The organism is Paenibacillus faecalis (genome assembly GCF_900289175.1).
Taxonomy (GTDB): domain Bacteria; phylum Bacillota; class Bacilli; order Paenibacillales; family Paenibacillaceae; genus Paenibacillus_AQ; species Paenibacillus_AQ faecalis.
Genome location: NZ_LT985747.1, coordinates 1 through 115,343, shown reverse-complemented (window position 1 = coordinate 115,343; position 115,343 = coordinate 1). Strand labels below are relative to the sequence as shown.

At 42.4% G+C, this 115,343-nt stretch carries 101 protein-coding genes, 2 tRNA genes, 1 rRNA gene, 1 pseudogene and 4 riboswitches (1 of these 109 running past the window's edge); of the genes and pseudogenes, 70 read left to right on the top strand and 35 right to left on the bottom strand.

Translation table 11 applies throughout. The annotated features are described in order from the left end of the window. A protein-coding gene (locus C8268_RS00540) for a phosphotransferase family protein (protein WP_106765864.1) crosses the window boundary here: on the top strand, positions 1–855 show its 3' portion. It extends 93 nt beyond the left edge of the window; 855 of the gene's 948 nt are visible here — the last part of the coding sequence; the start codon falls outside the window, past its left edge; the stop codon is at positions 853–855. A gap of 28 nt (positions 856–883) precedes the next feature. Then, a complete protein-coding gene (locus C8268_RS00535; RefSeq protein WP_106765863.1) occupies positions 884–1,264 on the top strand; it encodes a 2Fe-2S iron-sulfur cluster-binding protein in 381 nt (126 codons plus the stop codon). Between the two features lie 110 nt (positions 1,265–1,374). Here C8268_RS00535 and C8268_RS00530 read toward each other — a convergent pair whose 3' ends face one another. Then, positions 1,375–2,235, bottom strand: coding sequence for an AraC family transcriptional regulator (locus tag C8268_RS00530; protein WP_106765862.1), 861 nt, complete (start codon positions 2,233–2,235; stop codon positions 1,375–1,377). A 166-nt stretch (positions 2,236–2,401) separates the two neighbouring features. On the opposite strand from C8268_RS00530, the gene C8268_RS00525 reads away from it, so the two are divergent. From C8268_RS00525 to C8268_RS00505, 5 genes are all read left to right on the top strand, one after another. Beyond that, positions 2,402–4,255 (top strand): L-fucose isomerase, encoded by a 1,854-nt coding sequence (locus C8268_RS00525; protein WP_106765861.1) that lies wholly within the window; start codon positions 2,402–2,404, stop codon positions 4,253–4,255. Positions 4,256–4,284: 29 nt separating this feature from the next. After that, entirely contained in the window at positions 4,285–4,944 is a 660-nt protein-coding gene (locus C8268_RS00520; protein ID WP_106765860.1) for a class II aldolase/adducin family protein, read from the top strand. Between the two features lie 27 nt (positions 4,945–4,971). Continuing rightward, a complete protein-coding gene (locus tag C8268_RS00515; RefSeq protein WP_106765859.1) occupies positions 4,972–6,489 on the top strand; it encodes a rhamnulokinase in 1,518 nt (505 codons plus the stop codon). A gap of 49 nt (positions 6,490–6,538) precedes the next feature. Next, positions 6,539–7,120 carry a hypothetical protein gene (locus C8268_RS00510; protein WP_106765858.1) on the top strand — a complete coding sequence of 194 codons (582 nt, stop codon included), beginning with the start codon at positions 6,539–6,541 and terminating at the stop codon, positions 7,118–7,120. A 330-nt stretch (positions 7,121–7,450) separates the two neighbouring features. Then, positions 7,451–7,912, top strand: a complete 462-nt coding sequence (locus C8268_RS00505) for a hypothetical protein (protein WP_106765857.1) — start codon at positions 7,451–7,453, stop codon at positions 7,910–7,912. Positions 7,913–7,974: 62 nt separating this feature from the next. Here C8268_RS00505 and C8268_RS00500 read toward each other — a convergent pair whose 3' ends face one another. Both C8268_RS00500 and C8268_RS00495 read right to left on the bottom strand, forming a co-directional pair. After that, positions 7,975–9,972: a S9 family peptidase gene (locus C8268_RS00500; RefSeq protein ID WP_106765856.1), complete on the bottom strand. Its 1,998-nt coding sequence runs from the start codon at positions 9,970–9,972 to the stop codon at positions 7,975–7,977. 99 nt (positions 9,973–10,071) lie between these two features. Further along, positions 10,072–11,082, bottom strand: a complete 1,011-nt coding sequence (locus C8268_RS00495) for a glycine-rich domain-containing protein (RefSeq protein ID WP_106765855.1) — start codon at positions 11,080–11,082, stop codon at positions 10,072–10,074. Positions 11,083–11,236: 154 nt separating this feature from the next. On the opposite strand from C8268_RS00495, the gene C8268_RS00490 reads away from it, so the two are divergent. The 9 genes from C8268_RS00490 (at position 11,237) to C8268_RS00450 (ending at position 19,327) form a co-directional block, all read left to right on the top strand. Then, positions 11,237–12,034 carry a Cof-type HAD-IIB family hydrolase gene (locus C8268_RS00490; protein ID WP_106765854.1) on the top strand — a complete coding sequence of 266 codons (798 nt, stop codon included), beginning with the start codon at positions 11,237–11,239 and terminating at the stop codon, positions 12,032–12,034. Between the two features lie 246 nt (positions 12,035–12,280). Beyond that, positions 12,281–14,071 (top strand): cache domain-containing sensor histidine kinase, encoded by a 1,791-nt coding sequence (locus tag C8268_RS00485; protein WP_106765853.1) that lies wholly within the window; start codon positions 12,281–12,283, stop codon positions 14,069–14,071. Further along, a complete protein-coding gene (locus tag C8268_RS00480) occupies positions 14,068–15,675 on the top strand; it encodes a response regulator transcription factor (RefSeq protein ID WP_106765852.1) in 1,608 nt (535 codons plus the stop codon). Before C8268_RS00485 ends, C8268_RS00480 begins: the two co-directional genes overlap by 4 nt. A 97-nt stretch (positions 15,676–15,772) precedes the next feature. After that, positions 15,773–15,955, top strand: coding sequence for a hypothetical protein (locus C8268_RS00475; RefSeq protein WP_106765851.1), 183 nt, complete (start codon positions 15,773–15,775; stop codon positions 15,953–15,955). Positions 15,956–16,139: 184 nt separating this feature from the next. Then, positions 16,140–16,415 (top strand): hypothetical protein, encoded by a 276-nt coding sequence (locus tag C8268_RS00470; protein WP_106765850.1) that lies wholly within the window; start codon positions 16,140–16,142, stop codon positions 16,413–16,415. 231 nt (positions 16,416–16,646) lie between these two features. Beyond that, positions 16,647–17,915 carry a glycosyltransferase family 39 protein gene (locus C8268_RS00465; RefSeq protein WP_234032630.1) on the top strand — a complete coding sequence of 423 codons (1,269 nt, stop codon included), beginning with the start codon at positions 16,647–16,649 and terminating at the stop codon, positions 17,913–17,915. A 26-nt stretch (positions 17,916–17,941) separates the two neighbouring features. Continuing rightward, positions 17,942–18,652, top strand: coding sequence for a glycosyltransferase family 2 protein (locus tag C8268_RS00460; RefSeq protein ID WP_234032629.1), 711 nt, complete (start codon positions 17,942–17,944; stop codon positions 18,650–18,652). After that, a complete protein-coding gene (locus C8268_RS00455) occupies positions 18,649–18,990 on the top strand; it encodes a DUF2304 domain-containing protein (protein WP_234032628.1) in 342 nt (113 codons plus the stop codon). The genes C8268_RS00460 and C8268_RS00455 overlap by 4 nt, the downstream gene beginning before the upstream one ends. Further along, on the top strand, positions 18,983–19,327 hold the full coding sequence (locus tag C8268_RS00450; RefSeq protein WP_106765848.1) for an EamA family transporter: 345 nt from the start codon (positions 18,983–18,985) through the stop codon (positions 19,325–19,327). Before C8268_RS00455 ends, C8268_RS00450 begins: the two co-directional genes overlap by 8 nt. Before the next feature lie 11 nt (positions 19,328–19,338). Here the strand turns inward: C8268_RS00450 and C8268_RS00445 are convergent, their stop codons facing one another. Continuing rightward, positions 19,339–19,569, bottom strand: a complete 231-nt coding sequence (locus tag C8268_RS00445; RefSeq protein ID WP_106765847.1) for a hypothetical protein — start codon at positions 19,567–19,569, stop codon at positions 19,339–19,341. Positions 19,570–19,824: 255 nt separating this feature from the next. Here C8268_RS00445 and C8268_RS00440 point away from each other — a divergent pair, with 255 nt between their 5' ends. Genes C8268_RS00440 through mnhG form a run of 6 tightly spaced genes read left to right on the top strand, consistent with a single transcriptional unit; the run spans position 19,825 to position 25,637 of the window. Then, positions 19,825–22,686 (top strand): Na+/H+ antiporter subunit A, encoded by a 2,862-nt coding sequence (locus C8268_RS00440; protein ID WP_106765846.1) that lies wholly within the window; start codon positions 19,825–19,827, stop codon positions 22,684–22,686. 2 nt (positions 22,687–22,688) lie between these two features. Next, the gene (locus C8268_RS00435; protein WP_106765845.1) at positions 22,689–23,027 is read left to right on the top strand and encodes a Na(+)/H(+) antiporter subunit C; all 339 of its coding nucleotides are present in this window, start codon (positions 22,689–22,691) and stop codon (positions 23,025–23,027) included. Beyond that, positions 23,020–24,501 carry a Na+/H+ antiporter subunit D gene (locus tag C8268_RS00430; RefSeq protein ID WP_106765844.1) on the top strand — a complete coding sequence of 494 codons (1,482 nt, stop codon included), beginning with the start codon at positions 23,020–23,022 and terminating at the stop codon, positions 24,499–24,501. The genes C8268_RS00435 and C8268_RS00430 overlap by 8 nt, the downstream gene beginning before the upstream one ends. Positions 24,502–24,506: 5 nt before the next feature. Next, positions 24,507–24,983, top strand: coding sequence for a Na+/H+ antiporter subunit E (locus tag C8268_RS00425; RefSeq protein WP_106765843.1), 477 nt, complete (start codon positions 24,507–24,509; stop codon positions 24,981–24,983). Continuing rightward, positions 24,983–25,267 carry a Na(+)/H(+) antiporter subunit F1 gene (locus tag C8268_RS00420; RefSeq protein WP_106765842.1) on the top strand — a complete coding sequence of 95 codons (285 nt, stop codon included), beginning with the start codon at positions 24,983–24,985 and terminating at the stop codon, positions 25,265–25,267. The genes C8268_RS00425 and C8268_RS00420 overlap by 1 nt, the downstream gene beginning before the upstream one ends. Beyond that, positions 25,260–25,637 (top strand): monovalent cation/H(+) antiporter subunit G, encoded by a 378-nt coding sequence (gene mnhG, locus C8268_RS00415; RefSeq protein ID WP_106769779.1) that lies wholly within the window; start codon positions 25,260–25,262, stop codon positions 25,635–25,637. Before C8268_RS00420 ends, mnhG begins: the two co-directional genes overlap by 8 nt. A gap of 156 nt (positions 25,638–25,793) precedes the next feature. Here the strand turns inward: mnhG and C8268_RS00410 are convergent, their stop codons facing one another. Further along, positions 25,794–26,402 (bottom strand): TVP38/TMEM64 family protein, encoded by a 609-nt coding sequence (locus tag C8268_RS00410; protein WP_106765841.1) that lies wholly within the window; start codon positions 26,400–26,402, stop codon positions 25,794–25,796. 328 nt (positions 26,403–26,730) lie between these two features. Here C8268_RS00410 and C8268_RS00405 point away from each other — a divergent pair, with 328 nt between their 5' ends. After that, a complete protein-coding gene (locus tag C8268_RS00405; RefSeq protein WP_106765840.1) occupies positions 26,731–27,597 on the top strand; it encodes a YitT family protein in 867 nt (288 codons plus the stop codon). Between the two features lie 68 nt (positions 27,598–27,665). Here the strand turns inward: C8268_RS00405 and C8268_RS00400 are convergent, their stop codons facing one another. From C8268_RS00400 to C8268_RS22575, 3 genes are all read right to left on the bottom strand, one after another. Then, positions 27,666–27,878 (bottom strand): hypothetical protein, encoded by a 213-nt coding sequence (locus C8268_RS00400; RefSeq protein WP_106765839.1) that lies wholly within the window; start codon positions 27,876–27,878, stop codon positions 27,666–27,668. Between the two features lie 20 nt (positions 27,879–27,898). After that, positions 27,899–28,468: a thymidine kinase gene (locus C8268_RS00395; RefSeq protein WP_106765838.1), complete on the bottom strand. Its 570-nt coding sequence runs from the start codon at positions 28,466–28,468 to the stop codon at positions 27,899–27,901. Between the two features lie 133 nt (positions 28,469–28,601). After that, a complete protein-coding gene (locus tag C8268_RS22575; protein WP_158702649.1) occupies positions 28,602–28,835 on the bottom strand; it encodes a hypothetical protein in 234 nt (77 codons plus the stop codon). Between the two features lie 243 nt (positions 28,836–29,078). Here C8268_RS22575 and C8268_RS00390 point away from each other — a divergent pair, with 243 nt between their 5' ends. Further along, positions 29,079–30,647, top strand: coding sequence for an ATP-binding protein (locus C8268_RS00390; protein WP_106765837.1), 1,569 nt, complete (start codon positions 29,079–29,081; stop codon positions 30,645–30,647). A gap of 70 nt (positions 30,648–30,717) precedes the next feature. Here C8268_RS00390 and C8268_RS00385 read toward each other — a convergent pair whose 3' ends face one another. After that, on the bottom strand, positions 30,718–31,791 hold the full coding sequence (locus C8268_RS00385) for a branched-chain amino acid aminotransferase (protein WP_199794789.1): 1,074 nt from the start codon (positions 31,789–31,791) through the stop codon (positions 30,718–30,720). Positions 31,792–31,998: 207 nt separating this feature from the next. Between C8268_RS00385 and C8268_RS00380 the strand changes: the two genes are divergently transcribed. The 4 genes from C8268_RS00380 (at position 31,999) to C8268_RS00365 (ending at position 36,093) form a co-directional block, all read left to right on the top strand. Further along, positions 31,999–32,400, top strand: a complete 402-nt coding sequence (locus tag C8268_RS00380) for a YmaF family protein (RefSeq protein WP_106765835.1) — start codon at positions 31,999–32,001, stop codon at positions 32,398–32,400. A gap of 191 nt (positions 32,401–32,591) precedes the next feature. After that, positions 32,592–33,485, top strand: coding sequence for an EamA family transporter (locus tag C8268_RS00375; protein ID WP_106765834.1), 894 nt, complete (start codon positions 32,592–32,594; stop codon positions 33,483–33,485). 158 nt (positions 33,486–33,643) lie between these two features. Beyond that, entirely contained in the window at positions 33,644–34,381 is a 738-nt protein-coding gene (locus tag C8268_RS00370; protein WP_106769778.1) for a GTP pyrophosphokinase, read from the top strand. 314 nt (positions 34,382–34,695) lie between these two features. Next, a complete protein-coding gene (locus tag C8268_RS00365; protein WP_106765833.1) occupies positions 34,696–36,093 on the top strand; it encodes a protoporphyrinogen oxidase in 1,398 nt (465 codons plus the stop codon). A 109-nt stretch (positions 36,094–36,202) separates the two neighbouring features. Here the strand turns inward: C8268_RS00365 and C8268_RS00360 are convergent, their stop codons facing one another. Beyond that, positions 36,203–36,982 carry a Crp/Fnr family transcriptional regulator gene (locus C8268_RS00360; protein WP_234032627.1) on the bottom strand — a complete coding sequence of 260 codons (780 nt, stop codon included), beginning with the start codon at positions 36,980–36,982 and terminating at the stop codon, positions 36,203–36,205. A gap of 284 nt (positions 36,983–37,266) precedes the next feature. Here C8268_RS00360 and C8268_RS00355 point away from each other — a divergent pair, with 284 nt between their 5' ends. The 12 genes from C8268_RS00355 (at position 37,267) to C8268_RS00300 (ending at position 53,040) form a co-directional block, all read left to right on the top strand. Further along, complete coding sequence (locus tag C8268_RS00355) at positions 37,267–37,704, top strand: GAF domain-containing protein (RefSeq protein ID WP_106765832.1); 438 nt, start codon at positions 37,267–37,269, stop codon at positions 37,702–37,704. Between the two features lie 154 nt (positions 37,705–37,858). Then, a complete protein-coding gene (locus C8268_RS00350) occupies positions 37,859–38,512 on the top strand; it encodes a response regulator transcription factor (RefSeq protein WP_106765831.1) in 654 nt (217 codons plus the stop codon). Next, the gene (locus C8268_RS00345) at positions 38,505–39,662 is read left to right on the top strand and encodes a PAS domain-containing sensor histidine kinase (RefSeq protein ID WP_106765830.1); all 1,158 of its coding nucleotides are present in this window, start codon (positions 38,505–38,507) and stop codon (positions 39,660–39,662) included. The genes C8268_RS00350 and C8268_RS00345 overlap by 8 nt, the downstream gene beginning before the upstream one ends. Positions 39,663–39,946: 284 nt before the next feature. After that, on the top strand, positions 39,947–41,500 hold the full coding sequence (locus tag C8268_RS00340; protein ID WP_106765829.1) for a response regulator: 1,554 nt from the start codon (positions 39,947–39,949) through the stop codon (positions 41,498–41,500). Beyond that, entirely contained in the window at positions 41,497–43,206 is a 1,710-nt protein-coding gene (locus C8268_RS00335; protein WP_106765828.1) for a sensor histidine kinase, read from the top strand. Before C8268_RS00340 ends, C8268_RS00335 begins: the two co-directional genes overlap by 4 nt. Before the next feature lie 195 nt (positions 43,207–43,401). Continuing rightward, positions 43,402–44,352 carry an ABC transporter permease gene (locus C8268_RS00330; protein ID WP_234032626.1) on the top strand — a complete coding sequence of 317 codons (951 nt, stop codon included), beginning with the start codon at positions 43,402–43,404 and terminating at the stop codon, positions 44,350–44,352. Between the two features lie 22 nt (positions 44,353–44,374). Next, entirely contained in the window at positions 44,375–45,271 is an 897-nt protein-coding gene (locus tag C8268_RS00325; protein WP_106765826.1) for a carbohydrate ABC transporter permease, read from the top strand. Positions 45,272–45,350: 79 nt separating this feature from the next. Further along, the gene (locus C8268_RS00320; RefSeq protein ID WP_199794788.1) at positions 45,351–47,429 is read left to right on the top strand and encodes a hypothetical protein; all 2,079 of its coding nucleotides are present in this window, start codon (positions 45,351–45,353) and stop codon (positions 47,427–47,429) included. 137 nt (positions 47,430–47,566) lie between these two features. Next, positions 47,567–49,168, top strand: coding sequence for an extracellular solute-binding protein (locus tag C8268_RS00315; protein WP_106765824.1), 1,602 nt, complete (start codon positions 47,567–47,569; stop codon positions 49,166–49,168). Between the two features lie 129 nt (positions 49,169–49,297). Next, positions 49,298–52,723, top strand: a complete 3,426-nt coding sequence (locus C8268_RS00310; RefSeq protein WP_158702648.1) for an endo-alpha-N-acetylgalactosaminidase family protein — start codon at positions 49,298–49,300, stop codon at positions 52,721–52,723. Between the two features lie 153 nt (positions 52,724–52,876). Next, positions 52,877–52,953, top strand: a tRNA-Met gene (locus C8268_RS00305). Between the two features lie 13 nt (positions 52,954–52,966). Beyond that, positions 52,967–53,040 (top strand) — tRNA-Pro (locus C8268_RS00300). A 171-nt stretch (positions 53,041–53,211) separates the two neighbouring features. Here the strand turns inward: C8268_RS00300 and C8268_RS00295 are convergent. The 3 genes from C8268_RS00295 to C8268_RS22830 all read right to left on the bottom strand — a co-directional run bounded on the left by C8268_RS00295 (position 53,212) and on the right by C8268_RS22830 (position 55,875). Further along, on the bottom strand, positions 53,212–53,937 hold the full coding sequence (locus C8268_RS00295; RefSeq protein WP_106765822.1) for a lysophospholipid acyltransferase family protein: 726 nt from the start codon (positions 53,935–53,937) through the stop codon (positions 53,212–53,214). Positions 53,938–54,340: 403 nt separating this feature from the next. Beyond that, positions 54,341–55,573: an aminopeptidase gene (locus C8268_RS00290; RefSeq protein WP_106765821.1), complete on the bottom strand. Its 1,233-nt coding sequence runs from the start codon at positions 55,571–55,573 to the stop codon at positions 54,341–54,343. Between the two features lie 128 nt (positions 55,574–55,701). Next, positions 55,702–55,875, bottom strand: a complete 174-nt coding sequence (locus C8268_RS22830) for a hypothetical protein (RefSeq protein ID WP_199794787.1) — start codon at positions 55,873–55,875, stop codon at positions 55,702–55,704. 185 nt (positions 55,876–56,060) lie between these two features. Between C8268_RS22830 and pxpB the strand changes: the two genes are divergently transcribed. Genes pxpB through C8268_RS00270 form a run of 4 tightly spaced genes read left to right on the top strand, consistent with a single transcriptional unit; the run spans position 56,061 to position 59,226 of the window. Then, a complete protein-coding gene (gene pxpB / locus C8268_RS00285; protein WP_106765820.1) occupies positions 56,061–56,777 on the top strand; it encodes a 5-oxoprolinase subunit PxpB in 717 nt (238 codons plus the stop codon). Continuing rightward, positions 56,774–57,796, top strand: coding sequence for a 5-oxoprolinase subunit C family protein (locus tag C8268_RS00280; protein ID WP_106765819.1), 1,023 nt, complete (start codon positions 56,774–56,776; stop codon positions 57,794–57,796). The genes pxpB and C8268_RS00280 overlap by 4 nt, the downstream gene beginning before the upstream one ends. Continuing rightward, entirely contained in the window at positions 57,771–58,526 is a 756-nt protein-coding gene (locus C8268_RS00275; RefSeq protein ID WP_106765818.1) for a LamB/YcsF family protein, read from the top strand. Before C8268_RS00280 ends, C8268_RS00275 begins: the two co-directional genes overlap by 26 nt. A 55-nt stretch (positions 58,527–58,581) precedes the next feature. Beyond that, positions 58,582–59,226 (top strand): pyroglutamyl-peptidase I, encoded by a 645-nt coding sequence (locus tag C8268_RS00270; RefSeq protein ID WP_106765817.1) that lies wholly within the window; start codon positions 58,582–58,584, stop codon positions 59,224–59,226. Positions 59,227–59,341: 115 nt separating this feature from the next. Here C8268_RS00270 and C8268_RS00265 read toward each other — a convergent pair whose 3' ends face one another. Continuing rightward, positions 59,342–60,472: a phosphodiester glycosidase family protein gene (locus C8268_RS00265; RefSeq protein ID WP_106765816.1), complete on the bottom strand. Its 1,131-nt coding sequence runs from the start codon at positions 60,470–60,472 to the stop codon at positions 59,342–59,344. A 247-nt stretch (positions 60,473–60,719) separates the two neighbouring features. Here C8268_RS00265 and C8268_RS00260 point away from each other — a divergent pair, with 247 nt between their 5' ends. Next, entirely contained in the window at positions 60,720–62,861 is a 2,142-nt protein-coding gene (locus C8268_RS00260; protein ID WP_106765815.1) for a hypothetical protein, read from the top strand. 477 nt (positions 62,862–63,338) lie between these two features. Next, positions 63,339–64,869 (top strand): annotated as a pseudogene (locus tag C8268_RS00255) (ABC-F family ATP-binding cassette domain-containing protein). Here the strand turns inward: C8268_RS00255 and C8268_RS00250 are convergent. Both C8268_RS00250 and C8268_RS00245 read right to left on the bottom strand, forming a co-directional pair. Beyond that, positions 64,866–65,567, bottom strand: a complete 702-nt coding sequence (locus tag C8268_RS00250; RefSeq protein ID WP_106765814.1) for a DUF421 domain-containing protein — start codon at positions 65,565–65,567, stop codon at positions 64,866–64,868. The pseudogene C8268_RS00255 and the gene C8268_RS00250 sit on opposite strands and share 4 nt — an antisense overlap. Positions 65,568–65,615: 48 nt before the next feature. Further along, a complete protein-coding gene (locus tag C8268_RS00245; protein ID WP_106765813.1) occupies positions 65,616–65,993 on the bottom strand; it encodes a hypothetical protein in 378 nt (125 codons plus the stop codon). 159 nt (positions 65,994–66,152) lie between these two features. Between C8268_RS00245 and C8268_RS00240 the strand changes: the two genes are divergently transcribed. From C8268_RS00240 to bshB2, 4 genes are all read left to right on the top strand, one after another. After that, positions 66,153–67,235 (top strand): AI-2E family transporter, encoded by a 1,083-nt coding sequence (locus tag C8268_RS00240; protein ID WP_106769776.1) that lies wholly within the window; start codon positions 66,153–66,155, stop codon positions 67,233–67,235. Between the two features lie 231 nt (positions 67,236–67,466). Continuing rightward, the gene (locus C8268_RS00235; RefSeq protein ID WP_106765812.1) at positions 67,467–69,524 is read left to right on the top strand and encodes a catalase; all 2,058 of its coding nucleotides are present in this window, start codon (positions 67,467–67,469) and stop codon (positions 69,522–69,524) included. A 168-nt stretch (positions 69,525–69,692) separates the two neighbouring features. Further along, positions 69,693–70,037 carry a YojF family protein gene (locus tag C8268_RS00230; RefSeq protein WP_106769775.1) on the top strand — a complete coding sequence of 115 codons (345 nt, stop codon included), beginning with the start codon at positions 69,693–69,695 and terminating at the stop codon, positions 70,035–70,037. Between the two features lie 24 nt (positions 70,038–70,061). After that, entirely contained in the window at positions 70,062–70,715 is a 654-nt protein-coding gene (bshB2, locus tag C8268_RS00225; RefSeq protein ID WP_106769774.1) for a bacillithiol biosynthesis deacetylase BshB2, read from the top strand. 28 nt (positions 70,716–70,743) lie between these two features. Here the strand turns inward: bshB2 and C8268_RS00220 are convergent, their stop codons facing one another. Together C8268_RS00220 and C8268_RS00215 are read right to left on the bottom strand one after the other, a co-directional pair. Continuing rightward, positions 70,744–71,505, bottom strand: coding sequence for a spermidine synthase (locus tag C8268_RS00220; protein WP_106765811.1), 762 nt, complete (start codon positions 71,503–71,505; stop codon positions 70,744–70,746). 26 nt (positions 71,506–71,531) lie between these two features. Further along, entirely contained in the window at positions 71,532–72,005 is a 474-nt protein-coding gene (locus C8268_RS00215) for a MarR family winged helix-turn-helix transcriptional regulator (protein ID WP_106769773.1), read from the bottom strand. Positions 72,006–72,262: 257 nt separating this feature from the next. On the opposite strand from C8268_RS00215, the gene C8268_RS00210 reads away from it, so the two are divergent. Beyond that, entirely contained in the window at positions 72,263–73,639 is a 1,377-nt protein-coding gene (locus C8268_RS00210) for an MFS transporter (RefSeq protein ID WP_106765810.1), read from the top strand. A 30-nt stretch (positions 73,640–73,669) separates the two neighbouring features. Next, entirely contained in the window at positions 73,670–74,044 is a 375-nt protein-coding gene (locus C8268_RS00205) for a DoxX family protein (protein WP_106765809.1), read from the top strand. A 70-nt stretch (positions 74,045–74,114) separates the two neighbouring features. Here C8268_RS00205 and infC read toward each other — a convergent pair whose 3' ends face one another. Beyond that, on the bottom strand, positions 74,115–74,588 hold the full coding sequence (infC, locus tag C8268_RS00200) for a translation initiation factor IF-3 (protein ID WP_106765808.1): 474 nt from the start codon (positions 74,586–74,588) through the stop codon (positions 74,115–74,117). Positions 74,589–74,835: 247 nt separating this feature from the next. On the opposite strand from infC, the gene C8268_RS00195 reads away from it, so the two are divergent. Next, positions 74,836–75,555, top strand: coding sequence for a YebC/PmpR family DNA-binding transcriptional regulator (locus C8268_RS00195; protein WP_106765807.1), 720 nt, complete (start codon positions 74,836–74,838; stop codon positions 75,553–75,555). An 85-nt stretch (positions 75,556–75,640) separates the two neighbouring features. On the opposite strand, the gene C8268_RS00190 is transcribed toward C8268_RS00195, so the two are convergent. The 5 genes from C8268_RS00190 to C8268_RS00170 form a co-directional block, all read right to left on the bottom strand. Next, on the bottom strand, positions 75,641–75,970 hold the full coding sequence (locus tag C8268_RS00190) for a hypothetical protein (protein WP_106765806.1): 330 nt from the start codon (positions 75,968–75,970) through the stop codon (positions 75,641–75,643). Positions 75,971–76,294: 324 nt separating this feature from the next. Continuing rightward, complete coding sequence (locus tag C8268_RS00185; RefSeq protein WP_106765805.1) at positions 76,295–76,642, bottom strand: DUF2178 domain-containing protein; 348 nt, start codon at positions 76,640–76,642, stop codon at positions 76,295–76,297. Further along, on the bottom strand, positions 76,632–76,871 hold the full coding sequence (locus C8268_RS00180; protein WP_106765804.1) for a helix-turn-helix transcriptional regulator: 240 nt from the start codon (positions 76,869–76,871) through the stop codon (positions 76,632–76,634). The genes C8268_RS00185 and C8268_RS00180 overlap by 11 nt, the downstream gene beginning before the upstream one ends. A 273-nt stretch (positions 76,872–77,144) precedes the next feature. After that, positions 77,145–77,888 carry an ABC transporter permease gene (locus tag C8268_RS00175; protein WP_106765803.1) on the bottom strand — a complete coding sequence of 248 codons (744 nt, stop codon included), beginning with the start codon at positions 77,886–77,888 and terminating at the stop codon, positions 77,145–77,147. After that, on the bottom strand, positions 77,881–78,798 hold the full coding sequence (locus C8268_RS00170) for an ABC transporter ATP-binding protein (RefSeq protein ID WP_106765802.1): 918 nt from the start codon (positions 78,796–78,798) through the stop codon (positions 77,881–77,883). The genes C8268_RS00175 and C8268_RS00170 overlap by 8 nt, the downstream gene beginning before the upstream one ends. A 395-nt stretch (positions 78,799–79,193) precedes the next feature. On the opposite strand from C8268_RS00170, the gene C8268_RS00165 reads away from it, so the two are divergent. The 8 genes from C8268_RS00165 to C8268_RS00130 all read left to right on the top strand — a co-directional run bounded on the left by C8268_RS00165 (position 79,194) and on the right by C8268_RS00130 (position 92,159). After that, positions 79,194–79,400, top strand: coding sequence for a plantaricin C family lantibiotic (locus C8268_RS00165; protein WP_199794786.1), 207 nt, complete (start codon positions 79,194–79,196; stop codon positions 79,398–79,400). A gap of 67 nt (positions 79,401–79,467) precedes the next feature. Then, positions 79,468–82,500, top strand: coding sequence for a type 2 lanthipeptide synthetase LanM (gene lanM / locus C8268_RS00160; RefSeq protein ID WP_234032933.1), 3,033 nt, complete (start codon positions 79,468–79,470; stop codon positions 82,498–82,500). A 123-nt stretch (positions 82,501–82,623) separates the two neighbouring features. Continuing rightward, positions 82,624–84,774, top strand: coding sequence for a peptidase domain-containing ABC transporter (locus tag C8268_RS00155; RefSeq protein WP_158702646.1), 2,151 nt, complete (start codon positions 82,624–82,626; stop codon positions 84,772–84,774). A gap of 63 nt (positions 84,775–84,837) precedes the next feature. Beyond that, positions 84,838–85,026 (top strand): class II lanthipeptide, LchA2/BrtA2 family, encoded by a 189-nt coding sequence (locus C8268_RS00150; protein WP_106765799.1) that lies wholly within the window; start codon positions 84,838–84,840, stop codon positions 85,024–85,026. Between the two features lie 103 nt (positions 85,027–85,129). Next, positions 85,130–87,973 (top strand): type 2 lanthipeptide synthetase LanM, encoded by a 2,844-nt coding sequence (gene lanM, locus C8268_RS00145; RefSeq protein WP_106765798.1) that lies wholly within the window; start codon positions 85,130–85,132, stop codon positions 87,971–87,973. 43 nt (positions 87,974–88,016) lie between these two features. Further along, complete coding sequence (locus tag C8268_RS00140; RefSeq protein ID WP_106765797.1) at positions 88,017–90,146, top strand: peptidase domain-containing ABC transporter; 2,130 nt, start codon at positions 88,017–88,019, stop codon at positions 90,144–90,146. Positions 90,147–90,203: 57 nt separating this feature from the next. Beyond that, positions 90,204–90,284, top strand: a riboswitch (ZMP/ZTP riboswitch). A 75-nt stretch (positions 90,285–90,359) separates the two neighbouring features. Then, positions 90,360–91,520 carry a phosphoribosylglycinamide formyltransferase 2 gene (gene purT, locus C8268_RS00135; RefSeq protein ID WP_106765796.1) on the top strand — a complete coding sequence of 387 codons (1,161 nt, stop codon included), beginning with the start codon at positions 90,360–90,362 and terminating at the stop codon, positions 91,518–91,520. A 54-nt stretch (positions 91,521–91,574) separates the two neighbouring features. Further along, positions 91,575–92,159 carry a histidine phosphatase family protein gene (locus tag C8268_RS00130; RefSeq protein ID WP_106765795.1) on the top strand — a complete coding sequence of 195 codons (585 nt, stop codon included), beginning with the start codon at positions 91,575–91,577 and terminating at the stop codon, positions 92,157–92,159. 108 nt (positions 92,160–92,267) lie between these two features. Here the strand turns inward: C8268_RS00130 and C8268_RS00125 are convergent, their stop codons facing one another. Further along, the gene (locus C8268_RS00125; protein WP_106765794.1) at positions 92,268–92,981 is read right to left on the bottom strand and encodes a MerR family DNA-binding transcriptional regulator; all 714 of its coding nucleotides are present in this window, start codon (positions 92,979–92,981) and stop codon (positions 92,268–92,270) included. A 199-nt stretch (positions 92,982–93,180) separates the two neighbouring features. On the opposite strand from C8268_RS00125, the gene C8268_RS00120 reads away from it, so the two are divergent. Continuing rightward, positions 93,181–93,807 (top strand): DUF5701 family protein, encoded by a 627-nt coding sequence (locus C8268_RS00120; RefSeq protein WP_337441771.1) that lies wholly within the window; start codon positions 93,181–93,183, stop codon positions 93,805–93,807. 71 nt (positions 93,808–93,878) lie between these two features. Here C8268_RS00120 and C8268_RS00115 read toward each other — a convergent pair whose 3' ends face one another. The 3 genes from C8268_RS00115 to C8268_RS00105 are packed head-to-tail and all read right to left on the bottom strand — an operon-like array spanning position 93,879 to position 97,564. Next, complete coding sequence (locus tag C8268_RS00115; protein WP_106765793.1) at positions 93,879–95,003, bottom strand: Ger(x)C family spore germination protein; 1,125 nt, start codon at positions 95,001–95,003, stop codon at positions 93,879–93,881. Beyond that, entirely contained in the window at positions 95,000–96,091 is a 1,092-nt protein-coding gene (locus C8268_RS00110) for a GerAB/ArcD/ProY family transporter (RefSeq protein ID WP_158702645.1), read from the bottom strand. Before C8268_RS00110 ends, C8268_RS00115 begins: the two co-directional genes overlap by 4 nt. A 33-nt stretch (positions 96,092–96,124) precedes the next feature. After that, on the bottom strand, positions 96,125–97,564 hold the full coding sequence (locus C8268_RS00105; protein ID WP_106765791.1) for a spore germination protein: 1,440 nt from the start codon (positions 97,562–97,564) through the stop codon (positions 96,125–96,127). 341 nt (positions 97,565–97,905) lie between these two features. Between C8268_RS00105 and C8268_RS00100 the strand changes: the two genes are divergently transcribed. The 3 genes from C8268_RS00100 to C8268_RS00090 all read left to right on the top strand — a co-directional run bounded on the left by C8268_RS00100 (position 97,906) and on the right by C8268_RS00090 (position 101,846). Continuing rightward, complete coding sequence (locus C8268_RS00100; RefSeq protein WP_106765790.1) at positions 97,906–100,140, top strand: stalk domain-containing protein; 2,235 nt, start codon at positions 97,906–97,908, stop codon at positions 100,138–100,140. A 292-nt stretch (positions 100,141–100,432) separates the two neighbouring features. Continuing rightward, positions 100,433–100,627, top strand: coding sequence for a hypothetical protein (locus C8268_RS00095; protein WP_106765789.1), 195 nt, complete (start codon positions 100,433–100,435; stop codon positions 100,625–100,627). A 271-nt stretch (positions 100,628–100,898) separates the two neighbouring features. Then, positions 100,899–101,846 carry a COX15/CtaA family protein gene (locus tag C8268_RS00090; RefSeq protein ID WP_106765788.1) on the top strand — a complete coding sequence of 316 codons (948 nt, stop codon included), beginning with the start codon at positions 100,899–100,901 and terminating at the stop codon, positions 101,844–101,846. A gap of 205 nt (positions 101,847–102,051) precedes the next feature. On the opposite strand, the gene pdxR is transcribed toward C8268_RS00090, so the two are convergent. From pdxR to gcvT, 5 genes are all read right to left on the bottom strand, one after another. After that, positions 102,052–103,503 (bottom strand): MocR-like pyridoxine biosynthesis transcription factor PdxR, encoded by a 1,452-nt coding sequence (gene pdxR / locus C8268_RS00085; RefSeq protein WP_106765787.1) that lies wholly within the window; start codon positions 103,501–103,503, stop codon positions 102,052–102,054. Positions 103,504–103,849: 346 nt separating this feature from the next. Then, a protein-coding gene (locus C8268_RS00080) for an IS3 family transposase (RefSeq protein WP_106765786.1) occupies positions 103,850–105,204 on the bottom strand; the annotation gives its coding sequence in 2 pieces (ribosomal slippage) (positions 103,850–104,751 and positions 104,751–105,204; 1,356 coding nt in all). Positions 105,205–105,286: 82 nt separating this feature from the next. After that, positions 105,287–106,744, bottom strand: a complete 1,458-nt coding sequence (gene gcvPB, locus C8268_RS00075) for an aminomethyl-transferring glycine dehydrogenase subunit GcvPB (protein ID WP_106765785.1) — start codon at positions 106,742–106,744, stop codon at positions 105,287–105,289. Beyond that, on the bottom strand, positions 106,741–108,093 hold the full coding sequence (gene gcvPA, locus C8268_RS00070) for an aminomethyl-transferring glycine dehydrogenase subunit GcvPA (protein ID WP_106769770.1): 1,353 nt from the start codon (positions 108,091–108,093) through the stop codon (positions 106,741–106,743). The genes gcvPB and gcvPA overlap by 4 nt, the downstream gene beginning before the upstream one ends. Next, a complete protein-coding gene (gene gcvT / locus C8268_RS00065) occupies positions 108,093–109,199 on the bottom strand; it encodes a glycine cleavage system aminomethyltransferase GcvT (RefSeq protein ID WP_106765784.1) in 1,107 nt (368 codons plus the stop codon). The genes gcvPA and gcvT overlap by 1 nt, the downstream gene beginning before the upstream one ends. Positions 109,200–109,294: 95 nt before the next feature. Further along, positions 109,295–109,418: riboswitch (glycine riboswitch) on the bottom strand. Next, a riboswitch (glycine riboswitch) is annotated at positions 109,419–109,518 on the bottom strand. It lies immediately after the preceding riboswitch. 189 nt (positions 109,519–109,707) lie between these two features. Continuing rightward, a riboswitch (glycine riboswitch) is annotated at positions 109,708–109,826 on the top strand. A 186-nt stretch (positions 109,827–110,012) separates the two neighbouring features. Between gcvT and gcvH the strand changes: the two genes are divergently transcribed. From gcvH to C8268_RS00040, 5 genes are all read left to right on the top strand, one after another. Further along, positions 110,013–110,402 (top strand): glycine cleavage system protein GcvH, encoded by a 390-nt coding sequence (gene gcvH / locus C8268_RS00060; RefSeq protein WP_106765783.1) that lies wholly within the window; start codon positions 110,013–110,015, stop codon positions 110,400–110,402. A 393-nt stretch (positions 110,403–110,795) separates the two neighbouring features. Beyond that, the gene (locus C8268_RS00055) at positions 110,796–111,428 is read left to right on the top strand and encodes an FMN-dependent NADH-azoreductase (protein ID WP_106765782.1); all 633 of its coding nucleotides are present in this window, start codon (positions 110,796–110,798) and stop codon (positions 111,426–111,428) included. A 133-nt stretch (positions 111,429–111,561) separates the two neighbouring features. Next, positions 111,562–112,050 (top strand): hypothetical protein, encoded by a 489-nt coding sequence (locus C8268_RS00050; RefSeq protein ID WP_106765781.1) that lies wholly within the window; start codon positions 111,562–111,564, stop codon positions 112,048–112,050. A gap of 274 nt (positions 112,051–112,324) precedes the next feature. Then, the gene (locus C8268_RS00045) at positions 112,325–113,218 is read left to right on the top strand and encodes a M15 family metallopeptidase (RefSeq protein WP_106765780.1); all 894 of its coding nucleotides are present in this window, start codon (positions 112,325–112,327) and stop codon (positions 113,216–113,218) included. After that, entirely contained in the window at positions 113,202–113,681 is a 480-nt protein-coding gene (locus C8268_RS00040; protein ID WP_234032625.1) for a VanZ family protein, read from the top strand. Before C8268_RS00045 ends, C8268_RS00040 begins: the two co-directional genes overlap by 17 nt. Before the next feature lie 57 nt (positions 113,682–113,738). Here C8268_RS00040 and C8268_RS00035 read toward each other — a convergent pair whose 3' ends face one another. Beyond that, positions 113,739–114,617, bottom strand: coding sequence for a pentapeptide repeat-containing protein (locus tag C8268_RS00035; protein WP_106765778.1), 879 nt, complete (start codon positions 114,615–114,617; stop codon positions 113,739–113,741). A gap of 382 nt (positions 114,618–114,999) precedes the next feature. Then, positions 115,000–115,343, bottom strand: a 16S ribosomal RNA gene (locus C8268_RS00025); the annotation flags it as partial.

The window sequence follows — 115,343 nt, the reverse complement described above, 5'->3', positions numbered from 1 at the left end:
ATATTTGCACGGGAGCAATTAAATGGATCGGAACAATTATCTCATTTAAAGCCGGGAACCAACGCTGTTTTTAAGGCAGGTGCTTATGTTATCAAAATTTTCGCACCGACTTCATCCGGGTTGAATTCCGATCAAGATTTTAAAGTTGAGCAATTAGCGATGCAGCGAGCGATTGACCAAGGGGTTCGCACACCAAACATTGTATCTGCATCCAAAATTGTGGATAAATACGAGTTCAAATATATCATTATGGATTATATTGAAGGTCAAAGCGCTGAAACCGTATTCCCTGGTTTTAAACTTGAGCAGAAGCGTAAGTTCATAGGTGAGCTGCATGATGTTATGGTGAAGCTGAATACGGTTCCGAACGAAGCGGTAAGCTGTGATGCGATCATTGAAAAATCAATTTGTAATGAACGCTGGAATGTCGTATCTCCGGAGGTAAAGAAGCAGATTGAGGACTTTTTAAATCATTATAAGCTCGGTAATTGTGTGTATGTTCATGGCGATCTTACGGGAGATAATGTGTTGATTGACCCTGAAGGCCGAATTTATGTTATCGATTTTGCTGATAGCACGGTTGCACCTGTAGAGTATGAGTATCCGGGAATTGTATTTGAATTGTTTCAAAATGATAAAGAAGGAGTTCATGAGTTTATGAAGTGTAGAAATGTAAATTACAGTGAGTTTATCGATCTGTTATTTGCAGGAACCCTTCTGCATGATTTTGGCGGCAACTTTATTAAATATATATATGAGAAATATGTAGGCAAACCTGTCGGGGAGATGGCCCATATAACTGAATTTAAAGAGTTAATTTATCGTAAACTGAAGGCTGATTATGAATGTACATAAATGAACTCATTTAGGGAGGAGAATCGAGATGTTCAAATTTTGGAGAAAACAAAAAAACGCTCCGGAAAGCTCCACCATACCCGTAAATGATACACATGCTGAGACGGAAGATCGAATTGTAGAGCTGAAAGGCAGGCATGTTCAGCGCTTCGTTGCGCCTGTTATAGGGATGACGATACTCGATTTGGCCGAGAAAAATGAAGTGGACTGGAACTCTTTTTGCAAAAGGGGAACATGCGCTCGGTGCCGATGTCATATTACTGAAGGAATTGAGTACTTATCTGCTCCGAACATAGCCGAGGAGAAGCGTCTTGATCCGGAGGAGATCGATGAAGGTTACCGTCTCGGCTGCCAGTCCAAACTGGAGAGAATAGGGACCATCTCGATTAAGCATGCCCCTTATTTTTAATAACTACCATCACTTTAATATCTGAAACTCCTCGTCGTTGTTTTAAAACACAGGAGCCGCTTGAAAGGTCTGAATTAGACTTGCTCTCGCGGTTCCTGTTTTTATTTTGTTTATGGTCGCTTGTCTGCTGCATGATTGGAGCGGAAGGCGCTCGGCGTTTGTCCTGTAACTCTCTTGAACAGCATGGAAAAATATTTTTCATTCCCGTAACCGACAAGGGAGGCGATTTCATGTACGGGTCTGTCGGAATCTGCCAGAAGGCGCTTGGCCTCCTCAATCCTGCGGGATATAAGATAATTGAAGGGGGAGTCGCCAAGTTCTTTTTTGAATAGATGGGATAAATAGTGCTGGCTTACATACAGGGTGTCGGCTATATCCTTTAGACTGATGCTCTGCGTATAGTTTTTATCAATAAACTGCTTGGTGCGAAGGGCGATCTCATTTTTTCCTTTTAACGTTTGAAATTGATGCTCCGCATCCACGATGCGGTAGATGACCGTAATCAAAGACATGAGAAGATTCGTAATCAGTGTTTCATGGCCCAGTATTTGTGAGTCGCACTCCTGCAATATTTCAGAGAGATAGCTCTCCACTTTATAAGCATATTTTTCACTGGGAATGACTGCATCGATATGCGGAGGAAGAAGCATTCCCTTGGGAACTCCGTCTATATGAAGCTTATCTACGCCACAATATATGAGTTTGAATGGTTTGGAGGCGGTTGAGCGCTCTTCATGAGGAACACCTGGATTGTAGATGGCTACATCCCCTTGATGCACTTTATAAGTTTTACCTCCGATGATAAAACTTCCGCTCCCTTCTACAACGTAAATGATCTCACAGTAATCATGAATTTGTGGAGGCCCGTAGAAAAAGGACTCATCTACCACTTGCCCGGCATAAAGCAGCTCCGGTTTGCGTTTAAAGTTAAATGTATCACTTTTGCTGTAAGGTATTTCGATTTTTGACAATGAATGTCCCTCCAAAACCCAGTAATACAATCATTATATAATATGTCCACTCTTATTGCTGTCTTGTGATCAGGAAACAACAATATAGTGGGTTAACAGCTTTTTTTAATGCCAATACAATGAAAATGTACAGATTATATATTTAGTATATCTGGGAGGTAAATAAATGATGATTGAAAACGATTACAGATGGCGAGATGGTTTTCCTAAAATTGGCATACGGCCTACGATAGACGGTAGAAGAAAAGGGGTTCGTGAATCTCTGGAAGAGCAGACGATGAATTTGGCAAAGGCGGTTGCCGATCTGTTGTCCGAAAACTTGCGGTATCCGAATGGTGATCCGGTGGAGTGTGTCATTGCAGACACATGTATCGGGGGCGTTGCAGAAGCAGCAGCGGCAGCGAAGAAATTTAAAAATTCTGAAGTAGGTTTGACGATTACAGTGACTCCTTGCTGGTGCTACGGTACCGAGACGATGGACACCGATCCCCAGCTTCCTAAAGCGGTATGGGGCTTTAATGGAACAGGCAGACCTGGCGCGGTTTATTTGGCAGCGGTGCTTGCCGCACATGCGCAAAAAGGACTTCCGGCGTTCGGTATTTANGAAAGGGCAGCGGTGCTTGCCGCACATGCGCAAAAAGGACTTCCGGCGTTCGGTATTTATGGGGAAGACGTGCAGGACGAAGGAGATACGGTTATCCCGGAGGACGTTAAGGAAAAGCTGCTGCGTTTTGCAAGAAGTGGACTCGCCGCTGCTTATTTGCGCGGGAAATCTTATTTGTCGATGGGATCGGTCTCGATGGGGATTGGCGGTTCAATTGTGGACGACTCGTTCTTCCAGGAGTATTTGGGTATGCGTAACGAGTATGTTGATATGAGTGAGTTCACCCGTCGTTTGGAAGAAGGGATCTATGATCCGGAGGAGTACGAAGCGGCACTCAAGTGGGTGAAGGCGAATTGCAAGGAAGGCGAGGATAACAATCCGGAGCATATGCAGAGCAGCCGCGAGAGAAAAGAGTTGGAATGGGAAACGGTCGTTAAAATGACGCTGATTACGCGTGACCTGATGATCGGTAATCCTCGTCTGGCAGAGCTTGGCTATGAGGAAGAGGCTCAGGGCCATGCTGCTATTGCCTCTGGCTTCCAAGGTCAAAGGCAATGGACAGATCACTCGCCAAACGGCGACTTCATGGAAACGATGATGAATTCATCGTTTGACTGGAACGGAAGACGTTCCCCATACATTGTTGCTACGGAGAATGACAGTTTGAACGGCGTAAATATGCTGTTCGGTTACTTGTTAACGAATACAGCGCAGATTTTCGCTGACGTCAGAACATACTGGAGTCCGGCTTCGGTGGAACGCGTGACGGGATACAAATTGGGAGGAAAAGCGGAAGGAGGAATTCTTCATTTGATCAACTCCGGTTCCGCGACTTTAGATGGTACAGGCGAGCAGGAGCAGGACGGAAAGCCAGTGATGAAGCCTTTCTGGGAAATTACGGACGAAGAAGTTGAAAAAATGCTTAAAGCAACTCAGTGGCGACCCGCTTCCCGGGGTTATTTCAGAGGCGGTGGCTTCTCGACGGACTATCTGACACGCGGCGGCATGCCTATGACGATGTCACGGATTAATCTGGTGAAAGGGCTTGGTCCTGTCCTGCAAATTGCAGAAGGATACTCTGTTGAACTGCCAGAGCATGTGCATGATACACTCGATCAGCGGACAGACCCAACTTGGCCAACGACCTGGTTTGCACCAAACCTGACGGGGACAGGTGCATTTACGAGCGTATATGAAGTGATGAATAACTGGGGGGCAAACCATGGTGTGATCAGCTACGGGCATATCGGTGCAGATTTGATTACACTTGCATCTATTCTTCGCATTCCAGTTAATATGCACAATGTGCCTGCAGACAGAATATTCCGACCGAGAGCATGGGGCTTGTTCGGTACAGAGCATGCGGAAAGTGCGGATTTCCGTGCATGTCAAAATTTCGGTCCACTATACAAGTAAACAGGTACTGATGAAAAGGAGATAGCTTTATGCAGAACATGGATGTACGAAACGAGCTTTGCAAATATGCCCGTAAAATTGTGGACAACGGTTTAGTTGTTGGGCCAGGCGGAAATATCAGTGCGAGAGCGGGAGATAAGATGTACTTATCTCCGAGCGGCTTCGCTTTGGAAGAGATCGAACCGGAGCAATGGATTGAGGTAGATATTCCAACGGGAGCTATTACAGATATCGGTTTGCGGCCTTCTTCCGAAGTTCTGATGCATTTATATGGTTATCGGGCAAAGCCGGATATGGGAGCGATGATACATACCCACCCATCGAATTGTATAGCTTTTACACTGATTGAGCAGGAACTTCCGATAATGTTCCCTGACCAGGCAGCCCTTGTGGGCAGAACGGCGTATATTCCGTATATTATTCCGACAACCGATTTGCTTGCTGATGCAGTGGCTGAGAAAGTGAATGAAGCGAGCACGATTTTGCTTGAAAATCACGGGTTGGTCACGACTGGTCGAAATCTTAGGGAAGCTTATTACCGTACCCAGGTGGTGGAAGAAAGCGCTAAAATTTATTTGAGCGCACGTGCAGCCGGTACCCCTAAGCTGCTAAGTGATCAGGAAGTGGCTGATATTGCAGCACTTGAGAGTGAGGATTATCGAATTCAACTATTGCAGAAGATGAAGTGATCTTTTCTTGAAGGGGTGGTACTTTTGATGAGTGATGCATCGACCGTACTGGCATTTGATATGGGGGCAGGAAGCGGCCGGGCATTGATTGGGGAGATCATCCAGCAGGAAAATGGACAGCCAGGACGGCTTGAAATTTCGGAGATTCACCGTTTTCCCAATACTCCGGTCCAAATTGGCAAGCATTTGCATTGGAACATTACTACACTTTTTCAGGAAGTGAAACTCGGCATCCAAAAGGCCTTTCTATCCGGTTACAAGCCAAAAAGCTATGGTGTGGATACGTGGGGCGTAGATTTTGGACTTTTAGATAAAAATGGTGAACTTATAGGCATACCTTATCATTACCGGGATACACAAACGGTAGGTATGGTAGAGAAGACTTGCGAACTGGTTGGCAGGCAGCGTTTGTTTGAGGAGAGCGGCCTGGAGTTTATGCCGTTTAACACCATCTATCAATTACATGCCATGGTGTTGGCAGGTTCTCCAAAGCTGGACATCGCTGACAAACTGCTGCTGACACCGGATCTGATTCATTATTTTCTGACGGGACAGCAGGTGTGCGAATTTACGATGGCCACGACAACACAGCTGTATGATGTTAAGGAAAGAACGTGGAACACGAAGCTTATGAAGGAACTGGGGATTCATCCATCTTGGTTTATCGATCCTGTAGAGCCTGGAACGATGATCGGGCAGCTTCAGGAGTCGGTATGTCAGGAACTGAATGTTCCGCCTGTTCAAGCGATCGCTGTCGCTTCCCACGATACGGAATCGGCTGTTGTAGCGGTGCCTGCGAACAGTTCAACTTTTGCATATTTGGTGTGCGGAACATGGTCTCTTCTCGGTACAGAACTGTTTGAGCCGCTGATCCATCCGGAAGTACTGGAGTATGGATTTTCAAATGAAGGCGGGGCTTACGGGACTTTTCAGCTGCTGAAAAATATTATGGGACTATGGATATTGCAGGAGTGCAAGCGTCAGTGGGAGCGTGAAGGAGATCATTATTCATACAGTGATCTTGTGCACCTAGCTGAAGGGGCGCAGCCATTTCGCAGCTTTATTGATCCGGATGACTTACGTTTCATGAATCCTGCGGATATGGTATCTGCTATTCATAATTATTGCCGGGAAACAGGGCAGCCGCTTCCTCGGAGCAAAGGAGAGGTTGTACGTTGTATTTTGGAGAGCCTTTCCCTCAGATACCGTGAGGTGGTGGAGCGAATGGAGACCCTGACAGGCAATCATTATGAAGGGCTGCATATGGTAGGCGGCGGTATCCAGAACGAACTTCTTTGCCAATTTACGGCGAATGCTTTGGGACGGCCCGTGTGGGCAGGACCGATTGAGGCTAGTGCGATCGGCAATATGCTTGTCCAATTTGTGGCAAACGGTACACTGAAAAGCAGGGAAGAGGGAATAGAGCTGGTGAAGAGATCCTTCCCGATCATATCGTATGAACCGCAAAGTATAGATGAATGGAATAACGCCTTCAGAAACTTTTGTGATATTACCCGAGGTTTAAACGCTTTCCCGGAGCGATGACAAGAACGGGTAGAGCTGCAGCGATTATTTTTAAGTATGAAGTACTTGATTGAACATTTTTGAGAAACGCCGAGTGTCCTTTAAAGAGGAAGCTGATGGCGTTTCTTTCGTATTATTAGGTCACCAAAAGACGATAATCAAACCGATTGAGCCCATACTAGGTATTATTTTTTCAATTGTATTTCTCGTCTTGTTCACGTATATGCTCAATTTGGTAGGGGTCCATCTTTTCAGCACTGAACAGGCTACCGTGGTTCCTGTGTTTAACGAAGAAGTATTTCAAAAGTACATTCCGTTTATTTGGGTACTGGCAGGGATAGCTATCTTTAATTATTGCATGAAAATAGTGACGAAAAAATGGACACAGCAAATCGTTATGATGCATCTGCTTTTTAATATACTGACTTTGATTTTCACTTTGATTATGTTTACAGACTCATCGATTTGGAATCCTCAGTTTATGAATGAGCTGATCGCGGCAGGAATCATCACAGAAGGAAGTGAGGAATTTCAGACGGTTAGCGCAATCTGGAATCGTTCAAGGGAAGGACTCATTTATTTTATTGTCGTAATCATAGGAATTAACTCCGTGGCAACAGGCATGAAAAGTTTCCGCATGAAAAAATCTTGATATGCATTGAAAGATAAAGGAGCTGTCTTTAGGTCCATTGGACCTTTGGAGACGGCTCCTTTTGCGCCAGCCAGCTCTGATACGACCCCAAAAGAAGAATGATAACGATCAGCCAAGCGACTTTATCTTTAAAGAAATCTTTTAATCTGCAATGAAATAACAGGATAGATCATAAGGATGAAAAAAAACAAGATTCTTGTCGATAAAAATATTGACAAAAATGTGTCTTTAATGTGTCTAATTTGTGTACAATGGTGGTATAATAAAGTAGGAGCTTTTGTAAGCAGTTACTGTCCATCAGTTATCATTCAGATTGGAGTGGATTGTAGTATGAATTATCAAATCCAATATGCCACCCGAATGAAGGAAATTATTTTTCTCTCCTTGGTATTCAGTATCGTGATGTTCCAAATCGGGGTTTGGACCCAGCAATCGTTTCCGGTTTTATTTTACACTCAAATGGCAATTAACGTCGTCGTGGTGACCGCACTTGTTGTAGAATTGTACGCCAGAATGGTAAGACGGGGTGTTGAAATTCAGCGTGATTCCGATGAGATTCGCATTCATGGAGAAGTCATTAAAGTTGAAGACATTGAGATGATTCAGGTAACAGGCTGTCGGAAAGCAGCATTCTTCTTTAAGCTGAAAGGAAGAAAGAGACCGTGGATTTCCAGAACATTTAAATTTGCAGATGCCAATTGCGAAGGGATTCGTGAAATTTTAAAATGGGCTGAAGGTCATAACATAGCTGTTCATAAGATCGGTCCCCAATCCCCAATGGTAAACGCCTAGTTTTTAGGCAAGTAAAAAAAGACTTTGACCACACCCTAATGATGGTCAAAGTCTTTTTGTTGTTATACCTCCATATGTTCTTCAAACCAGCCAATGATATGCTTAAGTCGGCTTATGCGGAGATACGGGTGACCGGATCTTGATAAATTATGATCCGCATCCGGGAATCGAACCAGCCTGGTTACTTTGCCAAGCTGTTTTAATGCCACAAACAGCTGCTCGGCTTGCTCAATTGGGCAGCGAAGGTCTTGTTCACCATGAAGGATCAGAAGAGGAGTTTGAACATTTTTAACGTAAGCAATAGGAGAATGTTTCCAGAGCTTCTCCAGATCATCCCAAGGGTTGCCCCAAATCTGATCGTGAGTGAAGAGGTATCCGATATCGCTTACTCCATGAAAGGATATCCAGTTGGATATGGAACGCTGAGTAACGGCTGCTTTAAAGCGTTTCGTATGTCCAACAATCCAGTTTGTCATAAAGCCGCCATAGCTTCCTCCGGTTACACCAATACGAGTTTCGTCTATATAAGGGAAAGTCTTTATCACATAGTCCACAGCTTCCATAAGATCCTGATAGTCTCTGCCGCCATAATCACCGCGTACCGTATTCACGTGAGTTTGACCGTAGCCTTGAGATCCCCGTGGATTGATATAGAACACAGCGTAACCTGCGGCTGCAAGCAGCTGAAATTCATGCATGAAGGTATGGCCATACATCAGCTGAGGCCCTCCGTGAATTTCCAAAATAGCTGGTACCTTGGAACCTTCTTTAAAATCGATCGGCTTCATGATCCATCCCTGGATTGGCCAGTCGTCTGAAGTGTTGAATGTGAACATTTCCGGCTCACTTAGAGAAAGTTCTGCCCATAGTTCTTCATTACAATGGGTCAGACGTTTTTCTTCACCGTTAGTTCGGTTGTATGAAAACAAATCACCAGGCTGTAAAGAATCTGCTGCTGCAAAAATGATGTTGTCGTCCGGCGCCAGATCGAATTGGTAAATTTCACGTTCTCCACGGAGGATAATTTGATGTTCCGATCCGTTAAGTGCAAAGCGTCCAATATGAACGGAACCGTTTCTTGTGACCTGTAAATATACATATCGGCCGTCCTGGCTGAACAAAGGCGCTCTTACACCTCCCGAACGCATATCGCTGACACAGCTGTAGCCAAGTTGATGATCAAGATCTTCGTATAGTGCGCGGTATGTTCCGCCGTTAGCCGGTATCAGATAAATTTTTGTCAGTGTAGCAAATCCATGGGATCGATTATCAGCAAGCATGAGAATGAATTGGCCATCGGGGGTGTAGGATATGGAATTAATCGATAAATTGCCATCGGTCATCTGTTTTGATTCTTTGCCTTCACGGTCAACGACGAAGAGATCGTTAGAAAATCTTAAATCAGGATCTGGGCATTCAGCGGATGGTTTTGTCGCCGTATAGGCAATCTTGCAACTATCTGCAGACCAGGCGAAGGAAGCTACATCAAACGCTCCGGAAGTCAGTTGAATGCACTCTTTAGTTAACAGATCCAAGAGGAAAAGATGACTTCTGCGTCCGTTCCATAATCCGACTCCGTCGGATTTGAATTTGATGCGATCCACGATTGTAGCTTCAGGCATTTCAGAATGATTGTTTTTTTCGGAATGAGGCTCATGCTTTTTATCTATATCCGTTTCAGTTTTAAAGAGCAAAGCTTTTCCATCGGGTGACCATTGAAATGCACTAACTCCATACTCCATGTTCGTAATTACTCGGGCTTCTCCGCCGCCAGCAGAAATAAGCCATACTTGCCGTGTATGTTCTTGTTTGCGAAGAAAAGCGATTTGGCTCCCGTCTGGTGACCACGCCGGTGCAGTATCCTGTTCTCCTGCCGTAAAAGGAATATCCCGCACTCCATTCGCATCCATCATGCGAATGTGGGAGTGATATCCGTCATGTTTGTCACTCACTGTTCTGGATATGTAACAAATGGCGCCGCTCTGTCTGGACACAACCGGATCACTGATCCAGTGCATACGGTGCAGATCTTCGGCGGTAATGACACGTTGTTCGCTCATGCTATAACCCCCTGATTTCAATGTGTATATACGTATTAATTCCGTATTATCCCAGAGAAACGAAGAAAAATCTATCTATCAATCGATTCCAAACCTACCTTAACTGCTGCACCCGCCGCCACAGCTGCTGCACGATGAACCGCCACTACAAGAAGAGCCTCCGTCGCAGCCGGAAGAATTGCCATTATGATCTCCATGGTTGTTTTTGCCGGAAGTGCATGCTATACCGCTGCAGACGGCGGAGTCGTTTCTTTTGATCGCTTCGTCATTGGGGATCATATGACTCGTAAAATCTTCAGGGTAATTCCAGGAGAAGAAAACAGCGGAAGCAAACAGAAGCTCTGGATGATTGTAATTTATTTTAGGACTGCGCCGCTGCTTCATTGCGGTATGTATGTTCTGATTCAAGCTTTCAATAATTCCATCGATGGCTTTACGGGCTTCACTAAAATGCTCATAGGTCCAGCTGTTGAATCGTCCATCTGCTGGCAAAGCGGCCGTTTTAGATTGATACTTTCTTAATTCATGTTTGGATACAGCATTTCGAAAGAAAGGTCCCCATAGCACTGCGCTTTCTGGTGTCCAACCAAACAGTTCAACATAGATCAGGTCAAACCATGCCCTTTCTTGGGGAAGGGGGACAGCTGCTTGAGCATTTGGCGTATGATGGAGCATTTTTCCAAGGAAACGATCCGAGAATCGCTGGTACTCCTGTGTATACATTAGCATCTCATGCCAAAGCTCATCGACCGCCTTGCTGAACATGGGCACTTTTTGAAGAACTGCACAAAGAATGAAAAAGCGCTGCAGTTCAAGCCATCTCCATTCGTACTCACGTTCGGACATTTCCGGACGCTCTTTAAGCATTCTTTGCTTTAAGGTATCTTTGAAACTTGTGGGGATCGACTGCTTTAGTCTGTTGGAGAGATCTTCTGCCGGGCTACCAATTCTGACCAGTTCAGGCGGGATTGGGGCATTCTGCAATCGCTGGGCGATGTTTGGTTTTGGACGTGATCGTGTCTTTTTAATAGTTTTACGTACAAATAAGCCGGTTAGAACCAGGTTGAACAAAACAAGGATAATGAGAATTAAAATAAGACCATTGCTCATTGCTAATATCTCCTTTCTTCAATGGGCTATGTGTATTATTACAAAAATGCACATCTGATGCAAAATATTCTGGAAATGGCTTGTAATGCTCCTTGACCTGAAATGCTTTTCATGGATTAAGCTCTTTAGATAACAGCATAATGAGGAGGAAATTATGGATAAGAAATTGGTGTTTTTTGATATAGATGGGACTTTGTTGGATCATGAAAAGAAGGTGCCGTTGTCAACTAAGGAAGCGATTGATGAATTAAAGGCAGGCGGTCACGAAGCTGCCATTGCAACAGGACGTCCGCCGTTTCTGTTCAAGGAGCTGCGAGAAGAGCTGGGGATTGACTCTTATGTGAGCTTAAACGGTCAGTATGTTGTTTATCAAGGGAAGGTGGTTTATAGCAATCCGATTCCGCCGGAGGTTCTGCTTTCATTAAAAGACTATGCTCAAAACTACGGTCAGCCAATCGCCTTCACCAGTGCAGATAATACAAAATTGAACATGATTCATCATGCACGTGTTGAAGCCAGTTATACACCGCATCAATTGCCGATCCCGGAATGTGATCCCCACTATAATTTGGGCAGAGATATCTATCAGGCGGCTTTATTTTGTACAGAAGAAGAAGAGGTTTCATATAGTGAGGAATATCGTGATCAGCTTCGGTTCGTGCGTTGGGATAGAGTATGCGTTGACGTTATCCCGATGGGAGGCTCCAAGGCAGCAGGAATAGAGAAGTTTATTCAGCATACCGGTTTTAAACGGGAAGATGTTATCGCTTTTGGAGACAATTTAAACGATCTGGAAATGCTGCAGTTTGTAGGTCACGGGGTGGCAATGGGGAACGCAAATCCGGTGGTGAAAGAAGCAGCGAGATATGTAACTAGAGATGTCGATCAAGACGGTATTATGCATGGTTTGTGTCAGCTCGGCTTGATTGCCTCCAGCAGCATAGTCGTATAGTTCTTCGTATTCATCATTCTCTGTGCATGGTATATTAAGATTAAGATGAAATGATACGAAATTCAATCAGCTAATTATGCATTGTAAAAAGCTCGCTTGCCCATGGTTGCGGGCTTTTTTGCATGGTGAAGTAAAAAAAGTCCAGCTTTTTGACAAAAGATTCAATAGAGCCTCCTGTGAAGTTGAATTAACATAGTATTAATAAGACATTTTTCTAGCGTATGGCACAATGACCGGGAGGCATATATGAAAAACAGATCATCGATACGGAACATTAATATCCCTAAACGTCTTATTATCTCTTTTTTGATCGCCTCGATCACCCCGCTGCTTATTATTGGAGGTGTCGTCTACCAAAAGTCATCTGAAGCGGTAAAATCCAAGATCAGTGCATATTCTGTAGAAATCGTAGACCAAATTTCGAAAGCGGTTACAGATGAGAACAAGAAATACAGTAATCTTGTATCGCAAATCTCGTTCGATTCGACGGTACAGGAGAGCCTTAAAAATTATAAACGATACGATTCCTTCAGCAGAATGGAGGTGCAAAGAGAGCTTAACACAATTTTAAGTGAAAAGTGGGAGCTTTTGCAGCATGTGAGAAGTATTTATATACAGACATCAGATGGAACGTATTTTTATGATCTGGGTTTTGATTTAATCCCTAGCCAGGATGTTGAGCGACTAATCACCATCATGGAAAGCAGCGACCAGAGTGAGGTATGGGATGAAGTGACGACAAGCAAAGGCAGGGAGTCTGTCGTTATAGCCAGGCCGATTGTTAACGGAAATGATTGGTCCAGCCTACTGGGACATATTTTTATTGCAGTGGACAAGGCGGCGTATGAACATTTGCTTAAACCAAAAGGTGAGATCGGCAACAATACGGATATGTTGATTTTGGATGTAAATGGGGAGGTGCTGATCGGAGGTACCTCGGTTATACAGACCGACGGCCAGCTTCCACCGAATGTGATTGAACAGTTAAATGACCAATTAAGTGCACAAAATTACCGCTTTGATCTCAATACGAAAACGGGCTCGTACATGATTACATATGCGTATGAAGCATACTCTTCGTGGTATTTGATAAACATGATACCTCACCGTTATTTGAATGAAGAATCCGTTAACATTCGAAATAGTATATTGGTCATGGCCCTTGTCAGTATTGTGCTCAGTTTGTTTTTGACTCTCTCGATCACAAGAAGTATTGCTCAGCCCCTGAAAAAGCTTGTAAAAAGCATGAATGAGTTTGCCAAGGGCAATCTCAATGCATCCCTTCATGATCCCCATTCGGATGAGCTGGCGCAAATTTCTTTGCGTTTTAACAGCATGGTTCATCAGATTCGGGAGTTGGTAAATGAAAGGGAACTTGCCAGCAGGCAGAAAAGGGAAGCGGAAATTCAAGTGCTTCAGGCTCAGATTAATCCACACTTTCTGTTTAATACGTTGAACTCTTTAAAATGGACGGCTGCGTTAAGTCAGGTCAACAGTGTTAGTGACGGCATCGGAGCTTTAGCGGAACTGCTTAGAAACACGATTGTAGATAAAAACGAATATGTGACACTTCGAGATGAAATCAATAATTTGAAAAATTATATCATTATACAGCGGATGCGTTATGGGGATTCTTTTGAAGTGAATTTTCATATAGATGAATCGCTGCTGCCTACATACATTTTGAAGTTGATGCTACAACCTATCGTTGAAAATGCCATTATTCATGGTATCGATTCGATGGATTCTGGTGCACAAATTTTAATAACTGCCGCTGAGCATGAGGGAAAGCTGGTTTTGAAGGTAAGTGATAATGGGAAAGGCATGAGCAAACAGCAGGTGGAGAAGCTGCTTAACGGACCAGTCTCTTCCCATAAGCGGCTGTGCAATATCGGCATTTCAAACGTTAAAGAGCGAATCTTGCTGCATTATGGCAACCAGTATGGTTTGGTTATTGACAGTTTACAAGGGCAAGGAACGACAGTAACGATCGCTTTGCCGCTAATGGAGAACACCCAAGGAGGGAACAGCCCGTGAAAGTAATAATAGCAGATGATGAAAGAATAGTCCGGATCGGGCTCAAGACGATGATTAAGTGGGAGGATTACGGCTATGAGCTAGTAGGCATCGCGGAAGATGGGAAAACGGCACTTGAGATGTCCAGATCTCTGAAGCCAGATATCATTATTACAGATTTAAAGATGCCCAAGATGGACGGGCTTGAACTGCTACATCATTTAGCAGAGCAAAAGTACAGAGGCAAAGTCATTGTGCTTAGTAACTACGGCGAATTTGAGCTGGTGAGGGAAGCGATGAAGAGCGGGGCGTCGGATTATTTGCTGAAAGTAACGCTAAAAACAGAAGATTTGCTTGAAGCATTGAATAAAGCAGCGAATGATCTGGACCAGGTGTATGAAAATCAAGCCGAGAATGTAAAGCTGCAATCTGCATATCGGCAGCATGAGGAAAACATGAAGAACAATTTTTTAAAAGATTTGTTGACCGGAAACGGTGATCAGATTGAAAATCTGCAATCTCGAATCGAACAACATCAAACCAGATGTGCGGAAGGAAGTTTCTTTGGCCTGTATATATCTAAAACACACTTGGATAAGCTGGAAGGGAAAATCAATGATAAGGATTTGTTTTCCTTCTCCATTCGCAACATCACTTCTGAAATGTTAAATGAGTGGCCCGGAGCAGAGATCGTTGAGATTGACTTTAGTACTTTCATGGTGATCATCCCGAGTCATGGTCCGAATGTAACCGAACAAAAACAGCTTCAAGTGGCTGGAAATGTCGGCAGAACTCTGGAACTGTATTTAAATGAAGAGCTGGTTGTGACGGTAAGCTCTCAATATCATGGCTGGAGTCAGCTGAGTGAAGCCTATCGAATGTGCCGGGAAGCAGCGGCCCTTGCTTTTTACCATGAGAAGGGGGACCCGCGGATCATCGCAGGGTTTAAACCTTATTTCTCAGTGGAGTGGCATCATAACAACCATTATCAATTGCTTGCGGAGGCCAAAAAAAGTTTGGAGCAGATGGATGTGTTGTCTCTTGAAGAGTTGTTTCAGACCGTCTGCGCCTCTGCATTGAAAGAAAGAATTCATCCGGAGCAGCTCATTTCTTTTGCAGGGAATCTGATTGACCTTTTGCTTGTGAAAGGTGTAGAGGAAGGGGTAACAGCTGATGAATTGTCTGTTTTTATACATAACAAACTGCGCGAGTCACAAAATGTAAACCAGTTGATACGCAATTTCTCCGATGCAATTGAAACAACATGTAAACAGCTGGATATGCCGGAACGGAAAATTTGGCGCAAAGAAATACTTCAGGTGATCGATTACATGAAGCACCACGCTCATGAAAAAATAACGCTTGGCCAAATTGCACGTGAGGTCAATTTAAACGACAGCTATCTCAGTAGATTATTCAAACTTGAAACCGGATACAACATCATTCACTATCTTAATGAATTACGTATGGAACGAGCGGTAGAGTTAATGAAAGACCCAAACCTGAAGATGAAGGAAATCGCTGAACAGGTTGGCATTGAGGACCCTTTTTATTTCAATCGCCTGTTCAAGAAGCATTATAAGATGAGTCCAACGGAATATAAAAGATGTCAATTAAACTTTTAAAAGATCATTGAATAAGTATGGAAACAAGATATGCTAACTTTCTATGCACATAGTATAATGGACAAATCAGGAAGCAAGAAATGAGGAATTCTAAATTATGCTTAAAGGTTGGAAGTTTTCTGTGCTTGGTATCGTGATCGTTGGCATAACGGCAGCGGTTGCTCCGCAGTTTGGATGGATCGACTATGGAAGATCGATATCTTTGTTTATTTTATTCGTTCTGTTTGTAGCTGCACTCGAGCTGATGGACTGGCTTGGCAGGCGAAGAAAAGGCTCATAATATTTCATCCGAAAGTTAAAGACGCACTGCACCTCAAAACGCACCTTTGTATTCGAGATTTGTTTTGCATCTGATGACTATGATATGATCAACCTTAATTAAAGCGCCGCAAGCCATTGGATCGGTGTATGATGATGGATTGTACAATCATTATTCTCGAAGGCCTTAATTAAGGAGGGGGAATATGGAGTATTTGGCTGTACAGCCCTATTATAAAATTCAAAGGGAAGTCGGAAGCACGGAACAAGTGACGTATGAGGATGATCGGATGCTCTATCTGTATCATGATAAAATTGTGACGCATTATCGCGAATTTTCGATTGCAGACGTGTTTGATTTGTCTTACCGTCAGATGGGTGACACAGGAGGATTTTTATACCTGCACACGAAGTTTGGTGTTTATTCGTATACCGTGAAGGAAGACCCTTCAAGTTTTATTGAAACTTTCAAAAATCTATAACATTGAATTGCAAAATGATTCGTACCGTCAGCCCGCCAGCTGGCGGTTTTTTTGTTTTTTTAGAGCATGAAATATGTTTATCTTTATGGTTAATTTTTACAAAAACCCGGACTAAAGTCGGTATTGAAGACTTGGCTTAAGCAGGTTTCTGAACTAGGATCACTTCTTATAAACTGATATATAAGCACATAATTGCCAAATGGAAGGATACATAGAATAGGAGAGGAAGATTTGTTTTCATATGTAATAACAGACTCTAAGGAAAAACGAATATTGTATGGGCTTATGGCTTTTGTATTCGTGATGTCTGCATCGATCGTTTTATTGTATGGAGATTACTTTTTTTTGGGAGACCCCAGCAACCCTGACAACGATGATGTGAAATATATTCAGACAGCGAAATTGATGCTGAACGAAGGAACACTTGCCTATAACACCGGAACGGAACCATCCTCATTCATCATGCCGGGTTTCCCGTTTGTTTTAGCAGGGTTCCTGGCGATCTTCGGACAGGATGGCGGAGGGGTGATAGCCTTTCGCCTGTTTCAATGTTTGCTTCAAGCAGGCTCACTGTATTTGATTTTTATTATTGTACGACATGTGTTTAACTCCAGAATCGCTATCATTGCATGTGTTTTAAGCGCGCTATATCCCCCGGACTACTTCTCATCAGGGGTTATTCTGTCTGAGACGTTGTTCCGGACTGTTTTATTGCTGCTAGTTTGTGTACTCATAACTGCCGTGCAGTCTAAGCGATCGGGATGGTATGCGCTTGTTGGGGGGCTTACCGCAATCGCAGCCTATTTTAAACCACATGCTTCTTTATTTCCGGCTGTACTGCTCATTCTATGGTGGAAAGAGAAGTACACGTGGAAGGAGATGCTTCGATTTACATGCATTATCGCTTTGGTATACATAGCTTTGCTGTCACCTTGGTGGATACGCAACATGATCACGTTTGATCGTTTTATCCTGTTTACTGATTCCGGCGGCAGCCCATTTTTACTCGGTACCCAGATCCTTAATCAGATGCCTTCCGCGGGCTTTTTCGAAGCTTATCCTCAATATGATCCGGAGACGATCTATCACGGCTCTGATTCCAGCGCGGCAGCCAAAGGAATCGATATATTGAAGTATGGCTTTACTCATGAGCCGTTTAAATATTTGCTCTGGTATACGGTAGGCAAGTTAATAGGGCTTTACTTTGCGGCTTATTACTGGCGCCCTGTACTTGGTATAGGACTGGTCGAAATGCATATTCTGCAAGCGTTGTTGATGGGATTAAGCATAGCGGGAATTATACTATCCCGAAAGGTTAGAAGCTGGCGGAATCAATTACCTTTGCTGCTTACCCTTATGTATTTTACTGTAATCTATATACCGTTTATCGCTTTTTCAAGGTACGGATATCCGAATATTGTTTTTCTGATTATGTATGCTGCTGTAGCTGTTGATTGTCTAACGAATTCATATCGTTCAAAAAGTATGAAAAATGAGTAACCGCATCAGTTGGAAGGATGATTCATGTGATAGCAGGGAAGAAGCTTATCATTGTACCAGCATATAATGAGGAGAACAGCATTGGAGCTGTGATCCAAGATATTTATGCACATGTCGATGATGTCGATGTGCTAGTGATTGATGATGGGTCTACGGACCGGACGGCTGAGAATGCACGTTTTCACGGGGCAAAAGTGTTGACTATGCCTTTTAATGTTGGGATTGGTGGCGGAATGCAGACAGGTTACCGCTTTGCATTAAAACACGGTTATGATGTTGCTGTACAGATGGATGCTGATGGACAGCATTGTGCGAGAGAGCTGCCCAAACTGTTTGAACAAATAGAGCAATATGATCTGGTCATAGGTTCTCGTTATTTAGAAGAAACAGCGTATCGTTCAACGATGATGCGCCGCATAGGGATGATATTCTTTACAGGCTTGCTGCGGATCGTGTTGGGGCAGCAATTCACGGATACAACGAGCGGTTTCCGTGCAGCCAATCGCAAAGTTATCGGTCTGTACGCAGATTATTATCCGATGGATTATCCTGAGGTAGAGTCCATCGTCTATTTAAAGCGTAATGGATGCAGGATCACGGAAGTGAAGACAGAAATGAGGGCAAGGCAAGCTGGAAGATCCTCGATTACTCCTATAAAATCGATCTACTATATGATCAAGGTAACGCTGTCTGTTATTATGTGCGCTGCTCGTCTTAAGGAAGTGAAGCCGCGATGATGAACATCTATTTTTTGTCTTTGCTGCTGTCATTATCGTTTCTCGTAACGACATTTGAGCTGGTTAGAAGACAGAAACTGAAAGAGCAGTATTCATTATTATGGATAACGTTTAGCATAACGATGCTTGTTGTATCTTTAAATGTTACGTTTGTGGAAAAAATCGCGCAGTGGATGGGTGTTAAATATGCGCCTGCGATACTGTTTTTGTTCGGGCTGCTATTTTGTTTTGCCATTATGCTCCATATGACAATCGTGATTACGAAGCTAAGTCATCAAGTGCTACGATTAGCTCAAGAACTGACGATGATGAAGGAGAGTAAATCATCCCATGAGTAAACTGCTAAGTTACGGGTTGCTGTTCAGTAATATTATACTTTTGGTCATTGGGCAGATAATGTTCAAAATCGGATTACAGCAGAGCGGAGGCTTACACTGGGGGAAGCTGGCCTTATCGCCAGCCATCTGGATCGGGTTGTTGCTTTATGGGATTGCAACTATAGTTTGGTTTATCATATTATCCCGCTTGCCGCTCGGGGTTGCTTATCCGATGCAAAGTCTCGCTTATGTGTTGGCCATGTTCGCTGCGGTCTGGTTGTTCGGCGAGGAATTGACGCTTGCCAAAGGTGCAGGTGTCATCGTTATTTTGTTTGGTGTTTATCTCATTGCAAAATAACATGTTTTACACTAATGATTAGACGGACGCCGAATGATCCGAATATATTCGCGAGGGGCAAAGGGCTGAGTTTCAGGATCTGATTCCTTTACGTTTGTTGTGTTTATATTATAATTAGGTGTAAGCGGTCTCTCCATAGGAATTTGGTATTGTGTGCGGCTGATATGCTTGTCCAAAGCAGCGGCCCCAATGATCAGCAGAACGAATAATAATACACACACTGAAATCTTTCGTGCAATCATTTTGCATCACTCCTCAATTATGAGTAGTGCCCATTTATGTAAGTTTTCATACCACAACCCTTTGACAAAAACGCCATTTATAGGCTATACTGATTGACAGTTTGAGACGTTTACATTAAAGTGACCAACTACATATGGAATCACCGGAGGAGCCTGCCAACAGCGGGCTTTTTTTGCGCTTTTTTAGTCTTACGAAGGAGTGCATTTGGTAATACTAAGAAAAGAACATTATATTTGGGTTAAGGAGGAATCAACTTGTCGCTGCTTCATGCCGCCATTATGGCACCTTTTATTTTTGCCGTTTTGGTACCTCTGATTTACAAGTTTACGAAACGTATTCATACAGGATGGTTTGTCCTTCCTGTCCCGGTCATCTTATTTGTTTACTTCTTAAGCAAAATCTCTTCTGTCCAGCAAGGTGAGACGATCCTTACAAGCATACCGTGGATACCTTCACTAGGTATTGATTTTACGGTGTATTTGGATGGGCTCAGTCTATTGTTCGCCTTGTTGATTACCGGTATTGGTTTGCTGGTCGTTCTATATTCCGTTTATTACATGGATAAGAACAAAGAAGCGATTCATCGGTTTTATGTATATCTTCTTCTGTTTATGGGCGCAATGCTCGGTGTCGTCTTATCCGACAATGTAATGGTTCTGTACGGATTTTGGGAATTGACAAGCATATCGTCATTCTTGTTGATTGCTTTCTGGTATTCCCGGGAGCGCTCAAGATACGGGGCCTTGAAATCGATGCTTATAACGGTATTCGGCGGCCTTGCCATGTTTAGCGGCTTTCTTATGCTGTCAGTTATGTCCGGAACGATGAGCGTAAGGGAGATCATTGCCCAGGTTCCTGATATAACGGACCATACGTTGTTTATTCCCGCTATGCTTATGGTTCTGCTTGGCGCCTTTACGAAATCGGCTCAATTTCCGTTTCATATTTGGCTGCCGGATGCGATGGAAGCACCGACTCCTGTCAGTGCCTATCTTCACTCGGCTACGATGGTCAAAGCAGGGCTGTACCTGGTAGCTCGCTTTAGTCCGGTCTTTGCCGGGAATGCACAGTGGTTCTGGCTCGTGACCGCTGTCGGCTTGACTACGCTGATCTACGGATCGATTCGGGCGATCAAGCAGACGGATTTAAAGGCTTTGCTTGCATTTTCAACGATCAGCCAGCTCGGGCTTATTATGAGTTTGCTTGGTCTGGGATCGGCCGCTGCTTTTTATTCCGGAAGTCCGGATTCATTGATTTACACAAAAGCAACGACAGCTGCTATCTTTCACCTGATCAATCATGCAACGTTTAAGGGCGCACTGTTTATGGTCGTCGGCATCGTTGACCACGAAACCGGTACACGTGATATCCGCAAACTCGGCGGTCTGATGGCGTTGATGCCAATCAGCTTTACGGTAGCTGCTATAGGAGCTTTCTCTATGGCTGGTCTGCCGCCGTTTAACGGTTTTTTAAGTAAAGAAATGTTCTTTACGGCCGTTCTTCATGCGACGGAGATGGATTTTTGGAACGTTCAAACCTGGGGTGTGCTCATCCCTGTTGTGGCCTGGATCGCAAGCGTGTTTACATTCTTGTACAGCATGATTCTGGTGTTCAAGACGTTCACGGGGAAATTGCAACTGGGCAAGCTGGAAAAGAAGCCGCACGAAGCTCCGCTTGGCATGCTCATTTCACCGGTGATTTTGGCTTCCCTTGCTGTTGTGTTTGGATTATTCCCGAACTTGCTGTCATATTCGCTGATTGAACCGGCGATGGCTGCCATTATGCCGAATATGCTTGCACCGGGCGAAAAGTTCCTCGTCAACATCGAGTTCTGGCATGGATGGACAACCGAAATTTTTATGACGATCGGCATCATCATTTTGGGTACGATTCTATACAAGCTTTATGGAAAATTACGTGTACTCAATCAGCCTTTGTTTAAACGTGTTACCTTTAACCGGATTTATGATCGCGGACTGGCTCTTTTTGAACAGGGGAGCAACAAATTGACACGCGGCTATATGACCGGATCCCTTCGTCATTACATGATTTATATTTTTGGCTTTATGATTCTGATATTGGGATATGCCTTGGCGTATTCAGGCGGTATCAAGATCAATGCATCCGAATACGCTCCGATCTCGTTTTACGAAGCAGTTGTTATCATTGTGTTGATATTGGCGGTTTTGGCGCTTCCTTTCGTTCGAAACCGGCTCGTTGCCATTATTTTGACAGGTATGTCCGGTTATATGGTTACCTTATTTTTTGTTTTGTTCCGTGCACCGGATTTGGCGCTTACGCAAATGGTTGTAGAAACCGTCTCTGTTATGCTGTTCCTGCTCTGCTTTTATCATCTGCCAAAGCTCAAAAAGGAGCAGGTTCGATTGCGGTTCAAATGGACGAATGCACTGATTTCAATCGGTGTAGGCGTTATCGTTACACTTATTGCACTTGGAGTTACGAGCGGCGGCCGAATGTTTGAGCCGATCTCGGATTATTTCCTGAAAGAAAGCTACACGTCAGCTGGAGGTAAAAACGTCGTCAACGTCATCCTCGTAGATTTCCGTGGATTTGATACGATGCTCGAAATTACGGTGCTGGGTATTGCAGCACTTGGAATCTATGCCTTGATCAAAATCGATCCAGGTAATGAAATTTTAGGGCAGCGGGTGGTAAGACAAGATATCCTTTTGCCGAAGAGCAATGATGTCATTCTGAAAACCATCTCGAAAGTAGTCATTTTTATCGTTTTTACATTTGCGCTTTTCTTATTTCTTGCCGGTCACAACAGCACAGGCGGGGGCTTTATCGGAGGATTGATGACCTCCTCGGCCTTGGTGCTTTTATCGATGGCTTTCGGTATGAGAATAAGTCAGCAAATGATCCCGTTAAATTACAGAACGGTTACGGCTGTAGGTCTTATGCTTGCTTTTCTAACAGGTGTGGGATCGTTCTTCTTTGATGTTCCATTCCTCAGTCATACATTCGGGCATGTTGACCTCCCGCTGCTGGGTGAGACCGAGCTTACTACAGCTATGCTGTTTGAGACGGGGGTATATTTGGCGGTTGTAGGAGTCACCATGACGATTATATATACAGTTGGGAGGGACAACTAGCCATGGAATTATATATGTCGATTGCGATCGGTGTTTTGTTCGCTGTTGGAGTGTATCTGATTCTCTCCAAAAGTATACTTCGCATTATCCTTGGAACTTCACTGATTTCACACGGGGTGCATTTGCTTTTGCTGACAACTGCCAAGCTGAAGACAGGTGCAGCACCACTGCTTGGGGAACAGGCGGAAACCTATGTTGATCCGCTTCCGCAGGCGCTTATTCTGACATCTATTGTAATCAGCTTTGGCGTGACGTCGTTCTTCTTCGTGCTTGCGTATAAAGCATATCAGCGGCTGGGAACGGACGATATGGAAGAATTGAGGGGGGAAGAAGATGAATAACCTGATCGTTCTTCCGCTCCTGATCCCACTCATCACAGCCGTTATTCTTATTTTTCTTTCTAAGAGAGTGAAGGCTCAGCGATGGATCAGCTTGATCAGTATCCTTCTCAATGGGGGATCTGTCGTGCTTATCATGAATCAGGTTCAGGAGAAGGGGATTCAGACTTTATATATGAGCGGCTGGCTGCCGCCTTACGGTATTGTTTTCGTTGCGGATATGTTCGCTGTCTTGCTCGTTATGACGACAGTTATTGTAGCAGCAGGATGTCTGTTATATTCGTTCCGAACCATTGGTGAAGAGAGAGAAAAATATTATTTTTACCCATTTTTTCAATTTCTTCTGGCCGGCGTAATCGGCTCATTTTTGACAGGGGATTTGTTCAACTTATTTGTCTGCTTTGAAGTTATGCTTATATCTTCTTATGCGCTGATCGTGCTAGGCGGTACGAAGCGCCAGCTTCGAGAAACGTTGAAATATATGCTGATCAACATTATTTCATCTGCACTGTTTGTTGCCTCGATGGCTTATCTGTATGGTGTAGTGGGTACGCTGAATATGGCTCATCTGTCTGTTCGCGTAGCTGAAGCAGGCCAGGGCGGCTTGCTCAGTGTGATCGCCATTATGCTGCTGGTCGTCTTTTCACTTAAAGCCGGACTGTTTCTGTTCTTCTGGCTGCCGGGGTCCTATCGGGTTCCTCCGACAGCGGTCATTGCGTTATTCGGTGCGCTGCTGACTAAAGTCGGGTTGTATGCGATGATTCGGACGTTTACGCTTATCTTTTATCATGATCAAGGTTTTACCCACAACATTATTGCCTGGATGGCAATCGCGACGATGGTTCTGGGCGGAATTGGAGCCGTAGCATACAAGGACCTATATCGAATATTGAATTACAATGTCGTTATCAGTGTAGGATTTATCGCTTTCGGGTTGGCTGTGGCAACGAAGGACTCGCTGGACGGTACGGTGCTTTATCTGATTCATGACATGATTGCTAAAGCACTGATGTTTATACTTGGAGGAATGATCATCTCGGCAGCAGGAACGAGCAAGCTCGGCGAAATGGGTGGATTAATCAAACGCTACCCGCTGCTTGGATGGATGTTCTTCATTCTGGCGTTAGCTTTGGTCGGCATTCCGCCGCTCAGTGGCTTCCCGGGTAAAGTATTGATGGTTCGCGGTGGCCTTGCGGAAGGTGAATATTTGCTGACCGCTATCGCTGTAGCTTCGAGTTTGATTGTATTGTACTCCCTTATGCGCGTGTTTATTGGAGCATTTTGGCGGGAAGATCCCTTACTGCCTGTTCAGGAAAAGAAAAAATGGCATAGTTCGGCTTATGTATCTGCAATCGGTCTGTTGGTCTTGGTTATTGGTCTGGGTGTCGGTTCGGAATGGATTTATTCCTTCGCCGGACAGGCGGCTGAGGTTCTGACCGATCCGTCAATATACATTGAAGCCGTATTAAAGGAGTAGTGAAGATGGGCTTTCAAATTGTATTGAATTTTATTATCGCCTTCGTCTGGATGTTTCTAAATTCGGACTGGTCTGCCCAACGCTTCTTTATTGGATATTTGATCGGTGCCATTCTCATTGGACTGTTGAACCGGTTTTGGGAGCAAGACTTTTATTTACGGAAGTTATGGGCGATTATTGCACTGTTGTTACTGTTTCTGAAAGAGTTGATTTTATCGAGCTTTACCGTCATTGGTCAGGTGATTAAACCAAAGCTCGATATTCATCCGGGGATATTTGCCTATGAAACGGAACTGACGAGCGACTGGGAAATCACCGTGTTATCTTGCCTGATCTGTCTGACCCCTGGAACACTGACCATGGAAGTTTCTAGTGATAATCGGACGCTATATATACATGCTATGGACATTAAAGATAAGGATGAGGTCGTTCAGCAGATTAAGGATACCTTTGAAAAAGCAATTCTGGAGGTGACCCGCTAATGCTGAATAATATACTTATCGCTTCTCTCGTTATACTGTCGCTGGCATTATTCGGGTGCTTGTACCGTTTGATTAAAGGGCCTTCCATGAATGACCGGATCATGGCACTGGATACGATCGGAATTATTCTGCTGTCGATGATCGCTGTTCTTTCGATGTTGTTTCGGACGGAGGCGTACTTTGACATCATATTGCTGATCGGTATTCTAACCTTTATCGGCTCAACAGCCTTGGCAAGATATATTGAAAGAGGTGATGTCATTGAACGAAGTAACGATGAGTGAGATCGGGGAACTGATCATCGGTCTGTTCGTACTGTTTGGTGCTTTGCTTAGTGCGATAAGCGCATTTGGCCTAATCCGTTTGCCTGATGTGTATTTAAGATCGCATGCGGCAACGAAAAGCTCAACGCTGGGCGTTCTGATCATACTGCTGAGCGCCTTCCTATACTTTATGTTCTATGTAGATCATGTTAGTGCCAAGCTTCTGCTAGGTATTATCTTTGTCTTCATTACCGCTCCGGTTGCGGGTCACTTGAATGGAAGAGCTGCCTATCGATCGGGTGTTCCGTTGTGGGAGAAAAGCACACTTGATGATCTTGGCCCTGCACTTAAGAAGGCACAAAAAAACAGTAAACGCCAAGATATGAACTAGAAGTTCAATTCAGGAACAGTTTGTTTTCAACCGTTGTGTATATTTAGAGATGAGCATTAAAAGAGCGAGTACTGAGGGATGAAGCTTTTCCTCGATACTCGCTTTTAATTCATAAAATGATCAACGGTTTGGAAGACACCGGAGTCCATGTTCATATTAGACATGGTGGTACCGATTTTCCATTTTTTTGCCGACAAACCACAGCAGTCCGAGAACACCGATGGCAATTAATATACGCCATGGCTGATGTACGAATGACTGCCAATCATGACCGATAAAGGCGATCATAAATATCATGACCGATTTACCTGCCATCACAGCAATGGCAAAGGTTCTAAAGGATATGGTACTGATCCCTGAGGCGATGTTGATAAGTGACGAAGGAGTAAAGGGAAAGCAGTAGAGTATAAAGATCGGAGTAAAGCCCTTTTCCTCGATCCAGTGAAAGAATCGCTGGGTTCCCGGCATTCGTTTTTGTATATATAGTCCGAGTTTCCCGCCCAATTTTCGTGTTAACCAAAATACAGTTATAGAGCCGGCGCAAACACCGATCCATGAAAAGAGAAATCCTAGCCACAGTCCGTAAGCAGCCGCGTTTCCCATAACGATGACGATGAGTGGAAGAAACGGAAGAAATGCTTCAGCGAAGGAAAATAAGATGCCAGGCAGGGGACCTAGACTTGAATATTTGTTGAGCCAGAACTCGACCTGCTTCATATCGACACCTTTCGTAAAGGTGATAACTTGTTCAATCCAATCTAACATGATTTCTCTCCCTATCGTTACCTGTTAATAAAACTTCTGTTATTGGTATGTGGAATTAAATTGAAGTCGCTCGATTTATGTCAAAAAATAACGAATATTATTATATCATAATATACCATTGGATCGCATCTGACTAAGAGAGACGGTTCATTATCGTGTTGTTAGGCGCTCTCTTTGTGCTGGACACTTTTACTGCTGACAAAATGGCTTGGTCATATTATACGACAAAATTTGAATAAACCTAAAAATTTTTATATTATGATGAAGTGAAATTTTTTTAGGCTATCGCCAAAAGCGGTAATATTCTACACTGAAGGGGTCCTTCTGCATGTCCAAAAAACATCGAAAGCTGTCTCTGTACGAGATCATCAAACGCTTCATTTTTATTACGATCGGAGCGGTTTTGATGGCCGTCGCTCTCGAAATATTCCTCGTTCCAAACTCCATTATTGATGGAGGAATTACCGGTATCTCTATCGTTTTATCCAAAGTGACTCCTGTAGCACTTGGATTGTTCCTGTTTTTGCTCAACCTTCCGTTTCTGTTTATCGGTTACAAGCAAATCGGCAAAACATTTGCCTTGTCTACGTTGTATGGAATTATTGTACTGTCCGTTACTACAGCGCTGCTTCATCATGTTGAACCCTTTACAAATGAGAAAATTCTAGCTGTTCTCTTCGGAGGTCTCATTCTTGGGTTTGGGGTGGGCCTGGTGATCCGTTACGGCGGAGCGCTGGATGGTACAGAAATCGTTGCGATTCTGCTTTCCAAAAAGTTGCGTATCCCTGTTGGACAGATCGTGATGATCATTAACGTGTTTATTTTTATTGTGGCCGGATTCGTATTCGGTGCCGACTCGGCGATGTTCTCCATCTTTACCTATTACATCGCTGCGAAGGTGATGGATATTGTAGTTGAAGGTTTGGAGGAATCCAAGTCCGTTACGATTATTTCCAATCTGTCTGAAGATATTTCAGATGCGATCAATGACAGGCTGGGACGGAGCACAACATTGTTGTATGGTAAAGGCGGATTCTCTAAAGAAGACACTCAAATTATCTATTGTGTAGTCAACAGACTTGAAGTATCCAAGCTGAAAACCGTCGTTCAGGAAATCGATAACAACGCGTTTATTTCGATTCAAAATGTTGCTGATGTATTTGGCGGCAGCATTGTAAAGCGAGATATCCACTAGATATGACTTGTTTGGCAACCAAAAAACTCTTCCCTGATCATAAAAACATGGGAAGAGTTTTTTTGAAATTATTTTCGCAGTTCAAAAAAATCGCATTCATTTCGCTTATAGTAACCGAGCGTACTCACTTCGGATTGGGTGACGACCGTTTCGTCCGTAAATCGGATAACAAACGTTCCGGAATCAATGAGATGATTATCTTTAAAAATTCGGATTTTGTACTGGAGATCCACTGCCTCCTGAAAATCCTGATCTGTAATTAAAGGTCTAACAATAGGCATGATATTGTTGTTCTCCTCCTTTACAAAGGGGGATTGGTGTGACATTTGCGGCAGACCGGAAAATAGGTATCGTTTCCTCCAATAACAATCTGCTCCCCGGTGTAGACCGGCTTTCCATCTTTTAGACGAAGGTTCATAGTTGCTTTGCGTTCACAGAACCAGCAGATTGTTTTCATTTCTTCGATTTTATCCGCATAGATCAGCATGAAGCGGCTTCCTTCAAAGAGTTCATTCTGAAAGTCGTTTTTGAGTCCGAAACCCATCACCGGAATATCGAGTTCATCAACAATCCGAACCAGCTGCAAAATGTTGTCCTTGTTTAGAAACTGACATTCATCGACAAGCACACAGTAAGGCTTGGGGTCGTGCCTGCTAACGATGCCATAGATATCGGTGTTTTCCATGATCGGTATCGCTTGTCTTCTCAGGCCGATCCGTGAAGAGATATACCCTACTTCATCCCGGTTGTCGATTGCGGAAGTAAAGATGAGAACCGGTTTGTTTTGCTCCTCATAGTTATGTGCCACTTTCAGAATTTCAATCGATTTACCGCTATTCATTGCTCCATATTTGAAAAATAACTGTGCCATTTCCATATCCTTTCCCGAAGAACAAATTCAGTCCATATCATTCTCTCATTATTATGCGGTGTATGTAAACAGCAAAATGTTTTAAAAAAATGGCATCGCAGTTCTCGGACTGCGATGCCGTTTTCAATATCGTCTAATAGTAGTAATGATAGCAGCGAATGACGATGACGAGTAGAATAAATAAAACCAATTCTATAGGGATGCCTGTTCTAACACAGCAGTGAGGGTGTTTGTGATGATGATGCACATGAGCAGTCGTGTGATACACTTTGTGTCCAACCGGGTGATGCATACTCCATTCTGCCTTTCCTTTTTCGCCTCTTACAGGCCCTGTTCCAGCTCCGCCTGCTGCTCCAACACCAGTCATGATAACAGCTCCTTCTCGAAAAGTTATGTGTTTATCTGGGTTATTGTATGACGAGAAAGGCAAATGTACCTGTGCCAATACCCATCTTTCGTCAAGTTTTATGGATATTCGTTTAATTACACGTAGTGAAGCTAATTTATAGCAGCGCTTTTTGTAAATTATCTGTTCAGAACCCTGTTTATGTTATAACATATGAAAGAATGATTAGTAACTTTTGTAAGTTATACATAGGAGTGATTGCGATTGTCCATTAAAATGATTAAACTCCTGTTCGTACCGTTTATATCTCTATTCATTATCGTTTCATCGATCACGTTGGGGAAGCATGTGAGTTTGGAACTGATGCTGATAACAGCTTTATTGCTATCGGCAAGCCTGGCCTTGGATGATAAATACCCGTTGTTAAAAAGGTTCCAGTTTATCTTTGTCGGTGCATTTCATTTTGCCAGCAGTTTAAATTGGTCCATCCTGCTATATTATATTGTCATCATCAATCTGATTCAGCAGAAAGAGAAGTTTAATGAAATGTTGCCACCGGGGCTACTGCTTGTTTTGCAATACTCCATCATTCGACTCACATATATGCCACTGGATGTTTATACCGTGCTTTTATTTTTGTTTGATATCATTTCTTTACTTGTGATCATCATGACGTTCCACATCATTATTCGCATCGAGTCTGAGAAAAAAACGTTAACAAAGCAAAACGACTACCTCATTTATCATGATTCACTTACCGGTTTTTTAAATTATGAAGGCTATATGAAAATGGTACAAGAACTTACCGATAGCAGAACACATTTTCAGCTGGTACTACTCGATATTAATAATTTCAAATCGTTGAATGCTAAGGATATCGTGACAGCGAATGAGATACTGATCCATTTCTCTCGTTCCATTTCAAAACATTTCACAAATATGATTGGTTCGGCCAGATATGCAGGAGACCGGTTTGCAATTCTGTTACCGTCTGCTGATGAGGTAAGCGATGACATGCCTTTTGATGAGCTCGGAATACAGGTCACATACAGCGTAACTCATTTTCCTAAAGAAGCGGCTACATTTCAGGAAATCATTAGCATGGCTGAGGATCGAATATTTCAGATGAGAAGAGAAAGCTGGCTAAAGAGTCAAGAAGAATTTATGCGCTCTGCGAAAATGAAAACGGTTGGGGAGCTGGCTGCCGGAATGGCTCATGAAATCCGCAATCCCTTAACCGCGATAAAAGGATTTATTCAGCTGTCCAAAATTCAAAACTACAACATCCAGCCATGGTATGAGGTGATCATGGGTGAAATCACGCGGGTTGGCGAGCTGACGGCAGAGTTTCTTCAGTTTTCAAAGCCGCATGTGAGCAATATGAAGCCGGATTCATTACGATTTTGCATGACGAGGGTCTTTTCACTTTGCGAATCTGAAGCAGCCTCACGCGGTCATTCGTTTACGATGGAAGTTCCAGATGAGTCGGTTATGGTCTACATGGACAGAGATAAAATCATTCAAGTCATGATTAATCTGATACGAAACGCATTTCAGGCGATGGAGACAACCGGCCATGTTCATTTCTCACTACAGTTAGAGGGAAAGACGGCAATCATTAAGGTTCAAGATACAGGTAAGGGGATAGCCGAAGCGTATATCAGCCAAATTTTTGATCCGTTTTATACGACGAAAGAAGAAGGGACAGGCCTGGGATTATCCTTATGTCAAAAAATCGTGGAGGATCATGGCGGCTCGATTTCCGTTAACAGTGAGATTGACACAGGAACCACATTTACCGTAAAGCTGCCTACTGCTGAGGACGAGGATTAAGTTGGTAAACAGGAGCACTAATATAAAAAAGGCTGCCTGGGGGAAATTCCCCCAGGCAGCCTGGATTTACTTAATCATTCACTTGAACCATCCAACCAAACGGGTCCGGAAGGGCCCCTCTTTGAATACCGGTTAACGTATCATAAAGCTTTTGCGAAATTTCGCCCGTATTTCCGCCGTTGATCAGTACCTTCTCATCTTTCCAGTTGAGCTCGCCGATCGGGGAGATCACTGCAGCCGTTCCGGTACCGAAGGCTTCCTCCAGCTGTCCGTTTTTAGCGGCGTTAAAAAGATCCTCAATCGCGATCATGCTTTCCTCAACAGGAACTTCCCAATGCTTGAGCAGCTGAATAATAGAACTGCGGGTAATGCCGTCCAGAATACTGCCGCTTAGTGCAGGGGTATGGACTGTTCCGTTGATTTTGAAAAAGACGTTCATGCTGCCGACCTCTTCAATGTATTTGCGGTGAACTCCATCCAGCCACAGCACTTGGGAATAGCCTTGTTCTTTGGCATTTTCCTGAGCCTTTAAACTAGCAGCATAGTTGCCGGCAGTTTTGGCTTCCCCGATACCGCCTCTGACGGCGCGTACATATTCGCTTTCAACGTAGATTTTGACAGGATTGACCCCTTCGGGATAGTAGTTGCCTACCGGCGACAGGATGATAATGAACTGATATTGTGTAGAAGCATCTACGCCTAGAGCGGGCTCGGTAGCAATGACAAACGGACGGATGTACAAGGAGTTTTCGGATGCTGTAGGAATCCAGTCCTGATCTATCACGATCAGTTTTTTTAAGGCTTGAAGGGCAAGCTCCTCATCAATAGCAGGAACACCCAGTCGTTCGTTGGAACGGTTTAAACGTTTGAAGTTGCGATCAGGTCTGAACAGCAAAACCTGCCCATCCGAGGTCTTGTAAGCTTTCAATCCTTCAAAGATCGTCTGGCCATAGTGGAATACTTTGGCGGCTGGGTCCAGCACAATCGGTTGATATGGCACAATGCGAGGTTCGTGCCACCCTTTGCCTTCAGCGTAGTTCATGATGAACATATGATCGGTAAAATGAATGCCGAAACCTAATTCATGCTGAAGTGGTTTCTGTTTCTTCTTCGTTGTTATTTGGACGTCTATCGAACTGGCCATGATTTCAATCGCTCCCTAACTATTATTGTTTATATTGAATGCTATCATTTCAGAAGATATATTTAAAGTATCTATTTTGATTAATTACTATACCTTTCAGGTATGCTCGACATTTAGGATGCGGACTTCATTGAAAGCTTAAATGTGAACCTTCACCTCCAAAAACCCATATACTGAGTTCTATACAAAGTGTAGGGAGGTTTTTTTGTGGGCAAACCCATAAAAGGCATTTTGTTCTGTTCGCATGATTCTGACGGTTCAGACCATTCTGAGCATGCTCATAAGCTATTTATAACTTCCTGGGATGGAAGATCCGTAAACGTTCATGTTCATCCATTTTCCGGCGATACTTCGTATGATGTCGGCCATTTTCACCATTATGCCGGAATTACAGAGGCTGCACCCAGCGGCGTCCAGCATGTGCATAATTATTATGCAGTAACTTCCTTCGATGATGGGCATAAACATACGATCAGGGGAACGACAGGCCCAGCATATCCGCTGCCGGGAGGGGGACATTATCATCACTTTGAAGGCTATACAACGGTAAATGGTGCTGTTCCACATGCTCATAAATATGCCGGAAATACGGGAAAGGAAACGGTTTAAAATATAATGCTCGTCTTTCGCTAGAAAAAGCGGAAGTATTGAATGCTCTACGTAATGATTGTTTACATTCATCCTCATTTGTCATACAATATATCAATAATTCATATCGTAATATATTGAAACCCCATTTTTTTTGTTTTTTGGAATCCAAAACAAGAGAACTGGGGTTTTTCTGCGGGGGAGAGAGCATTTTGTTTCACTTGTTAAAAAATTCGCTTTATGTATTTTTAGGAGCGTGCAGCTTCGGTATTTTATCAACGATTGTGAAGTTGGCTTACAGCAAGGGCTTTTTATTCAGAGAAGTGATGATTAGCCAGTTCGCTACAGGATGGTTGATTTTGCTGATTCTGATGCTTCTATTTTCGCGGAGAAAAGTTTCGCTTAAACAGGTCGTCAAATTGGCTGGTGTCGGTCTGTGTACTTGCTTAACCGGGGTGTTCTATTATTTGTCTTTGCAAAGTATTCCCGCATCCATCGCTGTCGTGCTATTGTTTCAGTTCACATGGATGGGGGTAGTGATTGAAGCGATCGTGAAAAGATCAATGCCTGACAAGCCGACGCTTATATCTGTTACTATTTTATTTATCGGTACGATATTAGCCGGTGGATTGCTCGGAGCTGATCATCTCCAGCTTAACTTGAAGGGCACACTGCTTGGATTAGCCGCGGCCTTTATGATGGCACTGTTTGTGTTTTTCAGCGGAAGGGTCGAGACGAAACTGCCGCCGATTACAAGAAGCTTTTTTATGTCCTGCGGGGGAATGACTCTGTTAACGATTTTATTTACACCGAAGGTATTTCTGGAAGTTTCACCTACCGGGGGATTATGGATTTTCGGACTCGTACTCGGAACGTTTGGGGTCGTGCTTCCGGTACTGCTGTTTGCTTTAGGCGCACCGAACATCAGCACGGGCTTGGCCACCATACTTGGAGCCGGAGAACTGCCGGTAGCCGTAATGGTGTCGATGCTTATTTTGAACGAGTATGTGACGGGGTTGCAGTGGCTTGGCATCTTGATCATTCTTTTAGGGATCGCGTACCCGCAAATTGCAGCTGCGAGAAACAAGACGGTACAGCAAATTTAAATGAAAAAACAGGTCAGCCATATTTTCGGCTGTCCTTTTCTTTGGTTGATGATCCATCTCGTAAAGTTGCAGTGAGGGTGCTCAAAGGCGTAAAATCTAGAAGAGGGAAGAAATGAACTTATTACTTGATCATTAAGCAAGCGAAAGGACGACCTGAAATGAATCAATTGCAAATCGGACAGATTAAAAGAATGCGGGATGAAATTACTCGTTTTATGATGAAATATAAATTTGCGTTGGATGAAATGGAGACAAAAATTGAAATACTGAAAGAAGAGTTTCAGGCTCTTCATGATTACAGCCCGATCGAGCATACAAAATCAAGATTGAAAACATTTGAGAGTATTTTGAAGAAGCTTCACCGTAAAGGTAAGGATATATCGATTGAATCGATTGAAGAACATATTAAAGATATCGCTGGATTGCGCATCACATGCTCTTTCCTTTCTGATATTTATAAGGTCAGTGAAATGCTGGAGAAGCAAAGCGATTTGAAAGTGCTGAATGTGAAGGACTATATAAAGAATCCGAAACCGAACGGATATCAAAGCCTTCATCTGCTTGTAGAAGTGCCGGTCTTCTTGTCTGACCGTGTTGAGCATGTGTGCGTGGAAGTGCAAATACGGACCATAGCTATGGACTTCTGGGCAAGTCTGGAACATAAAATTTTTTACAAATACAATCAGTCTGTACCGGAAAAGCTGCTTCAAGAACTTAAGGCAGCTGCAGACACCGCCAGTGATCTAGATCATCAGATGGAGCGGCTGCAGCATGAAGTTCAGATGATCAAAGATTTACATGCAGAAGAAGCTTTGGGAGAGCTGCAAAGCTTTCAAATTAACAATCATCAGTTCAAGCTGCCGGCCGGTTTGATTGAGGTGTTGACAAAGGATTAACGGAGAGCTAACATACTGCATCTCGAGCTTCATTGAAGATCGTAGCTTGTTACAAAAAGAGCTAGCTTGAATATAAGCACACTAGGCTCTGATGAATAAAATACGGCGGTACAGGGCGTCAATCCTGTGCCGCCTTTCTTAATGGAATGCGAAAATCAATCGCATTTCGAGTGTATTGCAGTCGTCTTTTCTTGATTTGTCACATAATTGAAGGGGAAGATTCAATCGTGGAGTTAGTGTCTATGCTATACTTTTGATTTAGATAGAACGTTAAAATCAGGTTTAATTTCTTACATACAAGAGGTGTATTTATAGTGACAACAACCGTAGTTATTGGTGGAGGCATTACCGGTCTGTCAACTTTATACTATCTTCAGAAAGAGAAAAACGCGAACAATTTGGACATGCAGCTGGTGCTTGTGGAAGCGGATGATAAACTTGGGGGAAAAATCAGCACTTATTCGGATGGAGAGTTCACGATGGAGACCGGGGCAGATTCCATTGTTGCCCGTAAGGCGAATGTTGTTCCTTTTTTGGAAGAGCTGGGGATCAGCGATCAGGTTGTGTATAACGCGACAGGAATCTCTTATATTTACACGGAAGACGGATTGAAGAAGATTCCGGCCGAGGCTGTTTTTGGCATTCCTGCCAGCATCCAGTCGCTTGTTCAGAGCGAGCTGATTTCTGCCGAAGGGAAAGTGGAAGCGCTTAAAGACTTTTATACAGTCAATGAGTCGTTTACTGTGAACGATTCGCTGGGATTGTTCTTAGAAGCTTTTCTCGGTAAAGAATTGGTGCAGAAGCAGGTCGCACCTGTCGTTTCCGGTGTATATTCCGGTGAGCTGAACGACTTGACGATTGCATCCACCTTTCCTTTTCTGCTTGAATACAAGAATAAATATGGAAGTATTATTAAGGGATTGTCCGAAAATAAACATCTTTACTTAGGGGCTGCCAACAAAAAGTTTATCTCATTCAAGAAAGGAATGTCCTTTCTGATCGACCGAATGGAGCAGATGCTGAAAAACGATACACATATTTATAAAGGAGTTAAAGCGGAATCTATTGCGAAAAAGGATGGTCATTATACGGTCGCTCTGGCAGATGGACGTATGATTGAAGCGGATTATGTTGTACTGAGCAACAATAGCTCTCAGGCTCAGGAGCTGCTTGAAGATCAGGATCTTGCCAAGGATTTTGAACAGCTTCAAACCAAATCGCTGATCAGCATCTATCTTGGATTTGACGTTCCTGATCGCCAGCTGCCAAGTGACGGAACCGGATTTATATCCACTAAAGAAAGTGATGTGCTGTGCGACGCTTGTACCTGGACCAGCCGAAAATGGGAGCACACGTCTAGTAACAGAAGGCTTTTGCTTAGACTTTTCTATAAAAGCTCAAATCCGGAATATGCACGCTTAATCCGCATGTCTGAAGAAGAACTGACGAAGGTTGCGCTTTCGGACATCGCGAAAAGCCTGGGCATGAATGTGGAACCTGTCACTTCAGAAGTGACGAAGTGGCATGAAAATATGCCTAACTATCATCTGAAGCATCGTCAGATTGTAAGCCGTCTGGAACAAAAGTTTGAACAAAGTTATCCGAATGTGCTGCTGGCAGGCTGTTCTTATTATGGTGTAGGCATTCCGGATTGTATCGCTAATGGGGAGAAGACGGCCCGCGTTATTGTAGAGCGATTCATGAAAAGTTAAACAGGCGATTCGTTTGGCGTCTATCAATAGAAAGAAGGGATGTCCTCTGAGGTCAATCGACCTTTTGAGACATCCCTGTTTTTGGTTTAGGTTGTTTTTCATGTTGGACTTAAAGCCGGCAAATGGCCGCTGGACATTTTGGTGAATCAGGGCATCTGCAAATTTCACGCAAATTTGAAAGTTGACGGATGATCATTTTTCCTTCCTCGAACTCGATCGTGCCATCGTTTTTCCATTCCCCCAGCATACGGTTTACGCTTTCACGTGTACATCCGATCATCTCGCCCAGTTCTGTGTTGGTCAGTTTAATCTGAATATGAATGGAACCATCAACTGCCGGAATCCCGTACGTGTTACTCATCCGGATTAATGTTGAAGCAAGAGCGCCGGATTTACCGAATAACAGCAAGTCGCGCATTTTCGATTCGATGATCTGGTTATTCAAGCCGAGCCAGTACATAAATTGCAATGCAATGTCTCCGCGGTGAGCCAATAATTCTTCAAGGTCTTTCTGCAGAATGACCCCTACTTCCACCTGGGTCATCGTTTCGGCGCTATATCCGTACTGGGTATTTTTCAAACCGTTGAATTGTGCGATGAAATCTCCGTGTTGCAAAATCGAAATGATGAGGTCTTTTCCTTCTTCGGTCGACTTTAGCAGTTTCACTTGACCGGAAATGATGTAATACAGTCTGTCGGCCTTATCGCCTTCCCAGAACAAATAAGAACTTTTCGAAATTTTTCTTATCTGCATAATGTCTTGTAAACATTTAAATTGTTCTTCCGTCATATATTGTCCGATTCCGTTCGGGCTTAATATTTCAGTGTTTTTTTCCGTACGTTGTTTACATGTTTGAAATGTTTGCTGATGCTGCATGGTCATAGCCATTGAAGTTTGCCCCCCGTGTCTTCTTGTTATATTCATCATACGCCAGAAGACATTTGATGAACATCGGGGAAGGCTCTGAAATTTTATTGGGGGAATTCCCTGTATTTTGTGAGATACATCATAGAACATGATGGTAAACTGCCGTAAAATAGCGCCTATCCTGACGCTCTTTCATACATAAACCCCTAGATTATTTTCAGGGTAAACCCTGAGGTACAATTGTTCCAGTAAAGGCTACAATGAATCGTATAAGTATTAAAGCGAAAGTATAGGAGGGACCCGTTGTGAAAGCTGAACAAATGGATTGGGAAGAGCGTTTATCGGAATTGCGCAAGTTAACATGCAGCGATTTTTGCGCAGTTGCGATATATGATACTTCTGCACGGAAAATTCGATGGGCTGCGGCTTCGGGTTATACCAATGAAAAATTTCGTTTTATGGTAAATCGGCCAACGCAGGGGATTGTCGGCGATGTGATCCGCATTGGCAGGACGGTACAAAAAATTTGTACACCGGATGAACAGCGTCGAAACGATGATTATATGATGCTGGCGGAACATCTTCACGTAGCAGCCGCTGCCCCCATACAACAAGAGCTTAACCTTGCAGGAATCATTTTTATGGGCAGACGAACAGGCGTAACTTATCATCCAAATGAATTAATGGAGCTGGAGTCTTTCTCACAGCGATTTTCAGAAAAATCCGGTCTGCAAAAATCTTGAATCGCCGTCATATAACAGCGTCAAAACATCTTGAAAACAAGTTCATATTTTCATAGATTTCATAAAAAAAAACAATCCTTGATTGCCGGGATTGTTTTTTTCTTATATCATGATATAAGTCACACTTTACTGGACGGATATAGGAGGGGGAACCATGGTACGTCTATTGATCGTGGATGATCACGCGGTTGTTCGATCCGGCCTCAAGCTGCTTTTGGGGGAAAAGCAGAACATTGATGTGGTGGGAGAAGCGGCTGATGGGGATGAAGCGATTCGTTTGGCGAAGGAGTTACACCCGGATGTTATATTAATGGATCTAAGCATGCCGCATGGAAAAGACGGTATGACAGCTACCGAAGAGTTGAAAAAAATGCTGCCGGATATATATATATTAATTTTGACGATGCATGATGATGAGCAGTATTTATTCCGCTCGATTCAAGTGGGCGCTTCCGGATATATTTTGAAAAATGCTCCCCACGAAGAGTTGCTTACAGCTATTCACCATGTTGCTGCAGGCAATGCTTACTTGACGCCGATGGCTACGAAACGTTTAATGGGTCAGTATATTGAGCAGGTGAAGAACGGGGAGGGAGCCGATGAATTCGATACTTTGTCGGATCGTGAAAGGGAAGTGCTATCCTGGACGGCTAAAGGATACTCCAACAAGGAGATTGCCGAAAATCTGATCATCAGCGTCAAAACGGTTGAAACACATAAAAGCAATTTGATGGAGAAATTAGGGCTTAAAACCCGTCCTGATTTAATAAAATACGCGATGAAGAAGGGGCTGCTTACTTTTGAATAAAAATCAAGGTGCTCATTATCCTGAGGTCATTGGTCAGCATGTGATTTCACTGTTAAAGCAGCTGGATGAGCTCCCTGGTGATCTGCAGCTATTAGAACAGGTAAAAAACTCACTGCGGCAGTTAAATGATTTAAAGATCGCTTTGGATGAATCTTCGATTGTTGCGATTACAAATCATAAAGGCCGAATTATGTATGTAAATGATAAATTTTGTGAAATATCCAAATATTCACGCGAAGAGCTGCTTGGTCAAGATCATCGGATTATTAATTCGGGGCATCATGGCAAAGCTTTTATGAAACATCTGTGGGATACGATTCAATCTGGACGTATATGGCATGGGGAAATTAAAAACAAAGCCAAGGATGGAGTATATTACTGGGTGAATACGACGATCGTGCCTTTGCTTGATGAAGCAGGGGAGCCTGTACAGTATTTGGCTATCCGTCATGAAGTCACCCGTCTGAAAGCAGCTGAAGAAGAACTGAAACAGATGATGCTCAAGGTTATGGAAATTCAAGAGGAAGAGCGCAAACGATTCTCTCGCGAACTGCATGACGGTATTGGACAAAGCCTGTTTTCACTGTTAATTAGTATGGATCGCGTTCTGATCGCCGAGAAGGAGCGCTCAAACTCTGCATCGGAAACGGCGGCTGCGAAGAGCGGTTTAGTGACAGAGGAATTGTCGGCCATCCGCCAGCAAGTTTCTCATATTATTGAAGATGTTCGGGGGCTGGCTTGGGAGCTTAGACCTTTCATTCTTGATGATCTGGGGGTTGTACCTGCTATTCGGACTTACATCGAAAATTTCACGGAACATTATGGGATTCGTGTCCAATTCGAATCAAACTTGACTAAGCGTTTAGATCACCAACAGGAAACTGTTATATATCGGGTTATACAGGAAGCGTTAATGAATGCAGGCAAATATGCTGATGTGGATCAGGTTAAGGTTCTGATTAACCAGGATGAATCCAATATTAACGTTTCCATTATTGATAAAGGTAAAGGGATTATTCGGGATGGTCGAAAAAAAGGAGTGGGGCTGTTCAGTATGGAGGAGCGCGCACGTGGAATCGGCGCCAATTTTGACATTGAAACGGCTCCTGGAAAGGGAACGTCCATTTATTTGATGATTCCGATCAAGTAAAAGGCTGCTATCAATGCGTAAGATGCTTGCCAAGCAGCGAAAGAGCCCGTTGTTGATTTTTGAATCAGCAACGGGCTTTTAGAGTTGTAGTATGGATTGAATGACTACGCAGTGCATAATGATAATAAAGAGTTGCTCTGAATAGTTCTTTTCATTAGACTCAAGTTAAAGAGCTGTCGTTATCATGTTGAACCTCATTTTCCACCTTATATACAATAGTCGGTAATAGTCGGTGCAACCGTGAGCCGAAAAAACAAACTCAGAACAAAGGGGGCAGCATCATAATGTACAAATTGTTGTTAGTAGATGATGAAAGATTTCAAAGAGCAGGAATCAAGTTTATAATCGAAAAGTACAAGTTGAACCTGGATGTGATTGAGGCGGGTAGCGGTGAGAAGGCATGGAGTTATTTGCAAAATCATCATGTCGATATCCTGCTGACGGATATTCGTATGAAGGAAATGAGCGGCTTGCAACTGGCGGAAAGAGTAAGAGCTTTGGATAAACGAATTAAAGTTATTTTTATGAGTGCTTACGGTGAGTTTGAATATGCACAGCAAGCTATCGATTTAAAGGCGATAAAATATATATTGAAGCCAGTTGAAGTAAGTGAATTTTTGAAAGTGCTTTCAATGGTTATCGAGATATGTGATCATGAACAAAGAGCCAGAGAAGAGACGGATAGAATGCAGCGAATATACGGAAAAGGAATTCGATATGAACAACAAAAGCTCATTTCACAGCTCGTTCATGGTCATAATAGCGAAAGCATTGATCAAATGATCGATATATCAACGATTATGTGCTTTTTTTCGAATTATGATCATTTCCGTATGGTCATATTGGATTGCAGCGAACGTTTTTTTGATCAAATTGATGAGGATTTTGAACGGGAGCTATCTGATCAGATGCAAAGACAGATCGACATGATCGATCTGAATGAACATCAGTGCTTGCTATTTATGGAGGCGTTTGAAGAGGAAAGCAAGAGTGATTTGGAAGCGCTGGGATCGCGGCTCATCACCTGGTCCTACGAGCAATTCGGGATTGACTTGTATGTAGCATTCAGCGGTACGATTCAGCAAGCCTCTCAAATTAGAGAGGCGTACAATGAGTTTGAAATGCTGCTGGAGAGCAAGTTTTTCTATAATCAAGGTGTTGTATTTTTCACCGGAGCAGTCTCGCTGCATGATCAAGAGGAAATAAATGTCGAGGAAATGCTCCAGGAAATCAACAGAGATGTCGATCGTAAAGATTATTCAGCCGTAAGGGTTCACTTTGAACGTTTAGCGATTTTGCTTCAGGCTAATGAACAGGTTTCTTCTATTTATTTAAAATACATATGTATGGAAATTGTTAAAAAGCTGATTACATCGTCACCAAACAGAAATTCGGCTAATTTTAAAAAAAATTTGGAACTCGTTTATAACACGAACAGGTTGAATGACTTAATCGCTTTGATGATTTCGATTTTGGAGGAAAACGAATGCTCAGGTAAAGCGGGGGATGATTCCAAACGAAAAGTAATCGCTGAAGTGATTCATATGATTGAAACTGAATATTATCGTGACATTTCGGTAGAAGAAATAGCCGAGCGAGTATATTTATCACCTAACTATTTGAGCCATCTGTTTAAGAAGCAGGCAGGTGTAAGCATCATCAAGTATATTACTTCAGTCCGAATGGAAAGGGCAAAGGATTTGCTGCAAAATACAAATAAGAAGATTGCCGATATTAGCGAAGAGACGGGATACCGAAATGTGGCCTACTTTTGCTCCCTTTTCAAAACATATTTTGGTATTGCACCAACCCAATTCCGGGAAGAGTCCAAAGCATGACTACCCGGTTTCATCCCCTTCATTCCATTCGGTTGAAGCACAAGCTATTTTTATCCTATTTGCTCGTAATTATCATTCCAATCGCTATTCTTGGTGTTTATAGTGAGCATCAATCCAATCAGCTGCTGGATATACAAGCGGTGCAAGCCATGGGGAGCAAAAGCAAAACGATTATAGATACATTAAGCATAAATATGCAACAGCATAAAAATACGGCAAGTTCTATCACGTACAGCAATTCGATCATGAAGATCTTGAGCACGGATTATGTTGACTATGTGAATCTGCGCTGGGACCTCAAACAACATGTAGAACAGCAGATGAACTCCATTAAAGCGTTGAACAAGGCCATTCTCGAAATTACAATTTATACGAATTCCAAACTTCCCGAGTATGGAACTGAGATTGCGTCCGTTTCTAGAGTGGAGAACGAACCGTGGTATAAGAAGGCCCTATTATATCAGACACCGGTCTGGGAAATCGATGGGAGCAACATTATATTTGCCAGCAGGTTTCCGAAAAATTTCGATAAGAAAAAAATAGATGTTTTATATATGAAGCTGGACTATCGGAGTTTTTTCGAAGCGATTGATATTGTAGCGAATGAGACAGGAGTCGTTATTAGCGACACAGAAGGAGATATTGTATATTCGAACCTGGGGACGATTAAAAATCGTTATGGAATCAGTGACATTCATGAGGATGATATCATTCAATCTGAAGTAGGACTTACTGAAATTGGAAGTACCGAGGTTATACTGTTGAATAATGCCATTCCGGAATCGGAGTGGAGTATTCGTACATTCGTGCCCAAGAAGGTTGTTTCTCCAAGTGATGGAAATATAATGCGGACGACTTTGCTGCTCATAAGTGTATGTACGATTCTGTTGCTGCTGATCAGCCTGCTGTTTTCCAACCGAATTACGAGACGTATTAACATTTTAATAGGCTGGATGAGACGAGTGAAGAGAGGCGAGCTTCATTTAAAGATTCAGAACACATCGAAGGATGAAATCAGTCAGCTGACAGATCATTTTGTAGATATGCTGGAGCGTGTCAATCTGTTAATTCAAGAGGCATATGCTAATAAAATTATTCAGAAGGAAGCAGAACTGCGGGCATTGCAGTCACAGATCAACCCGCATTTTTTATACAACACGTTATCACTAATCAATTTCAAGGCAATTGAGCATGATGAACAAGAAATCAGCCATGTCGTAACTTCTTTGTCCAAGTTTTATAGAACCGCTTTGAACAAAGGGGATCAGAACATATCGATTCATGATGAATTGGAAAACATCCGTTCCTATCTTGAAATTGTTCAGATGATGAAGGACTATAGTTTTGATATTCACTTCAACATTGATGAACGTGTTTATAATTACAACATCATTAATCTCATTCTCCAGCCGCTGGTCGAAAACGCTATTGAACACGGACTGGATAAGCTGGAAGAGCGAAGGGGAGAACTGATCATTACGGCACTGCTGGAAAACAACAGCATTCAATTGACGGTGGAGGATAATGGTGTAGGAATCTCGCCCGAACAGCTGGACCTGTTATTAACGGCACAAACCAATGGCTATGGCTTAAAAAATGTGAACGACCGTATTCAGTTGAAGTATGGAGATGCCTATGGCGTAACCATTCAAAGTACCGTTGGATCGGGGACGGTGATGAAGGTTACGATCCCTCGTACAACGTAATAGTTTGCTACAAGCGACAGTTTCTTTTTCCGTAAGGAGAGGGGAACTGTTTTTTATTTGAGCATAGAACACCCCTTTAAGGATGCGTTAGAAAACTGAAACAGATCAAAGATTTCTTATAAATACTTTATGAGAACCCCATGCTACAGTGGATATACGAGCCAATTTCATCAGCGTGGAAAGGGGGATTTTAAGGTGAGCGAAACAGATGTTAAACGGAGCAAGCTGAAGTATTCTGTGACACTAAAGGGCAAGAGAAAGTATTCAAAATACAAAATACTGTATCTCATGCTGTTTCCGGGTATGCTGTATTACCTGATTTTCAGTTATCTTCCGATGTATGGGGTCACATTGGCGTTCAAGGATTTTTTAATACTTGAAGGGATCATGGGAAGTCCGTGGGTTGGATTTCAGCATTTTCAAGATTTATTTTCAGATCCGTATTTCTATACCGTATTAAAGAACACCATTATCATCAGTTTATATAAATTGGTGTTTGGCTTCCCGATTCCTATTCTGTTTGCCTTGTTGTTAAGTGAAATTGCAAATATGAAATTTAAAAAAGTCGTTCAGACGGTCTCTTATTTGCCTCACTTTATATCATGGGTCATATTGGGAGGCATTTTCTTTACAATATTCTCATTAGATGGTCCGGTCAATGCGATCGTGAAGCTGTTTGGCGGTGACCCTGTTTTATTTCTTGCAGATCCTACGTACTTCAGAACAGTGCTGGTGCTAACAAGCATCTTTCAAGGTTTCGGTTGGGGTTCTATTATTTACTTTGCTGCTATTTCCAATATCGATCCTCAGCTGTATGAAGCGGCTATTATGGACGGAGCAGGACGTTTCAAGCGAATGTTTTACATTTCGATCCCTATGCTGTTCCCGGTTATTGCGATCATGCTGATCTTATCGATGTCAGGCATATTGGATGCCGGATTTGACCAAATTTTCAATATGTACAACGTTCAAGTGTACAGTGTGGCAGATATTATTGATACTTATGTATATCGTCAAGGCTTGATTGAAATGAACTATAGCCGTGCAACGGCCATCGGATTGTTCAAATCCGTAATCGCCCTAATTATGATCGTGGTTGTGAATAAAATCGTTAAGATAATGGATCGGGAAAGCTCATTATGGTAGGCCCCTGAAAGGAGGAACTCCAATGCTTAATGTAAAGAAGTCTCGCGGTGATAAGGTTTTTGATGCGATTCTGTACTTGATCATGACGATCATCATGATCATCACCATATACCCCTTTTGGACTCAGATTGTCATTTCACTAGATGGCGGCGGGGCCGAAAGTGCTGCCTACTCATCCGGCATTATATTGTTCCCTTCGGAAATCTCGTTCGAAAGCTACAGGCTTGCTTTTCAATATGAAGCGATGTGGTCAGGTTATTTAAATACGATTTACCGTACAGTGCTTGGCGTCATTTTGTCCATTACATTTACAACACTAACAGCGTATCCGCTGGCTAAAGCGAAGCTTCCAGGCAACAAGATATTTACTGCTATTATTTTATTTACGATGCTGTTTGGCGGCGGAATGATCCCTAACTACCTGCTAATTCAAAATCTCGGTCTATACAACACGATATGGGCGCTTGTAATCCCAGGGATGGTCGGGGCTTTCAACGTCTTGATCATGCGCAACTTTTTCCGCGCCATTCCGGAGGAACTGGAAGAGTCTGCAGTAGTCGATGGTGCGGGATATGGCATTATTTTTACCCGAATTATATTGCCTCTGTCGAAGCCGGTATTAGCTACGGTAGCTTTATGGGTTGGAGTAGGACACTGGAACGCTTGGTTTGACAGCATGATTTATATTTCTGACCCGGGTCGTCAAGTTCTTCAAGTGGTGCTGCGTAAGATCATACTTGAAAACAATACGACGGACTTAACATTGATTATGCAAAAAATGAGCAATGATTCCGAGTTTTCAGGAAGACAGCTGCAAGCAACGATCATCATGTTTTCGATTATCCCGATGCTGATTGTGTATCCATTTATTCAAAAGTATTTTGTTAAAGGGGTTATGATCGGTGCCGTCAAGGGTTGATTATGGATGAAAAATCACCATTTTTGATGGATGTGTCAGGTTTTCATTTGCAAAAAAGAAGAAAATGGAGGTGTACGACATGAGAGAGGACTGGTTGTTATCCCCTGAATCATTTAAGGCAGCCGTATATGTTGATGATCAAAATGATGAAATCATCATGTCGAACGGACTGATTCAACGTGTTTGGAGGATTTCGCCGAATGCAGCGACGGTATCTTTTGATAATTTAATGACAGGTGAAACGATCATCCGCGGAGTTAAGCCGGAAGCGATGGTTACCATTGACGGGGAAGAGTTTGCGGTAGGAGGACTACGTGGACAGCCGGATTATGCCTATTTAAAAAAAGAATGGATTGACGAGTTGACGTCAGATCCCCATGCCTTCCATTGTTCTGCTTTTGAAACGGGAGTCACGAAGGAAAGGTTCCCATGGAAGCGAACGAAGCACTCGACATCTGACCCTTGGCCAGCGCCCGGCGTATCCTTGCAGCTCAATTTTACTTCCACTCAAGAGCGTACCAAGGATATACATATATCTGTTCATTATGAGATGTATGATGGGATACCGCTCATGTGCAAATGGCTTTCCATCCATAATCAAGGAACAAGCAAGGTGAAGCTTCATTCTTTTATCAGTGAAATATTAGCGGTGGTGGAGTGGGATTCACCTGTAGAAACGCCGGATCGTTGGGACTTTCCGAACCTTCATGTTGAAAGCGATTACTCATTCCAGGGAATGGCGCAAAGAAAAGCGAACCGGACTACTTATTGGGTCCCCGACCCTGAATATAGAACGCAGGTCAATGTAGATTGTCAGTCTCCAGCCTTGCTTGAGAGCCGGCCTCCGCTTGGCCCGGATATATGGATCGAGCCGGATAAGGTGTTTGATACGTTTCGCACCTATGAGTTGATTTTTGACAGTACAGAACGTGAGCGTAAAGGTCTGACTCAGCGAAGAATGTATCGCATGATGGCACCATGGACGCAGGAAAATCCGATCTTTTTACATGTTCAAAGCACGGACTCTGCGGTTATTACGGAAGCGATCGATCAGTGCGCCGAAGTAGGCTTCGAGATGGTGATTTTGTCTTTTGGCAGTAAACTGGATATGGAAAATGATGATCCGGCGTACATCCAGAAGTTTCGGGAATTGGCCGATTATGCTCACAGCAAAGGTATTGCAATTGGCGGTTATTCGCTGCTTGCTTCAAGGAAAATAGCTCCGGAGCATGATGTAGTCAATCCTGACGGTGCTTATTATATCCATTCTCCATGTTTGGAAAGCAAGTGGGGGCAGGAGTATTTCCGAAAACTACAAGCCTTTTTTAAGGATACCGGATTTGACGTTCTGGAGCATGATGGATCTTATCCAGGAGATATTTGCGAGTCAACAGACCATCCTGGCCATGTAGGACGCGAGGATTCCCAGTGGAAGCAGTGGACACGAATTTCGGAATTTTATAAATGGTGCAGAGGAAATGGAATATATCTCAATGTACCGGATTGGTATTTCTTAAACGGGTCCAATAAAGCAGGAATGGGTTATCGAGAAGTGAACTGGGCGCTGCCCAGAGAGCGGCAAATCATGTTGTCACGGCAAAATATTTATGACGGAACTTGGGAAAAAACGCCGAGTATGGGGTGGATGTTCGTTCCGCTGACTTCCTATCACGGCGGAGGACCTGAAACGACGCTGGAGCCGTTATGTGAGCATCTGGACGCTTATGAAGCCCATCTGATTAATAATTTTACCGCCGGTGTTCAGGCCGCATATCGCGGCTTTCGACTGTATGATACAGAAGAAACGAAACAGCGGGTCAAGAAGTGGGTGGATTTCTATAAAATGCATCGCAGTCTGTTAGAGTCGGATATTATTCATGTCCGCCGACCAGGGGGGCGGGATATCGATTGTATTTTGCATGTGAATCCGAAGCTGTCTGTCCAAGGGATGGCGGTTTTGTACAACCCGCTTGATGCTGACATCAGTCAAACGATCGAGCTTCCTTTGTATTATACAGGGCTTCGTGATCGGGCACGTATTCGTGAACAGAGGAATAAAGGAAAAGTATATGAGCTTGACCGGGGATATCGTGTACAGGTGTCTGTAACGATACCTGCACGTGGTGTAACCTGGTTGCTTATTGAACAAGAGAAGTAGTTTTTTTACTGGATAGAAAATTGAAACAGAACGAAGATTTCTTATACTTACCACAAGTAAGCCTCATGATATAGTCGAAGGTAACGAAGTGAGTTCATTAAAAGAATAAAATCCTATATAGCGAGAGGGTGGTTTTCGTGAGATCCAGAAAATCTGTTCTGCTGTTAATTACGGGTTTTTTGTTACTTGCTTCAACATTAGCAGGATGCGGAAGCAGCAATGATGCATCAAAATCAACGAATGGTTCGGAAACGAATGAAGCATCTCAGGAAGAGATGAAGCTCCAATTTTGGAGTTATTATCCAGAAAGAAATAAATTGGATTCTCCCGGAGTTATGGCTATCAAGGAGGACTTTGGTGTAGACGTTGAGTTCCTGCCCGTATCGCAAGAATCTTATCAGGAGAAGTTGAACCTGATGATATCATCGGGCGAAATTCCGGATTGGATGAAAGAAGGAAACGTTTCTGAGTACGAAAAGTACATTAAGCAAGGCGTGATAGCAGAAATACCGCAAGAGTTGATCGAGGAAAATATGCCCAAATATATGGAATGGATCAAGCGTTTTGTCGATGAAGAAGACCCGTTTAAATATGTAAGAAGAGATGGGAAAATTTATAGTCTCCCAGGTACATGGGATTTGGGTATAGACGGGTTGCAGCTCGCCTTCCGTGAGGATTGGCTGAACAATGTCGGCATCACCAAGATGCCAGAGACGATCGAAGAGATGGAAGTTGCTTTAACGAAGTTCCGTAATGAGGACCCGGATGGTAACGGAAAGAAGGACACATACGGTATAACCGCCACCGGGGAAGCCGTAACGGACATGTTTAGCTCAGTCTTCGGTGCATATGACGCTTTTCCAGGTATTTTCCGGGAGAAGGATGGCAAAGTCGTTCGCGGCGAGATCGAACCTGGTGCGAAGCAAGCGCTGGAAGTGTTGAATCGCTGGTATAAGAACGAATTGATCGACCCTGAATTTGTCGTTAATAAAATCAACAATGTAGAGGATAAGGTATTGACTGGAAAGGTTGGAGTTGTGGAGTTCTATTGGTGGTTCTTTATCCCGGGCAAAGCATTTTTGGGAGACGAGGGCTGGTATGACAAAATGAAAGCAACCAACCCCGACTTTAATTGGCTGTCTACAGGTGGAGTAAAGGGACCTGAAGGACACTACGGAATTTCACAGAGTTCGGCTGCTAAAGGCTCAGGTCTGATGTTCGGTAAGCAGCTGGAGCAGGATCATGAGAAGCTGGCTAACTATTTGAAGGTGTTTGAAGCAACCCAATTTGATCCGAAGTATTATGAACTGCTGAACTTTGGTGTCAAGGATACGCATTGGAAACTGAACGATGATGGCATTGTCGAATTTATTGCACCGTATGATGACCAGAAAGAAAGAGATAAGCTCGGCATTGCAGGAGGCTATTCGATGTCAGGATCGTTCAATGACTACGACTTTCAAACATCGTATACATCTGACAAAAACATGCGTCACTTAGCGAAAGAAGCCAGAGCGAAAGGTACGCCGATTGCTGACATTTTGACGGCTTATCAGCTTCCTGTATATAACGAATACCAGGATCGACTTACACAATTTACACTTTCTACTTACATTGACTTCATTACGGGACGCAAGCCATTATCTGAATTTGATAAGTATGTGGAAGAGTGGTTGAGCATGGGCGGCGACAAGGTGATGAAAGAAGCGCAAGAGGTGTTTGATCAAAACCAATCGTAAGCCATTCAGGCAACAGAAGGGATATCGGATTAAGGATATCCCTTCTTCATTTGTAGCCTTAGAAAGTCGTTGTCTTCATGAGCGGGGTTAAGCGCCAAGAGGAATATGAACTCAAGGAGAAGATATGTCATGACAGAAACTATCGGCTGGTATTCGGGTAAAGGGAAAGGAAAATGGAGCCAACGAGAAGGGGAGGTTATTGAGCTATATTCAAATAATACCGACACGGTCATTGTCAATGGAGACAGCCCTATGGTTCTGGATGGTGATTTGGAATTCACAATGACTCCATTAAGCAGACATGGCCGAATCGGCACGGTCATTCGATATGCCTCTCCGGATCGTTGGCTGTTTATCGGCTGCGATGTCCCTATGGACCCTTTCGGCAAGAGCACTTGGGTGTGGTCTCTTCCGAATGGAGAACAGGGAAAGCTGTTCCAGACCGATCCGTGCTATGAGGGGAAAAAATATCGGATTAAGCTGCGCTATATCAGGTCAGAACTTATGATCTGGTTGAATGGTTATCAGGTCTACCACGGCTATCTTCCACAAAGCGAGTGGGCTGCAGGACGAATGGGTGTGCGTGCGTGGACTGCTAAAGATGGAAGCGAAGGGTGCGCATCGTTTGCTGATATTCGCTATGAAGCGGTAAGGCGGAAAGAAGCGGCAGCCAATTTAGAACAAGAAGCAGTCCTAAAAAGTGAACTTCAAATACGAACCATTGAATCAGATGAATTGGAGGTCGATATCGACGCTTTGTTTCCGCGTGTCCTTCGCTATAAATGGAAATCGAATGGCGCGGTTATGTTCGGTTATAACGCTAGTATTCAAAAATCTCTTTCTTGTTTCTATATAAACGGTGATCCTTATATACCTGTAGTAGATTTTGCATCTGACGAAGCTCAAGCTGAATATCTGCTGTCCTTTCCCTGTATCCAGGTAGACATGAAGGTGATCCTTAACGTTCAGAACCATGTATTGGAGATGAAGATTATCGAGGTTTGTGAATATGGACCATTTCTTGTGAAGACCATATCGATTCCTGGACATAGCCTAATTTCGATTCGAAGTGATCAGACGGGTGCGCATGCTGCCTGTTCGGAAGGAGTCAAGGGGGATGCTTTTTGGTATGTGTCGGATCGATTGGGTGAGCCGCTGCTTCATTATTATGCATATGCCATTTTGAACACAACAGAGCTGTCTGCAACGATTCATAACAATGTCCTTCATAACCGGAGACGTTTATGTGTACAGTCAGCGCAGGAAGATGGAATCGTATCGGTTGCTGTTTCGAATCAGGAATGGGCTTATCGTGGCCCTGATGATGAAGTGCTTGGCGAGCCATGGTCCAAAGTCATTTTAACGGCTGATCGGAATGGAGACGGGGCTGTTGATTGGCAGGATGGGGCTATTGCTCTTCGAGAGCAGCTAGTTTCTATACCTGGCTCGGAAATGCTGCGACGCAGCTATGCGCATATCGCGATGAATTTTGCAGGGATGGTGCAATTTCCGTTTCTACGTATTTTAGATAATGTAAAGAAGCTGTTTCTTTATACGGATGGTTTTGGCCAGATGCTGGAGTTGAAAGGATACGCCTCCGAAGGCCATGACAGCGGTCATCCGGATTATGGAAACATCAATAGTAAGGCGGGAGGCAGTAGGGACTTCAACATCCTGATTGAGCGTGCGAGCGAGTTTAACACAAGCATAGGGGTTCATATTAATCATAGTGAGGCTTATCCGGAGGCAAGGGCGTATCATGAAGCCATCATGACGACAACCCCGGGATGGTGCTGGTTGGATCAGTCATATTATATGGACCGTGAAAAAGATATCTTGAGCGGGGGAATGGATCAGCGTCTTGATGAGTTGCAAGCAATTACACCGAAGCTTGGTTTTGTCTACGTTGATACATATCGGGACGAACACTGGGCGGCGCTTCGATTGACCAGAAAGCTGCATGACAACGGATGGATCGTTTGGACAGAAGAAAGTGATATGCTCAACGAACATGCCGTGTGGACGCATGACAGTACTGGCGATAGTCAAATATCAAGATTTTTGTATCACACTCAAAAAGATGTATATGCACCTCATCCTTTGTTGAAAGGCGGCTATGCTCGCCATAAAGATAATGGATTTATGGGCTGGCAGCAAGAAAGAGATTTAGTGGCTGTTGTGGAGGCTTTCTTCACGAAACAGCTGCCTTATCGGTATCTGATGCATTTTGCGGTGATGAAGTGGTGTGAGCATGAAATGATTTTGGACAAAAACGTAGTCGTTCGGCGGGAGAAAGATCAAATCGTGATGTATTGTAACGACCGGAAAATAGCTGAGGACAACTTAATGTTTATTCCTTGGAGTCCTTACGAGGAACATAAGATTTATCACTGGAATCCTGAAGGCGGCTCCAGCACATGGACTTTGCCGGACAGCTGGCGGGGGAAAAGCGTTGTTAAGCTGTATCAACTGACGGATTTGGGACGGATTTACCTGAAGGATATCCCGGTTTCTGATCAAAAAGTGACGATCATTGCAGAGGCTAAAACGCCTTATGTAATTTACCCTGAGGAAGCGCCGGAACTGCCGGAAATCGAGTGGGGAGAAGGGAGCCCTGTACGTGATACGGGCTTTGACAGTCATGATTTCAAGTATTGGACGCCATCTGCGCAATGTAATGATTTGAGTCACATTAAAATCGTAAATACCAGTTACGGACAGACTTATTTACAGATTCAGGGGAATGATGGGGCGGATGCGTGCATCTCTCAGCCGATAACGGGACTTGAGCCAGGAAAGACGTATGCTGCATCAGTCTGGGTTCAGCTTTCCAAGAACAGAAAAGCATCGATTACAGTGCGGATCGGTTCTTCGTTGGAAGTGAAACGTGAGATGGACAATACCTCTGTTGTCAATTGGGATATTAATTCGGATAAAAGAGGGACGTTTTACCAGCGCATGCGTTTACGCTTTACGATGCCTAAAGACGGCTCCAAAAGTATACCGCTATTGCTTCTACGGGCAGAGAAGGGGGAGGCAGTTTCATTCGTGCATTTTGATGATGTCCGAATTAGGGAAGTGAATCAGCCGAGTCCATTGCCTGATCACGCTTGTGAATATTATGAGGACTTCGAACAGATTGATGAAGGATGGGGGCCATTCGTCAGCTCCCATGAACGAATTAACAAGACTCACCTGTCACAGAGGCATGAAGGCTATACGAAGGATACGATTGGCGGAGAATGGTCGATGAAGACAATGAACGAACGGCAGGGAGAGGTGGTACGAACGGTACCATCGACGGTAGATTTTAAACCGAATCAAAACTATACCATTATGTTTGATTATGATGCGGATCATGATGGACAGTATAGTGCAGTTGTAAAAACCACGGAACATATCCTGCTGCATCGTCCATTGAAAAAAGGAAGGCAGGTATTTACAGCATCATGCTCAACGGGAGATTTTGCTGATGTTTATTTTGCAATCGTAAAGGAAAATGAAGAAGATGGAGCGCTGATCATTGACCATTTTACTGTGAGGTCCGAGAAATAGGGATGTACCTGGACACCAGCCAAACAAGGTTGGTGTTTTTCTGCTGGTGTTAAAAATATCACTTTCAATAGGATGAAAAAATGATATATTATAGTTCCTGCTGCAATATTGAATATGTATGTTCTTCAAATGATGCAGGTTTTATTTTAATGGCGCGGGGTGGAGCAGCTAGGTAGCTCGTCGGGCTCATAACCCGAAGGTCGCAGGTTCAAATCCTGCCCCCGCAACCAATTAAGAAAATAACGGGACGTAGCTCAGCTTGGTAGAGCACCTGGTTTGGGACCAGGGGGTCGCATGTTCAAATCGTGTCGTCCCGATTATATAAAAAGATGTCTCACAAGATCCTTAGATCTTGTGAGACATCTTTTTTGTGTTTTCTAAACGCAAAAAAATCGCCCTTTTGATAGAATGAAAGCGACATACCATCATTCACAAAGGAGCGATTTTTTTGTACATTCAATGAAGCCACATGTAGAAGAGAACCAAACTTATTCTATATAGCTGGCTGCTGCAATAAGTTCTTTTACTTGATCAGGCAAAGCTGCAATCTCTGTTTTGCTCAATCCTTTGGTTGGAACAGGTGGCAGGATGGTAACCGTTACATCGGCAGGGCTTATCCAAAAACCGTTAACTTCCATCAGCTTGTAAGAGCCTTGAATTCGAATCGGAACAATCGGCACTCCGGTTTTTGCGGCGATCCGAAATGCACCGGGCTTGAATTCCCCAAGCTCATCATTTTTGCTTCTTGTACCTTCAGGAAAGACAACAACTGAATAGTTGTTTTCTACTAACTTGCCTGCCTCATTTAGACTTTTTATCGCTTGTCTTACATTGTTCCGGTCAATAAAAATGCATCGTAAATGTTTCATCCATTTTCGAATAAAAGGGAGCTTGGCCAGCTCCGCTTTGGCCAGCAGAGCTTTCGGTTTACCAATATGCCCCAGCATAATTGGTACGTCAAAATTTCCTTGATGATTAGATACGAATACGGCTGCTTCCTGCGGGATATGCTCCATTCCATGCACAGTAACTTTCGCTCCGGCTGCTCTTAACAATGAGCGCGCCCATCTTCCTACATGTTTGGAGATGTAAGCATCATATTCTTCCATGCGCCCTTTCTTTTGTAACCAGGCTGCTTTAAACAAACCCGGAATCATCATAATTAAATAGAGCCAGAAGTAAATAAACCAAAAGATTGTGTGAATAATTTTCATGATGTTGTCCTTTCGCCATTAATCGCCAAACCTATAATAGCCAGTATAACTTTTATGAGAAAATAAATGAATGGTGGAAATTTACATTGATCATCTTAAGGATCATCCGTTTCAGCCAATGGATGATCGGGTAAATATAGAACAAGTGGGAAGTGGTTGTTATCAATTGTCGGCCGGAACAAAATGAACGTTAGTCGTTTATTCCGAAGGGATTGATTCACCATGGACGACCTAAGACTGGAGAAATCGGAGGATTTCTTCAAGGATTAATCAGGACATTATAGTCATCTGTGTCATTTGCGATTTTATTTACCGCTTCCCACGTAAAAGGCCCCGCGATATTTCGTCGCGGGGTCTTTGCTTTTAAACTAGTCTTTGTACACGTTTCTTTATACAAAAAGCATTAGTATGCCCATCTGCCTTTACGAAAGACTGGCTCAATCGTGCCGTCAGCCAGCTCACCGTCAATTTCAAGCTCTTCCGAACCGATCATAAAATCAACATGTGTTAAGCTGACATTAGCGCCTTTTGCGAGCAGCTCTTCTTTGGAAAGTTTGGTCCCGCCTTCGATGTTAACCGGATAGGCGCTGCCCAGTGCAAAATGGCAAGAGGCATTTTCATCCACACCAGTATTGTAAAACACACGGTTCAAACGGGAGATGGGGGAATCATAAGGTACGAGAGCCATCTCGCCTAGATAAGAAGCACCTTCATCTGTTTCAAGCAGTGTAGTTAAATGCTCGCGCCCCGATTTTGCATCATACTTAACCACTTTTCCGTCTTTGAACGTAAAGGTAATGCCTTCGACCAATCTGCCATTCAAGTTCAGTGGAAGTGTACTGGTTACTGTTCCATTGACGCCTGTACGATGCGGCATGGTGTAGATTTCTTCTGTAGGCATGTTCGCGACAAAATACACACCGGACTCGTTATGGTCCCCGCCTCCAAGCCAGAGATAGCCTTCCGGCATTTCAACGTGCAGGTCTGTGCCTGGCGCGCGGTAATGAAAGCTTTTATATCGTTTGTTATTCATATATTCCTGACGCTGCTTCAGTTCCGCAATGTGTTTCTGCCATGCAGCAACCGGATCTTCCGTATTCACCCGGTTCATCTGGAATACCGCTTCCCACATTGCATCTATCCGCTGCTCTTCCGGCAGGTCGGCATAAACCTTGTTCGCCCAAGCTCGGGTTGGCGCTTTGATTAAAGACCAGCTGACTTTGTTGTTTCTTACGTAGGCTTGGTATGTTTCTCTTGCTATGGCGGCAGCTTTAACAGCGGTTGACACTTTGGACGAATCGATGCCGCGGAACAACTCCGGATCAGGTACTTTAATATGAAGGACGGCTCCCCCGCCTTCAGCCAGCTGTTCCATCATGTCAGCCTGCCACTTCGGATAATAGGCGAAAGAGTCATCCGGCGCTTTTTCATATCGAATCCGGGTAATCGCTTCATCATCCCAATCGACCTGAACATATTTCGCGCCTGCTTCATATGCTTTACTTACGATCTGGCGGGTAAGTTCAACGGTCTCTAGCGGAGCGTTCACCAGCAAAACTTGACCGGGCTGTATGTTAACCCCTACCCTCACCACCAGTTCTGCATATTTTTCCAACATCGTTTCAAAATCGCTCATATGTATATTCCTCCATATCATTTGATCACTACTATATTAGTTTAACATGTTGGTTTTATATTTGAAAAAGACCTCACGGCCTTCTGCCTTCAGAAGAACCATGAGGTCTTTACTGTTTTCTTTTTATATTATTGCTGCTCATTTGAAGTCTTCTTTGAGGACGGATTGTTCATAAATACCTCTGCCGATTCTTCAGCAGAAAATTCCGTGTCATCTAATCCTTCACCTGGAACAGGCATTTTGTTCATCTTTGTAGTATATACCTCGGACTTCGATGGTTTATTAGCATCGGATTTGCTCATTTGCAGACACCTCCTTTAATAACTTGCAACACAGGTTTAGTGTCCCGAATTGGCGGAATATTATGCAAGCTGTCCATCGTTCTGGTTGGATTTCAAAATGAATGATTTCATGTTTCTAATCGCCTTTTCTTTGATATTATGGATTTATAGAATGAGTCAGAGCTGTAAGAAGGAGGTTGGACAGCATGAAGAAGCATCATGACATGATTCCTTTAGGTGATTCTGCTGTGCTTATCCGGTTCGGTCATATGATCCGCGAGTCGATCCACCACCAGGTTTACGCTGCGGCGATGCATATTGAAAACAATCCGTTTCCGGGATTTAAGGAATGCGTCCCTTCTTTTAACTCGGTCAGTATTCATTATGATTTGCTCAAGCTTCCTCAAGTTCAGGGTGCCCGCTCTTCCTTTGAAGCAGTGTGTTCACTTCTAAATGAATTGTTGGCTGAGATGAAGCCTGAGACGGAGCGAGCGCCTGTTATTGTCGATATTCCGGTATGTTACGGCGGAGAATACGGTCCAGACTTGGAAACCGTTGCTGTTCTGAACGGATTGACACCGGAAGAAGTGGTCGATATTCACTGTGGAAAAGACTATTTAATCTATGCTATTGGCTTTACTCCCGGCTTTCCTTACGTCGGCGGAATGTCTGAACGCATCTCAGCTCCCCGAAAAAAGACCCCAACGCTTAAAGTTCCCCCGGGGTCCGTTGGTATAGCCGGAAATCAAACGGGAATTTACCCGCTTGAAACACCTGGCGGTTGGCAGATTATCGGCCGGACACCGCTTGAATTGTTTTTGCCAGATCAATATCCTCCAACACTACTGCAAGGCGGGCAATATATACGTTTTTATCAAATAGACCGTATGGAGTTCATGTTCTTGAAAGGTGGAGGCGCATGAGTATAACCGTTATAAAACCAGGACTGTTGTCTACCGTTCAGGATTCAGGAAGAATCGGGTACGGGAAATTCGGGGTTAGCGTGTCCGGAGCGATGGATCACATTTCTCATCGAACAGCGAATTGGCTAGTCGGTAATCATGAGGATGAAGCAACGCTGGAATTAACTTGGTCGGGCTTTACTGCTGAGTTCGGGCAAGATCAGTGGGTTGCGATTACAGGCGCGGATTTTTCACCTGCGATTGAGGGGGTGAGTGTTCCGATGTGGCGGCCGGTGTTCGTTCGTAAGGGCAGCAGGCTTACTTTTCATAAACCGGTTTCCGGATGTAGAGCTTATTTGGCTGTTGCTGGTGGGATGGATGTGCCGGAAGTGATGGGGAGCCGAAGTACTTATCTGCGCGCAGGTATTGGAGGATTTCACGGAAGAGCATTACAGCCCGGAGATGTTCTAGATGTTAGAGCTGGAGGGTTCAGTGCTCCAGCAACCCGGTTGAATAAAGGAGATTTTTTCTATTCCGTAAAATGGTCGATTCCAGCTGCCGTATTTCTTAAAGATGATCATCAGCCGATCATTCGGGTTATTCGGGGCAATCAGTTTGATGATTTTGATGCAGAAAGCAGGAGATCACTGTTTGATCAGACTTTTCAGGTGACATCTCAATCAGACCGGATGGGATATCGGCTGTCGGGGTCACCGCTGCGTTTAAGCACTCCAAAAGAATATATATCCGAAGCGGTGACACCGGGGACTGTTCAAGTGCCAGCTGACGGTCAGCCTATTATTTTGATGGCAGACTGTCAAACCCATGGAGGGTATCCGAAAATTGCACAAGTGGCAAGTGTTGATATCCCGCTTGTTGCTCAGGTCCCGCCAGGAGGCTGCATACGATTTAACGAGATCACATTACAGGAGGCAGAAGCGCTTTTGATCGATCGAAGCCGAAAACTAAGACTTCTGTCCAGAATGATCGATATAAAACTAAAGGAGGAATATGATGCTGCAGGTGGATCTAAATGCTGATATGGGCGAGAGTTTTGGTGTTTACCGCATAGGCGTGGATGAAGAGCTGATGAGTCATGTTACTTCAGCCAATATAGCCTGCGGTTTCCATGCCGGAGACCCTACAGTTATGCGGAAAGCGGTAAAACAGGCGCTCAGCAGAGGAGTTTCAGTCGGGGCGCATCCTGGGCTGCCGGATCTGGCGGGTTTCGGAAGAAGAAACATCGATATTACTCCCGACGAGGCATATGATATGGTCACTTACCAGATCGGAGCGCTGCAAGCTTTCGTTAAGCAGGAAGGGGGCGTGTTGCGGCATGTGAAGCCTCACGGTGCATTGTATAATATGGCGGCGACTTCCAGAGCGCTTGCGGAAGCTATCGCTACTGCGGTACATACCATCGATTCCAGTCTGATCCTGTTTGGTTTATCTGGTAGCGAATTGATACATGCCGGTCAGCAGCTTGGATTATCAACCGCGCAAGAAGTGTTCGCAGATCGAACATATCAAGATGATGGTACATTAACTTCAAGACGCTTGCCAGGGGCGCTCATTACCGATTCCAGCCAAGCGGTGGAGCAGGTACTTCTCATGGTGAAGGAGAAGGTAGTTCAAACTGTTTCCGGCAAGAAAATACCAATTCATGCGGACACGATATGTATTCATGGAGACGGAGCGCATGCTTGCCAATTTGCATCTCTGCTTCGTTCCCGGCTTGAGGCGGAAGGAGTAGAAGTGAAAGCAGTTTAAGGGTGCTCAATCCATTCCTATAAACCAGAACTAGATGATTTGGAGGTATTTTCGCATGAAAATCTTAATTTCCGGCTTTGAACCTTTTGGAGGCAGCAGCTTGAATCCAACAGAGCGTCTTATCGAGGATATAGTCAACATTCCTTTTGAAAATACAGAGTTAAAAACAATATTGCTTCCTGTACATTTTGACGAATGTGCGGAACTGCTTCTGCGAGAAATCGAATCATATCATCCGGATGCAGTCATTTCCTGCGGCGTTGCTGCGGGGCGAACATCGATTACTCCAGAGCGTATCGCTGTGAATGTGAAAGATATTGAACCGGATGCTCCATATTCGGATAATCGGGGGGCACGTCCGCAGGATGAGCTGATTCGGCCAGGAAGCCCTGATGGACTGTTTACCCGACTGCCTGCTCGCAAGATGGTAGAGCGGATGCGTGAACAGGGGATACCAGCTTCTATGTCGAACACGGCGGGAACCTTTATTTGCAATAATACGATGTATGCTGTGCTGGATTATATCCGGATACATCAGTTGCCTATGCTTGGCGGTTTTGTTCATTTTCCAGCATCGACCGAAATGGCGGTCGACAAACCTTCGCTGCCGACGTTGACACATGAAATGATGCTGAAAGGACTGGAAATGATCATTCAGACGACAATCGATGAAGTGCAGGAAATGAGAGCGACTGAATGATCGAAAGGAATATTCCTGCTAGGAACGTCTTGGAACAGACAGAAGGGATGTCTCTAGGTCAATCGACCTTTTTGAGACATCCCTTCTGGCGTGATCACGACTTTATAATGGGGTATTAATATTTTACGATAATTGCATTACTGATCGGACGTCCAGGTGTCGTCAGATAAGAACCGTTATAGTAAAGACCGCTGGATGCGCCTCCGTCCAAATTCATAGCCTGATAGGCACCGGCTTTTTTCATGATTTCAGCAAGTTGGGGAATCGTTGCTCCGCTCGTTGTCAGCAAAATGAGCTTGTGATCTTTTGTAATCCCAAGAGCGCTCCGTGCGCCTGCGCCGGTCAAAATTTTCGGATCTCGGAAACCTTCTTTCTTCACATTAAGAGAAACTTTTCCGTCAACAACTAATCGCGGACCTGCTTGCACAGCACCTGTCGATTTACCTGCCGTAAAGTGATCCTTAAATTCCGGTCCAGGGACTAATTGAGCAAGGTTATTGTTGTCAAACGTAAACACAGTTCGCCGGTCTCCTGGACTGTTATTTAAAAGCTTGCCAGAGCCAACGACATAACCAAAAGGTGGTTTGTAAGATCCTTTTGCGTATGCTGCAAAAAACGTTCCATTGATGGCAGCGACGGCTTTGTTACGCTTGGCCAAGCTACGCAGTTGTTCGACTTTTCCTATTTTATTACCGGCAAGTGCAACGTCCAGTTTCACTTTAGGGTGCAGCAGCGAGATGGTAAGCATCTGTGTATGGAATGTGCGCGAACCGACCTTAAAGGTTTTACGTGCCGATACGATCGGTTTGGAGCTGGGCGAGATTAAAGAACCTGATAGAACAGGCAAAGGTTTCGCTGTCTCTCCTTCGGAGATGATGACCGACGAAGTGTTTTTCTCCCATTTAATATTTAAGTTCAAATGTTTGCTGACGAATTGAAGCGGTACATATGTATTCCCGTTGTATTGGAAAGGGGCAGCCTTCAAACTTGATTTGCTTCCATTTACATATGCCGTGCGTTTGCCGACATAAAGTATAAGCTCGGTCTCTCCCTTGGTAATCGTTATCTTTTTCTGAGCTGAGTTGTAGCCTACTTTGATCCCTTCATAGCTTTTTAACAATCCAACTGGAATGAAGGATTGATTGCTCTTATCCACATAGGTCAGCATTTTTGCTGGGGAAGCGGCATAGAGCGGGGTTACTAGCGTGAACATCGCTAGTAGTACTAAAGTTGCGATTTTTTTCATGTGCGATTCTTCTCCTCGATATGTATTATGTCACGTAACAACGTGATACTTCATTTTTATCGGAATTTCATAGTTAAAACTGTAGTAGAATCATTCAATTTCGAAAATTTTACTAGTCATAAAGATTTAGATGGAAATAATTCGATATACCTATTTTTGTGCAAAAAGGTAACAACCTATAGGATAAATGTCGATAAAACGTTATAGCACTGGAAAATACCTGTGAAAGGAAAAAGGAGAGGAATGAATGATCTTTAACAGGAAAGCGCCCAAGTTATTTCTAATCATTGTGATGATGCTGGCTATGGTGTTTCCCTCAAGTGCTCTAGCGGCTAGCGGGGATTTAACATCTATCGATTTTGACACTTCGGAGAAAGAAATTCATCTTACAGTTAGCGAGTCGACGAAACAGCTTCGCGTTCTGGCAACGATTGAAGGCTCTTCGACAAAGAGAGATGTAACGAATGAGGCGACCTGGACTTCTTCCAACACCAAGATTGTTAAGGTAGAAGGCGGGCTGCTTACGCCGCTTGATAAAGGAACTGCAACTATTACAGCGAAGTATAAAGGTGCCATTGCAACGATTAAGGTCATTTCAAGCTATGCGGCTGAAAAGTTTGAAATTAACCAGCCGAAAGAAGTTGAGTACAAGCTCGGTGAAGAAGGCATTGAAGTCAAGGCGCTGGCTGATGGTACGAATGATGTCACTTCGGAAGCAAGCTGGTCCTCCTCCGATGAAGGAGTTGTGACTGTTGATAAAGGCAAGTTGAAACTGATCGGTAGAGGCAGTGCTACTGTTACGGCTAAATATAAAGGTCTCAGTGCATCGTATAAAGTAAAAGTGATATCTCCATACGAGAAGCTTGCCATCGATCCGAATTTGAAGCAGGAGTGGCTCGTAGGAGATCAGCCTGAAACCGTCAAAGTTTTTGCAAGAACTTCGGATTCTGAAGCGGGACTGGGTACGGATGTGTCTGATAAAGCGGAGCTAAAGTCTTCGGACAATTCAGTAGCTAAAATCGTTGATGGAAAGCTTGAGCCCGTTGCATTAGGTAAAGCGACGATCACCGCGACGTATTTAGGAAATTCTGCGAAGATTGATGTTTATGTGCGAAATCCATACGAAGCGTTGATTTTGGATGAGATGGAATTCATTAAAAATCCACTAATGTTTTTGAATGAATCCAAAACGATTACGGCCTCGGTTCGTAATGCCGCAACGCAATCTGTGGAGGTTGCAGCAACTTGGACTTCTTCAAATCCGCTGGCGGTAACGGTAGACAACGGCAAATTGATGGCAAAAGCAACCGGAAGTTCTACGATCAAGGTTTCATATATGGGATTGACCAAGGAATTTAGAGTAACGGTATTACCGACTGTTACCGAGTTTGTGGCAGCTGAATCCGAAATGAAACTTCTCAAAGATGAATCCAAATCTACCCCTAAAGTAACGGGGACATTGCTCGACAATGAAAAGCAGGATTTCAGTAAACATGTACAATGGATTACAAGCGATGAGAATGTAGTCACGGTAGATGATGGCAAGGTTAACGCCAAAGGTAAAGGCGAAGCGGTATTGACCGGAAAAATAGGCAGCAAAGAAGTCGTTGAGGTAAGCGTTACCGTTAATGAGAAGGTGCTTATCCTCTTGCCATCGATTGAGGAATACCAGATCGTTACAGGCAAAACGGCAGCTCTGCCGCAGGTTACGGCTGTTTATGAGAATGGCGACGAAGAAGATGTGAGCTCTCTTATAGAATGGTCTTTGACAGGATCGGTCGCTGTTATAAAAGACGGAAAAATTAAAGGACTGACCAATGGTTCTGCCACTCTGAAAGGTACGTATTTAAATCAAAGTATCAAGATTCCGGTAGCGGTAGAGCGAGAAATCGTTAAGATCGTTGTCAATCCGGAAACGATAGAATTGAATATCAAGAAATCTAAATCGATTAAAGCGACAGGATATTACTCCAATGGGAAATCGGTCACACTGTCGTCTAAGATGAATTGGGTATCATCTGATCCAACCGTTGTAACAACGAGCCGTTCTTCCGTTAAAGCTGTAGGAGAAGGTACTGCAACCGTTAGCGGTTCGTATCAGGGTATTAACGTAAGCATCAAGGTGAAAGTGGTACCGAAACTGAAGAAGCTGATCCCGAGCGAGAAGAAGCTGTACCTGAAGCCGGGTGATATTAAAACCGTTCAATTGATGGCTGAATATGATACCGGCAAGTCCAATAACGTCACTAGCAGCGCGCAATGGTCCACCAGCAAAAGCTCTGTTGCTACCGTGTCTAACGGTAAAATTGTAGCGAAGGATAAAGGTTCGACGCGTATCAAAGCGAAGTATGGTAATAAAACGGTGACTATAACGGTCTATGTCAAGTAATTCATACAGGCCGCTTCCGGTTAGAAGGAAGCGGCTTCTTTTTGTACATCTGTCGACAAACGCGAGTGAGGAAAAGCAGTAATCCCCTTTTGGTTGATAGCCTAATTTTCATTGGCCGGCTTCCATAGGGACCCCTAGTATTGACTTATTCTCGATCATCCGGTTATACTGCAAGTGTCGTATATGTACCAATGATCAACAATACTTGAAGTGAGGAGGAAGATAAATGTTCTTTTTGTCTACTGTTTTAATTCGGAGAATGGGATAGACGGGAGAGGTCTGCCCTTTTTTAGCTATTCCAACCGAAGAACAGTAGATCAGAACGTCATTCTTCCTTGTCTTTACAATGTTATATTGTAATGGGTAGGGTGTGTTCACCTTACCCATTTTTTGCTATATCTATATAAATTGAAGATCGTTCTTTCCTATTGCTCTTTTCGGTTGGCTTCAGAATTGAAACCTAAGGAGAGAGTAAGGATGAGTATTGTAAACGTAGAACAACTTAAGCATACGTATGGAGATAAATTATTATTTAGCGGTCTGGAGTTCCGGCTGTTAAAAGGAGAACACGCAGGACTAGTCGGGAGTAATGGAGCTGGCAAATCAACACTGCTCCGCATGCTGACTGAGGAGATCATCCCGGATTCCGGATCAATTACATGGATGCCGGGAGTAAGGGTGGGGTTTCTGGAGCAACATCAGGATTTAAAGGCAGGACTAACGGTGCTGGAAGCGCTGCAGGATGTATTCCGTCATCTGTATGATCAGGAACGAAACATGCTTCAGCTGGCAGAAAAAATGACTTCTACATCAGATCATATGGAATCTTTATTATCGCAATACGGACAGCTTCAGAATAGCCTTGAACACTATGATTTTTACAATTTGGATTTAAAAATTCAAGAGGTCGCCGCTGGTTTGGGTATTGTGGATATCGGTTTAGACCGTGATGTGAGAGAACTGAGCGGAGGGCAGCGATCGGCTGCTGCTGGGGAAGCTGTTACTGGCTAAACCGGACGTGCTGTTGCTGGATGAGCCGACCAACTATTTGGATCATGTTCATATCGAGTGGTTAATCGGTTATTTAAAACGTTATGAGTCAGCTTATATGGTCGTGTCACATGATGAGGAATTCATGAACGAAGTGACAAGTACGATCTTCCATTTGGAGCATCATCATATTAAACGATATACCGGAAATTACGCTGCTTTCAAAGATCAATATAAGCTGAGCCGTCATCAGCTGCATGATGCTTACGCAAGACAGCAGAAAGAAATCAGCAGGCTTGAAAGCTTTGTGCAGAAGAACCGGAATCGCAATGCTAAGCAGGCAAAAAGCAGAGAGAAAATGTTGAGTAAAATTCAGCGCATCGAGATTCAGAAGACAACGCCTAAACCACGCTTCAAGTTTACAGTGAATAAAGAGCCGGTCAGCAAAATTGTCGAAGCGAAGCAGCTTCAGTTCGGGTATATCCAGCCGCTTTTCAGCCCAAAGGATTTTGTAGTAACACGCGGTGAGAAGATTGCCATAACCGGCTATAACGGAATCGGAAAATCAACGATGCTGAAAACATTGATCGGTAATATTTCGCCATTAGGCGGCATATTGCACATAGGTGATGGTGTTCAGGTCGCTTATTATGCGCAGGAACATGAGACATCTCAAGAGACGCCGCTTACGTATTTATGGAACTGTCGTCCTGACCTCACGCAAAAAGAAATCAGGCAGACGCTGGCAAGCTCCGGCTTGACCGATAAGCATATCCGTCGTTCGATATCGCAGCTTAGCGGCGGCGAGCAGGCTAAGGTGCGATTGTGCAAGCTGATGATTACACGAGCCAATGTGCTTGTGCTGGACGAACCGACTAACCATCTTGATGTTCATGCCAAAGAAGCGCTGAAAGAGGCTTTAACCCGGTATGAAGGTACGATTATCCTTGTTTCTCACGAGCCTGATTTCTATTTGGATTGGGTGACACACGTATGGTCGGTGCAAGACTGGAGTTAATTTTTTTTAAACGATTTATTTTTTCGTTTGCTGTACGGGAGTGCATATAATTGTCCGCCTGCTATTTCGGCAAAAAAAACCTGCCGCACATCGTCATTGCCGAGCTGCTGATGCAGCTGCTTTGATAGCCAGGCTTCATCAAATCCGCTTAGCCGTAAATTTTCAAACATCAAGTTCCCGTCCATAATAACAACGATCGCCGGTTCTTCCTGCTGAAGCTTTAATTTCAAGTCTTGCGGTGTTACAGGGCGGATACCTGAGTTTGGCAATATGGACAGTTCTCCGTTTGATTCCAGAATCGCATAATGGACATCTTGTATCTTAAAGTATCCTTGAAGTCGCAGTTGTGAGCATAACATCGGGAGGTTCATACGGTTTTTACGCAGTGCGACTTCATCGATCTGGCCTTTTATGATGAGCATACTGGGTTTGGAGTCCATTTCATAGAAGGGCTTGAATAACGATAGACGTGCAAGAAAGGCTACAACGAGGAAAAGAGTAATGAGTGCAATGCCTGTCCGAAGCGGATCTTGCAGCAAGAGGGGCTGAGAAGCTACGTTGGAAATAATAAATAACAACGCCATTTCATAAGGGGTCATTTGAGCTGCTGACTTTTTACCCATCAAGTTAACGATTAACCATGTGAAAAAAATGACGATAACGGCTCGTGTAGTATAAACAAGTAGACTGGCCAACATAAAATTGCAACTCCTTTTTATATGTACGCTCCATAAAAGCAATCAACTCTATGGGTGGAGTGTGACAGAGGTGATGCTGTCATACAGTATCATCGCGGTTTTTGCTTCACGCACAGCTCCAGCCTGATCGTGAACAATAATGGCCGCTTCCATCCGCTCGAGTACCGTTTCCAGCATCAAATATACTTCACTGTCGTATTTGATGACCATAATGGCGGCAGCTCGATCAAGCTGCTCACGCGCAGCTTGATACATTTGCTCAGCTTCTTCCCATTTCTGCTGGATCGCATAATCCGAAATTTTCGCTATTTTTTCTTTGAAATTAGGATGCTTTGCTTCCAACATGAAATGCTGGCTAATAAGCAAGACACCTCCTATAGCAAAGAGTAGAGCTGCGATAATAATAGTGATCGTACGTTGTGACATCTTAATAAACCCCCGGGACAATAGCTTTAAAGCTTATATTTTCCTCTAACCGTTATCATTATGCACGTTCACCATGTTCAGCATTTTGGACATAAGCGATGTTCTGATATAATACATTTCAGACATATAGTAATTACATCATTCGTTATGGGGGATCTGCTGATTAGCATGAATAAATTTTATAAAATATGTATCGGTATCATTTTGATGCTGATCATCGTCTACCTGGGATCACATGTAAGTTTTATATTCAAACCGATCATTTCATTGTTCAGCCTTCTTATCATTGTTCCTGTCTTGATCGCAGGGTTCTTTTACTATTTGCTCCGTCCGGCCGTTAATTTTTTGGAAAAGAAAAAGATAAATCGTTCACTGTCTGTGCTGTTTCTTTATGTTGTGATCGCTTTTATGCTTGCAGGATTTGTGTGGGGAGTCTGGCCTTCGTTAAGCAAGCAGATCATCGCTCTTCAGGAAAACGCACCGAGCTTGTTTACCGCTTTGGGAAATCAGCTGGAGCAGCTGAAAAATACAACTTTTTTATCTAATTTATTTCCGGAAGATAGCAACAGAACAGATCAGATTACAGAGTTTTTAAATAAAGGATTTTCATTTCTGACCAATTATATGTCGAGCCTGGTTTCTTTTTTCTCGAACTTCGCGATTATACTGTTTACCTTTCCGATCTTTCTCTTCTTTATGTTAAAAGAGGGCGGGAAATTCGGTCAGAGAATTGTCAGTTTCTTGCCGAAGCGTTTTCGTGAAGAAGGAACCGAGACGATGGAAGAAATCGATAAGGCACTGAGCAACTTTATTGTAGGAAGAGTACTGGTTAATGTTGCGCTCGGTGTGCTTATGTATATCGGATTTCTCATCATCGACCTGCCTTATGCATCGTTGTTAACGATTGTTGCGGTGATTATGAATTTTATTCCTTTTGTCGGGGCGATACTGTCATCTATTCCGATCGTCATTATCGGATTCGTAGAGTCGCCTTCTACTGCGATTTGGGCTCTGATTATCATTCTTGTTGCACAGCAAATACAGGACAACCTCTTGGCACCTTATATTTTCGGAAAGCAGCTGGACATTCACCCGTTAACTACAATCATACTTGTATTTGCCGGTGGTGATCTGTTCGGGATTTTCGGAATCATCATTATCATCCCGATGTATATGGTGCTCAAAATTTTAGTTTCACGTATTTACAACAGGTTTTTCAGGGAAAAGTGGGAAGAAGCGTAGCCGTATTCCAACCATAGAAATCTTTTCTTCGTCTTTTGGCAGTTGCTAACTTCCAAGAGATTGAAGGGAAGGTTTTTTTAATTTCCATCATCACTTCATGAAGAAATAATGAAGATGGATTCGGACATTTGCAGAACGGGTAATAAAAAAACAGAGTCAAAAGCTGTCATTATCTTCGGCTTTATCCATTGTTTTATTCGCCGACTAACACATGATGAGGAGGTTGAACGAATGGACAAACATCGTAATTCAAACCAAGAGAAGACAAAAAAAGATGAGCAGCTGGAACAATTTAAAGTTTATGATGACAACCAGCCTATGACAACGAATCAAGGTTTGCGAGTGTCAGAGGATGAGCATTCTTTGAAAGCTGGGGCACGTGGACCTACCTTAATGGAAGATTTTCACTTCAGAGAGAAGATGACTCACTTTGACCACGAACGTATTCCGGAACGAGTCGTTCACGCCAGAGGATTTGGTGCCCATGGTTATTTTCAGGTTTATGAGTCGCTGAAAGAGTATACGAGAGCAAAATTTTTACAGGATCCATCGGTGAAAACACCTGTATTTGTCAGATTTTCAACCGTAGCTGGTTCCAGAGGCTCTGCAGATACGGTGCGAGATGTGAGAGGATTTGCGACTAAATTTTACACAGAGGAAGGCAATTATGATCTCGTCGGCAATAATATGCCGGTGTTTTTCGTACAGGATGCGATGAAGTTTCCGGATTTCATCCATGCCGTGAAGCCTCAGCCGCACAATGAAATACCGCAAGCACAGTCTGCCCATGATACGTTCTGGGATTTCGTAGCTAACAACACCGAAAGCGTGCACATGGTCATGTGGGCTATGTCAGACCGGGCTATCCCACGCAGCTTCCGTATGATGGAGGGCTTTGGTGTACATACGTTCCGGTTCGTAAATGAGCGTGGCGAGGCGCATTTTGTAAAGTTTCACTGGAAACCTGTACTAGGTATTCACTCCCTTGTATGGGACGAGGCTCAGAAGCTGGGAGGCAAAGATCCGGATTACAATCGCCGGGATTTATGGGATGCCATCGAAGCTGGGAACTACCCTGAATTTGAACTGGGGATTCAAATGATCAAGGAAGAGGAAGAGTTCAATTTCGACTTTGACATCCTTGATCCGACCAAAATATGGCCGGAAGAATTAATTCCAGTCCGAATCGTTGGCAAAATGACGTTAAATCGAAATACGGACAATTTCTTTGCTGAGACAGAGCAGATCGCATTCCATCCGGGGCATGTCGTTCCAGGTATTGATTTTACGAATGATCCGCTGCTTCAAGGGCGCTTATTCTCCTATACGGATACACAGTTGTCCAGACTTGGCGGTCCAAACTTTCATGAGATTCCGATCAACCGGCCTATTGCTCCGGTGCACAACAATCAGCGGGACGGTATGCATCGTATGACAATCAATCCGGGTCCGGTTAGTTATCACAAGAACGCAATGGCCAACAATTCACCGTTTCCGGTTCCGGCAGAGCAAGGCGGGTATGAGCATTACACTGAAAAAGTGGAGGGGCGCAAAATCCGTCAGCGGAGCGACAGCTTTAAAGATCATTACAGTCAAGCATCCATGTTCTGGAACAGTATGTCGGATGTAGAGAAGCAGCATCTCGTCTCCGCATTCCAATTTGAGCTTAGTAAAGTGAAGAGTAAAGAAATCCGGCAAAATATCGTTGATACGTTCGCCAATGTCGATGGAGAGCTTGCTCGTCGCATTTCGGAGGGCATTGGCACGATTCCGCCGCAAAAATCAGGCAGTGCATCCACGAAAACATCGCCTGCGCTCAGCATGATGAATACGAAAAAATCACCTATGACGCGTAAAGTAGCCGTTCTTGCTGGCAATGGTTATCGGGATGAAGAGTTATCGGCAGTGCTGCAACAGTTGAAGGAGGCAGGCGTGATAGCCGAGGTTGTGAGCCCTAAGCTGGGCGCCATTACAAGCGATGCTGTGAGCCGATTGGAAGTGCAGCATTCAACGCTTGGCGCTGATTCGGTATTGTTTGATGCAGTGCTTGTAGCCGGTGGAAGGCAAAGTGTAGATGAGCTGAAAATGGACCCGAAGGTAATGGATTTTGTTAAAGAAGCTTATCAGCACTTCAAGCCGATCGGCGCTCTTGGTGAAGGTGTCGAGCTTTTGCCGACAGCGACGGCACCGGGAATCGTAGTCTTGCAGCCAGATGAAACGATGCAGCAATTCGGACAAAGACTCGTGGATTCGATTGCAGCGCATCGTCACTGGTCCAGAACGTTCTAAATATTGCAGAAAGCGAAAATCATGGAGTGGTAGATCAAAGACACGGAGCATGAGATGATCATGCTTCGTGTTTTTATAATGAAACAAGTTTCCTTTCTAACGAATTATGTTAAAATAATCATAATATTAGCTGGTATGTCACTTTACACAGCTGTGCCGGAGGAGAATATGGAACTCATACAACTTTCAGAAGTACAACATATGATCAATAAGCTGACGGATGAAGATTTGTACATACATCTTGAGCTAACGACGGGGGCGTACGCCGCTCATCACGATAGTTCCAAGCATCCAGCCGCTAACTTTATTACGAATGCGAAGATTCGATTTTCGCATGGCTCGATTTCTGGAAACGGCCCTTATCGCGTAGGTTTAAAGATGGAACAGGGTTGGGTTTATGCTGAGGGGTTGACCCATTTTGAAAAAAATGAAACCGAGCGTTTGATTATGGCAGGGCATGACAGTCAAGGCAAGCTGGTCGTCGCTTTACAGCTCAGCCGGGAGCCCTTTTAAGAGGAACAGGAGATGAGAAACAGCATGGAGAATAACATTCTGGTTGTATTGCCCCACCCGGATGATGAATCATTTGGTGCATCGGGGACGCTTGCGAAGCGGGTGCATGAAGGAGCTCGGGTAACCTATGCATGTTTGACGTTAGGAGAAATGGGACGAAACATGGGGAATCCGCCGTTTGCAAGCCGAATCACACTTCCAGCTGTTCGTAAGCTGGAGCTCGCGGAGTCCTGTCGTTCGATCGGAATTCAGGATGTGAGAATGCTTGGATTTCATGATAAGACGATTGAATTCGAGCCGCATGAAGTGCTGGATGGAAAAATAAAGTCACTGATTCAAGAATTGAAACCATCATTGATCATCACTTTTTACCCGGGATATAGCGTTCATCCTGATCATGATGCGACAGGAGCTGCGGTGATCCGAACTGTTCGGAAAATGCCTGAAGAGAAACGTCCTGTCGTACATTGCATCGCATTTTCCAAAAACCATGAACAGTATATCGGAAAGCCGGATGTGGTCAATGATGTATCTGATTATATCGAACAAAAGATAAACTCCATTAAAGCTCACCGCTCTCAGTTTATGGATATATTAGGCGAGCATGAACAGAGTCAGGATGAGATGATCAAGCGTTTTGGTAAAGAAACGTTCTGGACTTATCGATTCGATTCGTAAATTAGAAAGAGGCTGCCTTATAAGATCTCTAGATCTTACGGGGAGCCTCTTTTATATCTTGAATAATATATCCCTCACCCAGTTCAATTTCAACAAATCCGCACATATGTCGTGTTTGGAATTGAACGGGATGTTTGCTGCCGACAAGAAGGATGTTTCGGATGTCAACAGCCGCTTCAGCAGAAAGTGCAAATGCCTTCACATAGGGGTAGCATTCACGAAGAGTCGTGTGGATTGAGCAGATGTGATAATCATGTTCACTTCGTCCCAAGAGATTCAGAATAATTGAGCCTTGGTCATCCAGCTTGTCAAACGTTATTTTGAAAAAATCTATCGATGTTAAATGCCGGGGAGTCCCTTTATCGTTAAAGGCATCGGTAACAATATAATCATAGGACTCCGGCTTTTCACTTTCGAGCGTTTGGCGTCCCTCCGCAACAATCACATTATCCTGGCTGTAGCCAAAATACTGTTTGCTTAACTCAACAATTCTGCCGTCCAGCTCCGCTACTTTAACACGTTTATTTGCGTAATAACCCGGAATGGTTCCAATCCCGTGTCCAATCAAAAATAAATCCTCAAATGCCGGGTCATTCAGCTCGATAAGATGGATGATGGCTCGGGGATATTCGAACACAATCCGCTTCGGATGGTCCAGATCGAGAGCCCCTTGTACCGCCTCGTTAGAAAACTGTAATAATCGAAAGTTTCCGCTCTCCCCATACAATTCTGTAGTGTCAAATATGGTGATCTCTTGGTTATGGTCAAAATTTTTATACAACAGATGCATAGGGTCTCCTTCTTAAGGGATGAACCTTATTTTAAGGGAACATCACATATCGTAGATAATTCATCATCTTTTATAAGCATAAAAAGCATATCGAGCAGCTCCTTGCGCTGTTTGGCAGAAAGCTTTTCAACTAACTTTTCGGCAATGTTGGCTTGTATGTCAAGGATAGGAGCAATATTGTTCTCTGCCAGTTCTGTCAGCTGTATGAGGGTTGCACGCCGATCGCTAGGATCAGGGGTGCGGAGTAGAAGATTTTCTTTTTCCAGACCATCAACAAAATCAGTAACTGTCCGAGCCTTTACCCCAAGCCGGGTAGCCAATTCGTTCATCCGGATTTTCCCAGCTTCTTGAACGATGGAGAGTACGCGCAAACGCGGACCCGATATGTGAAAAGGGGTGTTGAGCGCAGATAATTGGCACATAAATTCTCTCTGGACAGCATGTGTTGCTCTGATCAATACATGAATAACGTCAATCGCAGAAGGATTGTTAGTGTTCATATTCATTTCTTTTAGCTCCTTGATTTGTTGTTGATTCATGGTTCAATCCATTTCCGGTCTTTAAACCCAATAACCTATTATAAACGAAAATGGGGAAGTTAAGCCAATGAACGTTCTTCCATACTTGACAGTTTTCAAAATAGTGTGTATCCTCATTAATGACATTATAGTGAGTTTCCTCACATTATGCAACCTCGGTATGTGTGAAATGGACATAGGGAAACCGTAGCTTACTAATCATAAAAGGGGATAGGTTTATGAGTGATACATCGTTGGCAAATAAGGATAAACTGCTGCGGGTGCTAGTCTTCGCGTTGATATTTTCAGTAATGAACGGGACGATGTTTAATGTTGCACTGCCAGTCATCGGGGAGGAGTTTAATCTTGTTCCATCCCAGCTCAGCTGGATCATGACCGGATATATGGTCGTATATGCGATCGGTTCCGTTGTCTTTGGAAAATTAGCCGATAAATTTCGGCTTAAGGATTTATTGACTTTTGGTCTTACTTTTTTTGCGGTCGGCTCAGTGATCGGCATGTTAGCGGCCGAATATTGGATGATTATTTTGGGGCGTGTCCTTCAAGCGGCAGGGGCCTCCGTTCTTCCTGCGACAGCGATGATCATCCCGATTCGTTATTTTCCTCCGGAAGAACGGGGAAAGGCACTTGGTACATCGGCCATCGGGCTTGCTCTTGGCGGCGCATTGGGACCTGTCGTAGCGGGGGTCATAACAAGTGTGGGCAGCTGGAGGTTGTTGTTTCTCTTTTCGTTACTTTCCTTGGTCACATTGCCGTTCTTTCGTAAGTATATGGAGGATGAGAAGGGAGAGGGAGCGGGAATTGATTTTCTTGGCGGCGGACTTTTAGCGGGTACTGTCGCGTTTCTACTATTAGCAATCACTCAGAGCGACTGGATGCTATTCGGTGGAGGAATTTTTCTGCTGGCACTTTTTATCTTTCGGATACGTACAGCATCAGAACCTTTCATTCAACCGGATTTGTTCAAAAATCGAAGCTTTTCCATCGGCCTGCTAATTTCATTTACTATACAGGCGATGAGTTTTGGTCTTACTTTTATGACACCGCAGTTTTTGGCGTCGCTCAATCAGTTGACTTCCGGTTATATTGGTTTTGTTCTATTTCCGGCCGCCATTTCGGCTGCCATAATGGGACGCAAGGGAGGTAAATTGGCTGATGAACGAGGAAACGCGTATCTCGTAAAAGTTGCAGGGACGCTGCTGTTTTTATGTTTTGCTATTCTTTCAAGCTTGGTTGGGGTGTCTCCATATGTTATCGCTGTTGTATTAATAGCGGGAAATGTAGGACAAACCTTTATGCAGGTTGCGCTGTCAAACACCATTTCACGAACGTTAAGAAAGGATCAAGTAGGAGTTGGCATGGGGTTGTTTTCTATGATGAACTTCATTTCCGGCGCTATTTCCATGAGTGTCATCGGTAAACTGCTTGATCAGTCGTCATCTGTACATTTGAATCCGATTGTTTCGAATGAAAATGCTTATGTGTACAGTAATATATTTGTTGTGATGAGTATTCTGACCGTGTTCAGTATCGGGCTGTACCTTATTCAGTTTGTCTTGAAGGGTCGCTCTGTCACTGCCGGGAAGCAACTTTAATTATATTTATGATAAGGGGTTATTTTTGACATGTCTATTATTACTATTATTCTACAAAGCTTCTTGATTATTATGTTTCTGATTAGTGGTGTGGGGAAGATTGTCGGGGTTAAAATGCAGGTTGAAGTGTTTGAACATGTGAGAATGCCACAATGGTTCAGAGTCGTTACGGGGTTTTTGGTATTGGCTGGCGTCGCCGGATTAATTGCAGGCTACTGGAATAAATCACTGCTTTCGCTTTCTGCTTTATGGTTAGCTGGCATTATGTTTGGAGCTGTGTGTTCGCACATTCGGGTAAAGGATACATTTAAGCAGATGTTCCCGGCCTTTCTATTGATGGTACTGCTTTTGGTATTATCCAGCTTGCATGTGTCAGAATTAAAAATTGTTCAACTGACGTTTTAAAAGAGAGGGCTGCTTCAAATTACGTTTGAAGAGCCCTTTTCTACATCAAATATACAAGCTTCTCTTGATATTACTTAGGATCAACCTGGACGGTCGCTTTTTTCCCACTCAACTGAATCCCGGTTTTTTTAGTCCCTGTTTCTTTAAGATCTTGAGTAAGCTCCTCTAGCAGAGCTTTAGCTTGAGCACCTTCTTTACCTTGTATTCTGACAACGAGTGAAACGGAATGCCCGCTACGAAGCAGTTTTTCTGCTTGGTTTTTTTTCGTATCGTAATCATGGTCCTCAATATTAGGGGTTAATCGTATTTCCTTGAGCTTCCCAGGCTGTCCTTTTTTGCGAGCTTGCTGGCGTTCCTCTTTTACAGTACCAGCGGATACTAGCCGGCAAGGAGGTGGACTGCTGTACAACGAGGTACAGACCAGATCGACCTTCAGCTTTCGGGCCATGGCAAGCGCTTCTGCTGTTGGAACCACACCGATATGTTCTCCATTCATGCCTGTCAATTCAACTTCAGCGGCTTTGATCTTTTCGTTCTTAATCATGTATTTACTCATGCCTCTCATTCTATACTGTGAGTTAATCATACCTTTGAGAGTTAGTAAGATCAACATAGGGCGATGATTACGTCGAGCTTGCAGTTCAAAGTAATCCTCCAATCTATTACATTGAAAAACCGGGCAATAAGGAAAATGTTCAATAACATAACATCTTTATCTTCAGGGTGTTTTTTCATTTTGGGTTATAATGCTATAATAGAGTGGTAAAATTCATAAAGAAAGCGGGAACAACATGGGTCGCAAATGGAATAATATTAAAGAAAAGAAAGCCTCAAAGGATGCAAATACAAGTCGTATTTATGCAAAATTCGGGGTTGAGATTTACGTAGCAGCAAAAAAGGGTGAGCCCGATCCCGAATCCAACCGAGCCTTAAAAGTTGTACTTGAGCGGGCTAAAACATACAACGTACCAAAAGCGATTATCGACCGTGCCTTGGATAAGGCAAAAGGCAGTGCGGAAGAAACGTATACAGAGCTGCGATATGAAGGATTCGGACCGAATGGAGCCATGATTATTGTTGATGCATTGACGAATAACGTCAACCGTACTGCTTCTGAAGTTCGTTCGGCATTTAACAAGAATGGCGGAAACATGGGTGTGAGTGGTTCCGTGGCCTATATGTTTGATGCTACAGCTGTCATTGGGATTACGGGAAAAAGCATGGATGAAGTGTTCGAGCTGTTGATGGAAGCCGATGTCGAGGTTCGCGATATTCTTGAAGAAGATGAATCCGTCATTGTATATGCTGAGCCGGAACAATTCCATGAAGTACAAGAGGCGTTCAGAAACGCCGGCATTACTGAATTTGCTGTTGCGGAATTAACGATGCTTCCACAAAACTACGTTGAGCTTCCTGAAGATGCAGTGCCACAATTCGAAAAGTTGATTGATGCATTGGAAGATCTGGAGGATGTTCAGCAGGTGTATCACAACGTAGACGCTGACGAGTAAGTTAGAAAGTGTTGGTGATGATTTATGTCTCTTCATGCATGTATTGAAAATTCATCATGAAGAGACATTTTTATTGTTCATTCCCTTATCTTTTGAAGTCTCTGTAGTAGTAGTATGCAGCCGACACGGCGCCAACGAGTGCTGTAATTGCAAAGAACATGTAAATGATCTGTTTCATGTAAACAACGTCACTTGGAACGAACAAGACAAAAATAATGAATAAAAGCATAAGCGTTATAAACATTTTGTTCGTCACATTGAGTCTGATCTGCAAGCTGTACTCATCGATCTTTCCAATTTTACTCAGGAAATAAGTGTAAATAATTGCACTTATGATTCCGGTCGAAGTGATAATTCCAACAAACAAGTTAAAGTTGCTGCTTTCTCCTAACCACACATCCAAATTAGTTATCATTTTGGCTTCCTCCTTTTTATAAATGGGAATTTATTCCGCAGTCACCTAAAAAAATTACAATTCTGTAAGCAAGCAATAAAGATGGAGAGTAATTGTTTTTCTCCATAACAAATATGGTTTGTTGGCAGAGGCCTCAATAGAGGTTGTTCATCTCCTATGTCTCGAATGTCCAAGTGAAGATTCGATCGTACGTTGGTCATCACCAGGAGAAATTCACAGAAAATCCAGCTAAGAAAGAGCGAGTGATACCATTAGCTAAAACATAGTTTTACCAGCATTGTCTAAGTCATCCATCCATGGCTGAGCCTTCCTCTCTATCTTTCCTTATAAAAAATCCTTTTTATATTGTATGGCTAAGTAAGTTCCACCAGCTAAAAATGCCAGCGCATATTTGAACAGGAAAAAAACGGTCCACATAAAATCTTTAGGAAAAATGATGTCACATAGAATAATTGCCAACAGCATACAGTAACTGCTTTTCAAAAAGATTCTATTTGTCCGTTCGTCGTCTTTCCCAATCTTCTTATAAAATACATAAGCAAAAATCGCACTACCCAAGAGCAGTAAAAAACCAACTCCAATGAGAATATTCCAATTTCCCGGGGATTGCTCAGCCCAGGACTTTAAAGGGTGAAAAATTGCGTTAGAGATATCTGAGAAATTAATTTTCATTTTGATCACTTCCTTTCACATAAGAAAAAATATCGTTTACATCAACATTAAAAAATTCGGCAATTCGAAAGGCTAACAGCAGAGTCGGAACATAATTTCCTTTTTCCATTACGAAGATGGTTTGTTTGGAAACCCCGACTTTCTCTGCTAATTCTTGCTGAGACATTCTGGCAAGTACACGATATTCATAGACCTTATTGGATATCGAATCACCAAAATCTTTCTTCATGACCATCACCTCTTGAATCAAATTATAAACTTAATTTTAACAAAAGTAAAGTAAACTTATACAAAAGTATCAAATGCCTTTATGTTTACTTAGATTACTTTGATTTAGCAAGAGCCAGAATGCAGAAAGAACCTGACAAAATTCATGATTCCGTCAGGTTCACATATCGATCCGGTGTTGCAAAAAACGGTTAGAGTGGCAATCGGGTGATAATATTCCCAATCTGAATTCATAAACTTTGTTCACGTGGAGTCAGATTTATTTACCAAGAGGCTAGATTTCTTTTTTGTTGAAAATGGCGTTTCCTAAAATAAATGCAATGAGGAAATAGGATAAAGCCAGCAACCAATTTACTGAAACGGTTTCTATTGAAAAAGGTAATTGATTCGTCATTCTAATTACCGGAAAAATATTGAGGATGGGTTTTAATCCAGAGATGATGTTTTCAAAGTTCCCTAAAAAAACAGGAATAATATAAATAATCAGATAATATTTCAACAGGTTTGATAAAATTTTTTCTTCTGTAAAACAAAGCATGATGGAAACGGAAAATGCTGCAATCATCAGAGGGATGGTTAGTATAATATCTTTAAAAAATAAATTTCTTTCGCTGTGATTTTTACTTTCTAAAAGTAATTCGATAGAAGATACAATCAGGATGAGATTAATAATACTGAATAACAGCAAAATTGAAAAAATGATGATTGTTTTTGAAATGTAAATTTTTTTTCGATCTATGCCTGAGGCAACGACATTTTTGAATGTGCCATTGGAATACTCATTGGAGAAAAGATAAATCGTTATAAAAGGTATGACAAGAATTAGACTGCTAAATGAAAGCCTGGAGAATCTATATACAAACCCTGTATTGTTATAAGCAAAGGAAGGATTACTAAGACCAACAGACCACACTAAAAAGATCCCAAACAGAGGAATTAACGCCAGTAAAAAAGGCAAAAAATAAACGAGTTTCTTGGATTTGATTCGATATAGTTCACTTTTTAGGTAATTATTCATTCGCCGCACTTCCTATCAAATTAAAATAGTAATCCTCTAACGAAGCGACATTTTCACGCATTGAAAGTATTTTTTCGTTAGCATCAAGAATCATTCTTGAAATCTCTGAAATATCAATCATGTCACCAGACACTTCGATCTCATCATGATCCAGGAGAGTGACTTGGCAGTCTTGCAATTTGTTTTTGAGAAGCAGAAATATTTTCTCGTGATTCGTTACTTTCAATATCGTTGCACGCTTCGATTTGCTTTTTAATGCTTCGGCGCTCAGCTCTTTAATCATTCTTCCCTGATCAATAAAACCGACCTTTGTTATGATATGTTCAAGTTCAGACAAAATATGGCTTGAAATGATAATGGTTGTATTATAGTTTCTGTTTATTTCGAGCAAAAACTTTCGGATTTCTTTGATACCAACGGGGTCCAAACCGTTCGTCGGTTCATCAAGAATTAAAATTTCCGGATTATTTAATAGAGCCAGGGCGATTCCTAAGCGCTGTTTATTTCCTAGCGAATACTGTTTGAATTTCCGATCTGCGAGATTTGCTATATTCATATCATGAAGCACTTTTTCAACAGATTCTTTTTGAGAAATTCCTTTTTGAATTCTATAGTATTCAAGGTTTTGTCTTCCGGTTAATTCAGGGTAAAAAGCCGGATATTCAATTAATGCACCGATTTTATTTCTCACATGAGAATTCTCTTTAATCTTCGTTCCGAAGAGCTTGACACTACCCAAATATTGAGTGGATTGACCACATAAAATCCGAAGCAATGAAGACTTTCCGGCTCCATTTCTTCCTATTAAGCCATAAATCTCACCCTCTTTGACTTGAAGGTTTATACGATCCAGAGCTACGATATTTCGATATTTTTTCGTCAAATTTTCGATCTCAATGACTGTACTCATATATACATCTCCTTTACTTTTGAAGTCTCTATCGTCATCGTATGTAGCTATGTAACTGTCACTGCCTCCCCCCTTTTTCGAGAAATTATTTCAGCACTTACAACAAACCAATCCGCACTTTCGATTAGATACACCAAGAGCTTAGGCTGGTTCATTTAGGAGAATCAGATTGTTTTTCCAATAAATGTTCTCTACTTCCATAACCAGAGTAAATTATTTTTATAAAAAAGTAAAGTAAAGTTATACGAAAAAATGATATTCAAAAAAAAAATTTATCAATTGTGAAAAAATGATCAATTTTGTTAAATAAATAAATTAAATGGTTGCTATATAATTCATCTGCATTATAATGGGAACTAAGCTGGGTATATACAGTAGAATTAGGAGGAAATTACATGGTAGATAATAGAAATCCGTTTATTGTCTATAACAGAGTTGAAAAGATGGAAAGTTTATCTCCGGTTTTAGCAGAAGAACTTATTGAGATTGATCAAAGCATTCAAGGTGGATGCACAACTAATACGTTTACACTGAGTGATTACTTAGGAAATAAAGGTGGATGGTGTACATTAACGAAAGAATGTCAACGTTCTTGTAACTAAAAAATAAATTCTATTTATGTACCCAGCGGTTGAATACTTCATTTTGGGGGGAAAGACTGTGAGGACAATGAAGTTGAGTAAAGAAGACGTTATGCCTTTTTGGAAGACATTATTAGGAATTGAAGCTGAAGATCAATTACAATCCCATCTTGAACGTTTTTTTGAAGTTCCGATTGATCATTTAATTGAAGATATTAATAAAGAGAATGAAATAAAAGAAACGGGTATTCATAGATTAAAAGAGAGCAGAGTAAAGCAGAACTTCTTTCAGAAAGAATTGGATTTGTTCTTAAACCAAATAACCGATCTTGTTGAATCTAATAAACTTATATGGGATCAAGAGCTATTTATAACTTCCCAACGGGAGCAGCTGGAAAAAATATTAGAAAATGATCTGTGGTATTTCTTGATCGATGAGGCCATTCTTTATTTTAAGGATAACACAGACAGCATTAAAAATAAAAACAGTGAAGAAATGCTTAAATTCTTTATTGAGGAAGTATTTCATACTGAAGGGTTTAGAAGCCAATGTGAAGTGTTGTATCCAGAGTTGTTTCAACTTATTGAACAGCGTATTCGAACGCATGTATTGTACATCGAGGAAATCATTCATCATGTGGCTCTTGATTTGAAATCTATTGAATCATTAATGCCAATCTCAGAACAAAAATCTCTTTTGAAAATAAAAGATATTAAAATTGGGAGTGGCGATACACACTCCGATGGAAAAAGTGTTGCAAAATTAGAGTTTAATCATGGTGAAATATATTATAAACCAAGAAGCGGCGAACTCGATATTAGTTTCTTTGACTTTTTGGACAACCTGTATACATATGATAAAAAATTTGAGTTTAAGAGAATAAAGATTATAAGCAGAGATACATATTCTTATTTTGAGAAAATAGATCATATATTGGTAAAAGATTCTGAAGATATGAAACAATACTATGAAAAATTGGGCTACATTTTATGTATTATGTATACGCTTAATGGCACCGATTTTCATAGTGAAAATATTATTGCGCATGGAAAAGACCCTGTACTGGTTGATTTGGAATCATTATTCCATTCCAACATCTTTTTGAATGAGAATTTGTATGATTATGGATTTTTAGAAATCATTAAATCTTCTGACCCGACCGTTTTAGATATCGGCATTTTGCCTAAAAAAATTGTCAAAAATTATGATTCAGATGACTATGCACTGGAAATTGGAGGTATTGGTGCGGAAAAACAAAGAATGTCTCCGTTTAAATTTTCAGAATTTAGTATCGATGAACATGGCATGCCAAAACATATCAGAAAGTTTGGATACAACGGCATAAGTGAGAACAATCCAATTAAAGAAATGAGCGATTCAGAGTTATCCGAAATCAATTCAATATTGCAAAATAGTTTTGAATATTTTTATAAATGGATTTTGGATCATAAAGCACTTTATATCAGCATGGTATCTGACTATTTCAAGAACCAAAAGATCAGAGTTATTTTACGGCCAACCTTTTTATATTCTAAACTAATGCTTTTAAGTAAAAACATTTTTCTCCTTGGTAATAAAACAAACCGGAAAATTTTATTCAGCAAATTGGCGTTTGAAAGGCAAGACCAAATGTCGTTTGTTTATAGCGAGTATGATCAATTAATCAATCATGATATCCCAATATTCTATACCTACACCGATGATTTTGAAATATTTGATTCTAGCTACAATCGATTAGGTATTCTATCCAAAAAAACTCCTCTGGAAAATTCCATACTAAAAATTAAGAAAATGTCGTTAGATGATTTAGATAATCAGAGAATTTTAATTGACCAAGCCATGAGGCTTAAAGAATACAAAGGAGATAAAACAGATATTGTTTTCGCCTCACCGGGAAATAGCGGAAATCATCACATTGATTTCGAGAAAGCGATCGATCTCTGCCAAAACATTGGCGATCTATTGTTGAAGCGAGCGGTGTACCCTAACGAAAATTCTGCTACCTGGATCAGCACTACCATTTTAGGAAAAGAAGAATCGGAGTTTGGTGTGGGTCCCGTAGGCAATGACGTTTACCTGGGGAATGCAGGCATAGCCCTTTTTCTAGCTCATCTTTATCAATTTACACAAAAAGAAAAATATAAAGAGATCGTTACGAAGGCAGTGAATTATAATATTCGTTTTTTGCAACAAGAGAAGTTGTATGAAAACGGAAATGTCGGTTATTACAACGGAACGAGCGGGTTGCTATTAAGCATTGCTGTTATTCACAAAATCATTCCTATTGAAAACTTCGATGATATTATGATCACTTCTTTACAAAGATTGAAGCGACTGGTGAAGAACTGCAACAACTATGATATTTTTGCGGGTTCTGGAGGTCTCATCACAAGTTTAATTCAATTAAATGAGCTGTATCCTGAATATCAAGATTATATACGGCCACTGCTAGAAGACTCATATCAAAGCTTGTTCGAAAACGCTGTGCGCCGGAACCATACAGCTTATTGGGAAAACAAAAATACCTTAGCTTATGTAGGCTATGCTCATGGTAATGCTGGTATTTTGGCATCTCTTATCAAGTTAAAATCCATAGAAAAAGAAGTTTTGGGATACAGTCTGGTTGATCCTCAATTTTTAGTGGAGATTTCAAATTTTATTGATGAAGCTTATGATGAAGAACTAAATAGTTGGGAAAATATACCGGGAACTAAAAAATATTCTAATGGCTGGTGTCACGGGGCTCCAGGGTTATTATTATCACAAATTGCTGCTAAGGAAAGTAATTCAGAAATGTTAAGAGATGAGAGTTACATTAGAAATTTAGTCGATATTACGATAAACAAGGGCTTTGGTGCGAATCCTTCCTATTGTCATGGAGATTTAGGAAGTTTGAAGATCCTTGAAAAATATTCGATCGTTTTCGAAGATGAAGCACTTCTGAATCAATGCACCCACACTTATGTAAATATCTTCCACAACACAATTGATAAAAAATGGGAGAAACAGGTTTTGTCTCATTCAGAATCTCTTGGGTTATTAATTGGTGTTTCTGGTTGGGGATATTCAGTTTTACAATTTTTGTATTCTGACCAGGTATTTGATTTTTTTACACTGTAAGATTCGGCTGAATTTTAGGTGATCCTCTAGATCTGAAAGCGGATGCAATACGGGTGTTATGATGATGCACCTCCAATGCGAGGTAAGAATGGGATAAACAGTTACTTTCATAGGAGGTGCACAATGAAAAAAATAAAGGTTATTCGGCAATTACAACCGAATGAATGTGGACTTTGCTGCTGTAAAATGGTTCTGGATTATTATGGTTGCAATGTAGAACTAAGAGATATTCGTAATGACATAGGTTCTATTCGGGATGGAGTCAATATATTTCATATTAAAGAATATTTTAAAAAATTTAATTATCAAGCAAAAGTGTTAAAAATCAAGACGGAAAATATAGTGGAAGCTTTGAAGCATGTGAAACTTCCATCTATTCTGTTTTGGGAAAACAAGCATTTTGTCGTGTTGGAAAAAATAAAAAACAATCATTATTTTATTGTCGATCCTGAACTGGGCAGGAAAACATATTCGGAAACAGAGCTATTACATAAATTTAGCAATATATTGTTAGAAGTCAATGAATTAGAAAACTCGATAAAAACACCGAAAATCAAATTTAGGAAAAAATGGAACTTTTTTATCTCATCCCTGAAATCATCAACTGGCAAGATCGTGTTAAGTCTGCTCTTATCTATCTTTATGTATTTGGTTACTATTTTTTCGGCTGAATATTCCAAAAGGCTGATCAACAGTATAACTAGCGTTGCACAACACGGAAATACAGAAGAGTACTTAACATTATTTAGTAATTTTTCGATGGTTCTATTATTGTTTTTAATTTTGGTTTTTGTTATAGCGTTTATCCGCGAACTTATTTCGTTATCATTACGAGTGGATACAGAAAAGAAAATCGTATCGGATGCATTTAAAAAAACATTGAAATTACCGTATTCTTTTTTCGAGTCTCGTACAAATGGAGAGTTATTGACTAGTTTGGGCAGTGTAAATGTATTGAAGGATTTTCTATTAGATAAATTTATAAAGATGTATTTTGACATCGGATTATTTATTGTTTTAATTGGCTACGTTTTTTCAATATCCGTTAAGTTATTTTTCGTACATATCATATTTTTAATTTTAAATCAGACACTGATCTACAGTTTATCTCATAAGATTAGAGAACTCAGTCAACAAGAGTTTACATTAAACTCCCTGTCTAACAGTATTCAAATTCAAACTTTGCATTCTGTTCAGTTAACGAAAGTGATGCGTTCTGAAGATGATATTTATTCAAAATGGAAACAGGTCTTTTCTGAATTACAAAAAATCAGAAAACGCAAACAATTTTACCAAGGGCTCATTTCAACGTTTGTTAATACAATGAATATTGTGATTCCCTTAGTATTACTTTTGGTTGGTTTTCTTTTAGTAATATACCAGGAAGTAACATTAGGAGAGATTATTATAGCTCAAACTTTCACTGTCATGTCGATCTCTTTGATCAGCCAGGTCATCAATACATATAGTGAATATCTGGTTAATAGCAGTTTTATTGAAAGAATCAATGATATTGTATTACATCCAGAAGAAGAGGATGGTCATAAAGAAATTGGTGAAATAAAGACAATCGAAGTGAGAAATCTGAATTTTTCTTATACGAAAGATTCAAATTTGATCTTAAAAAATATTAATTTGCAAATTCATTGTGGTGAAAAAATCGCGATTGTAGGCTCAACAGGTTCAGGTAAAAGCACACTTATCAAGTTATTGGCAGGATTGTATAGAGAAAAGGATCTTCCTATTTATTATAATGGCATACCGATTCATGAAATTAATACAGCTTCACTGAGCAAACAGGTATCGTGTGTACTTCAAGATATGCATATTTATTCGGATACCATTTTTGAAAATATCCGTGCGCAACGATACTCCTTTACGGAAGAAGATGTGGTCAAAGCTGCAGAAGCTGCTTGTTTAGATCAAGATATATCAAGGTTTCCTATGGGATATTATACAGTGCCTACAGATTCAGGTGTGGATCTATCCGGTGGTCAGAGACAAAGAATTGCCATAGCGCGAGCGATATTAAACCAGCCTACCGTATTAATATTTGACGAAGGTACAAGCTATCTGGACTATACTACGGAAAGAAAAATAATGAATAATATACTAAGTCAAGACAACATTTCAATTATCGTCGCCCATCGGTTAGAAACGATAAAAAATTGTGATCGGATTTTTTTAATAGAAAATGGTGAGATCGTAGAGCATGGAACACATGATGATTTAATAGAAAAGATGGGGAAATATCACTATTTGTATTCAAGTTAACAAGGGGTACGACTTTGACCAAAAGTTTATATATATAATTTTATATGAAGGGAAGATGTCAACATGTCGAAAAGAGAAATTAGAAAAGCCGTTCTGGAAAACAATACATTTATCTGTGAGAAAGATGAAAAGCAATTGCAAGAAAAAGTAGGAGCTGGAGCTGAGGCGCTCGGAATTACGACTTCTTCTTGGATTTGCGGTTTTGTTACCGCTGCATTATGCCCATCAACAGCATGTACGGGTGATTGCTAATTTAAGAACTGATTAAAATGATTGTATTAAAGTAAAGGGGTCAAAGTCGTACTGCTTTCCATTTACCTTAATACAGTCTATATGATGAGAAGGGGCTGATATTATGAAAAGTATTCTTTCTTTTCCATTAATAAAGGATCATGAGGATTTAAAAATTTTACTTAAAGAATATTTTCTCGATCATTCAAAGGAAACTGGAATAACAGAAGAATACTTTCGTAATTTTTATGCACCGTTTAGCTATTCTTTAAAGCGTATTATGGATGAGCCATTTAATCCCTTGGTTACTTCAAGTATCATAGATCAAAATTATGACAAAGCGATTGTTGATGAGATCTTTTACAAAATAAGAGAGGTAGTTTCAAATACATTATTAACAGAGCTTAATATAAATAGGCTTAGCGGTTCTTTAGTTGGAGATACCAGCGAAGAGCGATATCTTTACTTTGATGATGAAATTTTAGGCAATGAAGACGGATTTTTTGAAATCTTGGAAGAATACCCTGAAATCCTATCATTAATTGTATTAAAAATGAATCAAATACTGGAAGAGCAATTTAACATTTTAACTAATATTGTCAAGGATTACAACGATATAAAGTGCATGTTTTTTCAAAATAAAGATTTTATTGTTGAAGGATATAAATTTGGTCTTGGAGACCCTCATAACAATGGAAAAAGTGTAAAAATAATAGAAACCAATTTAGGGAAATTTGTATATAAACCTAAATTTATGAATATAGAGAGAAACTTTAATAAAGTATTAAATTGGATCAATTCAAAAAGCGATGATCCTAATCAACATTTAAAATATCCTGAAGTGATCTGCAAACAAGGGTATGGCTGGCAACAATATATTCGCAATAGAGAGCTGCAAACGCTAGAATCAGCCCATCATTTTTATTATAAACAGGGCATGAATATAGCAGTTATGTATATTTTGAATGCAGGCGATTTTCATTATGAAAATGTGATCGCTGATGAATCCGATCCGGTGTTAATCGATATTGAAACGTTTTTTTCCAATATAGAACCGATCGAAGGGGATGAACTTACAAAATCTTATCAAACATCCGTATTGTCTACCATGATGCTTCCGATGGATTATGGGAAGTTTATGGATTTTGAGATTAGCGGCTTATCTGGAAAAGAAGGTCAAGTATCCGAGCTATATTCCTCGTTGAATCTCATTAATCGTAAGAGTGATGACATGCAGTTCGTCAACAAACCGTTTATTTTAGACGGAAAAAGAAATATTCCGATATTTATGGGACAGAAAATAGAGGCGATGCATTATATTGATGATATTTGTAATGGATTTGCTTATGGTTACAATGTAATCAAAAATGCTAAAGATGAATTTTCTGAATTAATTGATATTTTTATCAATGATACGATTAGAGTTGTGTTACGTCCGACTCAAACCTATTCAGAATTTCTTACGATGTCAAAGTATCCGAAATATCTTGTCAGCCAGGAAAAAAGAAAAGAACTATTTCAATTATTGCTTGAATATCCATCTGAAAAATTCACGACAGATATCATTAATGAAGAAATTAAAAGTTTGGAAAATGAAGATGTCCCGTATTTTTATACGTCGATTGGGAGTACGTTTATTAAAATTAATCATATTCAAAAAGATGATTATTTTGGTGTTTCTCCACTGGATAGCGCGAAAGCAAAAATCGAATTACTTAGTGACGATGATTTAAAGTTTCAAGCGAAAATTATAAGATTATCGCTAGGTTTTGAATTATCAAAGACAGATGTAGATACAAAATACATAGATCCAGAACCTCTACTGAAAATATACATTCATGACAAATTAGAAATGAAGAAACAGATTGAATATTGGACTCAAGATATTTTAGAGAAATCGACCAGGCTCCAGAGTGGCCGGATTCAGTGGTTTTCACATATAACAGATGGTGAACAAAAAGCGAAGCTGGGTTATATGCTTTATGGTTTATACGATGGCATAACAGGGATGGCGATATTATTTGCTTTACTATCCAAGTTTATTGATTCTGAGAAGTATGAACATTATTACTCTCTCTTAATGGATGATCTTGTTGAGAACGAACATAAGCTTTTAGAGTATGAGAATAATCTTTGCGGGTTTGGAAACACAGGTTCTGTGATCTATACGTATCTTTATTTAGGGAAATTGAGAAATGATGCAGCGTTGATATCTAAAGCAGTTGAGCTAGCGGAAAAGTTCTCAGAGAAGATCGTAAGTACATTAGAAATAGAAGATATTGAAATTGACTTTGCTAGCGGTATAAGCAGCTTGTTAGTTATTTTATGCAGAGTTCATACGGAATCAAAATCAGAAAAATTAATGCCATGTATAAGGGCGATCACGAATTACATCATAAAAGAGCTAGAAAAACAAATCATAAATAAAGATTACCGCACTGGCTTTGCTCATGGCTATTCAGGTATTACATATGCTTTGAAAGTTGCATCTTCGCATACGGATATTCCTCTAAATATGATCGAAGAGCTAATTCGTTTTGAAAATAAAAAATATGATTCACAGACGGATCAATGGTACGACACTAGAAAGAATGATAATAAATATGTTGAAGACTACTGGTGTCAGGGATCAGTTGGTATGTATAGTTCAAGAATGGAAATGAGGAATGAGGTATCTCCTGAATCACTGATGTTAGATCCATTAAAGAAAAATTCAGAAAAATCGATTCAACGTTTTACAAATTACTCTCTATGCCATGGGTATATTGGTAATTTTCTATTATTAAATCATGTGGGTGCGCTGCCTGCAAACTATTTTTACCTTCCGAAGAGTTGGGATGATTATGTTGGTGGTTTAGGGGCTCATGCCGAGTCGATTGGGCTGTTTCTGGGTGAGGCTGGTTTAGTATATTTCTTGATATCGATGTTAGGTAACGATATTCCTAATATTCTCTATTTGGAAGTTTGATGTGAACAAGCTGTTTAATTAATCGGTATTGGGTGAGCGTAAAGTGAAAAAAAAGATAAGAATGGTTGGACAGATCCATCAGACGGAATGCGGATATTGTTGTACAGCTATGATAAGCAGTTATCATGGATTCAATGTAACTCTTAAAGAATTAAGAGAAATAGGGAATACGGGAAGAGACGGACTCAGTTTATATGACATCATGGATATATTCGAAAAGATGGATTTTGAAGCCAGGGCATACGAGATTGAAGCGACAGACACCGAAGATTTTGGAGTTCCTTGTATTGCTTTATGGGAAGAGAAACATTTTGTTGTCATCGAAAAATTTGATAAAAAAGGTGTTTGGATTTTTGATCCGGCAGGGATTGATAAAGTTAGAATAACGTATGAAGAATTCAATGAAAAATTTAGTAACTATATTATAGAAGTAAATCGCACAGAAAAGTCACCAGTGAAAAAAAGAGAGAATGTGTGGCGCCATTATTTAAAATACATCATCTTAAATAAGAAATTGATGACGATATTTTTAATTTCTTCAATGTTCTTATATGGAATAACATTAATATTAAGCTATTTTATACAGGAAATTATTGATCGGCTCAGTAATAATAGTTTGAATATCAGTATTGTTTTAATCGCAGCCATTATGGTCGTAGCGTTTCAAACCATCATCAAGTTGATTCAAGGTAAATCTGTTTTGTATATCAATAATAATGTTGATTATAAATTTATGGATGATTTTTTTTCTCACTTATTAAAGCTTCCCTATCATTTTTTTCAGTCCCGTTCAACGGGGGATATTTTATATAGTGCGTCGAGTATACGAATTATAAGAAACACTTTATCTACAGAAGTGATTACAAGTGCGATGAATATATTTTTTCTCGTTTTCATCATTTTGTTTATGTTCTTATACTCAGCTACCATCGCTTTATTATGTGGTATTCTTATCCTCATCTATGGATTGCTTCTATTGGTGAATAAAAGATATTTAAGCAGGTACACCAATAATGAGGTGATGAATACTTCGAAGTTGCAGGCTTACCAGAATGAAATGATCTTCAATATTTTCTCGGTCAAAATCAACGGAATCGAAGCGCGTGTTTATAAAGAGTGGAAAAAGAAATTAGAAAGCTTTATAAACTCTATTAAAAAGAAAGAGATTTTTGCGAATTATATTCAAACGGCGATCGGGGCATTTGAGGCCATTTCTCCTTTATTGGTGATCTGGTTCGGTGCGTATCTCTCATTACAAGGAAAGTTGACTATTGGAGAAGTCGTAATGCTCTATTCATTGTCGATTCAGTTGTTTAACAACTGTAAATCTTTATTCCAGCTGTATTCATCCTTTGTTTCATCAACGATGTATTTAAATCGAGTACATAATGTTTTAATTGAAGAAGAAGAGAAAAGGAATCCTGAAGGGGACAAACCAAACTTACAGGGAAATATTCGCCTAGAGAATGTGAGCTATAAATATGGAAAAAAATCTGTATTAAATCAAATCACATTACAAATTAATGCAGGTGAAAAAGTAGCTCTAGTTGGAGAGAGCGGCAGTGGTAAAAGCACATTAGCGAAAATGATCGTTGGACTCTATCCTCCAACTTCCGGAAAAGTATATTTTGACGAATATGATAGCTTTGATATTGAAACGAATTACTTAAAAAGCTTGATCGGTATCGTTCCACAAGAAATTACTCTTTTTAATAAGACGATTAGAGAGAATATTATACTGCATGATCATGAAGTAAGTGATGAGGATTTGGAAAGAGTCGCTATAAAAGCGAACATTTATGATGATATCATGAATATGCCGATGAAATTTAACACGTATGTATCGGAGTCCGGAACGAATTTATCCGGTGGACAACGGCAAAGAATCGCCATAGCCAGAGCTCTTATCAATCAACCGAAATTTATCGTTTTTGATGAAGCAACAAGCTCCTTAGACTATAAAAATGAGAAACGAATTGATGAATATTTAAAAGAAATAAATTGTACAAGAATTATTATATCCCATAAACTAACATCGATTAGAGATGCCGACAAGATTGTAGTGTTAAAAGATGGAGAAATTGATGCTTGTGGAAATCATGAATATTTGATTGAAAATAATGAGTTTTATCGAAATTATTTTAATGTGCTGGAGTACAGTCCTAGCTATTAAGATCGTTGTACATTGCAAATAGACGAAGATTTCAGTATGATTTACATGACAAATGAGATGCCGATGTGTAACTGGCGTAGCATGGGGAACCATGAGGGAGCACATTGTTGGCAGCGGCCGTACGCCTGGGCGGAGGTAAGGAGTTTTTTTCTCCTTGCCTCTTTTATTTTTCTGAAAAATGTCAGATCAATAAGATTAAGTGGGGGATATGAAATGTTGCAAACGAAAAAAATGTTGTTGCTTGGATCGGGAGAACTTGGAAAGGAAGTTGTGATTGAAGCCCAGCGATTGGGTGTCGAGACGATAGCGGTTGATCATTATGCCCATGCGCCTGCAATGCAGGTCGCTCACCGCAATTATGTCATTGATATGCTGGATCGAAAGCAGCTTCGTACGATTATCGAGCAGGAACAACCGGACCTGATTGTACCCGAGATTGAAGCGCTGGCAACTTCAGAGCTTGTTAAGCTAGAGGAAGAAGGATATCGGGTTGTTCCGACCGCGCGTGCAGTGAAGCTCACGATGGATCGGGAAGGGATAAGGCGTCTTGCATCCGAGAAGCTGGGGCTGCAAACAGCGGGTTATGCATTCGCGGACACGTATGACGAGTTTGTTCAAGCAGTGAAAGAAATGGGATATCCATGCGTGATCAAACCGCTGATGAGTTCTTCCGGAAAGGGCCAAAGTGTTTGCCGTGAGGAGAAGGACATAGAGCACTGCTGGAATGTGGCGATGGAAGGCGGCCGGGTTCGCAGCGGACGAGTTATTATTGAAGAATTTATTCATTTTGATTCCGAAATTACGCTGCTCACCGTTCGCTCCGTGAACGGAACAAGCTTTTGTGCACCGATCGGACATATTCAAGAAAGCGGGGATTATATTGAATCCTGGCAGCCGCATCCGATGACAGAGGATCAGATGAAAGAAGCAAAGCATATCGCTAAAACGATAACAGACGAGCTTGGAGGTTATGGCCTGTTTGGTGTCGAACTCTTTTTAACAAAAGACAAAGTTTACTTCAGTGAGGTGTCACCAAGGCCCCATGATACCGGACTGGTTACACTTGTCACGCAAAATCTGTCTGAATTTGCACTTCATGTTCGTGCGATTCTTGGTTATCCTGTACCGGAGATTGAGCTTATAACACCGGGGGCCAGTCGCCCGTTAAAAGCGGGGCTTGAACTTGAGCAGTATCGAATCACGGGCATCGAAAAAGCTTTGTCCGTTCCAAGCACGCAGGTTCGTGTATTTGGAAAGCCGGTTACAAAAGTCGGCCGAAGAATGGCGGTTGCCTTATCGACGTCCGGTTCGGTTGAAGAAGCCCGAAAGCAGGCCAAGCGGGCACTTGATGAGCTCGGCGTCGTTGAAGATTAAGTTTGACGTTTAAATGTATGCGAAAAAACGCTTAGATATTGGGGGTGGTAAGAAATGAAGACATATTTGTATTTTGTTCGTCATGGCATAGCGCCATTTTCATTAGAGCTTGAACGTTCTGGAAGCGGTGCAAGTCTGAATGAGCAAGGAAGGGACGATGCCCAAAGAGTGGCTGAGCTGTTACTAGACGAAGGCATCGATGTTATTGTCTCCAGTCCGTATAACAGGGCCAAAGAAACCGTAGCCCCGCTTGCACATCTGCTGCAAAAAGACATTCTTTTATATAACGAACTTATTGAAAGACCCATTGGGAGTTTGAATGAAGCGGTATCCGATGAAGAGTTGCTAGTAGGAATTGAGCAATCTTTTAGAGATATTGATTTTTGTATGCCGGAAGGGGAGACAACAAGGCAGGCGCAGGAGAGAACGATACCGATCATGAAGAAGTTGCTTGCTGAGCACAAAGGTAAGAAAATCGCATTGGGTACACATGGGAATATCATGACCATCATTATGAATTATTTTGATGCTAAGTACGGTTTTGAATTTTGGAAAGGAACGTCCAAACCGGATATTTATAAACTGGAATTTGTGGATACCGAGTTAACACATGTGGAGCGGTTGTGGAATCCTGCATAGAGATGCTTTGTTTTCATAGGATGCAAGGGGAAGTCCATTCTAGAGCAAGAGTGAAAGAAAAGGCTGTCTCTTTAGGTCAAAGACCTTTAGAGACAGCCCCTTTGCCTTTTAATCACTTACTAGTTTTAACTGAAGTAATAAACGGTATAAATAGTAGCTTCCACGAAGCAGCTTTTGGTTTATTTTGTTCAGATAGGCGAGTGAATCTTGAGCGATTTTGATGGCGTGTTCCGCATCGTTGTGATCCAGTGCCCCGATGGCTTGCTTCAGCCCAACCAAATCATACGAATAGACGGCTGGGCGCAAGGTTCGAAGCAAAAGGATTTTTCGAATTTGAGATGGACTAAATATTCGGTATCCATTGTGTGGATCACGAGAAGAAGTGATGAGTCCGATGCTTTCCCAATAACGGATGGTTGAGCTGGGGAGGCTTGTCTCTGCAGAAACTTCCCCGATGGTCTTCCATTCCAGACTTTCCGATGAACGATCTAAGCGAGGCCTATCAGACTTCAGGATAGAAATCGTTTCTTCAGCCCGTTTTATGTCACGATGCAAATTAGCTTGAACCTCGTTTACCAATCGGAGTGCGTCATCCATTTTTTTTGCTTGAATATTGCAGAGCACCTCTTTGGTCACTTCCATACCAAAACCCGGGGACATCGCTTGGATACATTCAAAATAAGCAATATGTTCTTCCTTATACATCCGATATCCATTCGCTGAACGATCAGCCGGAGGAACGAGCCCCTGTGCCTCATAGTTTCTTAAAGCGCTGGTACTGATGTTAAGCTTTGCTGCAATATCTTTCGGTCTTACATACATGGCTTCACCTCAAATTCGGCATTATACCTAAATAAAGCTTAAAGTTCAATTATAAAGTTATGAATTAAAAGAATAGAAAATTCAACGGGTAAAATACAAAAAGTTTAGAATTAGCGTGAATGTAGTACGATGAATGAGTAAAACAATTTATATGAAAATAGTGAAGAGCTTGTTTCGTGAAAGAGAGGATATAGCAAAAATGATGACTAACAACGACTTTGACCGACAAGTGGATCGTTTGATTCAAAAAGGCTACCCGGCAATGATGGATTTAAGCGAAGAAGAATTTAGAAATCAGCTCATGCCTCTGAAGTCAAAAGCCAAGGAGTTGGAGCGAAGCGGAGGAACGAAAGAAGGAAATATTCCGTATGTTATTGTGATTCGAAGCGAGCGGGTGGATGGAGAAAAGGCGATGCAGCTTGTGGAGCGAAAAAATCAAAACGGATTCAGTGTAATGGATGCAGAAGATATACAGAGATTTAAACCTATTGAAGGGATCGAGCTGCCTGATGGCATGGCATATATGATTACGGACATCGATACAGGGAAAGAAACACGGAACGTTACACCGAATGAAGCGATTAAGACGATTATAAACGATAGCCGATCCCCGCTTACGTTAGAGGAAGGGATTGCTGTTGTAACGCATTTTCCTGATTTGCTGATGAAGAACAACGGATTCTCACTGCTTGGCTCTCGGTGTGGAGACCGAAGGGTTACCGCCTTGTGGATCAGTGCCGGGAAACCGAAGCTCGGCTGGTGTTGGGCAGGCAACCCGCATACATGGCTCGGATCAGCATCTTGCTGCTCAAGAGTCGGCATGTAAAGTGAATTCAAATGGCTAATCAAAAAGGAACTGTGCACGAGAGGATGAACAGTTCCTTTGATTTCAAACAGTTAAAAAATAACACCTGTATCTACGATCTCCACATTAACTTTTGTATGAAACTGGACTTTTTGATAATCTTTGTTCCAATCCTTGGTTTTCCATACATCGTTATGATAAGCGATCAATTTTCTCCCTACTCCAAAAATATCGCAGTTTGCCTGTTGAAGTTTGCGCACGACTTCTTCCGCTTCTGCTGTCAGCATTTCAGAGAGTTTTTCATTCACACGTCCCAGATTATTTTCATTCAGTTTTTTATCCTGTGTAAACTCTTCAACGATAGCTTGAAGTTTCAAATTCAACTCAACATGAACGTCTCCATTTTTAGCAACATGCACTTTAAATTTCCGCACCAATTCTTTTTTGCCTACATTGAAGCTGATCATGCCGTTTAAATGATCCGGACTACCGATTTCCAATTTTCTGTTAAAACGAGCATTTTCGCCATGCCTGCCCCTGAGAAGGACCAGCATAATCGATTGATCGGTATCCAGTGAGCTGGTAAGCCGCTGTTCATGAAACAGGGCCACCCCTTTTGCAACGATTTCTTTGCCTTCAAGTCCGATGTAAGGAAGAGCAAAGTCTTGTCCTGGATCTTTTAAAGATCGGAACACTTTATCCATCGTTTCAGAAGGGTAAAATATACTCATTCTTTCCAAGCTTTTAATTTTGTGCGTAAGAAACTCCCCGATTTTCACTGTGCCAACCATCTTTTGGTTTAGAATTTTTGTGGCCTCATCTTCAGTAACAATCAATCGAACATCAGAAGTTGGTATGGAAGGATCTCTGAAGTTTACATCCAGCACAGAATATAGACCATGTTCTGCTAGCGGTCTTCCCAATAGTTGAAGCCCATTTTTAGTAAGTCTCATGTTGCCTCGGACTCTATTTCGCATTTCATTGCTTGCATCGCGGACAGACTGTCCTTCACTTGTATGAATTTCGTTGGTTGTGGCCGCTTGCTCTGTTTCTGCCGGAATAATAATTTCAACCGTTTCCAATAACTTTCCATCATCCTTTCGATCAAAGGCAACGGTGTAAGCAAGACTTATATCTTTTAAGTATTCCCGATCCCAGCACCCAGTTAAGGATACGGAAACGAAAAGCGTCAACAATATACAACGAAAGAGTCTCATATCGGTTCACCGGCCTTCCTTTTGACAAATAGAGATAGAAACATCAGCGCGATCGGGATCAAGGCAATAAAAATGTATGTGGAATATATGTTTAATAAATTAAACTGATGCATAGCCAGCGGAGTTACAGGGATCAATGCAATCGTGAAAATGAAAATATTGACATAAACAGTGAATTTCTCATGGTTTTTCCTGTTAAAAAAGATAGCAAGCCCATTAGCTGAAGCATAACAATAGTTCACCGTTGAGCAAACGATTGTAATAGCCCAAATGGGCAAAAATATAATATCAGCCCGGTCAAAAATATAGAAATTAAGGGATTTCATCAGATAAATAACAGGTTCGGGTATTAGATCCAGTTGATTGCTGTTAAATACCATGACACAAGTAAGCACGACAAATGTATAGAATAACGTTACGAATGAATTGGCCAGGGTAATGGATAACAGTTTTTGTTTGTTGGAACCGTTAATAAAAGGAAAAATAATGAGCATCATCTCAAATCCATACATAGAAACCGTTGCATCTTGAGCTCCTTTTAATATATTTAAAGCTCCTGCCTCGAACAGCGGTAACATATATTCAAATTGGGCTTGAGTTAAACCGTAGGTCACAAAAATAATCAAGGGGATAAAAAGAAACGATGAAATTGTGAAAAAACGGGCCAATACAGTTAACTTCTCCTTGGCTAGATAGAAAGTCATGATTGAAAAGAGGAGCATCAACACCCATTTGGGTGTAGACACAAGAATCCAGCTGCTCAAAATATCAACGGCACTGAGCATAATGTTAGCACCTAGCAGAATGAAATGAATGATGTAACAGGCGATCAATATTCTGCCTATAAACGGCCCAAACAGTTTAAGCAATATATGAAAAAGATTGAGCTCCGGGAACTTTTTCAGCAAGAAATACATGAAAAAGATGATGGATTGAGTGACGAGCCCCGCAATTAAAACCGATATAAAAGAGCCACCTTTAGCCGTGCTATTCAGTGCATGAGGCAGCGAAAGAACTCCAACCCCGATTTGTGCCTGAATAATAAAAAAGAAAAACTGTTTTTGGGAAAGCATTTTTTCATGGCTCATCACTTTCATCCTTTACTTCATGAATTGAATATATTATTTGTGGCCGGATTGGGGGCCGGAGTTGTTTTTGTTGCTTCTGCGGATGCTCCACATCGGAAAGCGTATGAACGAATCCTTGAGGCTTCTAAATTTTAACGGAGCCAGCGGTTTAAAATATGGCTTTCCAAATGACTCAAGCTTGACCAAATGGATAAATAATATCGTGAGTCCAAAGGATATTCCGATATATCCGAATATGGCGGCAGCAAGCATCAAAGGAAACCTTAACATGCGAATGGACGAGCTCATCTCATTGGAGGGAATGAGAAAAGAGGCTATGGCGGTTAATGCAACGACGATGATCATCGTATAAGATATCAGGCCTGCCTTCACGATTGCGTCCCCGATGACCAAACCGCCGACGATGCCGATCGTTTGTCCGACCCGGTTCGGAAGACGAAGACCGGCTTCCCGAAGCAACTCAAAAATAAGCTCAAGTACCATCGCTTCTACTACGGGTGGAAACGGTACCCGTGTCAAAGACCCCTGAACCGTAAAAAATAATTGAAGCGGCAGTACACTGGAGTGAAATGCAACCGTTGCTATATACATCGCTGGGAGCTGGAAAGCCACGATAAAGCTAATTAAACGAATAAAACGAACAAAGGAGGAGATCATCCACCGGTTACTGTAATCATCGGGCGACTTGAAAAAAGTGAAGAAATTAACCGGCACAACTAACGCAGTGGGATCACCATCCATTAATATAGCGACATGACCGGCAAGCACATGACCACAGACAATGTCTGGGCGCTCTGTGCTCAGATGCTGCGGGAATATGGAATACGGATTATCTTCCATGGCTTCTTGCAAGTATCCGGTAGTGAGGATCGTTTCCAAACTGATATTTTTCAGTCTCTTTTCAACTTTATTCAGGATATCTTCACTAGCTATATCTTGCATGTATACCATCGCAATTTGCTTGGGAGTACTTCCCCCAAGCTCCAAATATCGAACGGTGAGATTAGGAGAGCTGACCGTCTTGCGAATCTGGAATAAATTCACCTTCAAACTTTCGATAAAGCCATTATGAGGACCTCGAATTATACTCTCGTTCTCTGGCTCGGCCACGCTTCTAAAGTATTTTGCCGATGTGGACAGGGTGTAAAATTCGGATTGGCCTTCTAAAAAATAAATACAATCTCCCTGCACGATGCTGATAACAGCTTTTTCTAGATCCGTTTCCTGCTTGCAATCGACTGCTGTAAACAGTTCGCTAAGTTCTTTGTCGTCGCGACTTCGATTTATAGGAGTTATAACGTTTTGTTCGATTAGTTCAGAATCTGCTACGGATTCAAGGTACAGAAGCATTCCAGGAATTCCTCTGAATTCGAGATCCCTTGTCTTCATGTCAGAGGGCTGAAACAGGGCGTGCTCCATATATTCCTTATTCTGATGGACAGAGGAAAAAGCCGTTGTATTTTTGTTATTCATAAACGACAGCAGCCTCCATTTCGAATTAATATTTCATAAATTGTCCTGATCATTTGGAAATTATGCTTAGAATGCAGCTATTGATGAAAAGCATGATTTTCACCTGATGTCCAGATATGTACCGTATCCTTATGGGTATGATGCCAGATATTCTATATTTAGTGGTGTCTTTTTATGTAGCACGTATATTAAGTGGATAATGTTTCCAGTAATAGAGAAAAAACTTCGTTATCGGACAAGTTTCAATTTTTCTTGGACAATTATAGAAACTATTTGGGAAAATATACGTCTAATACTATGACAAATTGGAAAAATAAAACTAGAATTGAAGGAGTCTGAGAATGAAACTGAAGAAAATATCCATAATTACTGTGCTGGCATTGACCCAGGTTGCAGGCGCAGCTGCGGTCGGTGCCGAAGCGGGTAACAGCGATCTGCCACAAGGAGCGGTTACCCAGGAAGCGGTGGAATCGAATCAGAAAGCTCTGAAAGCTGAGGAAGTTAAAGCACCAGAAGAACCTCAGAATATGAATGAAGCAAATACACAGGTTGGAAAAGATGAAGCTGTTTCGGATGCCAAGCAGCCGGAAACTGAGGAACTTGAGGATCAAGCCTCTCAGAATTCCAATAACGAGGACACAGAAGAGACGAATGAAACCGCAACTGAAGACAAAGATCAGCCAGCAGTACCGCAATCATCTGAGATGAATGAACTTATACTTCACTTTAACAGCAACAAAATGGAACAAGGCGGCAAAGTATACTATGCTCCTCAGCCAATGCAAGTTAAGAAGGGAGTTTCCTACGTTCCGATTCGAGCACTTGTAGACCGTGTTGGTTTTAAGGTTACTTATGACAAGAAAACAAAGGAAACGATTATAACGAAAGGCAGCGATGAGCTTCGATTCAAAACAAACAGCAGCAATTATAAAGTTAACGGTGTAACAAAGCCGATGAAGGGAACCTCCTACCAGACTAAAAATACGTTCATGGTTCCTTTAACAGCGATCACACAGGCTTTGGATATTTCATACAAAGTAGACAATAAAGGCAAGCGGATTATGATGAATCTGGAGATCAAACCAACGGCCAAATTTACAGTTGAGCCTAAAGAAATTTTTGCCGGCGAAACAGTCGTTACATACAAGACTGAAGCAGAGTCTCCATCAGGACTGCCTATTATCGATGAGCGTTGGGAAGGAAAGCAAGAAATATTCGATACTCCGGGAGAATACATAATCAGCTATTCGGTTCAGGATTCAAGCGGTTCGTGGAGTGATCCGTATACACAAAAGATAACCGTCATCCAGCCAAACCAGCCTCCGGTGGCTTCCTTCTCTACGGACAAGTATGAGTATAAGATGGGTGAATATATTACATACACCGATAAGAGCACCGATGATGGTGAGATCAAGACTAGAAAATGGGAGAACAAGGAGCTTGCCTTTTTTACGCCAGGTCCCAAAACCATTCAGTTAACTGTAACCGACAACCAGGGGTTAAGTTCCACTCATGAAGTCACTGTTAATATTACAGATGAGTCGCTCTATTCGGAGGATGATTTCAACCAGCTCTTTGTACCGGCAGGTGAGAAATTTACGTTTAACAGCTCTGACGTTCCTTCCAGACCAAAGATCAACTATACGTTCCATGACGAGCCTAGCACTTTGGTCCGAAGCAACAGTCCGGAAACGGTAAACAGCGAGGGCATTGTGTATCGCGAAACCGCAGTCGGTGATATGCGTTTTATGATTCATCATGTTAACAATCTCAATAAAAATGTGAAAATGTACGTGGTAGCTACAAACAAGAATGATGCTCCAGTCACCTTAAGAACAGACTACTTAGGGTTTGCCGGACCTTCCTACATCGCAACAGCGGCGGGAAAAAAATCCGTACTGAATTACTTCCAATCCATGCAGGATGGTTCCAAGCAATCATCGATTACTCTGAAGCCGGGTGAACAAAAACTCGTTATGACAGAACTCAACAAGCAAAGAATGAAAAAAGGAGATGTTATTTCTCTATTTGCGGACCTGTATAGCGATTTGCCTGTTCAGTTTGATGTGATTATGATCGACGAAAAATCCGATCCGTTAAGTGTCATAGACAAGCTGCCTCTATTGGATAGCGATGGAGTACACAACCGGGGAACCTATCCGAACTCCACTCGTATTATTCAATACTCAGAGCTGGTAGGTGGAGAGCCGCAGCGGCTTATTCTGGGGGACAATGCGGATGATCCGAATTTGGACGGGATCGACCCGATGTATAATGAGCCAACATCCAATGCCGGCAATTTCGGTGTGCTTTACAAAATTACCCTAGATAAGGTAGCTCCGAATACGCTGATTTCCTTTAATCCGCGCGGTGGTAAATATTCCGGGTATGCTACTGTTAATGGAGATATCATCCCTATTTATTCGTTAGGTCAGGTTAGACCTGATGAACAGTCCGTGTTGTATCGAACGGGCGGATTTGAACAGAAGGTTGAAATTATGTTAACTGCAGCGCCAGGCAGCAATCTGCCGATTAACCTGCTGTTTACGCCGCTTCCGAAAAGAGTTAATGAATAAAGTCAATCGTTAAGCTCCACAGGTGATCTGCCTGTGGAGCTTTTTTCTGTTGTTACAGTGACGTCGGAATTTACATTCATCATGGCAGTGCCGATCATGTTCGCAGCCATTTGCGCTTTATCGGCGGGATAAAGTGGATGGCTGGGGAAATTACAAATTGGATGGTTACGTTCACTGCCATTTTTATTATAGTTATATTGATATGGTTCTTGAAGTCACTTCATCAGTGACTCTTACGGTCAGGGTTGACCTTGTGAATTACGAATGATAAATTTTGTGGGGGTTGTTCGTGATGGTCTTGTACATTATCGTTATTACACTTGCATTAATTGGAGGTGTAGGTACGTTGCTTGTAGGTCTTTCTCAAGAGAATAAACGAGCAAACCCCAACTACGAACGAAAGACGAAAGCAAATATTACCAAGCTAAGTGTTATGTATCTGTTTTCTTTGGCTGCCTTTATTTTAATCTGGGTGATCTATAAATAAAAATAAATGATATGCTACTTGACCCCGCCAATTATCGGTTTAGAGAACTGATAATTGACGGGGCTTTTTGTTTCGGTATGAGGAGAGAGAGTCGGTCTGATTCATTGAAGGAAAACAAAGTTACCGGATGGGCAGAGAAAATAAATAATGGATGGTTACGAATGAAATGTAAATCTTTATGATTCATTAATGTAGCCTTTAAAACGTTCATTGGAACTGAAATAAACAATAAACTTACCAGGCATTTAAGTAGACAGAAGAGGTGGATTGTATGTTTTTCTCATTACGTTATCGCCTGTTGGCGTGGTCTTCATTCATCGGTATGTTCTTTGTATTGCTCGCAGGCGCGATTGTTACGAAAACAGGATCGGGCCGCGGGTGCGGTGATGATTGGCCATTATGTAACGGGAAATTTGTTCCTGCATATACGCTGGAATCCATGATCGAATATTCTCATCGTATGATAACAGGAATCGTCGGATTGCTTGTACTTGCCACCTTCATTGCAACGTGGCGGTATTACAAGTCACATAAGGAAGCGTTGTATTATGCTGGCGGAACGTTGTTCTTCACAATCGTTCAAGCCTTGATGGGAGCGGCAAATGTTATGTGGCCTCAGCAGCCGGCTGTCATGGCCCTGCATTTTGGGATATCACTGCTTGCAGTGGCCAGCAGCATGATGCTTATCGTATGGATGCATCAGGCCCGAACAGCAGCAGCAGACATTCATAAAGCTCCGATTCCGATGCACATCAGAGCTCTTGTATGGGGAACCTGGGTCTACAGCCTTATCGTTATTTATCTGGGAGCATACATTCGTCATACGGAGTCAGATGCCGGTTGTGAAGGGTGGCCGCTTTGCAACGGACAAGTCATTCCTGAGCTGAGCGGAGCATCGGGCATCGTCTTCATTCATCGGGTAGCTGCTGCACTGCTCCTGGTTTTGGCTATTGCATTAGTTGTCATGGTCCGTCGATACGAAGGGACAAGCAATAACTCGGAGCTTACATTTTCGGTAGAGGTTTTGTTCTTTATTGTATTGGCACAAATCTTTAGCGGGGCATGGCTCACTTTTGCTATGAATCAGCCAGATGCTTATCTGTTTACCAGTCTTTTTCATAATATGCTTGCTACCTTTTTGTTTAGCTTACTGACCGCTTTGTCTATTCGGGTATGGAAGGGAAGATACGGAAGTGAAGGGGCACTGCAGGGATTGTAGATAGAAACGCTAGAAATGTGATGTTTATCAACAAAATCGGATGGTGACATGTATACGAATTATTGCATTCGGTCATAGCGATGGAGTCGCCAAATAAAGGTGCATGGGAAAGAATTTCAATTTAATTGGAATCTTTTCATGCACCTTTTATTCAAATCAAGAAGTATATCAAATTCAAATTGTACGAGCACGAAAAAGTAACCGCCTATGTCTGCTCAGTCGTATTTAAAAGGGATCGAAGCGCCTCGGCAAATTTGGCGACACCCCTCTGAATGTCTTCTGTTTTTGCACGAGCATATGTGAACCTTACGTAACCGGAGAGTGAGCCATAGACACTACCGGGTACAAAAATAACGCCTTTTTGAATAGCCGCATCCAGCAGCTTGCTGTCATTGACTTCAGGTACAATTTTGCACCATAGATGTAATCCTCCATCAGGAATTTGAAACTGTACCAGATCAGGCAGTTCTTTTTGCAGTGCTTCAATAAATAAATCCCGCTTGTAAAGGAGGTTTATACGCAGCCGATCCATATGAGGATCAAAATACGATGAGCTCAGAAATTTTGAAGCAACCTTTTGCGGGATAACACTAAGCCCAAAGTCCATTTGCTGTCTGGCATCAGCCAGTCGCTCCACAACGGAGTGAGGAGCTACCATCCATCCTACACGCAAGCCCGATGCAGCAATTTTAGAGAAAGATCCGATGTACAGTACGGAGCCGAGTGTATCCGCTGATTTTAACGGTAATGGCGGTGTATGTTTGTAAGCGGTTAAGCTAAAAGGGTCATCCTCTACGATCGGCAGTCCCAGCTCGCTTGCAATATCAAGCAATTGTTTCTTTTTCTCTTGGGCCAGCAAAGTACCTGTCGGGTTTTGGAAGTTTGGATTGATAAACACCATCTTGATTTTATGTTTTTTATATAGAGCACGTATGTCTTCTGGCTGTAAACCTTGCCTGTCTACAGGAAGTCTGAACAAGCGCAGACCGGCTGACTGGAACATAGGTAAAGAATACGTATAGGATGGGTCTTCGATGGCAACAGCATCTCCAGGAGATAACAGACACTGGGTTATCAAGTATAGAGATTGCTGCGAACCGGATGTAATCAGAATTGACGATTCATTCGTATGGATACCACGGTATTTTTTAAGAAATGAAACCAGTTCCTGCCTTAGAGGAATATATCCTTGCGGATTGTCATAGCCAAAATAAGTTGTATATTGTTTCTCATTCATAATAGCGTTGATTTCATCAATAGGCGCCAAGTCACCGGATAACTCACCGCTGGCAAAATCTATAATCGATGGATCTTGTTCGAGAGCTGTTCGAATACGGCGTAAAAAGGGCAAGTTCGGCAAAAAGTTGCCGCCTTCCGCATAACGATGCCAATTGGGAGTATGCTTTGGTGTGGCTCCCCATTTCGTCTGACTAACTCGTGTACCGCTTCCGGATCTGCTTTCAATGATTCCAAGCGACCGCAGTTCTGCGTATGCCAGAACGACAGTGCTTCGATTTACCTTCAATTGTTCTGCCAATTTTCTTTCGGAAGGAAGCAAACTTCCGGGTGGAAACTCCCCGTAAGATATTCTTTGTTCGAGATCATCCGCGATTTGCTGATAGAGGGGCTGTTTGCTATTACGATCAGGTTTCCACACGTTTTTCACCCTTTCTGTTTGGATATCGATCTAAGTTGTGCTGTGATTTTTATCATAGCATTATTTATTTTGTGGTCATGTCTGAATTTCATCATATATTTGACAAAAGTCTATCAAATTAATGAACGGTGATCTTTTTTTGAGAAGATTGGATGATCTATTTAGCCGTATCAGCAATGAGCAAGATCGTTGAACATACGAGAGACGCAGCGAAAGCAGGGGGCAGAGCTGGTCGTGTTTCCGGAAGTTTTTTTAGGAGGATATCCTCTGGAAAAGCGATTCATATAAAAAATAGCAGGCCGCCCATGATTGAAGTGACCCCCAAAAGTTAGACACGGTTATTTCATCAGGCAGCTTTCTCAAAATGAGTTCGGTACTGTACCGGACTCATTTTGAATTTTGCCTTCAACCGTTTAGTATTGTAGTATTCAATATATTTTTTCAGTTCTTTCTTGAAATGTTCGACATTTTCAAACTCTTTACAGTACAGAAACTCCGACTTGAGAATACCGAAGAAATTCTCTATGACGGCATTATCGTAACAATTCCCTTTTCGTGACATGCTTTGGAGAATGCCTCTGGACTTAAGCGCATGGCGATACGGCTTCATTTGGTAATGCCATCCTTGATCTGAATGAAGAAGAAGATGGTGCTCTTCCGGCAGACGCTTCAGTCCTGCATCCAGCATTTCAGATACCAGAGAATATGTTGGTCGTGAACCAATGGTATAGGTGATAATCTCCCCGTTGAATAAGTCCAAAATGGGTGATAGATACAGCTTTTCTCCAAACAACTTAAACTCCGTGATGTCCGTCACCCATTTCTCATTTGGCGCCTCCGCCGTGAACTGGCGGTCCAGATGATTCGGTGCAATCTTGCCCACTGTCCCTTTATACGACTTATACTTTTTCATGCGGACTAGGCATTTAATGCCTAGCTTTTTCATGAGCCGCTGAACCTTCTTATGGTTTACTTTCCATCCACGGGTTACCAGTTCATCACGAATACGGCGATATCCGTAACGCCCCTCATGTTCCGCGTAAATTGACTGAATTTCAGCTTCCAAATCGGTATTCAAATCTGGTTGATTTATACGTGCTATAAGGTTGTAATAGGTGCTGCGCGGGATACCAGCCAGCTGTACGAGTGCCATCACCGGATATTTATGCCTCAGTTCCCAGACGACTTGTGCTTTGTCTTGTTTGGTGATTTTTCCTTGTTTCGAACTAAGGCATTCAACTTTTTTAGATACTCATTTTCCATTTCAAGCTGCTTGATACGTTCTTTAAGTGCTTCGTCAGACCCTTCAACTACGGATCGTTTGATAGACGAATTGGAATCTTTCTTCATGGATGGACGCCCCTTCTTTTTTGGCTCAAGGGCTTCTAGACCGCCTGTCTCCATCTTTTTCTGCCAGGAATACAACATGGAGAAGTCCGGAAGGTTGAACAGAGCAGCGGTATCCATGAGAGAAGCGTCTGATTGAGCCATATGATTGAGTACGTCCAGTTTAAAGCTTGCCGGATAATTTGTATAGCCGTTAATAAAGGCTGACTGACCATGCATCTCATAGAGCTTCAACCAATATTGGAATTGGGACTTAGTAACGCCCATTTGATTTGCGTATTCCGTCTGCGATATAAGATCAGGGTCATACCCTTGAATTATCGCCAATTTACTATCTTTCGTAAATTTAGTCATAAAAAAACTGCACCTCCAACTGTTAGAGTGTGTCTAACAATTGGGGTGCAGTTCAGATTGGTGGCCTGCTTTGCTGTGCAATTTAACTGCAAGAACAGTTCAAGACTGGCTTGCGTGCAGCCGTGGTTTCGTCAAGACGCTTCACCACGGTTGTATGTGGGGCATTGATGACAAGCTCCGGGTTTGTTTCAGCTTCTTTTGCAATTTGAATCATTGCGTCGATAAAGCCGTCAAGTGTTTCCTTGCTTTCCGTTTCAGTCGGCTCGATCATAATACATTCTTCCACATTAAGCGGGAAGTAGATCGTTGGTGGATGGTAGCCAAAATCGAGCAGTCGTTTCGCAACGTCGAGGGTACGTACACCGTATTGTTTCAGTTTTTTGCCGGACAATACGAATTCATGTTTGCAAAGACCCGGATAAGCGACTTCATAATAAGGTGCCAGCTTATGCATCATATAGTTGGCGTTAAGGACGGCAAGCTCGGATACCCGGCGAAGTCCTTCCGGTCCATAACTTCGGATGTATGCGTAAGCACGAACGAGAATGCCGAAGTTGCCGTAGAAAGCTTTGACACGCCCGATCGATTGTGGGCGGTCGTAATCCCAGAAGAATGTTCCATCTTCACGTTTGGAGACGATCGGTTTAGGAAGGAACGGGACTAATAGATCCTTCACCCCGACAGGACCAGAGCCTGGACCGCCACCGCCATGCGGCGTGCTCATCGTCTTGTGCAGATTAAGGTGAACGACGTCAAACCCCATATCTCCTGGGCGCGTAATACCCATAATTGCATTGGAATTTGCACCGTCATAATAGAGAAGTCCGCCTGCTTCATGCACAATCTCGGCAATCTCCACGATCTCCTCTTCAAATAAACCGAGCGTACTTGGGTTGGTTAACATCAGCGCCGCTGTATCGCTTCCGACAACGGCCCGGAGAGCATCCAGATCAACCATACCCCGTTCATTCGATTGAATCGTTATCGTATCATATCCTGCTACGGTAGCGCTTGCCGGATTCGTTCCGTGTGAAGAGTCCGGAACAATCACTTTGGTCCGGTGCTCACCGCGGCTCTCATGATAGGCACGGATCAGCATCAGTCCGGTCCATTCTCCGTGAGCGCCAGCCGCCGGCTGAAGTGTAACTTGATCCATTCCGGTTAACGCGGCGAGATCATTCTGCAGGGTATAAAGCATTTCAAGAGCGCCTTGAATGCTTTCCTCTGGCTGATACGGATGAATTTTGGCAAAGCCCGGAAAACGGGCCACATCCTCATTGATTTTCGGATTATATTTCATCGTGCAGGAACCAAGCGGATAAAAGCCGTTATCGATGCCGAAGTTTCGGCGGGACAATTCCGTGTAATGGCGAATGACATCAACTTCGAATACTTCCGGGAGCTCTGCCGGTTTGCTGCGCAGCATACTCTTTGGAATCCATTCTGACACATCCGTTTCTGGCACATCACAATCCGGTAATGAATAGGCTACGCGGCCGGGTTTGCTTAGTTCAAAGATGAGCGCTTTTTCCGGTTTCATATGATCGCCTCCAATTCGTCGATAAATCGGTCTATTTCCTCTTTTGTCCGCCGTTCGGTAACGGCAATCAGCATGCGGCCTTGCAGCTCTGGATAAACGAGTCCCAGATCATAGCCGCCTATATAACCAGCCTTTATCAGCTTCGCGTTTAAATCTTTAATATCAGCGCCGTCCGGCAGTTTTACAATAAATTCGTTAAAGAATGGAGATGTAAATTCCAGCGATAAGGTTGATCCCTTAGTGATGCGTTCGGAGGCATAATGTGATTTTTGGACATTAAGCAATGCGACCTCCTGCATTCCCATTTTGCCAAGGGTAGACATATAGACAGAGGCGCAAAGCGCAAGCAGCGCCTGGTTTGAGCAAATGTTCGATGTAGCTTTTTCGCGTCTTATATGCTGCTCGCGGGCTTGAAGTGTAAGAACAAATCCCCGCTTGCCTTCCTTGTCAATGGTCTGACCGACGATTCGGCCAGGAATACGGCGCATGAGCGGCTCTGATACGGCAAAGAATCCGCAGGTCGGACCACCAAGTGAAGCTGGAATGCCTAGAGGCTGGGCATCGCCGACAACGATATCCGCTCCAAGTTCGCCAGGTGATTCGAGCAATCCAAGGGACAGGGGGTTCACACTAAGTACAAGAAGTGACTTTTGCGCATGAACTAACGGTTCGATCGCTCTGATGTCCTCGATGCAACCGAAGAAATTCGGAGACTGAATAAGGACAGCAGCTGTATCATCCGTTATAGCAGATGACAAGGCTTCCATATCCGTTACTCCATTATGAAAGCCGATTTCTACAACCTCCAGGCCAAGCCCGCGAGCGGATGTATGAAGGATTTCCCGCGCTTCCGGATGAACTGTTCGGGAGACGACGATTTTTTTACGCTTGGTAGCTCCTGATGCAAGCGCTGCGGCTTCAGCCAGAGCCGTAGATCCATCGTACATACTGGCATTAGCCACTTTCATTCCGGTCAGCTCACAAATGTAAGACTGAAACTCAAAGATTGCCTGAAGCTCTCCCTGACTGATTTCGGCCTGATAAGGTGTATAAGCTGTATAAAATTCGGAGCGTGAAATCACGTGGTTAATGACCACGGGGATATGATGATCATAAAGCCCCGCGCCCAAAAAGCTTGTGTATCGTTCAAAATCAGCATTACGGGCAGCAAGCTCATGCATAAACTTTAACAGCTCCGGCTCACTAAGCCTTTTGGACATCGGCAGAACTCCGTTGTAACGGATTTCTTCAGGGATATCCGCAAACAGATCCTCAATCGATTCAGCGCCTATGGTAGCAAGCATTTCAGCCTGATCTTGTTCCGTCATTGGCAAGTAACGATGCTTCATCATAAGGTTGCTCCTTTTTTATAAAATGGTGTTTTGACGACGGTTGCTTTCAATCGTTTGCCGCGAACTTCTATTGAAACTTCCGTGCCCACAGCCGCATATTTGCTGTCGATCAGCGCAAGCCCAAAGTTTCGTTTTAATGTCGGAGACTGCGTACCGCTTGTAATTTCCCCAATCAGAGAATCCCCTGCATATACCGGGTAGTGAGAGCGTGGAATTCCGCGGTCTATCATCTCAAGTCCTACAATTTTGCGCTCTACACCTTCGCTCTTTTGCTTGGCTAGCGCATCTCGCCCGATAAAGTCACCTTTATCCAGCTTGACGAAAAAGCCGAGTCCCGCTTCAAGCGGAGTAATCGTTTCAGACAGCTCGTTGCCGTACAGTGCGAGTTTTGCTTCGAAGCGAAGCGTATCGCGCGCGCCAAGCCCAGCTGGAATCAGACCATTTGGCTCACCGGCAGCAAGCAGTCCCTTCCATATAGCCGGAGCGGCTTCAGCTGTACAATAAATTTCGAAGCCATCTTCCCCCGTATATCCGGTTCTGGAGACCAGTGCGGAAGAACCGCTTACATTGGCATCTTGAATAAAATGAAAGGGGGACAAAGACTGAACAGGTTCGCTCATCACCTTTGACAGAATCGCCTCGGCTTCGGGTCCTTGCAGGGCAATCAGTGCCGTTTCTGCGGAGATGTCCTTCAGGTCAACCCCATCGATCAAATGGCTTTCGAGCCACCGAAAATCTTTATCGATGTTGGATGCATTCACGACTAGCATGAATCGGTCTTCCGAAAGTTTGTAGATCAAGAGATCATCTATGGTACCACCGTTTTCATTGCACATGAACGCATATTGGGCCTGGCCAACGGATAGTCGGGACACATCATTCGTGACGGTTTGTTGTAAAAAGGACTCGGCGCTCGGACCAGTCACCAGAAATTCACCCATATGCGAAACGTCAAAGAGACCGGCTTGCTTGCGCACAGCCTCGTGTTCTCGAACAATTCCATGAAACTGTACGGGCATTTCCCAGCCGCCGAAATCAATGCATCGAACAGAAGGGAAATCGGAATAAAACGGGTAAAGCGGGGTACGCTTTAATGTACTCATACTTAAGCACCTCTTTCTCGTGAAATGGGATAGACACAAAAAAAGGACAACAAAAAGAATAATGTACAAGCAAAGCAAGTTTTGCATGCACATGATCCTTCTCCCCTGTCCTTTGTACCTGAGAGTTACCTCTACACAAAATCTGTAGTCAACGAATGTAGCGCGTGTGAGTTTCCCCTTGGGTGATCCTGAAAATGATCAGGATGCTCTCCAGAGATGCGTCCGGTAAAGGTCCTTTTGCCTGAGAGATTCACCGAACTATCGGCTTACTCCTTCGGCGTTACCCATCATAGAGGGTAATCTCTCCCAATACGTTCATCCGCTTATTCAGTTGTTGCTTCATTCATGATGATGAATCCGTTTACACTGCTCATCTCATTATAGCCGTCCTTCTCTATAGGGTGTCAACCTTAAGTTAAGTGAAAAGAAGTTTTTTTGTCAGCTATATTGACATGAACGGATAAGTGCTATATCCTGTGGGAGAAATCAACCGAACTACATAATGCGAATGAGGATGGACGGGAGAGACTGCGGACCCTGAACACGGGTTCACGGCACCGAAGGAGCAATTCGTTAAACCAGCCGGTTAACGGGTAATCTCTCAGGTAAACGTACCGCTATCTGACGCAACTCTGGAGAGAGCGTAAGCCACCAAAGGGGAAAGAAGGGCCATGGAAAAGGGATGGTCTTTCATAAACTCTCAGGTACCAAGGACAGAGAAGAGGCGAGAGTCTTTTCCTGTTTTTTTTGATTCTAAGATTCTAAACAAAAATGTTTAAGTTTTAGCACTATTGAAGAAAAGAGGGACTTCAAATGAGTGAAATCAGAGAGCAATTGGTTTATAGTGAAGATCATGAGTGGGTACTGAAGGTGGAAGGAAATATCGTTCGAATCGGAATTACAGATCATGCGCAAAACCAGCTGGGGGACATTGTTTTTGTAGAACTGCCAGAGATTGATTCTGAAGTGTCTGCCGGGGACAGCATCGGATCGATTGAATCGGTAAAGACGGTATCTGAGCTTTATTGTCCGGTATCCGGAAAAATAACGAAGCTAAACGAGAATCTTGAAGATCAGCCGGAGCTGGTGAACAGTGAACCGTATGATGGTGGATGGATTGTTGAAGTCGAAGTAGCAGGCGATCTGGAGGAAGAGCTGGCTAAGCTGCTTACAGGGGAAGCTTATCGTGCTCATGTAGAATGATGATTCTCTGATCCAAGTAAGACATTGAAGTAAAAAGTATGGCGTTCATGACATTCAGGTAGCTGAAGGATGTCTTGAACGCCAATTTTGTTTACATTTAGTTTTCGTCAATCACCGTGGTTCTGCTTTTTTGCATAGAAAGGAAGTATTGGTATGGCTAAACCAGAATGATTCAGCATCGTGTTTCTTGATTTTGTCAAGTGTATTTTGATAAATAATATGAAGTAAATATGTTTTCGAAGCTTTCTTTATGACAAAAATTCGAACTTGTATGAAATATCATCATGTTGATGGTAAATTATAAGTGACTAAGCAAGGTTAAGATGCTATACTATTGTCAGTGAGTGAAATAACTCACAAGATTAACATAGAGAGATGGGAGAAATTATACGCATGAATATTTTAGTAGTAAAAGCCAATAACCGCCCGGCTTCTGAAGCGGTATCCAGTAAAATGTACGAAACTTTTATGGAAGAAGTAAAGGGTCAAAATGTAACGGTTTTTGATGTTTTTGAAGAAGATATGCCTTACTTCGGACAAGATCTGTTCAGTGCTTTTGCAAAAGTGCAAGCAGGTGAGGAATTAACGGATGTGGAATCTCGTATTTTGACAGCAAAACAAAAGGCAATGGATGCTTTCGCTGCTGCTGATGTTGTTGTCTTCGCATTCCCATTGTGGAATATGACGATTCCAGCGAAGCTGCAAACGTTTATTGACTATGTTTATCAAGCAGGTTTCTCCTTTAAATACAATGAGCAGGGTCAGTTGGTAAGCCTGATGAACGACAAGAAGGTAATTCTTCTTTCCGCTCGCGGTGGAATTTATTCGACACCGGAAGCTGCGCCTTTGGAAATGGCATCAACTTATATCCGTAATATCGTTAGCGGTGTATTCGGTATGGAAGTCATTAACGAAGTTGTTATTGAAGGCCATAATGCCTTCCCAGATCGTAAGGATGAGATTATTAACGAAGGTCTGGCCAAAGTAAAGGAAGCTGCAGCACAGCTTACACATCAATTGGTTTAATATTATAGGCTTGTTAGAAGAGAACTCGCAGATGATTGCGGGTTCTTTTTTTTGTTAATATCCCAAATACCCAAGAAAACGAACGGGGGATGAATAAAATGATATATAAGAAAGTGAAAAGTGAGGTGAGTAGATGCCTTCAAAACGAAAAAAGAATCGGAGAAATTCAGCTCAATCCCAACGGCTGGGAAAACCGGTTCTAGTTGTTTTGAAAGATGGAAGCTATGTCGTTGGAATGATGAACGGTATTGAAAAAAATAAAGTTACTTTATCCGGCTGGCGGCCTGTTAAGAAATTGCCGGTTTCCATAACCAAGAACAGAGACAAGGCACGGATATCAGGCTTATTTGATCCGTTTTTTGGATTTTATAGTCCGCTAGTCGGGAATAATACACCCACTGTAAATAATGCACCGACTGTAAACAATGCTCCCGTTGCTAATACTGTACCCCCTGCTAATGCTGCGCTAGCTGCGAGCAATGCACAAGCCTCTGGAGGAGCGGCGAACGAGTTCAAAAGGCCTAGTTTGTTTGAATTCTTCGGTCAGGTTATGCCGCATATCCAAGTAGGAATGAATGTGATCAAGGCAATTATGCCATTAATGTCCTATTTTAGATTTTAAAAATCAATTATTAAAGATGATGCAAAGAACGCTTTTCATTCTCCATAACCAGGAGACAGAAGGCGTTTCTTTTTAATTATATTTGCTTTGCTTGTGATGCGTAATCGCTGTAAAATGGATGTTATGCTGTGAAAATTGAAGAAGTGATCTGTGCGATGCGGACAGGCTATGCTCTGGTAAAGATAAAATCTTAAGAAAAACTTTAACTTTCCCATACTTATTGTTAAGTTTTTTCTACTATCCTAGAAGCACAAAGGTTAAGGAGATGGCAAAGTTGAAGAAGTGGTTGGTAAGTTTATCACTGTTATTATTAGTAGGTTGTGAATCCGTTTTGCCAGCGCAAAACGTGAACATGAACGCTCAGGAAAACAACGTGGATCAAGCTTCAGAATCCACTTCTAAAGATATGTATAATACAGTCACAATTCCTAAAGAACAGGTGCATAAAGGGAATCTGGTACTGGTCAATAAAGAGTATCCCATTCATCCGGATGCGATTCCAGCTGATATTGTTTATTTATATGAGAATAATGAGCTGACACAAGGCTATGGCTTGCTTGATAACACCATACAATTATCGACAAATATAGCCCAAATTTTTGGCGAGATGATTCAGGATGCTGACAAGGATGGCGTCAGTCATTTTATGATTAGCAGTGGATACCGAGATGAATCCGAACAAGAAAAGCTTTATGAGGAAAAAGGCGGGGAGTATGCTTTGCCTCCGGGCTACAGTGAACATAATATCGGTTTTGCCCTTGATATCGGATCGACTTTAGAATCGATCAGCACAGCTCCTGAGGGCGCTTGGTTACAAGAGCATGCATCGGAATATGGTTTTATATTGAGATATCCTGAGGACAAAACAGATATTACAGGTATTATGTATGAGCCTTGGCATTTTAGATATGTAGGTTTGCCGCACAGCAAGATCATGGATGACAAGAATTTAACATTAGAGGAGTATTTGGACTTTTTGAAGGAACAAGGAAACTATACTGCAACAATAGACGGTCAGAACTATCAAATTTCGTTCGTGCCCGTTTCGGATCATATGACGATTGAAGTGCCGGCTCAGCATCAGTATGAATTATCTGGAAATAATGTAGATGGGGTGATCGTTACGATCCATCAAAATGAGGGCGAAGACGTTGAAGTCATGGAATAAGATCATCATACTGATGCTGTTCGTCCTTTATTTATATGTGCTGCTTCGGGTGATTTTGTTTAAGTATGCTCCGGTCGATGTTTCATTCCTTTGGCAGCAACTGCAAAAAGCGGTTGAGAATCCGGAATATGTGCAGCATCGACTGCAATCCGGTAATCTTACCGCTTTTAAAACCATTAAGCGAAGTTTGCACAATCTTTCAAGCAAGCACACTTTTATGAATTTAATTGGGAACATTGTCATATTTGTCCCTAACGGGATTTTTGTTAGCTTGCTGACCAAATACAAATTTATCGTTGCTGTTATAAGCTCTTTTGGCATAAGCTTGGCTCTGGAATGCTCGCAGGTATTATTTTCAATGGGCACATTTGATGTGGATGACCTGATCCTGAATGTAAGCGGTGGTATACTTGGCTATATCGCTTTTCAAGTCATAAGACTGATTTACAAAGGATTGAAATAACAGTATATAACATTTTTTCGAATTGCTCGCCACTGGAATTATTCCATGTTAATGTAGTTAACTGCAATTTACAATCCAATGCATCGGGTGAACTAGGGACGGCGGCAGCTTCGTGCTTTCGCTGCCTTTGGCTGCGTTGAGCTGTAGTTGGGTGAGAAATATACTCTCTGTAAGATCAGCTCCGCTTAAATCTGCATCTCGAAAGTCAGCTCCGATCACATCGGCGCCTCTTAAGTCGGCATCTCTGAGATCAGCAGCGATAAGATAAGCGCCTCTTAGATTGGCATATCTTAGGTTAGCACCTTTAAGTTTCGCACCGATCAGATCAGCACCTCGCCCAAGCGTCTTGCGATGTAGGGACGGAACTTTATCCCTGCCAGAGCCTTCATTTCTTACAAGCTCACTTACTTGCAGAAGAAGCGGGTTGATATGTGCACGGTGTGCTGCCACATCCAGTTGGATGAGAGAGTCCGGGTCAAGATTTGTCAGATGCATCGTCTCATCAAGAGCTATTTGAATATCGGTATGAAGTGAACAGGCGGGTTCTAACGTTAATGCTTCTGATAAATACCATAGCATTTCATAAAGCTGTCGCATGATCGGAAACACTTCGAACATTTGCTTCGCTGTCTCGGGTGTTTGCCGCCAGCTTTGTTCATTGAAGGTGTTTTGGGAAACCTGCTGCCCTGCTCCAAAGCAATCATATACCGTACAGCCGCGATAGCCTAGTTGTTTCAAACGATCGTGAACGCCGCAGCGAAAGTTCGTTTGAAGGTGTGAGCAAGGCACTCCGGCATCTTTATCTGTTGCGAAATCTGCGGAAGCAGAGTAGGGAAGGGCCACACAGCATAAACCGAAGCAACGCTCACAGTCAGCTTTCAAATTTAAAGTGCTTCGAGTGGGTACAGATTTTGAATATTCTTGATGGTGGAGCATAACCCGTGATCTCCTTTACATTCAATATAGTTTTGAAAAATGGCATATTCCTGATTTTACATCACTCCTGGGACAGATTAACAGATGCTTATCATAAAAAGTTTTTACTATCGTCTTCAAGATGTTTATATTAAAATACAAAAAACCAGCTAATGGTTTGTCAAGTCAAGCTATTGGAAACGAAAGAAATTTGCTATACTAAAAAAGCATACGAAATAAACCTCCACAAAAATGGAAGTTTATGGCTTGCAAGGATTATAAAGTGTAGGGTTGCCTTTTCTTGAGCATAGCGTAGATGTGATGTAATAACTTGTTAGCGCAAGCAATCACAGCTACTTTATGGGGCTTCCCTTCACTTTTTTTCTTGTCATAGTACTCTCTGATACGGAGATTTAGATCTCCTCGTAGACCACAGGTTACTGCCAAATAAGTTGCACGCCTTAATCGTTTGGAANGACGGGCGGTGTGTACAAGACCCGGGAACGTATTCACCGCGGCATGCTGATCCGCGATTACTAGCAATTCCGACTTCATGCAGGCGAGTTGCAGCCTGCAATCCGAACTGAGACTGGCTTTTTAGGATTGGCTCCACCTCACGGCTTCGCTTCCCGTTGTACCAGCCATTGTAGTACGTGTGTAGCCCAGGGCATAAGGGGCATGATGATTTGACGTCATCCCCACCTTCCTCCGGTTTGTCACCGGCAGTCACCTTAGAGTGCCCAGCCT

Excerpts from the sequence above, each read along its gene's own strand:
- C8268_RS00470 (WP_106765850.1), top strand. The coding sequence starts at position 16,140 with ATGGAGTATTTGGCTGTACAGCCCTATTATAAAATTCAAAGGGAAGTC.
- C8268_RS00435 (WP_106765845.1), top strand. The coding sequence starts at position 22,689 with ATGGAATTATATATGTCGATTGCGATCGGTGTTTTGTTCGCTGTTGGA.
- purT (WP_106765796.1), top strand. The coding sequence starts at position 90,360 with ATGTTGCAAACGAAAAAAATGTTGTTGCTTGGATCGGGAGAACTTGGA.
- C8268_RS00165 (WP_199794786.1), top strand. The coding sequence starts at position 79,194 with ATGGTAGATAATAGAAATCCGTTTATTGTCTATAACAGAGTTGAAAAG.
- C8268_RS00310 (WP_158702648.1), top strand. The coding sequence starts at position 49,298 with ATGACAGAAACTATCGGCTGGTATTCGGGTAAAGGGAAAGGAAAATGG.
- C8268_RS00420 (WP_106765842.1), top strand. The coding sequence starts at position 24,983 with ATGCTGAATAATATACTTATCGCTTCTCTCGTTATACTGTCGCTGGCA.
- C8268_RS00230 (WP_106769775.1), top strand. The coding sequence starts at position 69,693 with ATGGAACTCATACAACTTTCAGAAGTACAACATATGATCAATAAGCTG.
- C8268_RS00395 (WP_106765838.1), bottom strand. The coding sequence starts at position 28,468 with ATGGCACAGTTATTTTTCAAATATGGAGCAATGAATAGCGGTAAATCG.
- gcvPB (WP_106765785.1), bottom strand. The coding sequence starts at position 106,744 with ATGAAACCGGAAAAAGCGCTCATCTTTGAACTAAGCAAACCCGGCCGC.
- C8268_RS00110 (WP_158702645.1), bottom strand. The coding sequence starts at position 96,091 with ATGAGCCATGAAAAAATGCTTTCCCAAAAACAGTTTTTCTTTTTTATT.
- C8268_RS00175 (WP_106765803.1), bottom strand. The coding sequence starts at position 77,888 with ATGAATAATTACCTAAAAAGTGAACTATATCGAATCAAATCCAAGAAA.
- C8268_RS00120 (WP_337441771.1), top strand. The coding sequence starts at position 93,181 with ATGATGACTAACAACGACTTTGACCGACAAGTGGATCGTTTGATTCAA.
- C8268_RS00360 (WP_234032627.1), bottom strand. The coding sequence starts at position 36,982 with ATGGCTATGACCATGCAGCATCAGCAAACATTTCAAACATGTAAACAA.
- C8268_RS00350 (WP_106765831.1), top strand. The coding sequence starts at position 37,859 with ATGGTACGTCTATTGATCGTGGATGATCACGCGGTTGTTCGATCCGGC.
- C8268_RS00430 (WP_106765844.1), top strand. The coding sequence starts at position 23,020 with ATGAATAACCTGATCGTTCTTCCGCTCCTGATCCCACTCATCACAGCC.
- C8268_RS00490 (WP_106765854.1), top strand. The coding sequence starts at position 11,237 with ATGGATAAGAAATTGGTGTTTTTTGATATAGATGGGACTTTGTTGGAT.
- C8268_RS00270 (WP_106765817.1), top strand. The coding sequence starts at position 58,582 with ATGAAAATCTTAATTTCCGGCTTTGAACCTTTTGGAGGCAGCAGCTTG.
- C8268_RS00220 (WP_106765811.1), bottom strand. The coding sequence starts at position 71,505 with ATGCATCTGTTGTATAAAAATTTTGACCATAACCAAGAGATCACCATA.
- pxpB (WP_106765820.1), top strand. The coding sequence starts at position 56,061 with ATGAAGAAGCATCATGACATGATTCCTTTAGGTGATTCTGCTGTGCTT.
- C8268_RS00515 (WP_106765859.1), top strand. The coding sequence starts at position 4,972 with ATGAGTGATGCATCGACCGTACTGGCATTTGATATGGGGGCAGGAAGC.
- C8268_RS00235 (WP_106765812.1), top strand. The coding sequence starts at position 67,467 with ATGGACAAACATCGTAATTCAAACCAAGAGAAGACAAAAAAAGATGAG.
- C8268_RS00265 (WP_106765816.1), bottom strand. The coding sequence starts at position 60,472 with ATGAAAAAAATCGCAACTTTAGTACTACTAGCGATGTTCACGCTAGTA.
- C8268_RS00450 (WP_106765848.1), top strand. The coding sequence starts at position 18,983 with ATGAGTAAACTGCTAAGTTACGGGTTGCTGTTCAGTAATATTATACTT.
- C8268_RS00205 (WP_106765809.1), top strand. The coding sequence starts at position 73,670 with ATGTCTATTATTACTATTATTCTACAAAGCTTCTTGATTATTATGTTT.
- gcvH (WP_106765783.1), top strand. The coding sequence starts at position 110,013 with ATGAGTGAAATCAGAGAGCAATTGGTTTATAGTGAAGATCATGAGTGG.
- mnhG (WP_106769779.1), top strand. The coding sequence starts at position 25,260 with ATGAGTGAGATCGGGGAACTGATCATCGGTCTGTTCGTACTGTTTGGT.
- lanM (WP_234032933.1), top strand. The coding sequence starts at position 79,468 with ATGAAGTTGAGTAAAGAAGACGTTATGCCTTTTTGGAAGACATTATTA.
- C8268_RS00215 (WP_106769773.1), bottom strand. The coding sequence starts at position 72,005 with ATGAACACTAACAATCCTTCTGCGATTGACGTTATTCATGTATTGATC.
- C8268_RS00100 (WP_106765790.1), top strand. The coding sequence starts at position 97,906 with ATGAAACTGAAGAAAATATCCATAATTACTGTGCTGGCATTGACCCAG.
- C8268_RS00410 (WP_106765841.1), bottom strand. The coding sequence starts at position 26,402 with ATGTTAGATTGGATTGAACAAGTTATCACCTTTACGAAAGGTGTCGAT.
- C8268_RS00320 (WP_199794788.1), top strand. The coding sequence starts at position 45,351 with ATGAGAGAGGACTGGTTGTTATCCCCTGAATCATTTAAGGCAGCCGTA.
- C8268_RS00035 (WP_106765778.1), bottom strand. The coding sequence starts at position 114,617 with ATGCTCCACCATCAAGAATATTCAAAATCTGTACCCACTCGAAGCACT.
- C8268_RS00485 (WP_106765853.1), top strand. The coding sequence starts at position 12,281 with ATGAAAAACAGATCATCGATACGGAACATTAATATCCCTAAACGTCTT.
- C8268_RS00370 (WP_106769778.1), top strand. The coding sequence starts at position 33,644 with ATGAATCAATTGCAAATCGGACAGATTAAAAGAATGCGGGATGAAATT.
- C8268_RS00095 (WP_106765789.1), top strand. The coding sequence starts at position 100,433 with ATGGTCTTGTACATTATCGTTATTACACTTGCATTAATTGGAGGTGTA.
- bshB2 (WP_106769774.1), top strand. The coding sequence starts at position 70,062 with ATGGAGAATAACATTCTGGTTGTATTGCCCCACCCGGATGATGAATCA.
- C8268_RS00090 (WP_106765788.1), top strand. The coding sequence starts at position 100,899 with ATGTTTTTCTCATTACGTTATCGCCTGTTGGCGTGGTCTTCATTCATC.
- C8268_RS00180 (WP_106765804.1), bottom strand. The coding sequence starts at position 76,871 with ATGAAGAAAGATTTTGGTGATTCGATATCCAATAAGGTCTATGAATAT.
- C8268_RS00475 (WP_106765851.1), top strand. The coding sequence starts at position 15,773 with ATGCTTAAAGGTTGGAAGTTTTCTGTGCTTGGTATCGTGATCGTTGGC.
- C8268_RS00245 (WP_106765813.1), bottom strand. The coding sequence starts at position 65,993 with ATGTCACAACGTACGATCACTATTATTATCGCAGCTCTACTCTTTGCT.
- C8268_RS00280 (WP_106765819.1), top strand. The coding sequence starts at position 56,774 with ATGAGTATAACCGTTATAAAACCAGGACTGTTGTCTACCGTTCAGGAT.
- C8268_RS00170 (WP_106765802.1), bottom strand. The coding sequence starts at position 78,798 with ATGAGTACAGTCATTGAGATCGAAAATTTGACGAAAAAATATCGAAAT.
- C8268_RS22575 (WP_158702649.1), bottom strand. The coding sequence starts at position 28,835 with ATGACTGGTGTTGGAGCAGCAGGCGGAGCTGGAACAGGGCCTGTAAGA.
- infC (WP_106765808.1), bottom strand. The coding sequence starts at position 74,588 with ATGATTAAGAACGAAAAGATCAAAGCCGCTGAAGTTGAATTGACAGGC.
- C8268_RS00405 (WP_106765840.1), top strand. The coding sequence starts at position 26,731 with ATGTCCAAAAAACATCGAAAGCTGTCTCTGTACGAGATCATCAAACGC.
- C8268_RS00500 (WP_106765856.1), bottom strand. The coding sequence starts at position 9,972 with ATGAGCGAACAACGTGTCATTACCGCCGAAGATCTGCACCGTATGCAC.
- C8268_RS00340 (WP_106765829.1), top strand. The coding sequence starts at position 39,947 with ATGTACAAATTGTTGTTAGTAGATGATGAAAGATTTCAAAGAGCAGGA.
- C8268_RS00505 (WP_106765857.1), top strand. The coding sequence starts at position 7,451 with ATGAATTATCAAATCCAATATGCCACCCGAATGAAGGAAATTATTTTT.
- C8268_RS00275 (WP_106765818.1), top strand. The coding sequence starts at position 57,771 with ATGCTGCAGGTGGATCTAAATGCTGATATGGGCGAGAGTTTTGGTGTT.
- C8268_RS00385 (WP_199794789.1), bottom strand. The coding sequence starts at position 31,791 with ATGGCCAGTTCGATAGACGTCCAAATAACAACGAAGAAGAAACAGAAA.
- C8268_RS00150 (WP_106765799.1), top strand. The coding sequence starts at position 84,838 with ATGTCGAAAAGAGAAATTAGAAAAGCCGTTCTGGAAAACAATACATTT.
- C8268_RS00105 (WP_106765791.1), bottom strand. The coding sequence starts at position 97,564 with ATGAATAACAAAAATACAACGGCTTTTTCCTCTGTCCATCAGAATAAG.
- C8268_RS00055 (WP_106765782.1), top strand. The coding sequence starts at position 110,796 with ATGAATATTTTAGTAGTAAAAGCCAATAACCGCCCGGCTTCTGAAGCG.
- C8268_RS00445 (WP_106765847.1), bottom strand. The coding sequence starts at position 19,569 with ATGATTGCACGAAAGATTTCAGTGTGTGTATTATTATTCGTTCTGCTG.
- C8268_RS00125 (WP_106765794.1), bottom strand. The coding sequence starts at position 92,981 with ATGTATGTAAGACCGAAAGATATTGCAGCAAAGCTTAACATCAGTACC.
- C8268_RS00050 (WP_106765781.1), top strand. The coding sequence starts at position 111,562 with ATGCCTTCAAAACGAAAAAAGAATCGGAGAAATTCAGCTCAATCCCAA.
- C8268_RS00290 (WP_106765821.1), bottom strand. The coding sequence starts at position 55,573 with ATGAGCGATTTTGAAACGATGTTGGAAAAATATGCAGAACTGGTGGTG.
- C8268_RS00535 (WP_106765863.1), top strand. The coding sequence starts at position 884 with ATGTTCAAATTTTGGAGAAAACAAAAAAACGCTCCGGAAAGCTCCACC.
- C8268_RS00455 (WP_234032628.1), top strand. The coding sequence starts at position 18,649 with ATGATGAACATCTATTTTTTGTCTTTGCTGCTGTCATTATCGTTTCTC.
- C8268_RS00250 (WP_106765814.1), bottom strand. The coding sequence starts at position 65,567 with ATGTTGGCCAGTCTACTTGTTTATACTACACGAGCCGTTATCGTCATT.
- C8268_RS00210 (WP_106765810.1), top strand. The coding sequence starts at position 72,263 with ATGAGTGATACATCGTTGGCAAATAAGGATAAACTGCTGCGGGTGCTA.
- C8268_RS00190 (WP_106765806.1), bottom strand. The coding sequence starts at position 75,970 with ATGATAACTAATTTGGATGTGTGGTTAGGAGAAAGCAGCAACTTTAAC.
- C8268_RS00520 (WP_106765860.1), top strand. The coding sequence starts at position 4,285 with ATGCAGAACATGGATGTACGAAACGAGCTTTGCAAATATGCCCGTAAA.
- gcvPA (WP_106769770.1), bottom strand. The coding sequence starts at position 108,093 with ATGAAGCATCGTTACTTGCCAATGACGGAACAAGATCAGGCTGAAATG.
- lanM (WP_106765798.1), top strand. The coding sequence starts at position 85,130 with ATGAAAAGTATTCTTTCTTTTCCATTAATAAAGGATCATGAGGATTTA.
- C8268_RS00295 (WP_106765822.1), bottom strand. The coding sequence starts at position 53,937 with ATGAAAATTATTCACACAATCTTTTGGTTTATTTACTTCTGGCTCTAT.
- C8268_RS00260 (WP_106765815.1), top strand. The coding sequence starts at position 60,720 with ATGATCTTTAACAGGAAAGCGCCCAAGTTATTTCTAATCATTGTGATG.
- C8268_RS22830 (WP_199794787.1), bottom strand. The coding sequence starts at position 55,875 with ATGAGCAAATCCGATGCTAATAAACCATCGAAGTCCGAGGTATATACT.
- C8268_RS00155 (WP_158702646.1), top strand. The coding sequence starts at position 82,624 with ATGAAAAAAATAAAGGTTATTCGGCAATTACAACCGAATGAATGTGGA.
- C8268_RS00335 (WP_106765828.1), top strand. The coding sequence starts at position 41,497 with ATGACTACCCGGTTTCATCCCCTTCATTCCATTCGGTTGAAGCACAAG.
- C8268_RS00130 (WP_106765795.1), top strand. The coding sequence starts at position 91,575 with ATGAAGACATATTTGTATTTTGTTCGTCATGGCATAGCGCCATTTTCA.
- C8268_RS00195 (WP_106765807.1), top strand. The coding sequence starts at position 74,836 with ATGGGTCGCAAATGGAATAATATTAAAGAAAAGAAAGCCTCAAAGGAT.
- C8268_RS00425 (WP_106765843.1), top strand. The coding sequence starts at position 24,507 with ATGGGCTTTCAAATTGTATTGAATTTTATTATCGCCTTCGTCTGGATG.
- C8268_RS00495 (WP_106765855.1), bottom strand. The coding sequence starts at position 11,082 with ATGAGCAATGGTCTTATTTTAATTCTCATTATCCTTGTTTTGTTCAAC.
- C8268_RS00115 (WP_106765793.1), bottom strand. The coding sequence starts at position 95,003 with ATGAGACTCTTTCGTTGTATATTGTTGACGCTTTTCGTTTCCGTATCC.
- C8268_RS00325 (WP_106765826.1), top strand. The coding sequence starts at position 44,375 with ATGCTTAATGTAAAGAAGTCTCGCGGTGATAAGGTTTTTGATGCGATT.
- C8268_RS00400 (WP_106765839.1), bottom strand. The coding sequence starts at position 27,878 with ATGCCTATTGTTAGACCTTTAATTACAGATCAGGATTTTCAGGAGGCA.
- C8268_RS00185 (WP_106765805.1), bottom strand. The coding sequence starts at position 76,642 with ATGAAAATTAATTTCTCAGATATCTCTAACGCAATTTTTCACCCTTTA.
- gcvT (WP_106765784.1), bottom strand. The coding sequence starts at position 109,199 with ATGAGTACATTAAAGCGTACCCCGCTTTACCCGTTTTATTCCGATTTC.